This window comes from Streptomyces aculeolatus, assembly GCF_020400605.1.
Classification (GTDB): domain Bacteria; phylum Actinomycetota; class Actinomycetes; order Streptomycetales; family Streptomycetaceae; genus Streptomyces; species Streptomyces aculeolatus.
Window position 1 is genome coordinate 1 of sequence record NZ_JAINRD010000029.1, and the last position, 104911, is coordinate 104911.

At 74.1% G+C, this 104911-nt stretch carries 94 protein-coding genes and 2 riboswitches; of the genes, 33 read left to right on the forward strand and 61 right to left on the reverse strand.

Annotated features, from left to right (window positions below; all coding sequences use genetic code 11):
• The first annotated feature begins 193 nt into the window (after positions 1-193).
• Entirely contained in the window at positions 194-835 is a 642-nt protein-coding gene (locus LG396_RS33800; RefSeq protein WP_018844124.1) for a hypothetical protein, read from the forward strand.
• Positions 836-897: 62 nt separating this feature from the next.
• Entirely contained in the window at positions 898-1689 is a 792-nt protein-coding gene (locus tag LG396_RS33805; RefSeq protein WP_018837724.1) for a thioredoxin domain-containing protein, read from the forward strand.
• An 18-nt stretch (positions 1690-1707) separates the two neighbouring features.
• On the opposite strand, the gene LG396_RS33810 is transcribed toward LG396_RS33805, so the two are convergent.
• Positions 1708-2301 (reverse strand): dienelactone hydrolase family protein, encoded by a 594-nt coding sequence (locus LG396_RS33810; protein WP_225797676.1) that lies wholly within the window; start codon positions 2299-2301, stop codon positions 1708-1710.
• A gap of 52 nt (positions 2302-2353) precedes the next feature.
• On the opposite strand from LG396_RS33810, the gene LG396_RS33815 reads away from it, so the two are divergent.
• A complete protein-coding gene (locus tag LG396_RS33815; RefSeq protein WP_225797677.1) occupies positions 2354-3433 on the forward strand; it encodes a mechanosensitive ion channel family protein in 1080 nt (359 codons plus the stop codon).
• Here the strand turns inward: LG396_RS33815 and LG396_RS33820 are convergent.
• The 4 genes from LG396_RS33820 to LG396_RS33835 all read right to left on the reverse strand — a co-directional run bounded on the left by LG396_RS33820 (position 3392) and on the right by LG396_RS33835 (position 7724).
• Positions 3392-4990: a Na+/H+ antiporter gene (locus LG396_RS33820; protein ID WP_037750000.1), complete on the reverse strand. Its 1599-nt coding sequence runs from the start codon at positions 4988-4990 to the stop codon at positions 3392-3394. The genes LG396_RS33815 and LG396_RS33820 overlap by 42 nt on opposite strands.
• Positions 4991-5012: 22 nt before the next feature.
• Positions 5013-5954, reverse strand: coding sequence for an RluA family pseudouridine synthase (locus LG396_RS33825; RefSeq protein WP_037750003.1), 942 nt, complete (start codon positions 5952-5954; stop codon positions 5013-5015).
• A 35-nt stretch (positions 5955-5989) separates the two neighbouring features.
• Positions 5990-6697 carry a signal peptidase II gene (gene lspA / locus LG396_RS33830; RefSeq protein WP_130455810.1) on the reverse strand — a complete coding sequence of 236 codons (708 nt, stop codon included), beginning with the start codon at positions 6695-6697 and terminating at the stop codon, positions 5990-5992.
• Between the two features lie 112 nt (positions 6698-6809).
• A complete protein-coding gene (locus tag LG396_RS33835) occupies positions 6810-7724 on the reverse strand; it encodes a TraR/DksA family transcriptional regulator (protein ID WP_225797678.1) in 915 nt (304 codons plus the stop codon).
• Between the two features lie 522 nt (positions 7725-8246).
• Here LG396_RS33835 and ileS point away from each other — a divergent pair.
• Entirely contained in the window at positions 8247-11417 is a 3171-nt protein-coding gene (gene ileS, locus LG396_RS33840) for an isoleucine--tRNA ligase (protein ID WP_225797679.1), read from the forward strand.
• 253 nt (positions 11418-11670) lie between these two features.
• Here the strand turns inward: ileS and LG396_RS33845 are convergent, their stop codons facing one another.
• From LG396_RS33845 to rsmH, 16 genes are all read right to left on the reverse strand, one after another.
• A complete protein-coding gene (locus tag LG396_RS33845; RefSeq protein ID WP_225797680.1) occupies positions 11671-12900 on the reverse strand; it encodes a DivIVA domain-containing protein in 1230 nt (409 codons plus the stop codon).
• Between the two features lie 64 nt (positions 12901-12964).
• A complete protein-coding gene (locus LG396_RS33850; protein ID WP_018837714.1) occupies positions 12965-13252 on the reverse strand; it encodes a YggT family protein in 288 nt (95 codons plus the stop codon).
• Positions 13253-13315: 63 nt separating this feature from the next.
• Positions 13316-13951: a cell division protein SepF gene (locus LG396_RS33855; RefSeq protein ID WP_018837713.1), complete on the reverse strand. Its 636-nt coding sequence runs from the start codon at positions 13949-13951 to the stop codon at positions 13316-13318.
• Between the two features lie 121 nt (positions 13952-14072).
• Positions 14073-14870 (reverse strand): YggS family pyridoxal phosphate-dependent enzyme, encoded by a 798-nt coding sequence (locus LG396_RS33860; RefSeq protein WP_051642684.1) that lies wholly within the window; start codon positions 14868-14870, stop codon positions 14073-14075.
• The gene (gene pgeF, locus LG396_RS33865; RefSeq protein ID WP_037750020.1) at positions 14870-15607 is read right to left on the reverse strand and encodes a peptidoglycan editing factor PgeF; all 738 of its coding nucleotides are present in this window, start codon (positions 15605-15607) and stop codon (positions 14870-14872) included. The genes LG396_RS33860 and pgeF overlap by 1 nt, the downstream gene beginning before the upstream one ends.
• A 30-nt stretch (positions 15608-15637) precedes the next feature.
• Positions 15638-16852, reverse strand: a complete 1215-nt coding sequence (gene ftsZ / locus LG396_RS33870) for a cell division protein FtsZ (RefSeq protein ID WP_018837710.1) — start codon at positions 16850-16852, stop codon at positions 15638-15640.
• A 240-nt stretch (positions 16853-17092) separates the two neighbouring features.
• Positions 17093-17911 (reverse strand): cell division protein FtsQ/DivIB, encoded by an 819-nt coding sequence (locus LG396_RS33875; RefSeq protein ID WP_225797681.1) that lies wholly within the window; start codon positions 17909-17911, stop codon positions 17093-17095.
• 38 nt (positions 17912-17949) lie between these two features.
• A complete protein-coding gene (gene murG / locus LG396_RS33880; protein WP_225797682.1) occupies positions 17950-19044 on the reverse strand; it encodes an undecaprenyldiphospho-muramoylpentapeptide beta-N-acetylglucosaminyltransferase in 1095 nt (364 codons plus the stop codon).
• A 43-nt stretch (positions 19045-19087) separates the two neighbouring features.
• Positions 19088-20503 carry a putative lipid II flippase FtsW gene (gene ftsW / locus LG396_RS33885; RefSeq protein WP_225797683.1) on the reverse strand — a complete coding sequence of 472 codons (1416 nt, stop codon included), beginning with the start codon at positions 20501-20503 and terminating at the stop codon, positions 19088-19090.
• A gap of 190 nt (positions 20504-20693) precedes the next feature.
• The gene (gene murD / locus LG396_RS33890; RefSeq protein WP_225797684.1) at positions 20694-22130 is read right to left on the reverse strand and encodes a UDP-N-acetylmuramoyl-L-alanine--D-glutamate ligase; all 1437 of its coding nucleotides are present in this window, start codon (positions 22128-22130) and stop codon (positions 20694-20696) included.
• Between the two features lie 28 nt (positions 22131-22158).
• A complete protein-coding gene (gene mraY, locus LG396_RS33895; RefSeq protein WP_018837705.1) occupies positions 22159-23229 on the reverse strand; it encodes a phospho-N-acetylmuramoyl-pentapeptide-transferase in 1071 nt (356 codons plus the stop codon).
• The gene (locus tag LG396_RS33900) at positions 23226-24653 is read right to left on the reverse strand and encodes a UDP-N-acetylmuramoyl-tripeptide--D-alanyl-D-alanine ligase (protein ID WP_018837704.1); all 1428 of its coding nucleotides are present in this window, start codon (positions 24651-24653) and stop codon (positions 23226-23228) included. The genes mraY and LG396_RS33900 overlap by 4 nt, the downstream gene beginning before the upstream one ends.
• Positions 24650-26425 carry a UDP-N-acetylmuramoyl-L-alanyl-D-glutamate--2,6-diaminopimelate ligase gene (locus LG396_RS33905; protein WP_372483623.1) on the reverse strand — a complete coding sequence of 592 codons (1776 nt, stop codon included), beginning with the start codon at positions 26423-26425 and terminating at the stop codon, positions 24650-24652. The genes LG396_RS33900 and LG396_RS33905 overlap by 4 nt, the downstream gene beginning before the upstream one ends.
• Before the next feature lie 24 nt (positions 26426-26449).
• The gene (locus tag LG396_RS33910; RefSeq protein ID WP_225797686.1) at positions 26450-28525 is read right to left on the reverse strand and encodes a peptidoglycan D,D-transpeptidase FtsI family protein; all 2076 of its coding nucleotides are present in this window, start codon (positions 28523-28525) and stop codon (positions 26450-26452) included.
• Positions 28522-29121, reverse strand: a complete 600-nt coding sequence (ftsL, locus tag LG396_RS33915; protein WP_225797687.1) for a cell division protein FtsL — start codon at positions 29119-29121, stop codon at positions 28522-28524. The genes LG396_RS33910 and ftsL overlap by 4 nt, the downstream gene beginning before the upstream one ends.
• Positions 29122-29143: 22 nt before the next feature.
• The gene (gene rsmH, locus LG396_RS33920; RefSeq protein WP_372483624.1) at positions 29144-30106 is read right to left on the reverse strand and encodes a 16S rRNA (cytosine(1402)-N(4))-methyltransferase RsmH; all 963 of its coding nucleotides are present in this window, start codon (positions 30104-30106) and stop codon (positions 29144-29146) included.
• 295 nt (positions 30107-30401) lie between these two features.
• Between rsmH and LG396_RS33925 the strand changes: the two genes are divergently transcribed.
• From LG396_RS33925 to LG396_RS33940, 4 genes are all read left to right on the forward strand, one after another.
• Entirely contained in the window at positions 30402-30962 is a 561-nt protein-coding gene (locus LG396_RS33925; protein ID WP_018844115.1) for a beta-class carbonic anhydrase, read from the forward strand.
• Positions 30963-31108: 146 nt separating this feature from the next.
• A complete protein-coding gene (locus LG396_RS33930; RefSeq protein WP_026276394.1) occupies positions 31109-32146 on the forward strand; it encodes an AAA family ATPase in 1038 nt (345 codons plus the stop codon).
• Positions 32146-33537 (forward strand): DUF58 domain-containing protein, encoded by a 1392-nt coding sequence (locus tag LG396_RS33935; protein ID WP_145901575.1) that lies wholly within the window; start codon positions 32146-32148, stop codon positions 33535-33537. The genes LG396_RS33930 and LG396_RS33935 overlap by 1 nt, the downstream gene beginning before the upstream one ends.
• A 1-nt stretch (position 33538) precedes the next feature.
• Positions 33539-35929: a transglutaminase TgpA family protein gene (locus tag LG396_RS33940; protein ID WP_037750041.1), complete on the forward strand. Its 2391-nt coding sequence runs from the start codon at positions 33539-33541 to the stop codon at positions 35927-35929.
• Between the two features lie 365 nt (positions 35930-36294).
• Here the strand turns inward: LG396_RS33940 and LG396_RS33945 are convergent, their stop codons facing one another.
• From LG396_RS33945 to LG396_RS33955, 3 genes are all read right to left on the reverse strand, one after another.
• On the reverse strand, positions 36295-36711 hold the full coding sequence (locus LG396_RS33945) for an SCO2097 family morphological protein (RefSeq protein ID WP_018837695.1): 417 nt from the start codon (positions 36709-36711) through the stop codon (positions 36295-36297).
• Positions 36712-36939: 228 nt separating this feature from the next.
• The gene (locus tag LG396_RS33950; RefSeq protein ID WP_018837694.1) at positions 36940-37770 is read right to left on the reverse strand and encodes a methyltransferase; all 831 of its coding nucleotides are present in this window, start codon (positions 37768-37770) and stop codon (positions 36940-36942) included.
• An 82-nt stretch (positions 37771-37852) separates the two neighbouring features.
• Positions 37853-38329: an SAV_6107 family HEPN domain-containing protein gene (locus LG396_RS33955; RefSeq protein ID WP_037738256.1), complete on the reverse strand. Its 477-nt coding sequence runs from the start codon at positions 38327-38329 to the stop codon at positions 37853-37855.
• 508 nt (positions 38330-38837) lie between these two features.
• On the opposite strand from LG396_RS33955, the gene LG396_RS33960 reads away from it, so the two are divergent.
• Entirely contained in the window at positions 38838-40376 is a 1539-nt protein-coding gene (locus LG396_RS33960) for a phytoene desaturase family protein (RefSeq protein ID WP_225797688.1), read from the forward strand.
• 34 nt (positions 40377-40410) lie between these two features.
• Here the strand turns inward: LG396_RS33960 and LG396_RS33965 are convergent, their stop codons facing one another.
• The 5 genes from LG396_RS33965 to LG396_RS33985 form a co-directional block, all read right to left on the reverse strand.
• Entirely contained in the window at positions 40411-41523 is a 1113-nt protein-coding gene (locus LG396_RS33965) for a hypothetical protein (protein ID WP_225797689.1), read from the reverse strand.
• 40 nt (positions 41524-41563) lie between these two features.
• The gene (gene metF, locus LG396_RS33970; RefSeq protein ID WP_225797690.1) at positions 41564-42481 is read right to left on the reverse strand and encodes a methylenetetrahydrofolate reductase [NAD(P)H]; all 918 of its coding nucleotides are present in this window, start codon (positions 42479-42481) and stop codon (positions 41564-41566) included.
• Positions 42482-42572: 91 nt separating this feature from the next.
• Positions 42573-43271: a thiamine phosphate synthase gene (thiE, locus tag LG396_RS33975; RefSeq protein WP_037750047.1), complete on the reverse strand. Its 699-nt coding sequence runs from the start codon at positions 43269-43271 to the stop codon at positions 42573-42575.
• A gap of 62 nt (positions 43272-43333) precedes the next feature.
• Complete coding sequence (locus LG396_RS33980) at positions 43334-43699, reverse strand: Rv2175c family DNA-binding protein (protein WP_018837688.1); 366 nt, start codon at positions 43697-43699, stop codon at positions 43334-43336.
• A gap of 121 nt (positions 43700-43820) precedes the next feature.
• Complete coding sequence (locus LG396_RS33985; RefSeq protein ID WP_225797691.1) at positions 43821-45107, reverse strand: NAD(P)/FAD-dependent oxidoreductase; 1287 nt, start codon at positions 45105-45107, stop codon at positions 43821-43823.
• Positions 45108-45194: 87 nt separating this feature from the next.
• A riboswitch (TPP riboswitch) is annotated at positions 45195-45306 on the forward strand.
• Here LG396_RS33985 and thiO point away from each other — a divergent pair.
• The 6 genes from thiO to LG396_RS34015 all read left to right on the forward strand — a co-directional run bounded on the left by thiO (position 45305) and on the right by LG396_RS34015 (position 51396).
• The gene (gene thiO, locus LG396_RS33990; protein ID WP_225797692.1) at positions 45305-46663 is read left to right on the forward strand and encodes a glycine oxidase ThiO; all 1359 of its coding nucleotides are present in this window, start codon (positions 45305-45307) and stop codon (positions 46661-46663) included. It overlaps the preceding riboswitch by 2 nt.
• 92 nt (positions 46664-46755) lie before the next feature.
• The gene (gene thiS / locus LG396_RS33995) at positions 46756-46950 is read left to right on the forward strand and encodes a sulfur carrier protein ThiS (RefSeq protein WP_026276393.1); all 195 of its coding nucleotides are present in this window, start codon (positions 46756-46758) and stop codon (positions 46948-46950) included.
• A 6-nt stretch (positions 46951-46956) separates the two neighbouring features.
• Positions 46957-47838 (forward strand): thiazole synthase, encoded by an 882-nt coding sequence (locus LG396_RS34000; protein WP_225797693.1) that lies wholly within the window; start codon positions 46957-46959, stop codon positions 47836-47838.
• A 168-nt stretch (positions 47839-48006) separates the two neighbouring features.
• A complete protein-coding gene (pknB, locus tag LG396_RS34005) occupies positions 48007-49929 on the forward strand; it encodes a Stk1 family PASTA domain-containing Ser/Thr kinase (protein ID WP_225797721.1) in 1923 nt (640 codons plus the stop codon).
• A gap of 1 nt (position 49930) precedes the next feature.
• Positions 49931-50857: a deoxyribonuclease IV gene (locus tag LG396_RS34010; RefSeq protein WP_225797694.1), complete on the forward strand. Its 927-nt coding sequence runs from the start codon at positions 49931-49933 to the stop codon at positions 50855-50857.
• A gap of 32 nt (positions 50858-50889) precedes the next feature.
• A complete protein-coding gene (locus tag LG396_RS34015) occupies positions 50890-51396 on the forward strand; it encodes a DUF3515 domain-containing protein (protein ID WP_225797722.1) in 507 nt (168 codons plus the stop codon).
• Positions 51397-51400: 4 nt separating this feature from the next.
• Here the strand turns inward: LG396_RS34015 and LG396_RS34020 are convergent, their stop codons facing one another.
• Entirely contained in the window at positions 51401-52015 is a 615-nt protein-coding gene (locus LG396_RS34020) for a sulfite oxidase-like oxidoreductase (protein WP_037750060.1), read from the reverse strand.
• Between the two features lie 158 nt (positions 52016-52173).
• Here LG396_RS34020 and bfr point away from each other — a divergent pair, with 158 nt between their 5' ends.
• Complete coding sequence (gene bfr, locus LG396_RS34025; protein ID WP_018837679.1) at positions 52174-52656, forward strand: bacterioferritin; 483 nt, start codon at positions 52174-52176, stop codon at positions 52654-52656.
• Position 52657: 1 nt separating this feature from the next.
• On the opposite strand, the gene LG396_RS34030 is transcribed toward bfr, so the two are convergent.
• Complete coding sequence (locus tag LG396_RS34030) at positions 52658-52966, reverse strand: (2Fe-2S)-binding protein (RefSeq protein ID WP_037750063.1); 309 nt, start codon at positions 52964-52966, stop codon at positions 52658-52660.
• Positions 52967-53073: 107 nt separating this feature from the next.
• Positions 53074-54435: a class II 3-deoxy-7-phosphoheptulonate synthase gene (locus tag LG396_RS34035; RefSeq protein ID WP_018837677.1), complete on the reverse strand. Its 1362-nt coding sequence runs from the start codon at positions 54433-54435 to the stop codon at positions 53074-53076.
• 410 nt (positions 54436-54845) lie between these two features.
• Here LG396_RS34035 and LG396_RS34040 point away from each other — a divergent pair, with 410 nt between their 5' ends.
• Positions 54846-56756: an anthranilate synthase family protein gene (locus LG396_RS34040; RefSeq protein ID WP_225797723.1), complete on the forward strand. Its 1911-nt coding sequence runs from the start codon at positions 54846-54848 to the stop codon at positions 56754-56756.
• A gap of 76 nt (positions 56757-56832) precedes the next feature.
• Here LG396_RS34040 and LG396_RS34045 read toward each other — a convergent pair whose 3' ends face one another.
• The 4 genes from LG396_RS34045 to LG396_RS34060 form a co-directional block, all read right to left on the reverse strand.
• Complete coding sequence (locus tag LG396_RS34045) at positions 56833-57861, reverse strand: 6-phosphofructokinase (RefSeq protein ID WP_037750066.1); 1029 nt, start codon at positions 57859-57861, stop codon at positions 56833-56835.
• A 156-nt stretch (positions 57862-58017) separates the two neighbouring features.
• Entirely contained in the window at positions 58018-58662 is a 645-nt protein-coding gene (locus LG396_RS34050; protein ID WP_100303149.1) for a response regulator, read from the reverse strand.
• Between the two features lie 662 nt (positions 58663-59324).
• Positions 59325-60551 (reverse strand): MacS family sensor histidine kinase, encoded by a 1227-nt coding sequence (gene macS / locus LG396_RS34055; RefSeq protein WP_225797695.1) that lies wholly within the window; start codon positions 60549-60551, stop codon positions 59325-59327.
• A 47-nt stretch (positions 60552-60598) separates the two neighbouring features.
• Positions 60599-61384 (reverse strand): lysophospholipid acyltransferase family protein, encoded by a 786-nt coding sequence (locus LG396_RS34060; protein WP_225797696.1) that lies wholly within the window; start codon positions 61382-61384, stop codon positions 60599-60601.
• Positions 61385-61594: 210 nt separating this feature from the next.
• Between LG396_RS34060 and LG396_RS34065 the strand changes: the two genes are divergently transcribed.
• The 4 genes from LG396_RS34065 (at position 61595) to LG396_RS34080 (ending at position 64859) form a co-directional block, all read left to right on the forward strand.
• Positions 61595-62407, forward strand: a complete 813-nt coding sequence (locus LG396_RS34065) for an alpha/beta hydrolase (RefSeq protein ID WP_225797697.1) — start codon at positions 61595-61597, stop codon at positions 62405-62407.
• Positions 62394-63089, forward strand: coding sequence for a hypothetical protein (locus LG396_RS34070; RefSeq protein ID WP_225797698.1), 696 nt, complete (start codon positions 62394-62396; stop codon positions 63087-63089). The genes LG396_RS34065 and LG396_RS34070 overlap by 14 nt, the downstream gene beginning before the upstream one ends.
• 113 nt (positions 63090-63202) lie before the next feature.
• On the forward strand, positions 63203-63844 hold the full coding sequence (locus tag LG396_RS34075; RefSeq protein ID WP_225797699.1) for an RNA polymerase sigma factor: 642 nt from the start codon (positions 63203-63205) through the stop codon (positions 63842-63844).
• Positions 63837-64859 carry a CU044_5270 family protein gene (locus tag LG396_RS34080; protein WP_225797700.1) on the forward strand — a complete coding sequence of 341 codons (1023 nt, stop codon included), beginning with the start codon at positions 63837-63839 and terminating at the stop codon, positions 64857-64859. Before LG396_RS34075 ends, LG396_RS34080 begins: the two co-directional genes overlap by 8 nt.
• On the opposite strand, the gene LG396_RS34085 is transcribed toward LG396_RS34080, so the two are convergent.
• The 6 genes from LG396_RS34085 to LG396_RS34110 form a co-directional block, all read right to left on the reverse strand.
• A complete protein-coding gene (locus LG396_RS34085; protein WP_225797701.1) occupies positions 64843-65616 on the reverse strand; it encodes an endonuclease/exonuclease/phosphatase family protein in 774 nt (257 codons plus the stop codon). The two genes, LG396_RS34080 and LG396_RS34085, sit on opposite strands and share 17 nt — an antisense overlap.
• A 238-nt stretch (positions 65617-65854) precedes the next feature.
• On the reverse strand, positions 65855-66796 hold the full coding sequence (locus LG396_RS34090; RefSeq protein ID WP_225797702.1) for an ROK family glucokinase: 942 nt from the start codon (positions 66794-66796) through the stop codon (positions 65855-65857).
• A gap of 73 nt (positions 66797-66869) precedes the next feature.
• Entirely contained in the window at positions 66870-67322 is a 453-nt protein-coding gene (locus LG396_RS34095) for a DUF5304 family protein (RefSeq protein ID WP_037750082.1), read from the reverse strand.
• 292 nt (positions 67323-67614) lie between these two features.
• Positions 67615-68895 carry an ArsA family ATPase gene (locus LG396_RS34100; RefSeq protein WP_225797703.1) on the reverse strand — a complete coding sequence of 427 codons (1281 nt, stop codon included), beginning with the start codon at positions 68893-68895 and terminating at the stop codon, positions 67615-67617.
• 8 nt (positions 68896-68903) lie between these two features.
• Complete coding sequence (locus tag LG396_RS34105; protein ID WP_100302493.1) at positions 68904-69392, reverse strand: SRPBCC family protein; 489 nt, start codon at positions 69390-69392, stop codon at positions 68904-68906.
• Positions 69393-69441: 49 nt separating this feature from the next.
• Positions 69442-70203: a metallophosphoesterase family protein gene (locus tag LG396_RS34110; protein WP_037750090.1), complete on the reverse strand. Its 762-nt coding sequence runs from the start codon at positions 70201-70203 to the stop codon at positions 69442-69444.
• A 132-nt stretch (positions 70204-70335) separates the two neighbouring features.
• On the opposite strand from LG396_RS34110, the gene LG396_RS34115 reads away from it, so the two are divergent.
• Positions 70336-72144, forward strand: a complete 1809-nt coding sequence (locus tag LG396_RS34115; protein ID WP_225797704.1) for an AMP-dependent synthetase/ligase — start codon at positions 70336-70338, stop codon at positions 72142-72144.
• A gap of 85 nt (positions 72145-72229) precedes the next feature.
• Here LG396_RS34115 and LG396_RS34120 read toward each other — a convergent pair whose 3' ends face one another.
• Positions 72230-73423, reverse strand: coding sequence for a glycosyltransferase family 4 protein (locus LG396_RS34120; protein ID WP_225797705.1), 1194 nt, complete (start codon positions 73421-73423; stop codon positions 72230-72232).
• A gap of 113 nt (positions 73424-73536) precedes the next feature.
• Between LG396_RS34120 and LG396_RS34125 the strand changes: the two genes are divergently transcribed.
• Entirely contained in the window at positions 73537-74805 is a 1269-nt protein-coding gene (locus tag LG396_RS34125; RefSeq protein WP_225797706.1) for a glycosyltransferase family 87 protein, read from the forward strand.
• A gap of 47 nt (positions 74806-74852) precedes the next feature.
• Here the strand turns inward: LG396_RS34125 and LG396_RS34130 are convergent, their stop codons facing one another.
• The 7 genes from LG396_RS34130 to LG396_RS34160 all read right to left on the reverse strand — a co-directional run bounded on the left by LG396_RS34130 (position 74853) and on the right by LG396_RS34160 (position 81450).
• Positions 74853-74978 (reverse strand): DUF6126 family protein, encoded by a 126-nt coding sequence (locus tag LG396_RS34130; RefSeq protein WP_018837657.1) that lies wholly within the window; start codon positions 74976-74978, stop codon positions 74853-74855.
• Between the two features lie 16 nt (positions 74979-74994).
• Entirely contained in the window at positions 74995-75588 is a 594-nt protein-coding gene (locus LG396_RS34135) for a helix-turn-helix domain-containing protein (protein ID WP_225797707.1), read from the reverse strand.
• 53 nt (positions 75589-75641) lie between these two features.
• On the reverse strand, positions 75642-76928 hold the full coding sequence (locus tag LG396_RS34140) for a hypothetical protein (RefSeq protein ID WP_225797708.1): 1287 nt from the start codon (positions 76926-76928) through the stop codon (positions 75642-75644).
• 138 nt (positions 76929-77066) lie between these two features.
• A complete protein-coding gene (locus tag LG396_RS34145) occupies positions 77067-78107 on the reverse strand; it encodes a C40 family peptidase (protein ID WP_225797709.1) in 1041 nt (346 codons plus the stop codon).
• Between the two features lie 198 nt (positions 78108-78305).
• Positions 78306-78641: an ABC transporter ATPase gene (locus LG396_RS34150; protein ID WP_225797710.1), complete on the reverse strand. Its 336-nt coding sequence runs from the start codon at positions 78639-78641 to the stop codon at positions 78306-78308.
• 121 nt (positions 78642-78762) lie between these two features.
• On the reverse strand, positions 78763-79785 hold the full coding sequence (locus LG396_RS34155) for a C40 family peptidase (RefSeq protein WP_037750111.1): 1023 nt from the start codon (positions 79783-79785) through the stop codon (positions 78763-78765).
• A gap of 306 nt (positions 79786-80091) precedes the next feature.
• Complete coding sequence (locus LG396_RS34160; RefSeq protein ID WP_225797711.1) at positions 80092-81450, reverse strand: NYN domain-containing protein; 1359 nt, start codon at positions 81448-81450, stop codon at positions 80092-80094.
• A gap of 178 nt (positions 81451-81628) precedes the next feature.
• Here LG396_RS34160 and LG396_RS34165 point away from each other — a divergent pair, with 178 nt between their 5' ends.
• The 6 genes from LG396_RS34165 to LG396_RS34190 all read left to right on the forward strand — a co-directional run bounded on the left by LG396_RS34165 (position 81629) and on the right by LG396_RS34190 (position 87271).
• Positions 81629-81910 carry an Lrp/AsnC family transcriptional regulator gene (locus tag LG396_RS34165; RefSeq protein WP_018837650.1) on the forward strand — a complete coding sequence of 94 codons (282 nt, stop codon included), beginning with the start codon at positions 81629-81631 and terminating at the stop codon, positions 81908-81910.
• An 88-nt stretch (positions 81911-81998) separates the two neighbouring features.
• Positions 81999-82325: a hypothetical protein gene (locus LG396_RS34170; protein WP_026277070.1), complete on the forward strand. Its 327-nt coding sequence runs from the start codon at positions 81999-82001 to the stop codon at positions 82323-82325.
• A gap of 3 nt (positions 82326-82328) precedes the next feature.
• Entirely contained in the window at positions 82329-83744 is a 1416-nt protein-coding gene (locus LG396_RS34175; protein ID WP_018844084.1) for a sensor histidine kinase, read from the forward strand.
• Positions 83744-84436: a response regulator transcription factor gene (locus LG396_RS34180; protein ID WP_018837647.1), complete on the forward strand. Its 693-nt coding sequence runs from the start codon at positions 83744-83746 to the stop codon at positions 84434-84436. The genes LG396_RS34175 and LG396_RS34180 overlap by 1 nt, the downstream gene beginning before the upstream one ends.
• Positions 84437-84526: 90 nt before the next feature.
• Positions 84527-85951 carry an SLC13 family permease gene (locus tag LG396_RS34185; RefSeq protein WP_100302502.1) on the forward strand — a complete coding sequence of 475 codons (1425 nt, stop codon included), beginning with the start codon at positions 84527-84529 and terminating at the stop codon, positions 85949-85951.
• A 69-nt stretch (positions 85952-86020) separates the two neighbouring features.
• Complete coding sequence (locus LG396_RS34190) at positions 86021-87271, forward strand: glycerate kinase family protein (RefSeq protein ID WP_225797712.1); 1251 nt, start codon at positions 86021-86023, stop codon at positions 87269-87271.
• A 124-nt stretch (positions 87272-87395) separates the two neighbouring features.
• Here the strand turns inward: LG396_RS34190 and LG396_RS34195 are convergent, their stop codons facing one another.
• The 6 genes from LG396_RS34195 to ctaE form a co-directional block, all read right to left on the reverse strand.
• Positions 87396-88778 (reverse strand): aminotransferase class V-fold PLP-dependent enzyme, encoded by a 1383-nt coding sequence (locus LG396_RS34195; RefSeq protein WP_225797713.1) that lies wholly within the window; start codon positions 88776-88778, stop codon positions 87396-87398.
• Between the two features lie 248 nt (positions 88779-89026).
• A riboswitch (SAM riboswitch) is annotated at positions 89027-89144 on the reverse strand.
• A gap of 113 nt (positions 89145-89257) precedes the next feature.
• Positions 89258-90325, reverse strand: coding sequence for an anthranilate phosphoribosyltransferase (trpD, locus tag LG396_RS34200; protein ID WP_225797714.1), 1068 nt, complete (start codon positions 90323-90325; stop codon positions 89258-89260).
• Positions 90326-90453: 128 nt separating this feature from the next.
• Positions 90454-92088: a cytochrome bc1 complex cytochrome b subunit gene (gene qcrB / locus LG396_RS34205; protein ID WP_037750122.1), complete on the reverse strand. Its 1635-nt coding sequence runs from the start codon at positions 92086-92088 to the stop codon at positions 90454-90456.
• Positions 92085-93158, reverse strand: a complete 1074-nt coding sequence (qcrA, locus tag LG396_RS34210; RefSeq protein ID WP_018837641.1) for a cytochrome bc1 complex Rieske iron-sulfur subunit — start codon at positions 93156-93158, stop codon at positions 92085-92087. Before qcrA ends, qcrB begins: the two co-directional genes overlap by 4 nt.
• Positions 93155-93964: a cytochrome bc1 complex diheme cytochrome c subunit gene (qcrC, locus tag LG396_RS34215; protein ID WP_026276390.1), complete on the reverse strand. Its 810-nt coding sequence runs from the start codon at positions 93962-93964 to the stop codon at positions 93155-93157. The genes qcrA and qcrC overlap by 4 nt, the downstream gene beginning before the upstream one ends.
• Before the next feature lie 63 nt (positions 93965-94027).
• The gene (gene ctaE, locus LG396_RS34220; protein WP_037750126.1) at positions 94028-94648 is read right to left on the reverse strand and encodes an aa3-type cytochrome oxidase subunit III; all 621 of its coding nucleotides are present in this window, start codon (positions 94646-94648) and stop codon (positions 94028-94030) included.
• A 145-nt stretch (positions 94649-94793) separates the two neighbouring features.
• On the opposite strand from ctaE, the gene LG396_RS34225 reads away from it, so the two are divergent.
• Complete coding sequence (locus tag LG396_RS34225; RefSeq protein ID WP_018837638.1) at positions 94794-95207, forward strand: chemotaxis protein CheY; 414 nt, start codon at positions 94794-94796, stop codon at positions 95205-95207.
• A 42-nt stretch (positions 95208-95249) separates the two neighbouring features.
• On the opposite strand, the gene LG396_RS34230 is transcribed toward LG396_RS34225, so the two are convergent.
• The 4 genes from LG396_RS34230 to ctaC all read right to left on the reverse strand — a co-directional run bounded on the left by LG396_RS34230 (position 95250) and on the right by ctaC (position 99762).
• Positions 95250-96503 (reverse strand): L,D-transpeptidase, encoded by a 1254-nt coding sequence (locus LG396_RS34230; RefSeq protein WP_225797715.1) that lies wholly within the window; start codon positions 96501-96503, stop codon positions 95250-95252.
• 117 nt (positions 96504-96620) lie between these two features.
• Entirely contained in the window at positions 96621-97019 is a 399-nt protein-coding gene (locus LG396_RS34235) for a cytochrome c oxidase subunit 4 (RefSeq protein ID WP_018837636.1), read from the reverse strand.
• Positions 97016-98767 (reverse strand): aa3-type cytochrome oxidase subunit I, encoded by a 1752-nt coding sequence (gene ctaD / locus LG396_RS34240; RefSeq protein ID WP_225797716.1) that lies wholly within the window; start codon positions 98765-98767, stop codon positions 97016-97018. Before ctaD ends, LG396_RS34235 begins: the two co-directional genes overlap by 4 nt.
• Positions 98764-99762 (reverse strand): aa3-type cytochrome oxidase subunit II, encoded by a 999-nt coding sequence (gene ctaC, locus LG396_RS34245; RefSeq protein ID WP_225797717.1) that lies wholly within the window; start codon positions 99760-99762, stop codon positions 98764-98766. The genes ctaD and ctaC overlap by 4 nt, the downstream gene beginning before the upstream one ends.
• Positions 99763-100000: 238 nt before the next feature.
• Between ctaC and LG396_RS34250 the strand changes: the two genes are divergently transcribed.
• Complete coding sequence (locus LG396_RS34250) at positions 100001-101437, forward strand: cysteine desulfurase/sulfurtransferase TusA family protein (protein ID WP_225797718.1); 1437 nt, start codon at positions 100001-100003, stop codon at positions 101435-101437.
• 97 nt (positions 101438-101534) lie between these two features.
• On the opposite strand, the gene LG396_RS34255 is transcribed toward LG396_RS34250, so the two are convergent.
• On the reverse strand, positions 101535-102524 hold the full coding sequence (locus LG396_RS34255; protein WP_026276387.1) for a carbohydrate kinase family protein: 990 nt from the start codon (positions 102522-102524) through the stop codon (positions 101535-101537).
• Between the two features lie 146 nt (positions 102525-102670).
• Between LG396_RS34255 and LG396_RS34260 the strand changes: the two genes are divergently transcribed.
• Positions 102671-102922: a hypothetical protein gene (locus LG396_RS34260; RefSeq protein ID WP_018837631.1), complete on the forward strand. Its 252-nt coding sequence runs from the start codon at positions 102671-102673 to the stop codon at positions 102920-102922.
• An 87-nt stretch (positions 102923-103009) separates the two neighbouring features.
• On the forward strand, positions 103010-104773 hold the full coding sequence (locus LG396_RS34265; RefSeq protein ID WP_225797719.1) for a hypothetical protein: 1764 nt from the start codon (positions 103010-103012) through the stop codon (positions 104771-104773).
• Positions 104774-104911 lie beyond the last annotated feature (138 nt).

Below are 104911 nucleotides of genomic sequence, written 5' to 3' on the forward strand. Positions count from 1 at the left end.
TTGGCCACGACGGAGGACCTCCAGCAGACGGCGGGCGCGAGGGCTCGGGCAGGAACGCTGGGAAGTCTAGGACGGACCACTGACACCGCCGGCCCCGGCCGTACCGAAGGCGGCCCTCCCCTTTAGCACCGGTTTACCGTCCCACGTGGCAGAATCACGCCCGATGGAACATGCGGCCGTAACGATCAGGGTGATGCGCGCGGCGGTCTTCACCGCGCTGTGCATCAGCCTGTCCGCGGGCGCCCACGTGCTCCTCTCCGCCAACCCCCTGCCGCTCGGCATGCTCGCCGCGCTCTCCGCCGGCGTCTTCGTCGTGGCCTACCTCCTCGCCGGCCGCCGCGAGCGCGGCTACTGGAGCATCGCGGCCCTCCTCGTGCCCCTGGAGCTGGCGGCCGACACCGTCTTCACCACCGGCCAGCACACCTGCTACGGCCAGTCCGGCGGCCCCGTCGCCGGCTCCATGCGCTCCCTGGGGCTCGACCTCCTCTGCTCCGGCGAGTTCGGCACCCCCCTCGCCCGGATGACCACCCGCGGCGAGGCGCTGGCGGGCACCGCGGCCAGCCCGTGGCTGCTGCTCGCCGCCCACGTCGGCCTGGGCCTGGTCGCCGCCGCCTGGCTGCGCCGCGGCGAGGCGGCGCTGGCCGGGCTGCTGCGCGCCGCCGCGGCCGTCGCCTTCCGGCCGCTGCTGCTGGCCGTCGCGATCATCACCGTCGCCCCGGTACGGAGCACGGGCCGCCCCGGCCGCCGGTGGGACCGCACCCGCGCCCTCCGCCCGCAGCCGCACCTGCTGCACTCGGTCCTGCGGCGTGGCCCGCCGTGCCCGGCCGCTGCCTGATCCGGCAGCCCGGCCGAAGAAGCACGCAGACAGCCACACCGACCACACGAGGACCTCCCACCATGAGCAAGCGAAACAGCCAGGAAGCCAAGCGGGCCGCGCGCGAGCGGCTGCGCATCGAGCGCGAGAAGCAGGCCAAGAAGGAGAAGGTGCGCCGGCAGCTCTTCGTCGGCGGCGCCGTCGTCGGCCTGCTGGCCGTCGTCGGCGGCATCGCCTTCGCCGTCAGCGCCCTCGGGGGCGACGACGGCAGCGACAAGGACTGGAGCGCGGCCAAGAGCGCCAAGCTCGTCCAGCCGGCGAACGCCGAGGGCGAGAAGGGCACCACCGTCGTGCTCGGCGGCAAGGACGCCGAGAAGACCGTCGACGTCTACGAGGACCTGCGCTGCCCCGCCTGCGCGCAGTTCGAGCAGCAGCTGGGCGAGCGGGTCAAGAAGGGCGCCGAGGCCGACAAGTACCAGCTCCGCGTCCACCTCGGTGCGATCATCGACGGCAACTTCGGCGGCAACGGCTCCAAGAACGCCGCCAGCGCCCTGGGGGCAGCCCTGGACGTGAGCACCGAGGCGTTCAAGGAGTACCACGGGCTGCTCTACTCGGCCGAGCACCACCCGGCCGAGAGCGAGGACAAGTTCGCCGACAACGAGTACCTGCTGGACGTCGCCAAGAACGTCGACGAGCTGAAGGGCAACAAGCAGTTCCAGAAGGACGTCAACAAGGGCACCTTCGACAAGTGGGCCCTTGAGATGATCGCCAGCTTCGACGACGCCGGCATCGAGGGCACCCCGACGGTCAAGATCGACGGCAAGAAGATCGAGACCAACCTGCTCCCGACCGAGCTGGAGAAGCTGGGCGCGTAGGAACGCCCGCTCCCCGCGTCACGTGCCGGGGGCTGCGTCCAGCTCCGCCACGAACGCATCCGCCACCCGCCAGGCGGACTGCGCCGCCTCCGCGTCGTAGTCCGCCAGGCCGGGATCGGTGAACAGGTGCCCGGCGCCCGGGTACCGGAAGACCTCCACGTCGGCGCCGGCCCGGCCCATCCGCAGGTACCAGGCCGTCTGCCAGTCGTGCGTCTCGTACGGGTCGGGGTCGGCCACGTGCAGCTGCACCGGAAGCTCGCCGGAGGCGGCCGCGGCCCCGTCGGCGACGTCGGACGTGCCGTGCATCAGCAGCAGCCCCCGCGCGTGCTCGTCGGCGAGCGCCAGGTTCTGCGCCAGCGCGCCGCCGAGCGACAGGCCCGCGTACAGCACCCCGCCGGCCGAGTGCGGCGCCGCGGCCTTCACGGCCCGCGCCAGCAGCTCGTCCGTGCCGATCTCGTCCCTGACCTCTCTGCCTTCCTCCTCCGTCGCGGGCGTGCGGCCGTCGTAGAGGTCGGGTACGACCACCTCGTGCCCGGCGGCGCGCCAGCGCTCCGCCGTGGCGTGCACGGCCGGACGCACTCCGTACATGGAGTGGAAAAGCAGAATCGTCATGCGCCCATCGTGGCAGATACGGTCGGGAGATCCGCGTTCGAAGGAGGCTCACGTGTCCACCGAGGATGTGCTCCGGCCCGTCCTGGTCATCGGCGGCGCCGTCGCCGTCACCGCGCTCGCCGGAGTCGTGGTCGACCTGCTGCTCCGCCGTGCCGATGCCCGGCACCCCGAGACCCCGATATGGGGGCTGCTGCGCAGTTGCCGGGTGCCCCTCCAGCTCGCCATCCTGACGTCGATCCTGCTGGGCACGTACGAGCGGGCCGACCTGGCCCACGGCGACGACACCCGGACGGCCGTCACGCGCGTCCTGACGCTGCTGCTGATCGCGTCCGTGGCCTGGCTGCTGACCAAGGTGGTCGCGGCGGCCGTGGAGCTGACGTACCACCGCTACCGGACCAAGGCGCGGGACTCGGCCCGCCGCAGACGGGTGCGTACGCAGCTCACGCTGATCCAGCGCGTGGTGGTGTTCGTCATCTGCACGGTCGCGGTGGCCGCCATGCTGCTGACGTTCCCGCAGATGCGGGCGGTGGGCACCTCGATGCTCGCGTCCGCCGGCGTCATCGGCATCATCGCGGGCATCGCCGCCCAGTCCACGCTGGGCAACCTCTTCGCGGGGCTGCAGATCGCCTTCGGCGACCTGGTGCGCATCGGCGACACGGTCGTCGTCGAGGGCGAGTGGGGGACGGTCGAGGAGATCACGCTGACGTTCCTGACGGTGAAGACCTGGGACGAGCGCCGCATCACCATCCCCGTGTCGTACTTCACCAGCCAGCCCTTCGAGAACTGGTCGCGCGGCGGCGCCGAGCTGACCGGCACGGTCTACTTCCACCTGGACCACACCGCGCCCGTGCGGGCGCTGCGCGAGCGGCTGCACGAGGTGCTGCTCGGCTGCGCGCACTGGGACGGGCGCGGCTGGAGCCTGGTGGTCACGGACACCACGCCGACGACGATGCAGGTGCGGGCGCTGGCCACCGCGCGGGACGCGGACGCGCTGTGGGACCTGCGCTGCCTGGTGCGCGAGGAGCTGATCACCTGGCTGCGGGAGAAGCACCCCCACGCGCTGCCGAAGGTGATGACGGCGCAGGCGCCCCTAGACCGCGCCGCGGAGCGTCCGGACGTCGAGGTGCCGTAGGACGCGGTCGACGATCTCCGGGTCGTAGCCCTCGCTGCGGGCGGCGAGCAGCTCGTGCCGGGCGGCGGACAGCAGCTCCCCGGTGATCTTCCGGCCGGTGCGCATCCGCTCCAGCCGCTGGGCGTGCGCCTCGCGGCGGTCCTCGTCCACGAGGTCGGGGTAGAGCCGGGTGGCAATGCCGTACGCGGCCCGCTGCAGCTGCTCCGCCATCTCCTCCGGCAGCTCCTGCACCTGCTCGATCTCCGCCAGCCGGGCCCGTGCCGCCTTCGCGGCGCGCAGCGCGAGCTGCCGTTCGAGCTGCCGCTCCGCCTCGGTGTCGGCGCCCACGTCGAGCCGGCGGACCAGCCAGGGCAGCGTCAGGCCCTGGCAGAGGAGGGTGGCCAGGACCACGGCGAAGGCGATGAACAGCAGATCGCTGCGGTGCGGGAACGGGCCGCCGCCGTCCACGGAGACCGGGATGGCGAGCACCAGCGCCACCGAGGCCACGCCGCGCATCCCCGACCACCACATGACGACGGTCTCCCGCCACGTCGTGGGGATCTCCTCCTCCTCGTCCGGGTGCCCGCCGCGCTGGTGCAGCCGCTGCGCCAGCGCGGCGGCCGGCAGCAGCCACAGCAGCCGTACGCCGACGACCACGCCCACGACGGCGGCCGCCGCGCCCACCAGCGCCCCGTCGAAGTCCCCGGAGGCCACGACGGTGTGCAGCTCCAGGCCGATCAGGCCGAAGGCGATGCCGGTGACGAGGGTGTCCACGACGTCCCAGAAGCTGCGCTCGGCGAGCCGGCCGAGGACGTCGTCGGGGTCCGTGGCGTACTCCGACAGGTACAGCGCGGTCACCAGGACCGCCAGCACCCCGGAGCCCTTGAACTCGTCGGCCAGCACGTACGCGGCGAACGGCACCAGCAGCGTGAGGCCGATCTTGAGCGTGGGGTCGTCGAGCAGCCGCATCAGCCGCTCCGCGGCCCAGCCGAGGGCGAAGCCGACGGCGAGCGCGACGACGGTGGACATCGCCAGCAGCCCCGCGGCGCCGGCGACCGAGAAGGTGCCGGAGACGGTCGCTGCGATGGCCACGTGGTACAGCACGATCGCCGTGACGTCGTTGAACAGCCCCTCGCCCTCCAGGATCGACACCAGCCGCCGCGGCAGCCCCAGCGACCCGGCGATCGACGTGGCGGCGATCGGGTCGGGCGGCGCCACCAGCGCGCCCAGCGCCACGGCGGCGGCCAGCGGCAGCCCGGGGACGACGGCGTGCACGGTCGCGGCGACGGCGGCGGTGGTGACGAAGACGAGCGCGACGGCGAGCAGCAGGATGGGCCGTACGTTGGCGGCGAACTGCCGCCAGGAGGTGCGCTGCACGGCCGCGTAGAGCAGCGGTGGCAGCACCAGGGGCAGGATGAAGTCGGGCGGGATCTCGACGTTCGGCACGAAGGGCAGCAGCGCCAGCACGCCGCCGAGCACCGTCATCAGCACCGGCGCCGGCAGCCCGAACCGCTGCCCGACGGGGATGGTGACCAGGGCGCCGAGCACCAGGGTCAGCAGCAGCGTGAGCTGGTCCATGGGCGTCGCGCCGCCGCGGCCGTCAGGCGCTGTCCGCGCGTACGGTGTCGAGCGCCCGCCGCAGATCCTCCGGATAGTCCGACTCGAACTCCACCCACCGGCCGTCCTCGGGGTGCTCGAAGCCCAGCCGTACGGCGTGCAGCCACTGCCGCTCCAGGCCGAGACGCCTGGCGAGCACGGGGTCGGCGCCGTACGTGAGGTCGCCGACGCACGGGTGCCGGTGGGCGGACATGTGCACGCGGATCTGGTGGGTGCGGCCGGTCTCCAGCTTGATGTCGAGCAGGCTGGCGGCGCGGAACGCCTCCACCAGGTCGTAGTGCGTGACGCTGGGCTTGCCGTCGGCGACGACGGCCCACTTGTAGTCGTGCACGGGGTGGCGGCCCACGGGTGCGTCGATGGTGCCGCTGAGCGGGTCGGGGTGGCCCTGGACCAGCGCGTGGTAGCGCTTGTCGACCGTACGCTCGCGGAACTGCTGCTTCAGCAGCGTGTACGCGCGCTCCGACTTGGCCACCGCCATCAGCCCCGAGGTGCCGACGTCCAGTCGGTGCACCACGCCCTGCCGCTCGGCGGCGCCGGAGGTGGAGATGGCGAAGCCCGCGGCGGCCAGGCCGCCGACGACCGTGGGGCCGCTCCAGCCCGGGCTGGGGTGGGCGGCGACGCCGACGGGCTTGTCGACGACGACCACGTGGTCGTCGTCGTGGACGACGGTCATCCCGGGCACCGGCTCCGCGACGATCCGCACGGGCGCCGGCGGCGCCGGCATCTCGACCTCCAGCCACGCGCCCGCGGTCACCCGGTCCGACTTGCCGGCCTCCTGCCCGTCGACGAGGACCTTGCCGGCGCCGGCAAGTTCGGCGGCCTTGGTCCTGGAGAACCCGAACATCCGGGCGAGCGCGGCGTCGAGCCGCTCGCCTTCGAGGCCGTCGGGTACGGGCAGGGTGCGGATCTCGGGCACGGTACTCACCCGGGAAGTATCGCAGGCGCGTACGGGCGCCCCGGTCAGCCTCGGTGGACGGTGCCGTCCGGGTCGAGGCCGCGGAAGGAGAGGATCACGATCAGGATGCCGCCGCAGACGATCGCGGAGTCCGCGAGGTTGAACACCGCGAAGTGCTCGGGGGCGATGAAGTCCACGACGTGGCCCTCGAAGAAGCCCGGGGAGCGGAAGAGGCGGTCGGTGAGGTTGCCGAGGGGGCCGCCGAGCAGCAGGCCGAGCGCGATGGCCCAGGGCAGGCTGTAGAGCTTGCGCGCGAGCCGGGCGATGACGCCGATGACGATGACCGCGATCAGCGTGAAGATGACCGTCATCGACTCGCCGATGCCGAACGCCGCGCCTGCGTTGCGGACGACCTGGAAGCGCAGCAGGTCGCCGACGACCTCGACGGAGCGGTTGTCCGGCTCCAGCCGCGAGACCACGATCAGCTTCGTGACGAGGTCGAGGGCGTAGACGAGGGCGGCGACGCCGAGGAGCACGCCGATGCGCCTGGGGCCGCTGGGGGCCGCCTCCTGCGCGCCGTCCCCGGCTTCTTCCGCCGCCGCGGACGCGTCGGCCTCGTCGGTCGCGGCGGCCTCGGGTGCGGCCTTGCCCGCGGTCCCGGCCGGGTCGGCGGTGCCGGCGTCGGCCACGGCCTTCTCGTCCGCCGCGGAGGCGCCCTCGTCCTCTCGGCGGGGCCCCGTGGCGTCCCCGCTGATCCGCTCCGCCTCTGTCACGTGTGCCCTCCGGTGCGCTGACTGGGGTCGAGAGTACGGCACACCCGTACGAGCCGCCGCACCACAGCCCGCAAGGCCGCCCACCGGCCCCGTCAGCGCCTCCGGCGGCCCCTCAGCGGCGCTCCTGCCGCTGCTTGCACTCCACGCACAGGGTGGCCCGCGGGAAGGCCTGCATCCGCGCCTTGCCGATCGGCTTGCCGCAGGACTCGCAGCGCCCGTACGTGCCGTCGTCCAGCCGCAGGAGCGCGCGCTCGGTCTGCACCAGCCGCTCCCTGGCGCCCGCGGCGAGCGCCATCTCGTGCTCGCGCGAGATGTTCTTCGTCCCCGTGTCGGCCTGGTCGTCCCCGGCGCCGCCGCCGGAGTCGCGCATCAGCCCGCTGACTGCCTCCTCGGAGGCGCGGATCTCCGAGCGCAGGCTCGCGACCTCGTCCAGCAGGCCCTGGCGGGCCTCCGCGATCTCCTCGGGAGTCCAGGGGTCCTCCCCCGGACGCACGGCCAGCTCCCCCGGTTCCGCCGGGGCTGCCGTCCCGCCCGCCTCGGCGACCGGGGCCTCCACCACCTGCGTCTTCTTTGCGACCACCGTCTTGGCTCCCGTCTTCTTCCCCGGAGACGTCCTGGCGGACGTCTTCTTGGCCGCCGCCTTCTTCACCGGCTTTCCCGCCGGGGCGGCGGCCCGTGCCGCGGTCCTGCTCGCGGGCTCGGTCCTTGCGGCCGGCGCCCTGCGGGCCGCGGCCTTCTTCGCGGGCGGCGACTTCTTCGCGGGGGCGGCGCCGCCGGCCGCCCCCGCGGTCGCCGCCGTCTTCTTCCCCGCAGCCTGCTTCGCAGCCTGCTTCGTGACCTTCTTCGCAGCCTTCTTCGTGGCCTGCTTCTTCGCCGCCCGCTCCCCCGTGGCCTTCGCGGTGGCCCGGCCGGCGGCGGCCTTCTTCGCCGGCGGCTTCTTTGCCGCCGTCTTCTTCGCCGCCTTCTTCGCCGTGGTCTTCTTCGCTGTGGACTTCTTCGCCGCCGGCGCGGTCTTCTTCGCAACCATGGCCGGGACCCCTTCACATATTGTGATCTTGTTCGCGAACGGTGCCGGAACGATAAATCGACACTGGGTCCGCGGCAACAGGGCACGCCATGGCTGACCGGTCACAAAACGTTGTGCCCAGCCGTGCGCCGGGTAATCCCGGGCTTCCGCTCGCCTGTCCGGTTTGCCGGCACTGGGCCGAACGGCCCAGCGGCCCGCGCCGCGGAAACCCGGTCGGCGGCGCGTACCCCGGGGCCGTACACTGTCGGCAGCGACAGGTGTGGATGGGGACGAGTACCTCCGTACGCAGCCGAGGAGCGACCCGGGGACGGTGCGAGCCCGGGCGGCGTGCACGGAGCGAAGATCACCCCGGAGCCGCCGGAGGAAAGCCCCCGGGCGAGTAGAACCGGCAGCGCTGCCCCAATGAGGGGGCGGTGGGCGTGCGGCGCGCGCTCCGCCGCCAAGGAGGGTGGTACCGCGGGAGCCCCGGCTCTCGTCCCTCCGGTTCGGCCGTCAGCACGCCAGCCGGAGGAAGAGTCCCCGATGACCACGCCCCTGTACCGCCCGGTACCCGCCCAGGTAGACCTGCCCGCCCTCGAACACGCCGTGCTCGGCTTCTGGCGCGAGCAAAAAGTCTTCGCCCGCTCACTGGAGCAGTCCGAGGGCCGGCCCGAGTGGGTCTTCTACGAGGGCCCGCCCACCGCCAACGGCATGCCGGGCGCGCACCACATCGAGGCCCGCGTCTTCAAGGACGTCTTCCCCCGCTTCCGCACCATGCGCGGCTACCACGTGGCGCGCAAGGCCGGCTGGGACTGCCACGGGCTGCCGGTGGAGCTGGCCGTGGAGAAGGAGCTGGGCTTCAACGGCAAGCAGGACATCGAGGCGTTCGGCATCGCCGAGTTCAACGACAAGTGCCGCGCCTCCGTCCAGCGGCACACGGACGCCTTCGCCGAGCTGACCGAGCGGATGGGCTACTGGGTCGACCTGGACGACGCGTACTGGACGATGAACTCCGAGTACGTCGAGTCCGTCTGGTGGTCCCTGAAGCAGATCTTCGACAAGGGCCTGCTCGTCCAGGACTACCGGGTCTCCCCCTGGTGCCCGCGCTGCGGCACCGGCCTGTCCGACCACGAGCTGGCGCAGGGGTACGAGACCGTCGTCGACCCCTCGGTCTACGTCCGCTTCCCCCTCACCTCCGGCCCGCTGGCCGGCGAGGCCTCCCTGGTCATCTGGACCACCACGCCCTTCTCGCTCACCGCCAACTTCGCGGTCGCCGCCCACCCGGACGTCACCTACGTCGTCGCCACCGACGGCACCGAGAAGGTCGTCGTCGCCGAGCAGCTGGTCGGCAAGGCGCTCGGCGAGGGCTGGGAGGCCACCGGGCAGTCGTTCACCGGCGCCGAGATGGAGCGCTGGACGTACCGGCCGCCCTTCGACCTGGTGGACCTCGCCGACGCGCACTACGTCGTCAACGCCGACTACGTCACCACCGAGGACGGCACCGGCCTGGTCCACCAGGCCCCGTTCGGCGAGGACGACTTCAAGGTCTCCCGGCAGTACGGCATCGAGGTCGAGGTCCCGGTACGCGCGGACGGCACCTTCGGCGAGGAACTGCCGCTCGTCGGCGGACAGTTCTTCAAGAAGGCCGACGAGACCCTGGTCGCCGACCTCGACGCGCGCGGCCTGCTCTTCCGCCACGAGCCGTACGAGCACAGCTACCCGCACTGCTGGCGCTGCCACACGCCGCTGATCTACTACCCGCAGCCGTCCTGGTACATCCGCACCACCCGCGTCAAGGACGCCCTGCTGCGCGAGAACGAGCGGACGAACTGGCACCCGGACTCGGTCAAGCACGGCCGCTACGGTGACTGGCTCGACAACAACGTCGACTGGGCCCTGTCCCGCAACCGCTACTGGGGCACCCCGCTGCCCATCTGGCGCTGCGCCGACGACCACCTCACCTGCGTCGGCTCGCTGGCCGAGCTGAGCGAGCTGACCGGCACCGACCAGTCCGGGCTGGACCCCCACCGCCCGTACATCGACGAGGTCGCCTTCCCCTGCCCGGCGGAGGGCTGCGCGCTGCGCGCGGAGCGGGTGCCGGAGGTCATCGACGCCTGGTACGACTCGGGCTCGATGCCCTTCGCGCAGTGGGGCTACCCGTACAAGAACAAGGACGTCTTCGAGACCCGCTACCCCGCGCAGTTCATCTGCGAGGCCATCGACCAGACCCGCGGCTGGTTCTACACGCTGATGGCCATCGGCACGCTCGTCTTCGACAAGTCCTCCTACGAGAACGTGGTCTGCCTCGGGCACATCCTCGCCGAGGACGGCCGCAAGATGTCCAAGCACCTGGGCAACATCCTGGAGCCCATCCCGCTCATGGACCGGCACGGCGCCGACGCGGTGCGCTGGTTCATGGCCGCCGGCGGCTCGCCGTGGGCGGCCCGCCGGGTCGGCCACGGCACGATCCAGGAGGTCGTGCGCAAGACCCTGCTGACGTACTGGAACACGGTGTCCTTCCAGGCGCTGTACGCCCGTACCGCCGGCTGGGCGCCCTCGGCCGCCGACCCGGCGCCCGCGGACCGGCCGCTGCTCGACCGGTGGCTGCTCGGCGAGCTGTCCGCGCTGACGGACCGGGTGACCGACGCGCTCGACGACTACGACACCCAGCGCGCCGGCAAGCTGCTGTCCGCCTTCGTGGACGACCTGTCCAACTGGTACGTGCGCCGCTCCCGCCGGCGCTTCTGGCAGGGCGACGCGGCGGCCCTGCGCACGCTGCACGACGTGCTGGAGACCGTGACGCGGCTGCTGGCCCCGGTGGTGCCGTTCATCACCGAGCGGGTCTGGCAGGATCTCGTGGTGCCCGTCGTGCCGGACGCCCCGGCCTCGGTGCACCTGGCGGCGTGGCCGGAGCCGGCCGCCTCCGGGGCCGCGGCGTTCGACCCCGAGCTGTCGCGGCAGATGCAGCTCGTGCGGCGCCTGGTGGAGCTGGGCCGGGCCTCGCGGGCGGAGTCCGGGGTGAAGACCCGCCAGCCGCTGTCGCGGGCCCTGGTGGCCGCGTCGGGCTTCCCGTCGCTGCCCGCGGAGCTGCGCGCGCAGATCACCGAGGAGCTGAACGTCACCGCCCTGGCCACGCTCGCCGAGGCTACCGGCGGCGCGGCCGGCGGCTCGCTGGTGGACACCACCGCGAAGGCCAACTTCCGCGCGCTGGGCAAGCGGTTCGGCAAGCGGGTGCAGGACGTGGCGAAGGCCGTCGCCGCGGCGGACGCCGCGGAGCTGTCGGCCGCGCTGCGCGACGGCGGCAGCGCGACGGTGGAGGTCGGCGGCGAGACGGTGGCGCTGGCCCCGGACGAGGTCATCATCACGGAGACCCCGCGGGAGGGCTGGTCGGTGGCCTCCGACTCGGGTGCCACGGTGGCGCTCGACCTGGAGATCACGCCGGAGCTGCGCCGCGCGGGCCTGGCCCGGGACGTGATCCGGCTGGTCCAGGAGGCGCGCAAGAACTCCGGTCTGGACGTCGCGGACCGGATCCGGCTGCGCTGGTCGACGACCGACGACGAGGTCCGCCGGGCGCTCACGGACCACGCCGGGCTGATCGCCGAGGAGGTCCTCGCGACGGACTTCGCCGGGGGCGAGCCGGCGGATGCCGCGGGCTACGGCGAGGCGTTCACGGACGAGCCGCTGTCCCTGACGTTCCGGCTCGTACGGGCCTGACCCCGGCCCCGCACCGTACGGACCCCGCGGCGCCCCGCCCCCGTGACCTCACGGGGGCGGGGCGCCGTTCGCGTCCCGCGGCCGGGACCGGCGCCGCGGCCCCGTACCGGCCCGCTTCCCCGCTCCCCCGCCGCCGGCGCCCCGGCCTCCGGCGCCCCGGCCCTGAAAGCGGGCACGCAAAGGGCCGGGCCCCGCGGCGAGCGTTCCGCGGGACCCGGCCCTTAGCGATATGCCGACGGCCGTCAGGCCGTGCTCAGTTGTCGTCCTCGTCGATGAGGAAGCCGCGCATCGGCGACGGCGGCTGCTGCATCGGACCGCCCTGCGGGCGCACCGGCGCCATGGGCTGCGTCATGGCCGGGGACATCTGCTGCTGGCTGCCGTACGACGGGCCGCCGGCCGGGGGCTGCCGGGTCGGCATGCCCTGCTGGCCGCCCATCGTGCCGCCGCCCATGCTCGGCGGACCGCTCATGGCACCGGCACCGGCCGGGGCCATCGAGGGCGCCGGCGCGGGAGCCGCCGCCGCGGGCAGCGAAGGCGCCGCGGGCGTACGGGGCGGGGCGAGCGAGTCGTCCGCCTGGTTCTCCAGCTGACGCAGCTGGGACTCCAGGTAGGACTTCAGCCGCGTGCGGTACTCGCGCTCGAAGCCGCGCAGGTCCTCGACCTTGCGCTCCAGCGTGGCGCGCGCGGACTCCAGGGAGCCCATCGCCACGCGGTGCTTCTCCTGCGCGTCCCGCTCCAGGGCGTCGGCCTTGGCACGCGCGTCGCGCTCCAGACCCTCGGCGCGGCTGCGGGCCTCACCGACGATCTTGTTGGCCTCGGCGCGGGCCTCGGCGATCGCCTGGTCGGCGGTCTGCTGGGCCAGCGACAGCACCCGGGCGGCGCTGTCGCCGCCGACGGGGCCACCCTGCTGCGGGCCGGGGCCGGGGCCGCCGTGCTGCGGCGGGGGGCCGCCGACGTGCTGCTGCGGCGGGCCGCCGTGCGGGGCGTGCACCGGACCGCCGGGGCCGCCGGGACCGCCCGGGCCGGGGCCCATCGGGCCGGGGCCGTGCGGGCCGTGACCGGGAGGACCACCGGGACCGCCGTGGCCGCCCGGGCCACCGGGACCGCCCGGGCCCATGCCGCCGGGACCTGCAGGCAGCTGGGGTGCGCCGGAAGGCAGCTGGGGCGGGCCGCCCTGCGGCGGGCCCATCTGCTGCGGCGGCACCGGCTGCGGGCCCGATATGGCGGCGGGCACCGGCCCGCCGTGTCCGGGCGGACCGGGACGGTCCTGCGGCTCGGGGCCCTTGCGCATCCCCTGGTTCTGCGCCGCGGCCCGGGTCGCTGCGGCCAGCTTGGCCCGCAGGTCCTCGTTCTCGCGGAGCAGCCGGGTCAGTTCGGCCTCGACCTCGTCGAGGAACGCGTCGACTTCGTCCTCGTCGTAGCCCTCTCGGAGTCGGACGGTCGTGAACTGCTTGTTCCGCACGTCCTCGGGGGTCAGCGGCATTTCTTCACCTCAACGTAGTCATCGGCGACATCGGCATATCGACACTCTTCGTCCCGCTTCACCATCACCTCGCGCCGCCCACCACGGTGAGCAGGATGTAGACGATGATCATCAGGACGAAGAAGGACAGGTCCAGCGCCACGCCCCCTAGACGCAGTGGCGGAATGAACCGCCGCAGGAGCTTGAGTGGTGGATCCGTGACCGTGTAGGCGCCCTCAAGCAGCACCACCATGGCTTTGCCCGGCTCCCAGGAGCGGGCGAACATGAACACGTAGTCCATGATCAACCGGAAGATCAGCACGATGAGGAAAACGAACAGCGCGATGTAGATCACTTGAAGCGCGACGTCCATCTCGCTGTGGTCCTCTCCCCTTCGCGTTCCGGCCCCACGGCCGCTCGCACAGTGTTGCTTGGCTCAGCTTTGGTTGAAGAACCCACCCTCTGCGATGCGGGCCTTGTCCTCCGCTGTTACGTCGACGTTAGCAGGCGACAACAGGAACACTTTCTGGGTCACGCGCTCGATGCTGCCGTGCAGACCGAAGACGAGTCCAGCCGCAAAGTCGACAAGTCGCTTCGCGTCCGTGTCGTCCATCTCGGTCAAGTTCATGATCACAGGCGTGCCCTCGCGGAAGTGTTCCCCGATGGTACGCGCCTCGTTGTACGTACGCGGGTGGAGCGTCGTGATCCGGTAAGGCTCCCTCTCGGACACGACCTTGGGCATGATCACCGGCGCACTCTTCTCCAGGCTGGGACGGTCAGGTGTGATGGAAGACACGGGAGCGATTCGCCCCGAACGCCCCGATTCGGGCAGCAGTCCGGGTGAACGCCCCGCCGGCTCGCGGTCCATGGGCCGCTCCCGCTGCGCCGGCGGTGAAGCGATCGCCCGGGGCGGCTCCTCCTGCTGCGGCGGCTGCGGGGCCTGGTGGCGGTGGCGCCGCTCGGGCTCGGGCTCCGGCTCGAACTCGTCGTCGGGGTCGTACCCCGGGCCGTCGTACCCATCGTCCTCCACGAGGCCGAGGTAGACCGCCATCTTGCGCATTGCGCCGGCCATGCTCTACGCCCTCCGCTCTGCGGTGGATCGACCTTCGCCAGTGACGTGATCCACGCTGCCCTGCCTGAATTGACCGGGAATGAAGCTTATTTTCTACTGTCGTCCGACTCGTTTGGCGACGTTACCGGAGCTGAGGCCGGACTCCGAGTACCGCGGTGCCGACGCGTACGTGTGTCGCTCCTGCGGCAATTGCCTCCTCCAGGTCCCCGCTCATCCCCGCCGAGACCATGGTTGCAGCCGGATGCGCGACGCGCAGGCCGGATGCGATTTCCATCAGCCGCTCGAACGCCGCCCGTTGCCGCCCCGCGTACGCCCCGGCCAGCGGCGCAACCGTCATCAGCCCGCACAGCCGCAGCCCTTGGGCCGCCGCCACCGCGTCCGCGAGCGCCGGTACGTCACCGGGCGCGACACCCCCGCGGTCCGCCGTCGCACCGCTGCCGGAATCCTCGCCGGACTCCGTGTCCTTGTCGAGCGCCACCTGCAGCAGGCAGCCCAGCTCCCGGCCCTCGCGCACCGCCGCGGCGGCGAGCGCCGTGACCAGCCGCGGGCGGTCGACGGAGTGCACGTAGTCCGCGTAGCGGGCCACGGAACGCGCCTTGTTGGTCTGCAACTGGCCGACGAAGTGCCATGTGAGCAGCGCGTCCGCGCCCCGCTCCGCACACCACGCGGCCTTGCCCGCGGCCTCCTGGTCGCGGTTCTCGGCCACGTGCCGGACGCCGAGCTCCGCCAACAGCAGCACGTCGCTGGCCGGATAGGTCTTGGTCACGACGACGAGGGTGACCTCCTCGCGCTTGCGGCCCGCCGCGGCGCACGCGCCGGCGATACGTTCCTCCACGTGCGCCAGGTTCGCCGCCAACTCGCCCCGGCGCTCCGGGTCCGCCGCCTCCGGCATCCCGCCGTCCCCCGTGATCCCGTCCATCATTCCCCGTCCAGCCACACGTACCCGGCGTGCCGGCCCGTGGCACCCTCCCGCCGGTACGAGAAGTGGTCCGCGGACTCCAGCGTGCACACGTCCGACACTGTGATCATTCCCACACCCAGCGCATCCAACTGCCCGACCACACCCGCACGGATGTCCAGTGCCGGCGTCCCCCAACTCGTCGTCGCCCGCGCCGCGGGCACCTCGGCCGCGGCCTCCTCGCGCAGCGCCTCCGGGACCTCGTAGCAGCGGCCGCAGACCGCCGGCCCGAGGTGGGCCACGATCCGCGCCGGATCGGCGCCCAGCCCCGCCATCGCCTCGACCGCCGCCTCCGCCACCCCGGCGACCATGCCGGGCCGGCCGGCGTGCGCGGCTCCCGCCACGCCCGCGGCGGGGTCGGCGAGGAGCAGCGGTACGCAGTCGGCGCCGCGGGCGGCGAGCGGCACGCCCCGGGCGCGGGTGACGACGGCGTCCACGGCGGGGGGCGGCGCGTCGCCCCACGGCCCGTCGACGACGGCGACGTCGCGCCCGTGCACCTGGTGCATCCACACGACCCGCGCGGGCTCGACCCCGAGCGAGCGGGCGGCGCGCTCGCGGTTGGCCGCGACCGCCGCCGGATCGTCGGCGCCGACGGCGCCGCCGAGGTTCAGCTCCGCGTACGGAGCGGCGCTCACGCCGCCCCACCGGTCGGTGAAGGCGAAGTGAGCGCCGTCTGTCGTGTATGTCTGCCCTATCACGGGTCGTACGTTACGTGATCAACCCGCGGGCTACTTCAGGAAGTCCGGCACGTCCAGTTCCTCGGCCTCGCTGTCCTGGTACGGCCGGGCGGCCGGCACCTGCGGCGTGGCGGGCGGCGGCAGCGGCGCCGGGACGCTGTCCTCGGTGCTGTCGCCGGACAGGGAGCCGAGGCCGCTGAACGCGGGGCGCTCCGGCTCCGCGGACCGGGCGGGCCCGGTGTCCGCGACGGACTCGCCCGGGGAGTCCTCGCGCCCGCCGTACGAGCCGAGGACCTTGTCCCGGTTCTTCGACGGCAGTTGGCCGCCGTCGAACCCGGCGGCGATGACCGTGACGCGCACCTCGTCGCCGAGGGCGTCGTCGATCACCGCGCCGAAGATGATGTTGGCCTCCGGGTGGGCCGCCTCGCTGACCAGCTGGGCCGCCTCGTTGATCTCGAAGAGACCGAGGTCCGAGCCGCCGGAGATGGACAGCAGCACGCCGCGGGCGCCGTCGATGGACGCCTCCAGCAGCGGCGAGGAGATCGCCATCTCGGCCGCGGCCACCGCGCGGTCGTCGCCGCGCGCCGAGCCGATGCCCATCAGCGCGGAACCCGCCTCCGACATCACGGACTTGACGTCCGCGAAGTCCAGGTTGATCAGGCCCGGGGTGGTGATGAGGTCGGTGATGCCCTGGACACCGGAGAGCAGTACCTGGTCCGCGGAGCGGAAGGCGTCGAGCACGCTCACCTGGCGGTCGGAGATCGACAGCAGCCGGTCGTTGGGAATCACGATGAGGGTGTCGACCTCGTCGCGCAGCGCGGCGATGCCGTCCTCGGCCTGGTTCGCGCGGCGCCGGCCCTCGAAGGTGAACGGGCGCGTCACGACGCCGATGGTGAGCGCGCCCAGCGAGCGGGCGATGTTCGCCACGACGGGCGCGCCGCCGGTGCCGGTGCCGCCGCCCTCGCCGGCCGTGACGAAGACCATGTCGGCGCCCTTGAGCACCTCCTCGATCTCCTCCCGGTGGTCCTCGGCGGCCTTGCGGCCGACATCCGGGTTGGCGCCCGCGCCGAGTCCGCGGGTCAGCTCGCGACCGACGTCGAGCTTGACGTCCGCGTCGCTCATCAGCAGTGCCTGCGCGTCGGTGTTGATCGCGATGAACTCGACGCCCTTGAGACCGACCTCGATCATCCTGTTGATGGCGTTGACGCCACCGCCGCCGATACCGACGACCTTGATGACCGCGAGGTAGTTCTGTGGTGCTGCCACGTCGAAGGCCTCTCGCCTCGAGTTACGTCTGCCGTTTGTGGGGGTCCCCGAACGCCGGTCGAACCCTAAGCGTGAAGTTTAGGGTTACCGCAGCATCCCGTACCTGGACTCTTGGAACGAGACACTAAGTCGACAAGGCTTCCGCGTTCAATGAACACGCCGAACCTCCCGTTTTTCTTTTCACCCTATGTGATCAGGCGTTGCGACCCCTCACGGGGGTCTGAACTGCGCATATGTGCGTCAACTCGACGATGCCGCGGGGGCGCTGGGAACGCTGACGTCGAAGTACCGGGCATCGCGCTCCGCTTTCATCACCGCCGCAAGCGCCTTCGTCTTCGCCACGCCGCGCTCCGCGCTGCCCCACAGCACGGTCCGCCCTCCGGTCAGCTCCAACGTGACGGAGTCATATGAACGCACAAGGATAGTACGGGTGTCACGGCGCACGCTCTCGGAGAGCGCACCCGCGACCCGTACCGCGCTCTCGCGCAGCCGCTGCCGGCCGAAGCGGTCCAGGCTCGGTGAGTCCGCCACCTGCATCTCCACTATCGGCACCTTCGCGGGCGGGGTACGCACCGTGGCGAACCGCACGCCCTCGTCGTCGACTTCCACGAAGGACTCCCCCTTGCGCAAGAGAACCGCAGGCCGCCGCTCGGTGACCGTCACCTCGACCCGGTGCGGCCAGACGCGGTCGACGTCCACGGAGTCGATACGCGGCAACTCCGCCGCCAGCCGCGCCTCGACCGCGTCCGTGTCCACGGTGGCCATCGGCACGTCCTCGGAGACCCGGGCGGCGTCCAGCACCTCGTCGGCGTCGAGCACGTCCGTGCCGGAGACCGCCACCCGCTCCACCCGCAGCCAGTTCGAGCCGTACAGGGCCCAGGCAGCGAACCCGCCGAGCACGGCCGCCGCGAGCAGCACGGCGATCAGCACCCGGCGGCCCGGCAGCCGCAGCCGCCGGCCCCGGCGCGCGGCCGGCCGCCGCGCGGCGGACGGGCCGCCGGACCCGGCGCCGCGCTCCTCGCGGCCGGCCGCCGCCTTCTCGCGGACCGCTCCGGCCATCCCCGTACCCCCTGACTGGTGTGGTGAGATCGGCGGACCTATGATCCCCGTCTGCCACCCACAGCCTGGTACACCATGCCGACGAGGAGTTCGTCGGCATCCCTCCGGCCGAACTCCGCGGCCGCCCAGGACATCTCGTGCAGCCGCTGGCGGTTGGTGAGGACGGGCAGCACCTCCTGGCGCACCCAATCCGCCGTCAGCTCCGCGTCGTCGACGAGCAGCCCGCCGCCGGCCTTGACCACCGGCTGGGCGTTGAGCCGCTGCTCGCCGTTGCCGATGGGCAGCGGGACGTACGCGGCCGGGAGGCCGACCGCGGACAGCTCGGCGACCGTCATCGCGCCGGCCCGGCAGAGCATCATGTCGGCGGCGGCGTAGGCGAGATCCATCCGGTCCACGTACGGCACCGGGACGTAGGGCGGCATGCCGGGCATATTGTCGACCTGCGGCAGCTCGTTCTTCGGCCCGACGACGTGCAGGATCTGCACGCCGGAGCGCTGCAGGTACGGCGCCACCGACTCGACGACCTCGTTCAGCCGCCGCGCGCCCTGCGAGCCGCCGGAGACCAGCAGCGTCGGCAGGTTGGGGTTGAGCCCGAACGCGGCGCACGCCTCGGGGCGCATCGCGCCGCGGTCCAGGGTGGCGATGGTGCGGCGCAGCGGGATGCCGATGTAGTTCGCGTGCCGCAGCTTGCTGTCGGGCGTGGAGACGGCGACGAACTTCGTGTACCGCGAGCCGATCTTGTTGGCCAGCCCCGGGCGGGCGTTGGCCTCGTGCACCACGATCGGCACGCCGCGGCGCTTCGCCGCCAGATAGCCCGGCAGGGCGACGTAGCCGCCGAAGCCGACGACGCAGTCGGCCTTCGTGCGCTCCAGCACCTCCTCGGCGGCCCTGATGGTCCCGCGCAGCCGTCCGGGGACCGTGATCAGCTCCGGCGTGGGCTTGCGCGGCAGGGGGACCGCGGGGATCAGCGCCAGTTCGTAGCCGCGCTCCGGGACCAGCCTGGTCTCGAGCCCGCGCTCGGTACCGAGCGCCGTGATGCCCACCGTGGGGTCCCGCCTGCGCAGGGCGTCGGCGAGGGCGAGCGCGGGCTCGATGTGGCCGGCGGTCCCCCCACCGGCGAGTACGACATGCACCGAATTTCACCGCTCTCCGCGACGGCCGCCCGCCGGCGGTCCGTCACCTTGTTTTCCTGGCTCTTCTGGCCGTTCCAGCCGTGCTCTCCGGTCTTTTTCCGGCGAGCACCCTTCTAGCAGACTGCAGCACCCCCGCGGGCCGCATGGCCAGCGCCGCCCGCGCCGCCGGTTCCTCACGCGCGAACGCGATCAGCAACCCCACGGCGAACATCGCCGGCAGCAGGGCGGAGCCTCCGTAGGAGAACAGCGGGAGCGGGACGCCGGCGATGGGCAGCAGTCCCAGGACCGCACCGATGTTGATCACGACCTGCGCCATGATCCAGGCGGTCACGCCTCCCGCGGCGTACCTTACGAAGGCGTCCTCCGTACGTCCGGCCACGCGGATACCCGCATAGCCTAGAGCCGCGAAGAGTGCCAGCACCGACAGCGTCCCCGCCAGGCCGAGTTCCTCCCCGGTCACGGCGAAGATGAAGTCGGTGTGCGGTTCCGGGAGTTCGCCCCATTTTTCCATACTCGCGCCGAGCCCCGAGCCGAACCAGCCGCCGGAGGCCAGCGCGTAGATGCCGTGCAGGCCCTGCCAGCAGACGTCGCCGGGCCCGGGCTCGGTGGCGCCGATGCAGCGCAGCCGGTCCATGCGGTGCGGGCTGGAGGTGAACAGCACGACGGTCAGCGTCGCGCCGACCGCGATGACGGTGGCGAACAGCCGGGTCGGGGCGCCGGCCACCCACAGCAGGCCCAGCAGGATCGCGCCGAGGATCATCGCGGTGCCCATGTCGCCGCCGAGCATGATGAGGCCGAGCAGCAGCATCGCGACCGGCACCAGCGGCACCAGCATGTGCTTCCACTGGGTGAGCAGCTTCTTGTCCTGTTTACGCGCCAGCAGGTCGGCGCCCCACATCACCAGCGCCAGCTTGCCGAACTCGCTGGGCTGGAGCTGGAACGGGCCGCCGAAGTTCAGCCAGTTGGTGTTGCCGTTGACCGACTGCCCTATCCCCGGCACCTGCACCAGGGCCATCAGGAACAGCGACATCGCCAGCATCGGGTACGCCAGCGCGCGGTGCAGCCGGATCGGCATCCGGGCGGCGACGAGCAGCAGGATGGTGCCCAGGGCGGCGGCGACGAGTTGCTTGCGGAAGTAGTACGTGGACGCCAGGCCGCTGTTGAGGGCCTCGATCTGGGAGGCGGAGAAGACCATCACCAGGCCCAGCACGGTGATCAGCAGACTGCCGCCGAGCAGCAGGTAGTACGCGGTCAGCGGCCGGTCCCAGGCCCGGCGCACGCGGCGCGTGAGCCGGCGCAATCCGGCGGGCCCCGCGCCCCCTCGACCGGCCGGGCGCGCGGCGGGGACGGAGCGGGCCGTGGCGCGGCCCGCACGGGCCGGCCGCTGCGGGGTCTTCGACGCCGCACCGCGCGCGGCTGCCGGCCGCCGCGCGCGCCGCTCCTGGTCCGCTCTGCTCATCCGCCGTCTCCTCGCTGGCACCGCACTCCGCCCATGGGCAACGAGGTTGCCACGCCGACGCCCCGCCCGGGGGCGCGACGCGACGGCAGGCCGGTCACATCGGGGCGCCGGCCGGTGCGCGGCCGGCGGCGGGCTCCACGGCCTGCCGTCCGGATCACGCCGGCCCGCCAGAGACCCTGGGGTACAGACCCTAGTCCCGGCCGGCGGCCAGTTCGTGTACCGCGGCGGCGAAGACCTCGCCGCGCACGTTGTAGTTCGTGAACATGTCCATCGACGCGCACGCCGGCGCCAGCAGCACGGTGTCGCCCTCCCGGGCCAGCCGCGCCGCCTCGGCGACCGCCGCCGCCATCGCGCCGGAGTCCGTCCGGCCGACGTCCACCACCGGCACGTCCGGCGCGTGCCGCGCGAGCGCGTCGGCGATCAGGGCCCGGTCCCGGCCGAGCAGCACGGCGCCGCGCAGCCGCTGCGCCGCGCCCGCGACGAGGTCGTCGAAGGTCGCTCCCTTGGCCAGCCCGCCGGCGATCCACACGATGCCGTCGTACGCGGCCAGCGAGGCTTCCGTGGCGTGGGTGTTGGTGGCCTTGGAGTCGTCCACGTACGTCACTCCGCCGACCTCGGCGACGCGTTCGATGCGGTGCGGCTCGGGGCGGAAGGCGCGCAGCCCCGCGCGTACGGCCGCGGGCGGGGCGCCGTACGCGCGCGCCAGGGCCGCGGCGGCAAGGGCGTTGGCGACGTTGTGCGGGGCGGGCGGCTGGACGTCGGCGACGTCGGCCAGTTCCTGCGCCGTGCGCTGCGGGTCCGGCACGAACGCCCGGTCCACCAGCAGCCCGTCGACGACGCCGAGCTGCCCCGGGGCGGGCGCGCCGAGGGTGAACCCGACCGCGCGGCAGCCCTCCTCGACGTCGGCCTTGCGCACCAGTTCCTCGGTGACCGGGTCGGCGGCGTTGTAGACGCACGCCACGCGGTTGCCCTCGTAGATGCGGCCCTTGTCGGCGGCGTACGCGTCCATGGAGCCGTGCCAGTCGAGGTGGTCCGGCGCGAGGTTGAGGACGGCGGCGGAGTGGGCGCGTACGGACGACGCCCAGTGCAGCTGGTAGCTGGACAGCTCGACGGCGAGCACGTCGAGGTCCGCGTACGGGCCGTGGCCGGTGACGACGTCGACGAGCGGGACGCCGATGTTGCCGACGGCGGCGGTGCGCAGCCCGGCCGCTTCCAGCATGGCGGCGAGCATCTTCACGGCGGTGGTCTTGCCGTTGGTGCCGGTGACCGCCAGCCAGTCGGCCGGCGGCCGGCCCGACGGCGACGGGCCGCGCAGCCGCCAGGCCAGCTCCACGTCGCCCCAGACGGGCACCCCGGCCGCCTCGGCGGCGGCGAAGAGCGGGGCGGCGGGCTTCCACCCGGGCGTGGTGACGACCAGCTCCGTGCCCTCGGGCAGGGTGTCGCTGTCGCCGAGGCGTACGGTCACGCCCAGCGGCGCCAGCTCCGCGGCCTGCGCCCGGGCCCGGTCGTGGTCCGCGCCGTCGACGACGGTGACCTCGGCGCCGAGCCGGTGCAGCGCGCGGGCCGCGGGGCCGCCGCTGACGCCGAGCCCCGCCACCGTCACACGCCGCCCGGCGAACTCGCTCATGCCGGCTCCCCGGCCGCGCCCCGGCGGCTCACCTTCGGGCCGCCCAGCCGGCGTAGAAGATGCCGAGGCCGACGATCACGCACATGCCCTGGATGATCCAGAATCTGACCACCACGAGCACTTCGCTCCAGCCCTTCAGTTCGAAGTGATGCTGTAGTGGCGCCATTCTGAAGACGCGTTTCCCGGTCATCCGGAACGACCCGACCTGGATCACCACGGACAGCGTGATCAGGACGAACAGGCCGCCGAGGATGGCCAGGAGCAGCTCGGTGCGGGAGGCGATGGCCAGGCCCGCGAGCGCGCCGCCCAGGGCCAGGGAGCCGGTGTCGCCCATGAAGATCTTCGCGGGCGAGGTGTTCCACCACAGGAAGCCGAAGCAGGCGCCCATCAGCGCGGAGGCGACGACGGCGAGGTCGAGCGGGTCGCGTACGTCGTAGCAGGCGGCCGGGTTGGTCAGGGTGTCGGCGTTGATGCAGGACTCCTGGTACTGCCAGACGCCGATGAAGACGTACGCGCCGAAGACCATCACCGAGGCGCCGGTGGCCAGGCCGTCCAGGCCGTCGGTGAGGTTCACGCCGTTGGACATCGCCAGGATCATGAACAGCGCCCAGATGACGAACAGCACCGGGCCGATCGACCAGCCGAAGTCCTGGGTGAAGGAGAGCTTGGTGGACGCGGGCGTCAGTTCGCGGGCGTCCTCGAAGTTCAGCGAGAGCACCGCGAAGGCGATGCCGACCGTGAACTGGCCGAGCATCTTCGCCTTGGCCCGCAGGCCCAGGCTGCGCTGCTTGACGATCTTGATGTAGTCGTCGAGGAAGCCGACCAGGCCCAGGCCGGCCATCAGGAAGAGCACCAGCAGCCCGGAGTACGTGGGCGAACTGCTGGTGGCCACCTTGGTGATCGCGTACGCGATGATCGTGGCCAGGATGAACGCGACGCCGCCCATGGTCGGCGTGCCCCGCTTGCTGTGGTGCGCCTGCGGGCCGTCGTCGCGGATGAACTGCCCGTAGCCCCGGCGGGCCAGGAGCTTGATCAGCAGTGGGGTGCCGATGAGGGAGAAGAAGAGCCCGAGGGCCCCGGAGAAGAGGATCTGCCTCATCGGGCGGCGCCCTCCTCGAGCAGCGCGTCCGCCACGCGCCACAGTGCCTCGGATCTGGACGCCTTGACGAGCACGACATCTCCCGGTCGCAGCTCGCCGCGCATCAGGTCGACCGCCGCGTCGACGTCGGACACGTGCACCGACTCCTCACCCCACGAACCCTCGTTCTTCGCGCCCATGTCCAGCCAGGCGGCCTCCTGCCGGCCCACTGCCACGAGCTTGCTGATGCCCAGGCGGACGGCCAGCCGGCCCACGCCGTCGTGCTCGGCCATGGCGTGGTCGCCCAGTTCGGCCATCGCGCCCAGCACGGCGAACGTCCGGCCCCCCGGCGCCGTGCTGCCCCGTCCCATGGCGGCGAGCGCGCGCAGCGCGGCCCGCGTGGACTCGGGGTTGGCGTTGTACGCGTCGTTGACGACCGTCACGCCGTCCGCCCGCCGCCTGACCTCCATGCGCCGGCCCGACAGGGCCTCGGCGGCGGAGAGCGCCTCGGCGATCCGCGCCGGGGGCATGCCCAGCTCGTACGCGACGGCGGCGGCGGCAAGCGCGTTCGACACGTGGTGCTCACCGTACAGCCGCATGATCACACCGGCGCTGCCGGCGGGCGTGTGCAGGGTGAATTCCGGCCGTCCGTCATCGGTGAGGCGGACGTCCGAGGCGCGTACGTCGGCCTCGGGCGCCTCGCCGTAGTAGACGGTCCTGGCCCGGGTACGGGACGCCATCGCGCGGACGTAGGGGTCGTCGGCGTTGAGCACCGCGACCCCGCCGTCCGCCCCCGGCGGCAGCGCCTCGACCAGCTCGCCCTTGGCCTCGGCGATCTGCTCCCGGCCGCCGAACTCGCCGATGTGCGCGCTGCCGACGTTGAGCACGAGCCCGATGCGCGGCGGCGTCACGTCGGCCAGCTCGCGGATGTGGCCGAGGCCGCGCGCGCCCATCTCCAGCAGCAGGTACCGGGTCTCGGGGGCGGCCTGGAGGGCCGTGACGGGATGGCCGATCTCGTTGTTGAACGACCCGTGGGTGTAGACCGTCGGGCCGAGGCGCTGGAGCAGCTGGGCGAGCAGGTCCTTGGTGGACGTCTTGCCCGAGGAGCCGGTGAGCGCGACGAGCGCGGTGAGCGAGTCGGCGAGGCGGGCGACGACGTGCTTGGCCAGCGCGCTGAGCGCCGGGGGCACGGAGCGGACCACGACGGTCGGCACGCCCTCGACGGGGCGGGTGCCCAGGACGCCGGTGGCACCGGCGGCGACGGCGAGGGGGGCGTAGTCGTGCCCGTCGACGTGCTCGCCGGTGAACGCGGCGAAGAGGCTGCCCGGTTCCGCCTGCCGCGAGTCGATGACCACGGGGCGGGTGACCAGCGCCTGCGGGTCGGCCACGCCGTGCAGCTCGCCTCCGGTCAGCTCGGCGACCTCGGCGAGGCTGAGCGGAATCACCGTGCGCCTCCGGCGGGTTCGGCAGGATCAGCGGGCTCTGCGGGATCCGCGTGCTGCGGGTCCGCGGGGGCGGCGCCCGGCCGCTCCCGGATCGCCCTGCGCAGCTCGTCGCGGTCGTCGAAGGGCCGTACGACACCGGCGGTGTCCTGGCCCTGCTCGTGGCCCTTGCCGGCGATCAGCACCGTGTCGCCGGCGCCCGCGCGGGCCACCGCGATGTCGATGGCGCCCGCCCGGTCGGCCTCGACCAGCACGTCGCCGCGCTCGTAGACCGGCACCTCGGCGGCGCCGGCGAGCATCGCGGCGAGGATCGCGAGGGGGTCCTCGGAGCGGGGGTTGTCGGAGGTGAGCACCGCGGTGTCGGCGAGCCGGGCGGCGGCGGCACCCATGGGGCCGCGCTTGTGCGGGTCGCGGTCGCCGCCGCAGCCGACGACGACGTGCAGCCGGTTCTCGGTGACCTTGCGCAGGGCGCGCAGCACGGACTCCAGCGCGTCGGGCTTGTGCGCGTAGTCGACGACGGCGAGGTAGCGCTGGCCCGCGTCGACCCGCTCCAGCCGGCCCGGCACGCCCGGCACGGCGGCCACGCCGCCCGCGGCGGTGGCCGGGTCGACGCCGGCGGTGACGAGCGCGGCGATGGCGGCGAGGGTGTTGGAGACGTTGAACGTGCCGGGCAGCGGGGCCTCGGCGGGGATCGCGACGCCGTCGGGGCCGACGGCGGTGAACGTGGAGCCGAGCACGCCGATCTCCACGTCCTCGGCGCGCCAGTCGGCGTCCGGGTGGCCCTCGGCGGAGTACGTGGTCACGGGGTAGCTGCCGCCGCCGTCGGGGGTCGCGGCCTCCTCGGCCAGCCGGGCCCCGTACTCGTCGTCGATGTTGACGACGCCGGCGCGCGACCTGGCCGGCGTGAAGAGCTGCGCCTTCGCCCGGAAGTAGTCCTCCATGTCGGTGTGGAAGTCCAGGTGCTCCGGGCTGAGGTTGGTGAAGACGGCGACGTCGAAGAGGACGCCGTCGACCCGGCCGAGCACCAGCGCGTGGCTGGAGACCTCCATCGCCACCGACGCGACGCCGCGCTGCCGCATGACGGCGAAGAGCGCCTGGAGGTCCGTCGCCTCCGGCGTGGTCCGCTCCGACTTCAGCCGCTCGTCGCCGATGCGCGTCTCGACGGTGCCGATGAGGCCGGTGAGCCCGGCGCCGTCCTTCTCGGCCGCGGCCCGCAGCCCGCCCTCGACGAGGTACGCGGTCGTGGTCTTGCCCGACGTGCCGGTGACCCCGATCTGCAGCAGGTCCCGCCCCGGCTCGCCGTAGACCGCGGCGGCCAGCTCCCCCATCCGCCCGCGCGGGTCGCCGGAGACCAGCACCGGCAGCCCGGTGCCGGCGGCGCGCTCCATGCCGGCCGGGTCGGTGAGCACCGCGGCGGCGCCCAGGTCGGCGGCCTGCGCGGCGAAGTCCGCGCCGTGCAGCCGGGCGCCGGGCAGCGCGGCGTAGACGTCGCCGGGGCGTACGGCGCGGGAGTCGTGGGTGATGCCGGTGACGGTGACGCCCCCGGCCGCGCCGGTGACACCGGTGCCCAGCCGGTCGGCCAGATCCGTGAGCGGTACGGGGCCGACCTCGGCGGGGCGGGGCGCCCCCGGATGGTTCGCCGGGGCGCCCGACGCTTCCTGGTGGGACTGATCGGGGTGGGGCACGGCGGGCAGCGTACCGGGCCCGCCTGCCGCACCGCCAAGCCAGGGGGGCCGCGGTTCGCGGTTCCCCGGATCGTCCGTGATTGTGCTCACTGCGCAGGTCCGATCTTTCAGTGCTTATCCGCCGTCGGCCACGCCGCCGGCGTCCGTACCCTCGCCGCCGTCCCCGCCCGTGCCGTCGGTGCCGGCGCCGAAAGTGACCGGCATCGGCGGCGGCTTGACCCCGGTGGGCGGCACCTGGAGGGTCTTGAGCGCGAACTCCATGACCTTCTTGTACACGGGGCCGCAGATCTGGCCGCCGAAGTAGCTGCCCTCGGTGGGGTTCTGGATCGCGCAGTACACGGTCACGCGCGGCGCGTCCGCGGGGGCGAAGCCCGCGAACGAGGCGGTGTAGCCGCTGTAGCGGCCCGTCTGCGGGTCCACCCTGTTGGAGGTGCCGGTCTTGCCGGCGGCGCGGTAGCCCGGGATGCGGGCCTTCACGCCGGTGCCCTGGTCGTCGTCGACGACGGACTCCAGCATCCGGGAGAGGGTCCTGGCCGTCTTCCCGCTGACGACGCGGTCCTCCTCCGGCTCGGGCGCCGGGTCGAAGCGGCCGTCGGGGCCGCGGCTGCCGCGGACGAGGGTGGGCTCGATGCGTACGCCGCCGTTGGCGACGGTCGAGTACACGGAGGCGGCCTGCATGGCGTTCACGGACAGGCCCTGCCCGAACGGGATCGTGTACTGCTGCGCCGCGTCCCACTCGGCCGGGGGCTTCAGCAGGCCGGGGGTCTCGCCCGCGACGCCGAGGCCGCTGCGCCGGCCGAGGCCGAAGTCGCTGAGGTAGGAGTGGAGGACCTTGTTGGCCTGCTTCTGGTTCTCCCCCAGCTGCTCGACGGCGAGGATCGTGCCGATGTTGCTGGACTTGGCGAGCACGCCGTTGAGCGTCAGGTACCAGGTCGGGTGCTCGACGTCGTCGTGGAAGGCGTGGCCGCCGCGGGGCAGCACGTTCGGCACGGTCACCCGGGTCTCCGGGGTGGCGGCCTCCTCCTCCAGCACGGCGGCCATGGAGATGACCTTGTTGACGCTGCCGGGCTCGTACGCGTCCTCCAGGGCCGGGTTGCCGAGGGTGCCCCGGGTGGCGCCGGACAGGTCGTTGGGGTCGAAGCCGGGGGCGTTGGCCATGGCCAGGATCTCGCCGGTGCGGGTGTCCTGCACGATGACGTAGCCGCGGTCCGCCTCGGAGGCGTCGACCTGCTTCTCCAGGGCGGTCTGCGCCGCCCACTGGATGTCGCGGTCGATGGTCAGCTCGACGTCGGAGCCGGGCTCGGCGGGGTTCTCCTCGGCGTCCGCGGTGGGGATGCGGCGGCCGGCGGACTGGGCGTAGACGAGCTTGCCGTCCTTGCCGGCGAGCAGCTTGTCGTGCTGCCGCTCGACGCCCCCGCCGCCGTCGCCCTCGGCGTTGACGAAGCCCAGTATCCCGGCGGCCAGGTCGCCGTTAGGGTAGACGCGCTTGTTCCGCTCCTCCGCGAACACCCCGCCGAGCACGTTCCGCTTGCCGCCCGCCGCCTCGCGGTCGGCGGACTCGGACTTGAGCTTCTTGATCTCGTCCCAGACCTGCGGCGTCTGCATCGACGCGAGCTTGACGTAGCGCGAGTCGGGGGTGGCGAGCTTGGCCTCGAGGTCCGCTGCGTCCGCCTTCAGCACGGGGGCCAGCGCCTCGGCGGCCCGCCGGGGCGCGTCTTTGACGTCGGCCTGCTCTGGCGTGAAGAGGTACGGGTCGGCGGTGATGTCGTACGCGTCGACCGTGGTGGCCAGCTCGACGCCGTTGCGGTCGGTGATGACGCCGCGCTCGGCGCTGAGCGTCATCGGCACGTACCGGTTGACCTGGGCCTTCTCCGCGTACTCGGCGGCGTCCACGGCCTGCACCTGGAGCAGCCGGGCGGTGAAGGCGAGCAGGAGGAGGGTCAGGCCGACGCTGACGAGGCGCAGCCGGGGGCGGGGCGAGGCGAGCCGGATCCGCGGGCCGCCCGCGGCGGGCCGGCGGGGGCCGGAGGAGGACGCCCGGGTACGGGGCCGGGGCCGGTCGGCACCGCCGCCGCCCCCGCCGCTCGCGGGGCGCGGCACGCGGCGGCTCGGGGCGCGGTCGCGGCCGTCGCGGCCGTCGCGGCCGTCGCGGCCGTCGCCGGAGGAACTGCCGGAGCCGCGGGTCGTCACGGTGCCTCCTCGGTGGCGGGCGGCGGGGCGGCGGCCGAGGGAGAGGCGGAGGTCCCGGGTGCGGGGGACGCCGGCGGCTCCGCCGCGGGCTCCTCCGCCCGCCCGCCTCCGCCGGCCCCCGCCGCCTCGGCCTTCTCGGCTTCCTCCGCTTTCTCGGCTGCCCGTGCCTTCGCGTCCGCGTCCCGATCGTCCCGCGACGGCTCCGCCGCGTCCGCCGGGCTCGGCGCCGGCGGCGGAGGGCCTGTCGCCGTCCAGGGCTCGCCGCGTACGCCGCCCTCCGGCGAGAGGAAGACCGGCGGCCCGCCCGGGACCATGCCCAGCTCCCTGGCCCGCTCCTCCAGCGCGTCCGGCGCCGACTGCTCCTCCACGTCCTGGCGCAGCCGCTGCTCCTCGTCCGTCAGCCGCGTCGTCTCCTTCTTCAGGTTGCCGACGCGGAACGAGCCCTGGTTGACGGCCGCGTTGAGCAGCAGCAGCGCGAGCAGGCCCGCGCCCAGCAGCACCACCACGAGCAGGACGAACGGCGTGCGCGCCGCCGAGCTGCCGCCCAGCAGCCGGGCGCCGCCCTCGCGCGGGAACGCGATCCTCGGCCGCCTCACGGCGCACCCGCTCCGCTCCGGCTCACACGTCCTCCCGGATCCGCTCCGCCGCCCGCAGCCGCGCGGGGGCGGCCCTGCGGTTCTCCGCGATCTCCTCCTCCGCCGGCAGCTCCGCGCCGCGGGTGAGGAGCCGCAGCCGCGGCTGGTGGTGCTCCGGGACCACGGGCAGCCCGGGCGGCGCGGTGCTCGCGGCGCCCGCGGCGAGCACCCGCTTGACGAGCCGGTCCTCCAGCGACTGGTACGCGAGCACGGCGATCCGCCCGCCGACGGCCAGCGCCGCGACGGCCGCGGGCACGGCCCGTTCCAGGACCGCCAGCTCGCCGTTGACCTCGATGCGCAGCGCCTGGAACGTGCGCTTCGCGGGGTTGCCCCCGGTGCGCTTCGCGGCCTGCGGCAGCGCCTCGCGGATCACGTCGACCAGCCGCGCGCTGCGCGCGAACGGCTCCTTCTGCCGCTCGCGGACCACGGCCTCGACGATGCGCCGCGCCTGCTTCTCCTCACCGTACGCGCGCAGGATGCGCACCAACTCGCCCGGCGGGTACGTGTTCAGCACCTCGGCCGCGCCCACGCCCCGGGTCTGGTCCATCCGCATGTCCAGCGGCGCGTCCTGCGCGTACGCGAAGCCGCGCTCGGCCTCGTCGAGCTGCATGGACGACACGCCCAGGTCGAAGAGGACGCCCTGCACCGGGCCGACGCCGAGTCTCCCGAGCACGTCGGGAAGCTCGTCGTAGACCGCGTGCGCCAGCGTCACCCGCCCGGTGTACGGGGCCAGCCGCCGCCCCGCCAGCTCCAGGGCGGCGGGGTCGCGGTCCAGCGCGACGAGCCGCAGCCCGGGGTGGGCGGCGAGCAGGGCCTCGCTGTGGCCGCCGAGGCCCAGCGTGCAGTCGACGGCCACGGCGCCCGGCTGGGAGAGCGCGGGCGCCAGCAGTTCGGTGGTGCGGCGGAGCATGACGGGAACGTGGACAGCGGCGCGTGCGTCGTTCACGGTGCCGCCTCCTGTCCCACCCGTTGGCCGAAGGGGAGCGGCCGCTGCCGCCCTGCGCGGCGGCGCCGGCCGGGCCCGGAGCGGGCCGCCGGCCGCGCGTGCGACGGGCGAACCGCATGAAAGGGGGCGCCACGGCTCCCACTTCGCGTCACTTTAGCCCACTGCACCCCCCGGTCGGTCAAGGACCGAAGGCGCGCCCCGCCCCGCCGGCGGGCCGGTGCCGCGCGTATTGCTCCCTGTGGGCTACCTCACGCGGACCCGGCAGCGGGGCCCCGGCCCGGATACCGTCGTAGGCATGACGCCTGCTGAGAGCTCGACGTCCCGCAAGAGCCCCGTCGCCACCCCCACCGTCACCGACAAGCTCGTGTCCGCCAACCGCGGATACGCCGGCGGCTTCGCCGACCCCGGCATGGACGCCAAACCCGTGCTGCGGGTGGCGGTGGTCGCGTGCATGGACGCCCGCCTGGACCTGCACGCCGCGCTCGGCCTGGAGCTGGGCGACTGCCACACGATCCGCAACGCCGGCGGCGTGGTCACCGACGACACCATCCGCTCGCTGACCATCAGCCAGCGTGCCCTGGGCACCCGCAGCGTGGTGCTGATCCACCACACGGACTGCGGCCTGCTGCGGATCACCGAGGAGTTCCGCTTCGAGCTGGAGGCCGAGGTCGGGCAGCGGCCGGCCTGGTCGGTCGAGTCGTTCCGCGACCTGGACCAGGACGTGCGCCAGTCCATCCGCCGGGTGGAGACCTCCCCGTTCCTCCTGCACACCGACGACGTGCGAGGCTTCGTGTTCGACGTCCGCACGGGACTGCTCCGCGAGGTGTCCGCGGAGCAAATCACGGCGGGCGACTGACGAAACCGGCATTCGGCAGCAAGAATGCGGGTGTGGTGGCTCCGTTCCGCGCCGGCCGCGCCGGCGCGCGCGGGGCACCACGGTATCGGGGAGGGCCGGACCGCGACCGCGGGCGCACGGCCCGTGCGACGGGCCGAGGAGGGCCGGTGACGACGTATGACGAGCGAGCGAGCCTCAGCGATCTGACACGAACCGCGGACGATGTCCGGCGGTCGGTGGAGAGCGTGATCGAGGGCAAGCCCGAGGCGGTCAGGCTGTCGCTGACCGTCCTGCTCGCCGAGGGCCACCTCTTGATCGAGGACGTGCCGGGCGTCGGGAAGACCATGCTCGCCAAGGCGCTGGCGAAGTCGATCGACTGCTCGGTGCGCCGCATCCAGTTCACACCCGACCTGCTGCCCTCCGACATCACCGGCGTGAGCGTCTACGACCAGCAGAGCCGGGACTTCGAGTTCAAGCCCGGCGCGATCTTCGCCCAGATCGTCATCGGCGACGAGATCAACCGGGCCTCCCCCAAGACCCAGTCGGCGCTGCTGGAGTCGATGGAGGAGCGGCAGGTCACCATCGACACGCAGACGTACGAGCTGCCCAGCCCGTTCATGGTGGTCGCCACCCAGAACCCCATCGAGATGGAGGGCACGTACCCGCTGCCCGAGGCCCAGCGCGACCGCTTCATGGCCCGGCTGTCCATCGGCTACCCCAGCCCGGAGGCGGAGCTGGAGATGCTGGACGTGCACGGCGGGGTCTCCCCGCTGGGCGACCTGCAGCCGGTCGCGCACGCCCACGACATCGTCAAGCTGATCGACGCGGTGCGCACGGTGCACGTCGCGGACTCCGTCCGGCGCTACGCGGTCGACCTGGTCACCGCCACCCGGCAGCACCAGGAGCTGCGGCTCGGCGCCTCGCCGCGGGCCACGCTGCACCTGCTGCGGGCGGCGAAGGCCGCCGCGGCGCTGGCCGGGCGGGAGTTCACGCTGCCCGACGACGTGCAGGCGCTGGCCGTGCACGTGCTCGCGCACCGGCTGCTGCCCACGGCCCAGGCCCAGCTCAACCGGCGGACGGCCGAGCAGATCGTCGCCGAGATCCTCCAGCAGGTGCCGGTGCCCGCCGCCGACATGCAGCGGCCGCCGCAGATGCCGCCCGCGTACGGCGGCGGCGCGCACAGCCCGGACGGCCGGCGGTTCTGATGTCCGGCCAGCCCCCGCCCGCCCCCGCCGCGCCGCCCGCGGGCCAGGACGCCCAGGCGGGCGGGATGCGTACGGCCCTGGCCGGCACCACCACGCGCGGCCGCTCGTTCCTGGCCGCCGGGCTCGCGGCCGGTGCGTGCAGCTACATACTGGGCCAGCCCGACCTGCTGCGGGTGGGGCTGCTGCTGGCCGCGCTGCCGCTGGTGTGCGCGGCCGTGCTGCACCGCACGCGCTACCGCGTCGGCGGCAGCCGCAAGCTGTCGCCCGCCCGGGTGCCCGCGGGCTCGGAGGCCCGGGTGCACCTGCGGCTGGAGAACGTCTCCCGGCTGCCGACCGGACTGCTGATGCTCCAGGACCGGCTGCCGTACGTGCTGGGCCCCCGGCCCCGCTTCGTGCTGGACCGGGTGGAGCCGGGCGGCAAGCGCGAGGTGACCTACCGGGTCCGCTCCGACCTGCGCGGGCGCTACCCGCTGGGCCCGTTGCAGCTGCGGCTCTCGGACCCGTTCGGCATGTGCGAGATGACCCGCTCCTTCAGCGCGTACGACACGCTGACCGTCGTGCCGCGCACCGAGGCTCTGGCCCCGGTGCGGTTGGCCGGCGAGGCCACCGGCTACGGCGACGGGCGGCACCGCACCCTCGCGCTGGCCGGCGAGGACGACGTCATCCCGCGCGGCTACCGGCACGGCGACGACCTGCGGCGGGTGCACTGGCGCTCCACCGCGAAGTACGGCGAGCTGATGGTCCGCCGCGAGGAGCAGCCGCAGCGCGCGGGCTGCACGGTGCTGCTGGACACCCGGCGCGACGCGTACACCGGCTCCGGCCCCGACTCGCCCTTCGAGTGGGCCGTCTCCGGCGCCGCCTCCGTCGCGCTGCACATGCTGGAGCGCGGCTACACGGTGCGGCTGCTGACCGACGGCGGCGAGCTGGGGGCCGGCGTCGACGGGGCGCTGAACTCCCGCGGCGGCGAGTCGGCCGACGCGGCGGGGGTGCTCCTGGACACCCTCGCGGTCATCGACCACTCCGAGCGGGACACGGTCTCGGCCGCGTACGACGTGCTGCGCGGCGGGCACGAGGGGCTGCTCGTGGCGTTCTTCGGCGACCTGGACGAGGAGCAGGCCGCGCTCGCCGCGCGGATGCGGCAGCGGACGGCGGCGGGAGTGGCGTTCGTGGCGGACAGCGCGGCCTGGGAGGCGCGGCCCGGCGCGGCCGGCGGCGCGTACGGCGCGGGCCCGGGCGGCGGCGCGGAGGGCGCCGAGCGGGTGCGGCAGCTCCGCGAGGCGGGCTGGACGGTGCTGTCCGTACGGCCCGGGATGACGATGGGCGACCTGTGGCGGGAGGCCGGCAACCAGGCCGGGCAGCTCGCCGCGGCGGCACGCGGAGGCGAGGGCTGAGATGAGCGGACGGGCCCGGCTCGCGGTCTGCGCGGCGGCGGCATCCCTGCTGGCCGCCACGGCGCTGCTGCCGCTGACCGACAGGATGACCTGGTTCTTCAAGGCGGTCTTCGTCGTCGCCGTGATCGGCGGCGTCGGCATGGCCGCCCGCCGCATCCCGCTGGCGCGCCCGCTGACCGTGCTCGCGCAGACCGCGGTCACGGTGGTGCTGCTGACGATGATGTTCGCCGGTGACCAGGCGGCGGGCGGGATCATCCCCAACCCCGCGGCGATAGAGGAGTTCCGGCAGCTCTTCCAGGAGGGCAGCGACGACGTCTCGCGCTACTCCATCCCCGCGCCGGTCACCGACGGCATAGAGCTGATGCTGCTCTCCGGCATCGCCGGGGTGGCGCTGCTGGTGGACGCGGTGGCGGTGACGTTCCGCAGCGCCGCCCCCGCCGGGCTGCCGCTGCTCGCGCTGTACTCCGTCGCCGCCGGGCTCAACCAGGGCGGGAGCTGGCTGACGTTCCTGCTCGCGGGCGCCGGATACCTGCTGCTGCTGCTCGCCGAGGGGCGGGACCGGCTGGCGCAGTGGGGCCGGATGTTCGGCGGCGGCCGGTCGGTGGGCGCTCCCGGCGCGGCCGAAGCGGACGGCGGGCGGCCGATGGCCCCGGTGCGTACGGGCCGGCGGATCGGCGCCGTGGCGCTGGGCTTCGCGCTCGTCGTACCCGCGGCGCTGCCGTCGCTGGACGGCGGGCTGCTGGACGGCAAGACCACCGGGCCCGGCCAGGGCCCCGGCGGCGGTACGGTCACGGCGATCAACCCCGTGGTGCGGCTCCAGCAGAGCCTGAACCAGCCGGAGAACCGCGAGGTCTTCCGCTACCGGGCCGAGGACGGCGCGCAGAACCAGGCGCTGTACATGCGCTTCGTCGCCCTCGACCGGTTCGACGGCACCTCCTGGCAGCCGTCGCGCCGCAGCATCGAGGACATCCCGGACCCGCTGCCCACCCCGCAGGGCTACTCCAACAGCCAGATCAGGTCCGCGCCCATCACGCTGGACATCCGGGCCGACGAGGACTTCCGGCAGCAGTGGCTGCCGATGCCCTACCCCGCGTACCAGGTGCGCATCGGCGACGACTGGCGCTTCGAGCCGGAGGGCCGGTCCGTCGTCGGCGACGGCGGCACCACCACGGGCGGCGTCGACTACCAGGTCACGAGCCTGATCATGGCGCCCACCGCGCGCCAGCTGGCGACCGCGCCCCCGCCCGACCCGGCGCTGAGCGAGGAGTACACGCAGGTGCCCGACTCGCTGCCGGACGAAGTCCGGGAGCAGGCGCAGGAGATCACCCGGGGCTCGGCCAACAACTACGAGCGGGCACTCGCGCTGCAGGACTACTTCACCACCAACTTCGTCTACGACACGGAGACCGACCTCGACGCCTCCGACCCGGAGGCGATCCTCAAGTTCCTCGAGGACAAGCAGGGCTTCTGCGTCCACTTCTCCTTCACGATGGCGGCGATGGCGCGGACGCTCGGCATCCCCGCGCGGGTCGCGGTCGGCTTCGTGCCGGGCACGGCGCAGAGCGACGGGTCGATGTCGGTGGGGCTGCAGGACGCGCACGCCTGGCCCGAGCTGTACTTCGAGGGCGCCGGCTGGACGCGCTTCGAGCCGACCCCGACGCGCGGCACGCTGCCCGACTACACGATGGAGGACACCCCGGGCGGCGGCGGCGACCCCGCGAACGAGCTGCCGGACCGCGGCCAGTCCGCGGCGCCGTCCCCGTCGCCTTCTGCGTCGGAGGACGAGTGCCCGGCGGCGCTGCGGCGGGAGGGCGGCTGCGCGGACGACGACGCGGCCGGCGGCGGCGCCGCGGGCCCGACCGGCGGCGGACCCCCGGCCGCGGGGATCGCGGCGGGGGCGGTCGGTGTGCTGCTGCTTCTGCTGCTGCCGTCGCTGCCCGCGCTGTGGCGCGTACGGGAACGGGGCAGGCGGCTCCGCCCCGGCGCGGGGCCGCTGGCGGCGTGGCGCGAACTGATCGATTCCGCCTGGGACTTCGGGCTGCCACCCGACGAGTCGCAGACGCCGCGGGCGACGGTGGCGGGGCTCATCCGGTTCGGCTCCCTGGACGGCGCGGCGGCGCAGTCGGCGCAGCGGGTGGCCGGGGCGGTGGAGCAGACGCTCTACGCGCCGCGCCCGCGGCAGGTCGACGGGCTGGCGGGAGACGTGCGGCGGGTGCGGACGGCCCTGGGCCGCGGCGCGGGCGCGGGTGCGCGACTGCGTGCGGCGGTGGCACCGCGCTCGTCGGTACGGCTGCTGTGGGCGGTGTCGGCACGCTGGGCGGCGGTGACGGGGCGCTGGCGTGGCGCGGTACGGCGCGCGGGCGCGGCGCTGCGGCCGTCCCGGCAGCCGTAACGCCTCCCGCTGTGGGGCGACGGGCGAGGGGGGCAGGTGCACCCCGTCCCGCCCGTTGCCCGGTGGGGCGGGCAGGCGGCGCGCTGCTGCTGTGGTGGCCGAAGGCCCGGCGGACGGGGGCCCGGTGGTCGAGAGTTGTGAGCCGGGACAGTCTCGTAGCGCGCTGAGCGCGCACGAGGCCGCATCCCCGCGCGTACCCCGCCTCCTGTGGCACGTCTTGAGCAGCCGCCCCTACCGGGAAACCGGCGGGAAGGGGCGGCCGGGCCGCATCCGCCCGGAACCGGGCGGGAGGCCAGGGCTACCGCATGCTGAGAGCTCCCGCGGGCCGGGCCCGGGGAGCTCTGCGCGGTGAGGGGCCTGGTGGCCTAGCGCCCCTCGTCACGGCGGCGCTGCCACCGCTCTTCGATCCTGTTCATCATGGAACGGCGCTGCCGGGTCCTGCGACGCTGCTGACCGCCCTGAGGGGCCGCGGCATCGCCCGGCTGCTGTTGCTGCTGCTGTTCGCCCGGGTTCGCAGTCCTGCGCCAACCGGTGACGGCGAGCACCGCACATCCCAGCATGACGAGGAAGCCCACCACACTGACCCAGATCTGCTGCGCGACCATACCGGCCATCAGGAGCGCGATACCCACCAGGAAACCGGCTACCGCTTGGTACACCCGACGGCGGGTATACGTGCGCAGCCTGCTTCCCTCAAGCGCTGTCGCAAACTTGGGATCTTCTGCGTACAGCGCTCGCTCCATCTGCTCGAGCATGCGCTGCTCGTGCTCCGAGAGCGGCACGGAGTCCTCCTACTCGTCGGTCGCTTGGGGGCGACCGGGACGCGGCACCTCCAGGATAGGCAGGTATCCGCCCCCGTGAAACCCGCCCCTCTGCGCCAAAACCGCCGATCCGCGGCGCGGATCTGGGCCTGCCCGCCGTAGCAGGCCCTGACTCAGATCATACGGCGCGCCGGGGCCGAACGGGTGGCCTGTGGCCTACTGCACCTTTGCCCGCACGCGGACCGGTTATCACTTCCGGCCGCCCAGAACATGAAGCTGCGCCGCCACGTGCTGGAACGCCGGCGACTCCGCCGCAGCCCGCTCCAGCTCGAGCAGCGCGTCGAGCGCGCCCGGCTCGGACTCGGCGAGACCGTCCGGCACCAGGTCGGAGAAGGTGCGTACGCCCTGTACGGCCCGCACGTCCACGCCGGCGGCGGCGACCAGCCGGGTCAGCTCCTCCGGCGTGAACCGGCGCGGCACCGGGTCCGCCTCGCCCCAGCGGCCGTCCCCGCCCGTCAGCGCCCGGTGGGCGGACGAGAAGTGCCCGGCGAGCGCGCGGGCCAGCACGGCGCCGCCCAGGCCCGCCGCCAGCACGCTGAGGAGCCCGCCGGGCCGCAGCGCGGCGACGGCGTTGGCGAGGCCCGCGGCGGGGTCGTCCACGTACTCCAGGACGCCGTGGCAGAGCACGGCGTCGTACGCGCCGGGCTCCGCGACGTCGAAGAGGGCGTGGATGTCGCCCTGCACTCCGTGCACCCGGTCGGCGACGCCGGCCTCCGCGGCACGGCGCTGCAGCCCGAAGAGCGCGTTCGGGCTGGGGTCGACGACCGTCACCCGGTGCCCGAGCAGGGCCGCGGGCACGGCGAAGCCGCCGGTGCCGCCGCCGGTGTCGAGCACGTCGAGCGCCCGGCCGGCGGCCCCGGCGTCCGCCTCGCCCCGGCCGTCCGCCCCCGCGGCGCCGCCGTCCCCGGCGTCACCGCGGGCGGCCCCGTGCCGGGACAGGGCCTCCTCCAGCGCCTCCCAGACGACGGCGGCGCGCAGCGACGCGCGCGGCAGGTGGTCGGGCGGTGTCGAACGGGGCATGGAGCGCTCCTCGAAGATCGGGCGTGGCCCAGCTTAGAGGCTGTGCGTCCGCTCCCCGCGCCCTGACCGGCGGGCCGCCGGCTCAGCGCACCTCCGGGCCCGGTTGGGGACGTATCAGCGGCTGGACGACGAGCATCCGCTCGACTATGCGCGTGAACATCCCCGCCGCGCGCAGGAGATCGGCCGCCTCCTGTGCGTCGACCGCATCCCGGATGCCCGCCTCCGCGCGGGCGCGCAGCCGGGCGCCGGCCGCGAACATCGCGCTCCACTCGGCGAGTTCCGGTGCGACCTCCGGCAGCACCTCCCACGCGCTGCGGATCCGCTGCCGGCGCCGCGGCGACGGCTCGGGGCGCCCGCGCACCGCGAGGACCGCCGCGGCGGTGCGCAGCGCGGCGAGATGGGCAAGTGAGTAGCGCTCGTTCGCCGTCTCCATCTCCGCCGCCTCCGCCAGACCGGCGTGGGCTTGCGCGAGGAGCTCCAGCGCCGCCTTGGGCGCACTGCCCGGGCGCAGGACGGGGTGGACATCACTCGGTGGGGCGTAAGCCGGCTCGGCTGCCATGGCTTGCCTCCTGTCAGCGTCAGTCCTTCAGTCGTTCGTTCGTGTGTGCCCATCGTGGCGCACCCCACTGACAATCGACCAGAACTGCCCCGCTACCTGCGATGATGCCCCCGACCGCACCCTGCGCGGCAATTGCGCCGACAGGTGCCGCCCCGGGGTGGAACGCCGCCCCGGCCGGCGCGCGCCACCCGCGGAAACGGGCGCTGCCCCGGCGGCGCGAAGCGATCCCCCGTCGCTCCACCACCGGGGCAGCTTCCCCCCATTTCCCCCGTTCCCCCCTCGTGGGCCGGACCCGGGTCCCCGTTCCGCCACCCCGTGTCGGCGGTCCGCGGTCCCCTCCACTGCGTCCGTCCCACGTCCATCACTCTGCCGTTTGTGCAGGTCGGGGCCTATCCGTGCGGATACTCAAGCACGTGTCTGAGTACGTGTACTCAGAGCTGAGTACGCACCCCCAGCCCCTCCGCTCCCGCCCGCGGACCCGCCAGTGGCGCGGGATAAAGTCCGGGCCATGGCAGAGATCGCGGTAATCGGGGCGGGCATGGGCGCGATGGCCGCCTCCGCGCGGCTGGCCCTCGCGGGCCACCGGGTGACGGTCCACGAGCGCTCCGGCACCCACGGCGGCGGCGTACGGCGGCTGGAGCGCGACGGCTTCGGCTTCGACACCGGCCCCGGCGTGCTCCATCTCCCCGCCGTCTACCGCGACCTGTTCCTCAAGACCGGCCGGCGGAAGCTGGAGAAGTGCGTGGAGCTGGTGCCGGTGGACCCGGCCGAGCGGCACGTCTTCCCCGACGGCACCGCCGCCACCCTGCCGAACGCCTCCCGCGCGGGCGTCGTACGGGCCCTGGACTCCGCCGCGGGACCGGGGGCGGGCGAGGCGTGGACCGCCCTGCTCGACCGGGGCCGCCGGGTCTGGGAGGCCGCGCGCCGCCCGCTCGTCGAGGAGCCGCTGCCCGCCGACCCGGGCGTGCTGGCCGCCGACTTCTACCCCGCCGCCCCGCCGCCCCCGGCGCGCGGACTGCTGCGCCGCCTGCGCGGCCCGCGGCCGGCCGCCCCGCCCGCCACGGTGGCCGACGTCGGTGCGGGCGAGCTGGGCGCGTACCCCGTGCTGGGGGCGCTGCTCGCGCAGCACGCGCTGGCGTACGGGTTCGACCCGCGGCACGCGCCCGCGGGCACGGCGATGCTGCCGTACGTGCAGGAGACCTTCGGCGGGTGGTACGTGCGCGGGGGCATCCGGGCGCTGGCGGACGCGCTGTACGAGCGCTGCCTGGAGCGCCGGATCGAGTTCGCCTTCGGCACGGAGGTGGTCGCCGTCCGGGTGGGCGCGGACGGCCGGGCGGCGGGCGTCGAACTGGCCGGCGGCGGGGGGGCGGACGCCGACGCGGTGATCGCCGGGGTGCCGCGGGCCCGGCTGGCGGAGCTGGCCCCCGGCGCGTACGCGGACGTTGCGCCGCGGGCGGTGCGGGCGGTGCCCGCGCGGATGACCGTGTGCCTGGCGCTGCGCGGCGCCCGGGACGGCGACGCCGTGCACCGTACGGTCGTGCACTCCCCGGACGCCGCAGGCGAACTGGCCTGGATCTTCGACGGGCGGCCCGAAACCGACGTGTCCCCCACCGTCACCGTGCTGCGCCCCGACGACCCCGCCCTCCGCCCGGACGACGGGCACGAGGCCGTGACGCTCACCGCCGTCGTCCCGGCCGGGGCGTGGGCGGACGGCGGCGAGAAGGCCGCGGAGGCGTTCGCGGACCTGATGGTGGCGGCGGCCGGGCGCGCGGTGCCGGGGCTCGCGGAGCGGGTGCTGTGGCGCGAGGTGCGTACGCCCGCGGACATCGCCGCGGAGACGGGCGCCCCGGGCGGCGCGGTGCCGGGGCCCGCGCTGGCCGGCGCCGGCGGCGCGTACCTGGCGCAGCCGAACGCCACTGCCGTGCCGGGTCTCTACGCGGTCGGCGGCTGGTCGCATCCGGGCGGCGGGCTGGCGCACGCGGGGATGTCGGGGGCCCTGGTCGCCGGGCTGATCATGGAGGGCGCGGACTTCCGCGGCTCCCGCTGACGGCTCGCGGGCGCGGCCGCCGGGGGCGCGGGGGTCAGTAGCGGTACTGCTGCTCGTAGCCCGGGTAGTTCTGCTGCTGGGCGTACGGGTCCTCGGTGCCCAGCGGGTCGGCGTCGCGCTGCTGCGGCATCCAGACGCCCTCCCCCTGCGTCCCGTAGCCCTCCTGGCCGTACGCCGGCTGCTGGCCGGTGTCGTAGCCCTCGGAGTACTGCGCGTACTGCTGCTGGTCGTAGCCCGGGTAGCCGGCGCCGCCGGTGTCGTACGAGGGCCGGCCGCCCTGCGTCGAGTCGTAGTACGGCGGCGGAGGGGGCGGCGAGGCGTACTCCGTGCCGGCGTAGGGGTCCGCGTACGCGGCGGGTGCGGGGGCGGCCGTGTCGTACCCGGCGTACTGGTGCTCCGGGCCGTAGCCGCCGGCGTCCGGGTATATCTGCTGGTCCTGCCCGTAGCCGTTCGTCCCGGCGCCGTTCGTGGCGTAGCCCCCGGCCTCGTAGCCGGAGGTGGTCGCATGGCTGCCGGTGTCGTACGCGGAGGTCGTGGCGTGGCTGCCGGTGTCGTACGCGGACGTGGTGGCGTAGCTGCCGGAGTCGTAGGCGGAGGTGGTCGCATAGCTGCCGGAGTCGTAGCCCGCGCCGTTGCCGTACGAGTCGTAGCCCTCGGCGTACGCCTGCTGCCCGGGAGCGGCGCCCGCGAACGCCTGCTCGGCGCCGAAGGGCGAGAACTGCGCGGTCTGCTCCTGCGCCGCGGGCATGGGCGGCGCGTTCTCCGGCTCGTACGCCGGATAGGCGGCCCCCCGCTCGGGGGGCGGCGGCGCCTGGTGCCCGTCGTACGCCGCCTCGTCGTACCGCTCCGCGTCGTACCCGTCGCCGTAGTTCTCGTCCTCCCCGCGCCTGTTCACCACCCAGCCGCCGGAGTACCCGCTGCGGTAGGAGAGCGTGACCTTGATCTGGCCGAGCGCGAACACCACCACGCCGAGACCGATCACGACCACCGCGGGCATGAGCACGCCGAGCACCACGCAGAGGAAGCCGACGAAGGCCAGCGCGCGCCAGCGCAGCGGGGCCTTGTACTGCATCAGCACTTCCCAGAGCAGCCACAGCGCGACGAGCCCGAACATGGCATAGAGGGCCAACCAGGCCAAGTCGCCCATCACGTGCCTCTCTTCCGCCCCCGCTTGGTGGTGCCTTCCCTCAGGACCGCCGGTGCAGTCCGAGGTTCTGGTAGATCTCCAGCGTTGCCGTGGAGTGGTTCAGCGTAATGAAGTGCAGTCCGGGGATTCCCTCGGACAGCAACCGCTCGCACATGTCCGTGGCGTACTCGATGCCAATGGAGCGTACCGCGGCCCGGTCGTCCTCGACCGCGAGAACCCGATCCGCCAGCTCCGGCGGGAACGTGGCCCCGCTCAACTCGGCGAACCGCTGGATCTGCCGGGCGTTGGTGACCGGCATGATCTCCGGGATGATCGGCGTCGCGCAGCCGGCCGCGGCCACCCGGTCGCGCAGCCGCAGGTAGTCGTCGACGTGGAAGAACATCTGGGTGATCGCGTAGTCCGCGCCCGCGCGGCACTTGTCGACGAAGTGCCGGATGTCGGCGTCCCAGTCGGTGGACCGCGGGTGCCGCTCGGGGAAGGCCGCGACGCCGACACAGAAGTCGCCCGACTCCTTGATCAGCCGGACCAGTTCGGCGGCGTACGTCACCCCCTGCGGGTGCGCGACCCACTCCCCCATCGGGTCGCCCGGGGGGTCGCCGCGGACGGCGAGCATGTTGCGGATGCCCGCGTCCGCGTACTGGCCGATGACATTGCGCAGTTCGGCGACGGAGTGGTCGACCGCGGTGAGGTGCGCCACGGGCGTGAGCGTGGTGTCGGTGGCGATGCGTTCGGTGGCGCGGACCGTCCCCTCGCGGGACGAGCCGCCGGCGCCGTAGGTCACGGAGACGAATGTCGGCTGTACGGCCTCGATGCGCCGTACGGCGTTCCAGAGGGTCCGCTCCCCCTTGTCGGTCTTCGGGGCGGCGAACTCGAACGAAAACGACTGCTTGCCGGACGCGAGCAGTTCACGAACGGTGACTGCTCGATCATTCCTGGTCGAAGCGATGCCAGTGGCCATACGGGGCAGGTTAACCGCCGGTCACCTCCGGACCCAAGACGGCCAGCTCAATCCCCGAGACGGGAGCGGGCGCCCGGCACCGGCCGGGCGACTACCGGACGTCGCCGTTCCGGGCGGCGCGCAGCCGCCGTACGAACTCACCCGCCGCAGCTCCGGGGTCCTCGGCCGCGGTGAGGGCGCGGACGACGACGACGCGGCGGGCGCCGGCGGCCAGGACCTCGTCGAGGTTTCCGAGGTCGATTCCGCCGATGGCGAACCAGGGGCGGTCGGTGCCGAGCCCCGCGGCGCAGCGGACGAGGCCGAGGCCGGCCGCGGGCCGTCCTGCCTTGGTGGGGGTGGGCCAGCAGGGGCCGGTGCAGAAGTAGTCGACGCCGGGCTCCGCGGCCGCCGCGCGGGTCTCCGCCTCGGCGTGGGTGGAACGCCCGATCAGCACGTCCTCGGGCGCGCCGCCGAGGATGGCGCGGGCGGCGGGCACGGGCAGGTCGCCCTGGCCCAGGTGCAGCACGTCGGCGCCGGCGGCGTGGGCCACGTCGGCGCGGTCGTTGACCGCGAGCAGCCTGCCGTGGCGGCGGCAGGCGTCGGCGAACACCTCCAGGTGCGCCAGCTCCTCGCGCGCCTCCAGGCCCTTCTCGCGCAGTTGGACGATGTCCACGCCGGCGGCCAGCACGGCGTCGAGGAACTCGGGCAGGTCGCCCTGGCGCGTCCGGGCGTCGGTGCACAGATAGAGCTGCGCGGCGCCGAGCCGCGCGCGGGCGTCCGCGGTGGCGCGGGCGGCGGTTCCGGCGGTCATGCGGCGCTCCCCCTCGTACGGTCGCGGGGCCGGACCCGCGGTGCGCGCCCGGCCCCGCGAGGTTACACAGCCAGCGCCTGCGCCCTGCGCTTGACCTCCGTCCCGCGGTTCTCGCGCAGTGCCTGCGCGGGAGTCCCCGGGAGCGAGGGGTCGGGGGTGAACAGCCACTCCAGCGCCTCCGCGTCGCTGAAGCCGTCGTCCTTGAGCAGCGTCAGGGTCCCGGTGAGACCCTTGATCACCTTCCCCTCGCCGATGAACTCGGCGGGCACCTGCAGTGTGTTGTTCTCACCCCGCCGCACCGCGATCAGCTGGCCCTCCTTGACCAGCTGCCGCACGCGGGTCACCTCGACGTCGAGCTTCTCCGCGACGTCGGGAAGGGTGAGCCAGGAGGGGACGAGAGCATCGATCTTCGCATCAATCTCGGTCACACCCCCCAGCCTGCCATCTCGGACGGCCGGTCGGTACAGGGCAGCGCCAAAAGGCGGCATATCGCCGCGAACTATCCCCGGATTCGCCGGTCGCGGCGTGGCGCGCGACGCGCCGGGACCGTCACAGCGCGGCCGATTTCAGCGGTACGGCCGCGTCGGCGGCCCGCTCGCGGTCCAGCGCGGCGCCCGCGTGGATCAGCTTCCGCCCCTGGGTGAGGTCCCGCGGCCGGCCGACGGCCAGCAGCGACATCAGCCGGCCGCCACGCAGCCAGCACACCGACCACGACGCCCCCTGCGGATCGCCACGCCAGAGGAGCTCGTCGCCGGCCGTGTGGTGGCCGACGTACTGCACGAAGCGGCCGAACTGCTCGGACCAGAAGTACGGCACCGGATCGTACGCCGTGCCCGGCGCCCCGGCGATGTCCGCCGCGACCGCCGTCGGGCCCTGGAGGGCGTTGTCCCAGTGGTGGATGAGCAGCCGCTCGCCGTAGCGCGCGGACGGGAACGAGGCGCAGTCGCCGACGGCCCAGACGCCGGGCACGTTCGTACGCAGCCGCTCGTCGGCCCGCACCGCGCCGTCGCCGCCCAGCTCGACGCCGGAGCCGGCGAGCCACGCCGTGGCGGGGCGGGCGCCGATGCCGACGACGACGGCGTCCGCGCTCAGTTCCGTACCGTCGTCGAGGACCACCGCGACCGGGCCGTCCTCGCCGAGGCTCTCGACGCGCTCCACCCGGCGCCCCGTCAGCAGCCGGGCACCGCTCTCCTCGTACCACCCGGCCATCGGCGCCGCGACCGCCGCGGGCAGCGCCGCCGCCAGCGGGTGCCCGGCGGCCTCCACGACCGTCACCTCGCAGCCCTGCTCGCGTGCCGCGGTGGTCAGCTCCGCGCCGATCCAGCCCGCGCCGACCACCAGGATCCGGCTGCGCCGCACGAGCACCGCGCGCAGCCGCGCGGCGTCGTCAAGGGTGCGCAGCAGGTGCACGCCCGGCGTGGTGCCGGCCGGGGCGCCGGGCAGCGGGATCGGCGCCGCGCCGGTGGCCAGCACCAGCTTCTCGTACGGAACGGGCCCGGCGTCCGTCTCCAGGACCCGCCCGGCGGTGTCCAGCCGGTCGGCGTGCAGCCCCAGCCGCAGCCCGATGCCGTACTCCGCGAAGTCCACCTCGAAGGCCGAGCCCTCCGCCTTGCCGAGCAGTACCGCCTTCGACAGCGGCGGCCGGTCGTACGGGTCGTGCGGCTCCGCCCCGACGAGGGTGACGGCGCCCGTGCAGCCCTGCTCGCGCAGCGCGACGGCGGTCTGCACGCCGGCCATGCCGGCGCCGACGACGACCGTGCCGCCGGAGCCGGCGGCGGCGTCCTGGGGGCGGCTGGCGGGGCCCGGGTCCGGTTCTGCGTCGGTCACGCCGATCACTTTATGCCGCGGCCGCCCGCCGCCGCTCGTGCCGGGCCCGCCCGCAAGGCCCCTTACAGCGGCCGGGCGTACGGAGTTAGGGTGGCCGGGAAGACTCGCGGGAGCCCGGCTGCACCGGGCTGAGAGGGGGGCTGGCGGCCCCCGACCGTACGAACCTGATCCGGGTCATGCCGGCGAAGGGAGGGGCGAGCGCGCCCATGCAGCCACGCGACACACCTCCGACCCAGCCCCCGACACCAGCAGCGCCACCACCCGCGCCACCAGCCGCGCCGCAGCCCGCCGCGGCGCCCGCGGCGGGCCCGGCCGGCGCACCGCGCAAGGCGGATGCCGCGTACGACGTCCTCGTCGTCGGCGGCGGCGTCATCGGCCTGGTCACCGCCTGGCAGGCGGCCCGCCGCGGGCTGGCCACCGCGGTGGCCGACCCCGCGCCCGGCGGCGGCGCCGCGCAGGTCGCGGCCGGGATGCTCGCCGCCGTCACCGAACTGCACTACGGCGAGGAGGCGCTGCTGGCGCTCAACCTGGCCGCCGCGGAGCGCTATCCGGCGTTCGCGGCCGAGCTGGCGGAGGCGTCGGGCCAGGACATCGGCTACCGCCGCTGCGGCGCGCTGTCCGTCGCGCTCGACGCGGACGACCGCGCCCAGCTCCGCGAGCTGCACGCCTTCCAGCAGCGGCTGGGGCTCTCCGCGGAGTGGCTCGGCGGCAGCGAGTGCCGCCGGCTGGAGCCGATGCTCGCGCCCGGGGTACGCGGCGGGCTGCGCATCGACGGCGACCACCAGACAGACCCGCGGCTGCTGACCGCGGCGCTCGTCACCGCCTGCGAGCGGGCGGGGGTCGCCTTCCACCGCAGCCTCGCGGTCCGGCTCCGCGTCGCGGGCGGCCCGGGGGCTGCGGGGTCATCAGGCCCAGCGGGTCCAGCGGGTCCAGCGGGTCCAGCGGGGACGGACGAGCGGGCGGCGGGCGCGGAGCTGGCCGACGGCACGCGGATCGCCGCCGGGCAGACGGTGCTGGCCGCCGGCAGCCTCAGCGGCCGGCTGGCGGGGGTGCCGGATGCGGTACGGCCGCCGGTGCGGCCGGTGAAGGGGCAGGTCCTGCGGCTGCGGATGCCCGACGCCGGGACGCCGTTCCTGTCCCGCACGGTACGGGCCGTGGTCCGCGGCAGCAGCGTGTACCTGGTGCCGCGGGAGAGCGGCGAGCTGGTCGTCGGCGCCACCAGCGAGGAGCTGGGCTGGGACACCACCGTCACGGCCGGCGGCGTGTACGAGCTGCTGCGCGACGCGCACGAGCTGCTGCCCGGGCTGACGGAGCTGCCGCTCGTCGAGACCGGCGCCGGGCTGCGCCCCGGCACCCCCGACAACGCGCCGCTGCTGGGCCCCACCGCCCTGCCGGGCCTGCACCTGGCCACCGGCCACTACCGCAACGGGGTGCTCCTCACCCCGGTCACCGGCGACGCCCTCGCCGCCGTCCTCACCGGCGGCGAACTCCCCGACGTGGCCCGCCCGTTCGCGGCCACCCGGTTCGGCCGTACGCACCAGCACCGCGAAGGGCGGCACGCATGACCGAGGACGCCACGCAGACCCGCACGACCACCCCGCCCACCGCCACCGCCGCTGCCACCCGACCCGACACCGACACCGCCCCCGCTGCCACCGTGACCGTCAACGGCGCCCCCCGCCGCATCGACGCGGGCCTCACCCTCGACGCCCTCGTCGCGACCGTCACCGCCGCCCCCCGCGGCGTCGCCGCCGCCGTCAACGAGGACGTCGTACCGCGCGGCAGCTGGCCCACCACCACCCTCGGCGACGGCGACCGCGTCGAGATCCTGACCGCGGTCCAGGGAGGCTGACCCACCGTGACCCGCACCGCCCCCGCCACCACACCCGCCCCCGCCCCCGCGGCGAACCCGGACGCCGCCGCCACGGACCCGGCCGCGGACCCCCTCACCATCGCCGGCGTCCGCTTCTCCTCCCGCCTCATCATGGGCACCGGCGGCGCGAGCAGCCTGGAGGCCATGGAGCGCGCCCTCCTCGCCTCCGGCACCGAGCTGACCACCGTCGCGATGCGCCGCATCGACCCCGGCGTGCACGGCTCCGTGCTCGACGTGCTGCACCGCCACGGCATCCGCGTGCTGCCGAACACCGCCGGCTGCTACACCGCCGGCGAGGCCGTCCTCACCGCCCGGCTGGCCCGCGAGGCGCTCGGCACCGACTGGGTGAAGCTGGAGGTCATCGCCGACGAGCGCACCCTGCTGCCCGACCCCGTCGAGCTGCTGGCCGCCGCCGAGACGCTCGTCGACGACGGCTTCACCGTGCTCCCGTACACCAACGACGACCCCGTCCTCGCCCGCAAGCTTCAGGACGCGGGCTGCGCCGCCGTGATGCCCCTGGGCTCCCCCATCGGCTCCGGGCTCGGCATCCGCAACCCGCACAACTTCGCGCTGATCACCGAGGCCGCCGGGGTGCCCGTCATCCTCGACGCCGGCGCCGGCACCGCCTCCGACGCCGCCCAGGCGATGGAGCTGGGCTGCGACGCGGTCATGCTGGCGTCCGCGGTGACGCGGGCGCAGGAGCCGGTGCTGATGGCGGCGGCGATGCGGCACGCGATCACCGCGGGCCGGCTCGCCGCGCGCGCGGGGCGCATCCCGCGCCGGCACTTCGCGCGGGCGTCGTCGCCGTCCGCCGGGGTCGCGGACCTGGGCCGGGCGCCGGACCCGGAGCGCCCCGCGTTCTCCTGAACTCCCCGGCCCCGCACCGGCGCCCGCGCCGCCGCGGGCATCGGCACGCCATCGGAAACGTACTGCAGCACAACGGTGACGGGAACGCGTCCCCCACCTCGTAGACTGCGGTTCGTGGACACGACTCTGGACCCGTCCCCCCATCCGCAGGGAGGGTGGGGAGACCCCATGGTCGGGCAGATGCTCGACGGGCGCTACCGCGTCGACGCACGCATCGCCACCGGCGGCATGGCCACGGTCTACCGGGCGCTCGACACCCGGCTCGACCGGGTGCTGGCCGTCAAGGTCATGCACCCCTCGCTGGCCGCCGACCGCTCCTTCGTGCAGCGGTTCATCCTGGAGGCCAAGTCGGTCGCCGGGCTCGCCCACCCGAACGTCGTGGGCGTCTACGACCAGGGCACCGACGGCCCGCACGTCTTCCTCGCCATGGAGTACGTCCCGGGCTGCACCCTGCGCGACGTGCTGAACGACCGCGGCGCCCTGCAGCCCCGGGCCGCGCTGGACATCCTGGAGCCCGTGCTCGCCGCGCTCGGCGCCGCGCACCGGGCCGGATTCGTCCACCGCGACATGAAGCCGGAGAACGTCCTCATCGGCGACGACGGCCGCGTCAAGGTCGCCGACTTCGGGCTCGTCCGCGCCGTGAACACCCACACCACCGCCTCCACCGGCACGGTGCTCGGCAGCGTGTCGTACCTGGCGCCCGAGCAGATCGAGCGCGGCGCCGTCGACCCGCGGGTCGACGTGTACGCCTGCGGCGTGATGCTCTACGAGATGCTCACCGGCGCCAAGCCGCACGCCGGCGAGCATGCCGCGCACGTGCTCTACCAGCACCTGCACGAGGACGTCGAGCCGCCGTCCGCCGTCGTCCCGGGGCTGCCCGAGCAGCTGGACGACCTGGTCGCCACCGCCGCCGCGCGCAACCGGGACGCGCGCCCCGCGGACGCCGTCGAGCTGCTGTCCGCCGTACGCGCCGCCCGCGGGGAGCTGACCGACGCGGACCTGGACGCGGTGCCGCCGCAGGCCGTCGCCGAGGAGCGGATCGGCTCCGAGGACCGCACGGCCGTGGTGATGCCCGCCCCGGCGGGCACGCCGGGGCAGGAGCGGCTGAACGTCACCAGCGTGCTCCAGACGCCCGCCGCGGGGCCCGCGGACACCACCGCCGCGCCGCCGTCCGGCCCGCCCGCCGCGCCCGGCGCCCCCGGACAGCCGGGCCGCGCCAAGCCGCGGATCGGGCTGCTGGCGCTGCTGGCGGCGGTACTCGTGCTGGGCGTCGGCACGGGCGTCTGGTACATAAACTCCGGGCAGTTCACCAAGGTCCCCTTCGTGCTCGGCAAGACGGAGGCCGAGGCGCGGAGCATGCTCTCCGGCGAGGACCTGGACACGGACGTCAAGGAGGACTTCAGCGACACCGTGAAGGCCGGCCTCGTCCTGCGCACCGACCCCGAGGGCGGCAGCCGCATCCGGCAGGGCGACTCCGTGACGCTCGTGCTCTCCAAGGGCCCGGAGATGGTGGAGATCCCCGAGCTGTACGCGGTCCCCCTCGACGAGGCGAAGGACAAGCTCCGCGACGCGGGGCTGAAGCCGGGCGTGACACAGGAGGCGTTCAGCGAGGAGCTGCCCGTCGGGCGCGTGATCAGCACGAAGCCGGCGGACGGCGAGAAGATCAAGGCCGGCCGGGCGGTGGAGATGGTCGTCAGCCGCGGCGCGCCCATCGAGGTGCCGGACGTCGTCGGCGACGACCAGAGCGACGCCGCCGAGGAGCTGCGCGAGGAGGGGCTGACGGTCGAGGTCGCCCCGGAGACGGTGTACTCGGAGGAGGACGCCGGCACGGTCGCGGAGACCTCGCCGGAGCCGGGTGCCGAGCTGGGCGAGGGCGACAAGGTCACGCTGACGATCTCCAAGGGCCCCGAGCTGCTGGAGGTCCCGGACGTGGTCGACATGAACGTGGACGACGCCGAGCAGGCGCTCGAGGACGCCGGCTTCAGCGTGGACGTGAACCAGATCTTCTTCGGCGACACCGTCTGGCGCCAGTCCCCCGACGGCGGCGACGACGCTCCGCGCGGCAGCGAGATCACCCTCTGGGTGAGGTGACGTGTCCTCCCGTACGGCCCCCGCACCCCCCTCCGACCAGCCGGCCGCCCGTACCCGCAACCCCGTCGGCAGCCATGTGCCCGTCGCCGGCGGCCTGGCCGCGAAGGGCCTCGCGCACGCGCGCCGGATCGGCGCGGAGGCCGTCCAGGTCTTCGTCGCCAACGCCCGCGGCTGGGCGACGCCGCCGGGCGACCCGGCGCAGGACGAGGAGTTCCGGCGGCGCTGCACCGAGGACGGCATCCCGGTGTACGTGCACGCCCCGTACCTGATCAACCTCGGCTCGCACACCCCGGCCACCGCGGCGAACTCCGTCACCTCGCTCCGGCACTCGCTGCGCCGCGGCCGGGCGATCGGCGCCCGCGGCGTCGTGGTCCACACCGGCTCGGCGACCGGCGGGCGGGACCGCGACACCGCGCTCGCGCAGGTACGGGAGCTGACGCTGCCGCTCCTCGACGAGCTGGCCGACGACCCCGGGGCGCCCGAGCTGCTGCTGGAGCCGACCGCGGGGCAGGGCTTCTCGCTCTGCTCCCGGCTGCCGGAGCTGGGCGCCTATCTGGACCTGCTGGACCGGCACCCGCGGCTCGGGGTCTGCCTCGACACCTGCCACGTCTTCGCCGCGGGGCACGACCTGGCGGCGGGCGGCGGGGCGAAGCAGGTGCTCGACGAGCTGGTGGAGGTGGCGGGTCCCGGGCGGCTGCGGCTCCTGCACGCGAACGACTCCAAGGCCGCGGCCGGCTCGCGCCTGGACCGGCACGAGAACATCGGCGCGGGGCGGATCGGGGCCGACCCGTTCCGCGAGCTGCTCCGGCACCCGGCGATGGCGGGCGTACCGCTGATCATCGAAACCCCCGGCGGCGGTCCCGAGGGCCGGAAGGCGGCGGCGGACATCGCCCTGCTGAAGGAGCTGCGGGAGCCCGCCGGGGCGTAGGACGGGCGAGGAGCTGTCATCGGATGTCACGGATGTACGTGAACTGTTCGCGCCGCCGGCTCGCCGGCTGGGCCGTCGTCGCCGCGCTGCTCACCGCGGTCGGCTGCTCCGGGCGGGCGGACGGGGCGACCGTGACGGTCCCCGGCCCGTCGCCGGCGGTCACGAAGGTGTGCCGGAAGCTGGACCGGGCGCTGCCCGCCACGGTGGACGGGCTGGACCGCCGGGATCCCGCGCCCGCCTCCGCGCTGACCGCGGGCTGGGGCAGCCCGGTGGTCATCCTGCGCTGCGGTGTCCAGCGGCCGCCGAAGATGCTCGACCCCGCGGTCTCCCGGGGCAAGGACCCCGATGCGGTGGCCGGCGAGGTGGACGGCGTCGGCTGGCTGATGGAGCAGCAGGACGACGGCGTGCACCGCTTCACCACCGCCAACCGGATCGGGTACGTCGAGGTCAGGGTGCCCGGGGACCGGGACAGCTCCGCGGTCCTGGTCGAGTTGGCCGACGCCATCAAGCGGACGGTCCCGGAAGGCATCGCCGACTGAGTACTCAGAGATCCGGCCCGTCGCCGGGCTCCTCCTGGTACGAGTAGCGCTGCTCGCGCCACGGGTCGCCGACGTTGTGGTAGCCGCGCTCCTCCCAGAAGCCGCGGCGGTCGGCCGTCATGTACTCCACGCCCCGCACCCACTTCGGGCCCTTCCAGGCGTACAGGTGCGGCACCACGAGCCGGACCGGGAAGCCGTGCTCGGCGGTCAGCGGCTCGCCGTCCTTGTGGGTGGCGAAGATCGTCCGTTCGTCGGCGAAGTCCGCCAGCCGCAGGTTGGAGCTGAAGCCGTACTCCGCCCACACCATCACGTGCGTGACCCCGGGCGCGGGCGGCGCCAGCTCCAGCAGCGTACGGGCCCTGACCCCGCCCCACTCGGCGCCGAGCATGCTGAACTTCGTCACGCAGTGCAGGTCGCCGACCACGGTCGTATACGGCAGGGCGGTGAACTCGTCGTGGGTGAGGGACCGTTTCGCCCCGTCCGCCGTGGCCCCGAAGACCTGGAGTTCCCAGCGGTCGGGCTTGAACCGCGGCACCGGGCCGTAGTGCGTCACGGGCCAGCCGCGCTGCAGCCGCTGGCCAGGAGGCAGGTCCCCCTCGTGCCGCTCCGACTGACCCATGACCCCATGGTGGCAGACGCTTGCGCATGGTCATGACCGGGGGCGCCCCGGGCCTGATGAGGGCAACCCGGATAAGCCTGCACTTACTGGATCGTCCGGGGCCTGTGGTGCGAGGATGCGCCTGACCTGCCCGACCCACGTGGAGAGGAGTCCCGGCTATGCAGGGCGACCCCGAGGTGCTGGAATTCCTGAACGAGCAGCTCACTGCCGAGCTGACGGCGATCAACCAGTACTTCCTGCACGCGAAGATGCAGGAGAACTTCGGCTGGACGAAGCTGGCGAAGTACACCAGGTCCGAGTCGTTCGACGAGATGAAGCACGCGGAGATCCTGACGGACCGCATCCTGCTGCTGGACGGGCTGCCGAACTACCAGCGCCTCTTCCACGTCCGGGTCGGGCAGACGGTCACCGAGATGTTCCAGGCAGACCGGCAGATCGAGGTGGAGGCGATCGACCGGCTCCGCCGCGGGGCCGAGCTGATGCGCGCCAAGAGCGACATCACGTCGGCGAACATCTTCGAGTCGATCCTGGAGGACGAGGAGCACCACATCGACTACCTCGACACCCAGCTCGACCTGATCGAGAAGCTCGGCGAGCCGCTGTACATCGCGCAGCAGATCGAACAGCCGGACGAGCCGTGAGTCAGGCGGCGTCCGCGGCGGCCACGGGCGTCGGAGCCGCTACGGGATCCACAGGCACCGGGCCCGAGGCGGCCACGGGCACCGGCAGCGCCTCGTCATCGCTCCCGGCCGCCGGCCGACGGCCCTCCAGCAGTTCGCGGCGGGCGCAGTCGGCGCCGCGGCCGAGCAGCGCCTGGATCCGGCGTACGCACCCGCCGCAGTCCGTGCCCGCCTTGCACTCCGAGGCGATCTGACGGGGGGTGCAGCGCCCGGCCGAGGCGTGCAGGCGCACCTGCTCCTCGGTGATGCCGAAGCACGAGCACACGAACACGCGAACCCCCGGGTCGGGACGATTAGGTAACCCTAACCTTACCCGGCCCGGGGGTGCCGTGAAAGAGGCGTCCTGCCGTGACCTGCGTTACGCCGCGGACGGCCGGCTCACTGGTCCCGGTACATCTCCGCGACCAGGAACGCCAGGTCGAGCGACTGGCTGCGGTTGAGCCGCGGGTCGCACGCCGTCTCGTAGCGCTGGTGCAGGTCGTCGACGAAGATCTCGTCCCCGCCGCCCACGCACTCGGTCACGTCGTCGCCGGTCAGCTCCACGTGGATGCCGCCGGGGTGGGTGCCGAGCGCCTTGTGCACCTCGAAGAAGCCCTTGACCTCGTCGAGCACGTCGTCGAAGCGGCGCGTCTTGTGGCCGGAGGCCGCCTCGAAGGTGTTGCCGTGCATCGGGTCGGAGACCCACGCCACCTGGGCGCCGGCGGCCGTGACCTTCTCCACCAGCACGGGCAGCCGGTCGCGCACCTTGTCGGCGCCCATCCGGCTGACGAACGTCAGCCGCCCCGGGATCCGCTCCGGGTCGAGGCGGTCGATCAGCGCGAGCGCCTCCTCCGGCGTGGTCGTCGGGCCCAGCTTCACGCCGATGGGGTTGCTGATCCGGGAGGCGAACTCGATGTGCGCGTGGTCGAGCTGCCGGGTGCGCTCGCCGATCCAGACCATGTGGCCCGAGACGTCGTAGAGCTTGCCGGTGCGCGAGTCGGTGCGGGTCAGCGCCGACTCGTAGTCGAGGATCAGCGCCTCGTGCGAGGAGAAGAACTCGACGGTCTTGAACTCCTCCGGGTCCACGCCGCAGGCGTGCATGAAGCTCATCGCCCGGTCGATCTCGCGGGCCAGCGCCTCGTACCGCTGGCCGGAGGGCGAGGAGCGGACGAAGTCCTGGTTCCAGGCGTGCACCTGGCGCAGGTGGGCGTACCCGCCGGTGGTGAAGGCGCGCACCAGGTTCAGCGTGGCCGCCGAGGCGTGGTACATCCGCTTCAGCCGCTCGGGGTCCGGCCTGCGGGACTCGGGGGTGAACTCGAAGCCGTTGACGGAGTCGCCCCGGTAGACGGGCAGGGTGACGCCGTCGCGGGTCTCGGTGGGCTTGGAGCGGGGCTTGGAGTACTGCCCGGCGATCCGGCCGACCTTGACGACGGGGACGGAAGCGGCGTACGTGAGCACGGCGCTCATCTGCAGCAGCGTCTTCAGCTTGTTCCTGATGTGCTCGGCCGAGACCGCGTCGAACGCCTCCGCGCAGTCACCGCCCTGCAGCAGGAACGCCTCGCCCCGGGCGACCGCGCCCAGTTGGTCGCGCAGTTGGTCGCACTCGCCGGCGAAGACCAGCGGCGGATACGACTGCAGCTCCGCGGTCACGTCGCGCAGAGCCGCGGGGTCCGGCCAGTCGGGCTGCTGCGCCGCGGGCAGGTCGCGCCAGGTCTGGGGGATTCCGGCGGCGCTCGTGGCGGGTTCGGCGTTGACAGTCACGGATCCAAGATTACGGGTTCGCCCGCACTGCCCCGGCCGGTGACCGACAGATGAGACGGAGCAGACAGTGAGCGGTGGGACGCGCCGCGGTCGGCTAGGGTGTGCGCCATGTACGCGCTCGATGCCCGCACCTGGTGGTGGCCCGTCCAACCGGCGGCCACCTGATCTCGCGTACCCACGAATTCTCCGCGAAGGCCGCCCGAGGGGCGGCCTTCGGTGTTTCCGCGGGTCGGTCCCTCCGTCGCAGGAAGGACCCATCCGTGCAGCATTCCCCCAGGTCACGACCACAGAACCGGCCCGAGGACGAGCCGGGGCAGCCGGCCGCACCCGACGCCGCAGAACCGGCCCGGGAGGCCGCGGACCACCCGGCACCGGGCGCCGGCGACCCGGCCAGGGCGGCAACCGCCGCCCTGGTCGGCCGACTGCTCGCCGACGGCGCCCCGCCGTTCGCCGTGCTGCGCCGCCGCACCCCGGGCCGCCCCGACGCGCCCGTCGAGGTCCTCCTCGGCGCCGTCCACGAGGTGGACCGGCTCGCGGACATCCCCGAGGGCCGGGCGCCCGGCGCCGCGGGCGCGCTCGCGCTCGTGCCGTACCGGCAGATCCGCGAGCGCGGCTTCGACGTCCGCGACGACGGCACCCCGCTGGCCGTCCTCGTCCCCGACGAGGTCCACGAGCTGCCCGCCGCCGCGCTGCTCGACGCCCTGCCGGCGCACGCCGTGCGCGTCACCGGCGGCGCCTTCGACGTGCCGGACGAGGAGTACGCCGGAATCGTCGGCCGCGTCCTCGCCGACGAGATCGGCACCGGCGAGGGCGCCAACTTCGTCGTCCGGCGCACCTACGAGGGCCGGATCGACGGCTTTGGCGCCGCCGACGCGCTCGCCCTCTTCCGCCGGCTGCTGGCCGGCGAGCAGGGCGCGTACTGGACCTTCGTCGTGCACCGCCCCGGCGAGCGCACCCTCGTCGGCGCCAGTCCCGAGGTGCACGTGCGGATGTCCGGCGGCACCGTCGTGATGAACCCCATCAGCGGCACGTACCGCTACCCGCCCGGCGGCCCCGACCGCGCCGGACTCCTCGCCTTCCTGCACGACGCCAAGGAGATCGAGGAGCTCTCCATGGTCGTCGACGAGGAGCTGAAGATGATGTGCACCGTCGCGCAGGAGGGCGGGGTCGTCGTCGGGCCGCGGCTGAAGGAGATGGCGCACCTGGCGCACACCGAGTACGAACTGCGCGGCCGCACCGCGCTCGACGCGCGCGAGGTGCTGCGCGAGACGATGTTCGCGGCGACCGTGACCGGCTCCCCCGTACAGAACGCCTGCCGCGTCATCGAGCGCCACGAGCCCCCCGGCCGGGACGGCCGGGGCCGCGGCTACTACTCGGGCGCACTCGCCCTCCTCGGCCGCGACGACGGCGGCGCCCAGACCCTGGACTCCCCCATTCTCATCCGCACCGCCGACATCGCCGCGGACGGCCTGCTGCGGGTGCCCGTCGGCGCCACGCTGGTCCGCGGCTCAAGGCCGGCCGACGAGGTCGCCGAGACCCACGCCAAGGCCGCCGGGGTGCTCGCCGCGCTCGGCGTACGCCCCCCGCGCCCGCAGCCGGCCGGCGGGCCGGGACCGGGCTTCGCCGCGGACCCGGAGGTGCAGGCGGCGCTGGCGGCCCGCAGGACGCGCCTGTCGCCGTTCTGGCTGCGCATGCAGGGCACGGCGGACACCGGCCGGGCGGCGGCCGGGCGGGTGCTGGTGGTGGACGGCGAGGACACGTTCACCGCGATGCTCGCCCACGTCCTGCGCGCCTCGGGCGCGGAGGTGGACGTACGCCGCTTCGACGCGCCCGGCCTACGGGACGCGGCGCTGGCGCACGAGGGCCCGGTCGTGCTCGGCCCGGGGCCCGGCGACCCGGCGGACGCCGCCGACCCCAGGATGCGCTTCCTGCGCGGCCTGGCCGCCGAGCTGCTGGCCGGGCACCGGCACGGCCTGCTCGGCGTCTGCCTGGGCCACGAACTCCTCGCCGCCGAGCTGGGGTTGCCGCTGGTCCGCAAGGACGTGCCGTACCAGGGGGCGCAGGAGGAGATCGACTTCTTCGGGCGGCCCGAGACGGTCGGCTTCTACAGCACGTACACCGCCCGCTGCGACGACGGCGCCGCCGCGGCGCTGGCGGCGGCGCGCGGCGTCGAGCTGAGCCGCGACCCGCGCAGCGGCGACGTGTACGCGCTGCGCGGGCCCGGCTTCGCCGGGGTGCAGTTCCATCCGGAGTCGGTGCTGACCCTGGACGGCGACCGGCTGGTGCGGGAGCTGCTGGCGGCGGTGCTGGTACGGGGCTGAAGGGCCGGGGCCGGCGGCCTGCGCGGAGCAGACCGCCGGCCCGTACCGGCGCCCGACAGCTCAGCCGCTCAGCAGCTCAGCCGAAGAAGACGCCGACCTCCTCGTACAGCTTGGGGTCCACGGTCTTGATCCGCGCCGTGGCGGCGGCGAGCGGCACGCGCACCACGTCGGTGCCCTGGAGGGCGACCATCTTGCCCCAGTCCTCGTCGTGCACCGCCTCGATGGCGTGCAGCCCGAAGCGGCTGGCGAGCCAGCGGTCGTACGCGCTGGGCGTACCGCCCCGCTGCACGTGCCCCAGCACGGTCGTGCGGGCCTCCTTGCCCGTACGCCGCTCGATCTCCTTCGCCAGCCACTCGCCGACGCCCGACAGCCGGACGTGGCCGAAGGCGTCCAGGGACTCGTCCTTGAGCACCATGTCGCCGTCCTTCGGCATCGCGCCCTCCGCCACGCACACGATGGGCGCGTAGCTGGCCTTGAAGCGGGAGGTCACCCAGCCGCAGACCTTGTCGACGTCGAAGCGCTGCTCGGGGATGAGGATCACGTTGGCGCCGCCGGCGAGCCCGGAGTGCAGGGCGATCCAGCCGGCGTGCCGTCCCATCACCTCGACGACGAGGACGCGCATGTGGGACTCGGCCGTGGTGTGCAGCCGGTCGATCGCCTCGGTCGCGATGTTGACCGCGGTGTCGAAGCCGAAGGTGTAGTCGGTGGCGGAGAGGTCGTTGTCGATGGTCTTCGGTACGCCGACGACCTGGATGCCGTACTCGTCGGCAAGCCGCTGGGCGACGCCGAGGGTGTCCTCGCCGCCGATGGCGATGAGCGAGTCCACCTCCAGCTTCGCCATGTTCTCCTTGATGCGCTTGATGCCCCCCTCGACCTTGAGGGGGTTGGTACGCGACGACCCGAGGATGGTTCCGCCACGCGGCAGGATGCCGCGGACGGCGGGGATGTCCAGGGTGACGGTGTCGGCCTCCAGCGGCCCGCGCCAGCCGTCCCGGAAGCCGGTGAACTCGTACCCGTACTCCTGGACGCCCTTGCGGACGACGGCCCGGATGACCGCGTTGAGCCCGGGGCAGTCACCGCCACCGGTCAGTACTCCTACCCGCATCACAGGTTTCCCTTCTGACGGTCGTGACCCCGCTGCAGCAACGCTAACGGTGATCCACCTCACACGACACGGAGCGAGCGGGATTCGCACACCAACCTGTCAATTAGGCGGCGGACTTCACTCGGAGGAGGGACCGGGAGGGTAAGAGAGGCCGGCTCAGTCGTCGTCGAGACCGCGCTCGATGGCGTAGCGGACGAGCTCGACGCGGTTGTGGAGCTGGAGCTTGCCGAGGGTGTTCTGCACGTGGTTCTGGACGGTGCGGTGGGAGATGACGAGGCGTTCTGCGATCTGCTTGTACGAGAGCCCCTTGGCGACGAGGCGCAGCACCTCGGTCTCGCGGTCGGTGAGCTTGGGCACCTCGGGCTCGTCGCCGCTCCCGGCGACGGGCTCCCCGGCCAGCCGCCGGTACTCGCCGAGCACGAGGCCGGCGAGACCGGGCGTGAACACCGGGTCGCCCTGGGCGGTGCGGTGGACGGCGTCGATCAGCTCCTCGGTGCTGGCGGACTTCACGAGGTAGCCGGTGGCGCCGGACTTGACGGCTTCGAGGACGTCGGCGTGCTCCCCGCTGGCGGACAGCACGAGCACCCGCACGCCGGGCTGGGCGCCGACGACCTCCTTGCAGACCTGCACGCCGGGCAGGCCGGGGAGGTTGAGGTCCAGCACCAGCACGTCGGGGCCCGCGGCCCGCGCCCGCCGCACGGCCTGCGGCCCGTCCCCGGCGGTGGCCACGACGGCGAAGCCGGCGGCGGCCAGATCCCGGGCGACGGCGTCGCGCCACATGGGGTGGTCGTCGACGACCATCACCTTGACCCCGTCCCTGCCTTCTCCGCCCACCCCGACTCCTTTCCCTGCGGCGACCGTCCGGGAACCATGGTGGCGCATGTATCTCGTCCCGGCACGTACCGCCTCCCGCGGGGCCGCACGGACGCCCGGGGCAGGGCCGGAGGGTGCGGGCGGGGGGCGTCCACGCGGAAGCGCTGCGCGCGCCGCGGTCAGGGAACCGACAAAGCCGAGCGGCGGCACGCGGCCGTGGTACCGAGGGCACCGGCGGGCGCCCCGCCCGCTGACCGCGCCGGCGCCGCAGCAAAGCCCCGGCACGCGGGGGCCGCACGAACGCCCTGAGCGGGGGCGGAGGGTGCGGAGCAGCGGGCGTCCACGCGAAAGCGCTGCGCGCGCCGCGGTCAGGGAACCGGCAGAGCCGGGCGGCGGCACGCGGCCGCTGGGCCGAGGGCACCGGCGGGCGCCCCGCCCGCTGACCGCGCCGGCCGCAGCAGAGGCCCGGCACGCGGGCCGCCGTCCGGGCCGGGCAGCCGAGGCCGTGCCTGACCCGCGGCCGCGAAGGCGCGTACCGCTGCGGCCTGCTCGGCAGGGCGTGCACCGGGGGCACACGGTGGCATGACGGTCCCCACGCCTCGGGCGGAGGCACGCGGCCGTGGGGGCCGTGTCTCAGGTGGCGAGGGGGGTCATTTCCGGGGGGTGCGGACGTTCGGGGGGAGGCGGAGTTCCACTTCTGTGCCCTGGGTGGGGGTCGAGACCCACTCCGCCGTGCCGCCCAGGTCGCGCAGCCGGCCGCGGATGGACTGCGCGACGCCCAGGCGGCCCTCGGCCTCCGCCGCCGCCAGGCGGCCCCGCGGGATCCCGGGGCCGTCGTCCCGTACGGTCACCACCACCGTGCCGTCCGGCTCCTCCTCCAGCAGCACCCACGCCCGCGCCTCCGGGCCCACGTGCGTGCGTACGTTGTCGAGCGCCGCGGCCACCGCCGCCGTCAGCTCCCGGGCCGCGTGCGTCTCCCGCGCCACCGGCGAGCCCGGCTCCGCGACCGAGACGTACGGGCCGCTCAGCGCCAGCAGGAGCAGCCGCAGGGACGTCTCGCCCGCCGCCGAGCCGTCGTCCGGCTCCCCGCCGCCGGCCCTGCCCCCGGCCGCGTCCGAACGCTCCGCCGCCGGCGCCGTCCGCTGCGCCGGCAGGCGCGCGCCCATCACCAGCGTCCGCAGCGCCGCCTCCTGCTCACCGGCAAGCCGGCCCAGTTCCTTGGCCTCGCCGCCGATCGCCGCCCCGCGGCGCTGGACCAGCGCCAGCACCTGCAGCACGCTGTCGTGGATGTCGCGCGCCAGCCGCTCCCGCTCCCGCGTCGCCGCCTCGATCTGCAGTGCCCGCGCGAGCGTCCGCTCACTGGTCCGCGCCACCTCCACGATGTAGCCGATCGCCGTCGACGCGACCATCAGCAGCACGATGTTGTGGAAGTTGTCCTGCACCACCTCGCCGCGCTGCACGATGTTCGACAGCCCCACCGCCGCCGACGACGCCGCGCCCCAGCGCCAGCCGCCCTTGATCGCGAAGCCCAGCACCGAGCCCGCCGCCCAGATCGACGGCAGCGTGGTCGCGCCGTCGTCGATGCGCTCCGGCGTCTCCACGGGGATCGTCAGCAGGATGCCGGTCAGCGTGAGCGTGATGTCCGCCGCGAGGAACCGGTACGTGCAGCGCTCCGCCGACGAGACCCGGCGGAAGGTGGCCAGCGTCCACAGCGTGAGGACCGCGAGGTAGGCCCAGCCCAGCGCCGGGCGCGCGACGGCGTCGTGCCGGTGTGCGAACTGCGCCACCGCGTACGCGAGCGTCAGCACCCGGAAGTACGTCAGCGCCTGCCACAGCGGCTGCTCCACCGACATCCGCCGCTTGCTCTGCCCGGCCATCGCCCCGGCTCCCCTTCCCGCCCCTCCCGCACGTGCGGAACGCCGCACTACGCCGCGGCGTCCCGCCGGCCGCCGGCACCGGAGCCGCCGTCGGCCCGGTCGGACCTCTCGGCCTTCTCGGCCTTCTCCTCCGCCTTGCGGCGCTTGGCCTCGTCCGCCATCCGCCGCTTCGCCGCCGTCGCGTACTCGTCGACGTACTCCTGGCCGGAGAGCTTCATGATCTCGTACATGACCTCGTCGGTCACCGAACGCAGGATGAACCTGTCGTGCTCCATGCCCTGGTACCGCGTGAAGTCCAGCGGCTTGCCGATCCGGATGCCGGGCCGCATGACCTTCGGCACCACCTGTCCGGGCGGCTGGATCTTCTCCGTGTCGATCATCGCCACCGGCAGCACCGGCGCCCCGCTGAGCAGCGCCAGCCGGCCGAGGCCGCCGGGCTTGCCGCGGTAGAGGCGGCCGTCGGGCGACCGCGTGCCCTCGGGGTAGATGCCGAACAGCTCGCCGCGCTCCAGCACGTCGAGACCGCTCTTGATCGCCGCCTCGCCGGCGCCGCGGCTGCCGGAGCGGTCGACCGGCAGTTGCCCGACGCCTTTGAAGAAGGCCGCGGTCAGCCGGCCCTTGACGCCCGGGGTGGTGAAGTACTCCGCCTTCGCGATGAAGGTGACCTTCCGGTGCAGCATGGAGGGCAGGAAGAACGAGTCGGAGAAGGAGAGATGGTTGCTCGCGAGGATCGCGGCACCGGTGTCCGGCACGTTCTCCATGCCTTCCACCCAGGGACGGAAGACGAGCCTCAGACTGTTGCCGAGGGACATCTTCATCGCGCTGTAGAACAACCGGGGCCTCCTGCGATCTGCTCGTGTGACCATAGCGCTCCTGGTCGGAGAGCGGTATCCGGGGCGGGCGGCCCGCCCGGGGCGCTCCCGGCCGCGGCGCGGACGCCCCGCGGGGCGTCCGCGGGGGCCCGTCCGTCCGTACGGGGCAGTACGCTCAAGGCAGCGCCAGGCACGTATCCGCCGCCCGCCTGACACGATCGGAGTCCCGCCATGCCGGTCCTTCCCGGAGCCGAGCCGTTCCGCCAGCCGGGTGGCGAGACGGGGGTGCTGGTCTGCCACGGTTTCACCGGCTCGCCCCAGTCCGTACGGCCGTGGGCCGAGCATCTCGCGGCCCGCGGCCTGACGGTCTCCATGCCGCTGCTGCCCGGGCACGGCACGCGCTGGCAGGACCTCCAGGTGACCCGCTGGCAGGACTGGTACGCGACGGTGGAGCGGGAGTTGCGCGAGCTGTCCGACCAGTGCGAGCGGGTCTTCCTGTGCGGGCTGTCCATGGGCGGCGCGCTGGTGCTGCGGCTGGCCGCGCTGCACGGGGACGCGGTCGCCGGCGTGGTCGCCGTCAACCCGCTGAACAAGCTGCACGGGCTGCTCCCGAAGGCCCTGCCCGCGGCCCGCTTCCTGGTGCGCAGCTCCCCCGGCGTCATCGACGACATCGCCAAGAAGGGCGCGTCCGAGACCGGCTACGACCGCGTGCCCCTGCACGCCGCGCACTCGCTGCGGCAGTTCCTCGCCCGCGTCGACGCCGAACTGCCCCAGGTGACGCAGCCGCTGCTGGTCCTGCACAGCCGGGTCGACCATGTCGTCTCGCCGCTGGATTCGGCCCGTATCCTCGGCCGGGTCTCGTCGCAGGACGTCACGGAGACCGTGCTGGAGGACAGCTACCACGTCGCCACCCTCGACCACGACGCGGAACGGATCTTCACGGCCACCGACGACTTCATCGACCGGCTCACCGTGCCGGCCGACGGCAGTGAGCAGCGGACGAGCGAGCAGCGGAAGGGGGCCCGGGCTCGTGGCAGAGCGTAACCCGGACCGGGAGGACCCGCAGCAGGGCGACGGGTCCGCGGAGACGGAGCCGGCGGGCGCGGAGCCGACGAGGCCGGAGCCGACGGGGTCGGGCGGCGCGCCGCTGGACGAGGAGGCCGCGTGGGCCGAGATCGTCGCCGCGTTCGACGAGGACTCCATCGAGCCGCCGCACGAGCGGGCGGCGCGTGCCGCGGCCGCGGGCGAGGGCCCGCCGGACGGCGCTGAGGGCGGCCCGGCGGACCCGGGCGGCGCGGGCTCCGGCGGCGTCACCACCGCCGAGGGCCCGGCGGGCCCCGACGAGGACGGCGGCCCCGCGGGCGGCGGCGCCGGGCGGGGCGACGGCGCGACCTTCATCGTGTTCTCCGCGGGCACGGGACCGCGCGACTGGGAGGCGGCCGAGGCCTCCGACGACGACCTCGACGAGACCGACGAGGGCCACTTCGTCCCGCCCGAGCCGCCGCCGCTGCCGAAGGCGGACACGACGACCAAGTTCGCCTGGATCGCGGTCCTCGGCGGCCCGTTGCTCCTGCTGGTGATGCTCATCCTCCAGCAGCCCATGACCTGGTGGTCCTCGGTCCTGGGCATCGGCGGCTTCCTCGGCGGCTTCGCCACGCTCGTCGCCCGCATGCGCCCGGGCGGCGGGGACGACGACGAACCCCCGGGCGGCGGCGCGGTCGTCTAGCGTCTGTCGTCCAGCAGCCCGCCGCCCGTTGACGGAACCCGTCCGGACGCCTCGGCGAAGTAGTGGTACAAGGCCCGGTGACGGGCGAGTCCACCACGTTCTGGAGGCGCTCGATGGGGGGCATGACGGGCGTGCACACGGAGCCGGAGAGCGACGCGTCGATCGTCGCCCGGTCTCATACGGAGCCGGAGGCGTTCGCCGCCGTCTTCGACAGGTACGCGACCGACGTCCACCGCTACGCGGCACGGCGGCTCGGCGACGAGGCGGCCGACGACATCATGGCGGAGACGTTCACGACCGCCTTCCGGCTGCGCGACCGCTTCGACCCGGGCCGCGGCGACGTGCGCCCGTGGCTCTTCGGCATCGCGACCCACCTGGTGAGCCGGCACCGCCGCGCGGAGGGCCGCCGCTTCCGCGCCCTGTCCCGGCTGCCGGCCCCGGCCGAGACCGACGAGCCGCTCGCCGACCGCGTCGCGGCCCGCGCCACGGCCGACGGCATGCGGCGCGAACTGGCCACCGCGCTGGCCCGGCTGTCGCCGGCGCTGCGCGACGTACTGCTGCTGGTGGCCTGGGCGGACCTGGCGTACGAGGAGGTGGCCCAGGCACTCGACGTGCCGGTGGGCACGGTGCGCTCCCGGCTGCACCGGGCCCGCGCCCGGCTGCGCAAGGAACTGGGGGCCGGCGGGGGCGCGGTCGCCGCCGGCATGGACAACGCCCCTGTGGCCACCGGGCGGAAGGAGCACGGACATGGATGAGCTGAAGCTGCTGCGGGACTGGGACGCGGGTACGGAGCCGCCTCGCGAAGCGGTCCGCCGCGCGGCCCGTGACCGGCTGCTGGAGACGGCCCGCGCCGCGAAACCCGGGGCGGCGCCGGTGCGCGCGCCCGCCCACACGCCCCTCCGGCCCGGTGCTCAGCCGCCGCTGGTGGTGGTGCGCGGCCCCGGCGCGGGCGGGCCGTCCCGCCGTACCGTCGTGCGGACGCTCGTCGCCGCAGGTGCCACGGCGGCGGCCGTCGCGGCACCCGTCGCGCTGCTGGAGCGCGGCGGCACCGCGGGCCCGGCCGCCCCGGGAGACGCCACACCCGCCGGAATGCTGCGCCGGGCAGCGCGGCTGGAGCGGGAACAGGAGCGCTTGCGTCCGCCCATCGAGCCGCGCCGCGGCCAGTACGTGTACGCCCGGGAGTTCATCCGGGACGCCCCGGACGACGGCGGCAAGGCCGCGACGTATGCGCCGGAGACCTGGCTGGCGGCCGACTCCTCGCACCGGAGCTGGTCGAACAGGCGCGACGGGGGGGACGGTTGGCTCCGGTCGGAGCCGGGGCTGTGGCCGCCTGCGGACTGGCGCGGCCTCACCCGGATCCCGGCGGAGCCGGCGGCGCTGCTGACGCACATCAGCTCCTTCGGCGCGGGGAAGAGGCCCGACGAGTTCGACCGGGCGGACTGGCGGAAGGTGTACACGTACGCCGGCCGCCTGCTCGAACGGATCCCCGTGCTGCCCGACGGGCTGCTCCCGGCGCTGCTGGAGGCGCTGGCCGAGTGCCCCCGTCCGGAGTTGCTGCCCGGCGCGACGGACGCCAAGGGCAGGGAGGCACTGGGGATCGTATTCCCCGACCATACCGGTTGGTCCAGATATCTCCTGTTTGCCACGGACACGCACGAGTACCTGGGGATGCAGCGCCCGCACGGCCGCGACCTGAAGATCAGGGCGTTCACGCGGACGTCGCACCTCGACGCCTACGGCGTCGTGGACGGGGTCAGGAAGCGGCCGTAGCCGGGCCGGCGGCCGGGATGCGGAGCGCGGCCAGGACCGGGAGGTGGTCGGTGGCGTCGCGGAGGTCGGCCGGGGAGACACCCGGCAGGCCCGCAGGGACGCCGCAGCCCAGCACCTCGACCGTCCCGGTCGCGAGCACCGCGTCGATCCGCTTGCGCGGGTCGAGCGCCGTGGAGGTGTGCCGGCCGCCCCACGGGCGCACCGCCCAGCCGTCCTGCAAATCGTCGGCCAGCCTGCGGAACGCGGGGCCCTTGGGGCGCTCGTTGAGGTCCCCGGCGACCACGACGTGCGGCTCGCCGAGCGCGTGCACGTGCGCGAGCAGCAACCCGGCCTGCTCGTAGCGCTCGGCCCTGGCCAGGCTCAGGTGGGTGCTGACGACGGCCAGCCGGGCCCCGCCGAAGCGCAGCACCGCCGTCGCCAGCCCCCGCTGGTGCAGGCCGGGGGTGCGGGGCAGCAGCTTCTCGTCGGTGCGCTCCACGTGCGCGCGCAGGTTGGCGAGGAGCATGGGCCCGGCGGCGGTGGCGCCGCCCGCGACGTACAGCAGACCGGTGGCGCGGGCGAGCCGGGCGGCCTTCTTGCGCCAGCGGAAGAAGCGGGGCGCTTCCTGGATGCAGACGACGTCGGGGGTGCAGGCCCGGATCACGCGGGCCAGGGCGGCGGTGTCGTCGCGCATGGAGCGGATGTTGTAGCTGAGCAGCCGGATGACGGCGGAGCCGTCCGGCTCGGTGCGCGAGGCGGGGAGATCGGGCAGCAGCACGGGGTGAGACTACCGGGGCGGGGACGCGGGCGCGGTGAGGCGGCGGCAGGCGGCCCCCGGCGGCGGCCGGCTGAAGCGGCCGCCGTCGCCGGTGGCGGCCGTCGCCGGGCGCGGGCCCTCGTGCCTTCGGGTGCTTGCACCTTCCGGCACGCGGGCCGTCACGTCACGCCGGTCCCCGGACGGACCGGTCTGCGTACGGACCGGCCCCGTACTGCCCCGCCCTCGTACGGGCCGGGCCTCAGCCCTGGCGGGCCAGGTCGGCGGCGCCGACGAGCCCGGCGCGGCCGCCGAGTCGGGCGGCGAGCACCTGCGCGTGCGGACGCCACTGGCTGCCCACCAGCCAGCGCCGGAACGACTTGCGGATCGGGTCGAGGACGAGGTCGCCCTCGTCCGAGACGCCGCCGCCGACGATGAACGCCGACGGGTCGAAGAGCGACGCCAGGTCCGCGAGCCCCGCCCCCGCCCAACGGGCCAGCTCCCGGAACGAGTCGACCGCCACCGGGTCGCCCTGCCGGGCCGCCTCGCTGACGTGCCGCCCCTGGACCCCGTCGGGCGTACCGTCGCCGAGGGCGAGCAGTATCTCGGCGGACTCGGGGGTGGCGGCGGCACGCTGGTGCGCGTACCGCACGAGGGCGCGGCCGGAGGCGTACTGCTCCCAGCAGCCCTGGCTGCCGCAGCCGCACAGCAACCCGTCGGGGACCACGCGGATATGACCGAACTCCGCGGCCACGCCGAACCGGCCGCGGTGCAGCCGGCCGCCGATGATCACGCCGCCGCCGAGGCCGGTGCCCAGGGTGATGCAGACGACGTCGTCGTGGCCCTGGCCGGCGCCGAAGCGGTACTCCCCCCAGGCGGCGGCGTTGGCGTCGTTCTCGACGACGACGGGCAGGCCGATGCGCTGTTCCACCTTGTCCTTGAGCGCCTCGTGGCGCCAGTTGACGTTCGGGGCGAAGAGCACGGTGGCACGCTTGTCGTCCACGTAACCGGCGGCGCCGATGCCCACTGCCTCGGCCGGCGTCGCGGCGGTGACCTCCTGGACGGCCGCGCAGATGGCGTCCACGACGCCTTCGGGTGTTTCGGGGGTCGCTACCGTGCTCGTCCGGATGATCGAGCCCTCTTCGTCGACCACACCGGCCGCAATCTTGGTGCCGCCGATGTCGACGCCGATGGTGAGTCCCATGTCTCCCTCGGTTATTCGGTTCGAGCCCCGCTGCGCCTCCTCACATTACCGGAGGCGGCGCGGGGCCCGGCCGTCAGTCGAGGTCGATCTGCTTGGGACTGCTGGGGGGTTCGTCCTCCCGCGACCAGTCGGCCTCCTGCCGCTGAACTGCGGCGCGGTAGGCGGCGGCGATCTCCGTGCCGGCGGTGGCGAGGTGGTCGAAGATCTGCGGATTGCGCTCCACGACGGGCTCGACGACGGTCTTCACGGAGGCGAGGAACTGCTTCGCGAACTGCTGCGCCGCGGTCTGCGCGACGGCGGCGGTGCCGCCGGTCGCCCCGGGGGCGCGAAGCTCGGAGACCTTGTCGGAGAGGGAGTCGAAGAAGCGGCGCAGCTCCTCGGCGGCGCTGACGGGCTCGGGCCCGTAGACCGCGCGCCGCCGGGCCTGCTCGGCAGCGAAGTCCTCGGCACACGCCTGGGCCCACGCGTCCGGGTCCGGGACGGTGGAGGCCGCACCGGGTTCAGGGCGCTCGATGGCATCACTCATACATCGACGGTACCCGACCGCGGACTTCACGTTCACTGCCGTGCGGAGGGTTGTGGCGGGGGCTGCGGCGCGGCCTGCCGCCCGGGGGACGGAGGCCCGGCCGGGCGCGGGAGCCGGCGGCGGGTCCGGGACGGCCCGGAGGGGGTTCCAGGGTGCAGGCCCCTGGGGTGTGCGGGGCACGGCTCGGGACCGCGTGCGGAGCCGAAGGCGGGGGCGGAGTCCGGCGCGGGCACGCGGCGCGGCCCCGGCCGGGGTACGGGGCACAGCCCCGGGGTGCTGGCCGGGGGCCGGGTCAGGTGGGGTGGGGCCAGACCTTCGGGTCCGGGGTGAAGCGGATGTGGAGTTCCGCCTCGTGGAGGCCGGCGCGGGTGATCGTGCAGCGGCGGAGCGCCGCCGGCAGCGGCAGGGCGCGGCGGTGGCCGGCCGCGGTGACCAGGAGTTCGTCGCCGCGGCGTACGAGGGTCAGGTCCCCCCGTTCGACGCCGGGCAGCGGCAGGCGGTACAGCAGCACCCCCTCGTCGGCCAGCAGGTCGTCGACCTCCGCCGGGTCCCCCGGGTCGGCGGCCGGCGGCCGGCCCCCCGGCGGCGGCACCGACTCGGCCAGCGCCGCCAGGGCCACCGGGCCCTGCGGCTCCGGGCCCAGGTGCGGCAGCACGCAGAACGCGGCGCCCGCCGCGCGCAGTTCCGCGCCCGCCTCCTTGACCACGCGGTGCTGCTCGTCGGCCAGCGTCGCGTACCAGGCGTCCTCCGAGCCCCCCGGCAGCACCCGGTTCGCGACCACGGCCTCGACCGCGCAGCCCTGCAGCGCGAGCGCCGCGCGCGTGCGGCGCAGTTCGCGGACGCCGCGCGGGGTGGGCTCCAGGACGAGCCGCACCCGCGCCCCGGCGGCCTCGGCCGCCTCCCGTACGGTCTCCAGCTGCTCCTCCCAGCGGGCCGCCGCCTCGTACACCCGCCCCGCCGGCACCGGCGCCCCGAGCAGCCGGCCCAGCAGCGGCCGCAGTCCCCGCGCCGCCTGCCGCTCCGCCGGCAGCAGCCGCCGCAGGTACCGCACCAGCTGCTCCGGCAGCGCCAGCGCCTTCAGCGTCTCCCACGCGGCGGGCATGTCGACCACGGCCACGTCCCAGGCCGGCTCCGGCTCCGGCGACGGCTCGTGCAGCGCCGCCAGCGCCCGCAGCAGCGCGAACTCGCGCGACCCCGGCAGCGGCGTCAGCTCCTCCGCCGCCAGCGGCGTCGCGCCGAGCAGCTCCAGCGTGTCCTCGTACCGCTCCTGCCAGACCGCCAGCGCCTCCGCCGCCGACTCCGACCCGCGCAGCCGCGCCGCCCACAGCCCCGTCTCGACCCGGACCGGGTCCGTCCACGGCGGCGTGCCCTCGGACCGCTCGACCGCGTCCCCGGCCCCGGACCGCTGTCCGGGGATCTGTGCCTCCGGCGGTCCGGTCAGCAGTCCGCCCGCCTCGCGGTCCGGCGTGAGCAGCAGCACGCGGGCCCCGTCGCGCGCCGCCCGCAGCGCGGTCGCCGCGGCGACCGTCGTACGGCCCGCGCCCGCCGGACCGGTGACGAGGAGAGTACGCACGCGACGCGTCAGTCCGTACCGGAACCGGAGCCCGGGCCCGGGTCGGCCGACGCGCCCGGCACGCTCTCGACGCGCTGCTTCAGCCCGTCCAGCGCCCGCTCGATGATGATCTTCTCCATCTTGCGCTTCATCATCCCGAGCATCGGGATCTTGACGTCGACGGTCAGCTCGTACGTCACCTCGGTGCGCTCCCCGCCCGCGAGCGGCCGCAGCAGGTACGCGCCGTCCAGCGCGCGCAGCATCTGCGACTTCTCCAGCGTCCAGCGCACCTCGTGCGGCCCCGCCCAGGTGTACGCGAGCGTCTGCTCGTCCCGGATCGTCTTGGCGTCCAGCACCAGCAGCACGCGCTCCGCGCGCCCCTGGTCGTCCGCCTCGAGCACCTCGGTCCGCCGCACCTCGCCGGTCCACTCCGGGTAGCGGTCGAAGTCCGCGATCACCGTCATCACCGCGTCCGGCGCGGCGTCGATGGTGATACTCGACCTGGTGTGCTCTGCCATACCTGGGCTCCTCCGTCAACCGTCCGCGCTGAAGGTTACCGCGCCCGGTTCACCACTCCAGAACCCACGGCTTCCCGCGGGACGCGAAGTGCCCGACGTTCACGCACTCCGTCGCCCCGATCCGCATCCTCCGCGCCAGCGGCTGGTGGACGTGGCCGAAGAGCGCGTACCGCGGCCGCACCCGGTGCACCGCCTCCAGCAGCGCTTCGCTGCCGCGCTCGAAGCGGCGCGCCACCGTGTCGTAGCAGAGGTCGGGGACGAGCGGCGGGATGTGCGAGCAGAGCACGTCGACGTCGCCGAGTGCGGCGACCTTCGCGGCGTACGTCTCGTCGTCGATCTCGTACGGCGTGCGCATCGGCGTCTGCAGTCCGCCGCCGACGAACCCGAAGACCAGCCCGCCGATCTCCACCCGCTGGCCGTCGAGCACGGTGGTGCCCTCGCGGGCGTACTCGGGCCACAGCCGCGGGATGTCCACGTTGCCGTAGGTGGCGTACGTCGGCGTGGGGAAGGCCGCGAACAGGTCCGCGTACTGCCTGCGCACCGCCTTCTCGATCTCCCCGCTCTTGTCCATCCCCGCCCACAGCGAGCGCACGAACTCGCGGTGCTCGTCGAATCTGCGGGCGGTGCGCAGCTCCACGCTGCGCGTGGTGTTCGCGACGCCGAAGAGGTCGGGGAAGATGCCGCGGGAGTGGTCGGCGTAGTCGATGAAGAGGATGAGGTCGCCGAGGCAGACCAGCGCGTCCGCGCCGTCGCCCGCGCGGGCCAGGTCCGCGCTGTTGCCGTGCACGTCGCTGACCACGTGGACCTTCATGCGATCACCCTACTTCCGGCGCGCACGGCACCCGTGCGGCCCCCGCACGGCGGTGAGCGGCGCCACTGCCGCGCGGCGCCCTCGTGGGGATAGGGTCGCAGGTGGCCCACCGGAACGTCGAGGAGCAGTCTCTTGCGAGAGTTCGCCCTTCCCGCCCTGTACGAGGTCCCGGCGGACGCCAACCTGACGGACCTCATCCGCACCAACGCCGCCCGGACTCCCGAGCTGGCCGTCGTCGCCCGCAAGAACGCGGCCGACGGCTGGGAGGACGTGTCCGCGGCGGACTTCCTCGCGGAGGTGGAGGCCGCGGCCAAGGGCCTGGTCGCGGCCGGGCTGCGGCCCGGGGACCGGGTCGGGCTGATGTCCCGTACGCGGTACGAGTGGACGCTGCTGGACTTCGCGATCTGGACCGCGGGCGGCGTGACGGTCCCGGTGTACGAGACCAGCTCGCCGGAGCAGATCCAGTGGATCCTGAGCGACTCGGGCACGGTGGCCTGCGTGGTGGAGACCGCGGAGCACGCCGCGGCGGTCGAGTCGGTACGCGGCCGGGTGCCGCAGCTGCGCGACGTGTGGCGGATCGACGCCGGGGGCGACGGGGACGGCGCCGTCGCGGCGCTGACGGCCGCCGGGGCCGAGGTGTCCGACGAGACGCTGGAGAAGCACCGCTCCGCGGCCGGCGCCGACTCCCCCGCGACCCTCGTCTACACCTCGGGCACCACCGGCCGCCCCAAGGGCTGCGTCATCACCCACGGCGGCTTCCTCGCCGAGTGCGGCAACGCCGTGGAGCAGCTGCGCCCGCTCTTCCGCCCCGGCGACAGCTCGATCCTCCTCTTCCTGCCGCTCGCGCACGTCTTCGGCAGGCTGGTGGAGATCGCCGCCATGGTCGCGCCGATGAAGCTCGGCCACGCGCCGGACGTGAAGAACCTCACCGCCGACCTGGCCGGCTTCAAGCCGACGCTGCTGCTCGGCGTCCCCCGCGTCTTCGAGAAGGTCTACAACTCCGCCCGCGCCAAGGCGCAGGCCGACGGCAAGGGGAAGATCTTCGACAAGGCGGCCCACACCGCCATCGCGTACAGCCGCGCCCTGGACACCGGCGGGCCCGCCGTCGGGCTGCGGCTGCGGCACGCGCTCTTCGACAAGCTCGTCTACGCCAAGCTGCGCGCCGTCCTCGGCGGCCGGGCCACCCACGCGATCTCCGGCGGCGCCCCGCTGGGCGAGCGGCTCGGCCACTTCTACCGCGGCATCGGCTTCACGGTCCTGGAGGGCTACGGCCTGACGGAGACCGCCGCCGCGATCACCGTCAACCCGGTGCAGCGCCCGAAGATCGGCACCGTCGGGCAGCCGCTGCCCGGCTGCACCATCCGCATCGCCGACGACGGCGAGGTGCTGGTGCGCGGCGGCAACGTCTTCGCGGAGTACTGGGCCAACGAGGACGCGACGGCCGCCGCGCTGGACGGCGAGTGGCTGCGCACCGGCGACCTCGGGAGCCTGGACGAGGACGGGTACCTGTCCATCACCGGGCGGAAGAAGGAGATCATCGTCACGGCGGCCGGCAAGAACGTCGCCCCGGCGGTGATAGAGGACCGCATCCGGGCTCACGCGCTGGTGGCGGAGTGCATGGTCGTCGGCGACGCGCGGCCGTTCGTCGCGGCGCTGGTCACGCTGGACGAGGAGTTCCTCGCCAGGTGGGCGGAGGACAACGGCAGACCGGGCCGCACGGCGGCGGAGCTGGCGGACGACGCGGAGCTGCGGGCGGCGGTGCAGCTCGCGGTCGACGACGGGAACGCGCAGGTGTCGCGGGCGGAGTCGGTGCGCAAGTTCCGGATCCTGCCGGGGCAGTTCACGGAGGAGTCGGGGCACCTGACGCCGTCGCTGAAGCTGAAGCGGGGTGCGGTGGCGAAGGACTTCGCGGTGGAGATCGAGGCGCTGTACGAGCGGTAGGCGCGGGGTCCGTACGGGCCGCTGCCTCGCCCGTACGGTACGAGCCGCTCCCCGGCGCGTACCGTACGCGCCGCGTCCCCTCCCCTCACAGCAGCGACGTCAGCCGCTCCGCCAGCAGGTCCCAGCGCCACCGCTCCGCCACCCACGCGCGGCCCCGCGCCCCCATCCGCGCGCGCAGCTCCGCGTCGCCCAGCAGCGTCACGATGTGCTCCGCCGCCTGCCCCGCCTGCCGCTCGGCGCCGCCGCGCACCACCCACCCGGTCTCGCCGTCGAGCACCGCGTCCGGGGCCCCGCCGGAGTCGCCCGCGACCACCGGCAGGCCGGTCGCCGACGCCTCCAGGTAGACGATGCCCAGCCCTTCCACGTCGAGCCCGCCGCGCCGCGTGCGGCACGGCATGGCGAACACGTCGCCCGCACCGAAGTGCGCGGGCAGCTCCTCCCACGGCACCGCGCCCGTGAAGTGCACCGAGCCCGCGACGCCCGTGGCCGCCGCCAGCTTCTCCAGGTCCCCGCGGTACGGGCCGCCGCCGACGACGAGCAGCGCCGTGTCCGGCTCCGCCGTGAGGATCCGGGGCATCGCGCGGATCAGGGTGTCCTGGCCCTTGCGCGGCACGAGCCGGGAGACGCAGACGACGACCGGCCGGTCCGCGAGCCCGAGGCGGGCGCGTACCGCGGCGCCGCCCGAGTCCGGGTGGAACGCCGTCTCGTCGACGCCCGGCGGCACCTGCACCATGCGCGCGGCGGCCTCGGCGCCGATCGCGCGGGCGATCCGGACGCGGGTGTACTCGCCGAGGTACGTGAGGGTGTCCGCCGACTCGCCGATACGCCGCAGCAGTTGCCGGGCCGCGGGCAGCTGCGCCCAGGCCGCCTCGTGGCCGTGCGTGGTGGCGACGATCCGCTCGGCGCCGGCGCGGCGCAGCGCGGGCGCCATCAGCCCCAGCGGCGCGGCGGCGCCGAACCACACCGCCCCGCACCCGTGCGCGCGCAGCAGCCCGGCCGCGCGGCGGGTGACGCGCGGGGTGGGCAGCAGCATCGTGGCGCGGTCGCGGACCACCTCGTAGGGCTGGCGGGCGTCGAAGTCCCGGGTGGCGGCGCGGCCTTCGGCGTCGCGCTTCCAGGTGGAGGCGTAGACGACGACCTGCTCCGGGTCCAGCCGCAGGCACATGCTGTGCAGGAAGTTCTGGATGCCGCCGGGGCGGGGCGGGAAGTCGTTGGTGACGACGAGGGTCTTGTGCGGCGGCTTGTGGGTCGTCGGCCGGGGAGTCGGTGCCTTGTCCATCGGGGCCGACAGTACCGGGGCCGGCCGGCTCCGGGTGCCTGCGGCCGGGCGGAGCCGTGTCGTAGTGTCGTCGGACGCACGGGTCCGACGCATACGGGGGCGGAGGTCGAGCCATGGCACGGGTCGCGGCGCCGGTGGCGGCGTGGGCGCTGACCCGCGCGGGCCTGCTGCTGCTCGTGCTCCAGGTGGTCACGCTGCCAGGACCGGACGTCACCAGCGACGTCGAGGTGATCTACCGCGGCTGGTACGAGGTGCTGCGCGGCGGCACGTTCCCCGTCGACGACGTGAGCTGGCAGTACCCGCCGGGCGCGGCGCTGCCGGTGCTCTCCCCCGGGCTGCTGCCGTTCCTCGGCTACGCGCACGCCTTCTTCGCACTGGCCTGCGCGGCGGACGCGGTGGTGCTGGCGCTGCTGCTGCGGGCCGGCGGCGGCGCCGGGCGGTCGCGGGCGGGGGCGTGGTTCTGGGTGGCGGGCGTGCCGCTGCTGGGGCCGACCGCGTACGCGCGGTACGACGTGATGGTCACCGCCGTCGCCGTCGCGGCGCTGCTGGCCGCGGTCCGGCGGCCGGCGGTGGCGGGGGCGCTGGCGGGGTTCGGCGCGATGCTGAAGGTGTGGCCGGTGCTGCTGCTGCTCGGCGCCGCGCGCGGGCGGGCCACGCGGCTGTCGTGGGGCGCCGCGGCGGGCACGGCCGCGGGGATGGCGCTGCTGGCGGCCGTCGCGCTGCCGGGGGCGTTCGACTTCGTCACCGCGCAGCGCGACCGCGGTACGGAGGTGGAGTCGCTGGGCGCGCTGGTCTTCCACGTCGCCCGGCACCACGGCTGGGACGGCACCGTGGAACTGCACTACGGCTCGATGGAGTTCCTCGGGCCCGGCGTCGGCCTGGTCAGCGATCTGGCGCTGGGGCTCTCGGCGCTGGCGATGGGGTGGCTGGTGCTGTGGCGGCTGCGGGCGCGGGAGTTCACGGCGACGACGGGGTGCGAGGCGGCGTTCGCGGGGACGCTGCTGTTCACCACGACGAGCCGGGTGATCAGCCCGCAGTACCTGATCTGGCTGGTCGGCCTGGCCGCCGTGTGCCTGACGCTGCGGGCGGCGCGGATGGCGCTGCCCGCGGGGCTGGTGCTGGTGGCGACCGGGGTGACGCTGGCCGAGTTCCCGGTGTGGTTCGGGGAGGTCGTGGGGAGCACCGGGTCCGGCGTGGCGCTGCTGGCGCTGCGCAACGGGCTGCTGGTCGCGGCGACGGTGGTGGCGTGCCGGCGGTTGTGGCGCTCGACGGTGACGGCGCCGGGCCGCGCCGGGGACGTGGACGGCGGCTCGGGGATGCCGCGGCAGCGGGGTCGTGGCCCGCGTACCGCACCGGCGGACAGCGACATGCTGACCTGGTGACGTGGTGGCGCGGTGACCCGGTGGCGCGGTGAGCTGACGGCGTGCGGCTACGCGCCGCCGCCCGCCTTGAAGAGGAGCAGCAGGAACGCGGCGAAGAGGTGGCCGACGAAGATGTAGACGAGGAGGCGGATCACCAGGCCGCGGGGGAACCTCTCCTCTGTCCGCTTGGACACGGTGGTCTCCTTGGGGTCAGTGCCGGGTGCCGTCGCCGAGGCACAGCCCGGCGACGGCGCTCTGCAGCAGCGTGTGGACGAAGAGCAGCACGAGCCCGCCGGGGTCGGCGGCGGCGATGCGGTGCGGGGTGAGGGAGTCGAACTGGGCGCTGTCGCCCGGGTCGAGCAGGTGCTCGCGGTCGCCGAGCGCGAGCCGCATCCGGCCGTCGAGCACGTACAGCCACTCCTCGCCGGGGTGGACCCGGACGAGATCGCGGTGGGCGGCGTCGTACGGCACCTGTACCCGCAGCGCCTGCATCCCCCGGTCCGTGCCGCCGGCCTGCCGGTACGACCAGCCGCCGGCCTCGCGTACGGGGGCGTCGGCACCCCGGACGACCGACGTCTGCGCCGAGGGGGCCTCGCCGAGCAGCTCGGACACCGTCGTACCGTAGATACGGGCCAGCTTCAGCAGCACCGGCAGCGAGGGCTGGCGCTGTCCGGTCTCCAGCCTGGAGAGGTGGGCCGGCGACAGCTCCGCCCTGCCGGCGGCGGCCTCCAGCGTCAGGCCGGCGCGGCGGCGCAGCTCGCGCAGGTGGGGTGCCTGGGGGTGGTCGGAGGTCATGACGGTCATTGAGCCAGGGGCCGTACCCCAGAGTCAAATTCCTTGCCTCTCAGGCAAAAGCCCTAGCCGAGGTGCCGGCCCAGGTAGACCCGCCACCGCGCCGTGAACTCCCCGAGCCCCACGCCGAGTTCTGCCCGCAGTGCGTCCTCGGCCTGTGCGCGCGACGGGGCGGCGCCCACGGCGCGGTAGAGCGCGACGAGCCGGTCCGCGCCCCACTCGTCCGCGGCCATCCGGGCCGCGAGCCACGCGCCGCCGTACGCCTCGGCGACCCGGTCGCCGGCGTCGTCGGCCGTGGAGTCGGCGGGAGCGTCGGCCGTGGAGTCGGCGGGAGCGTCGGTCGTGGAGTCGCCCGTCGTGGAGTCGTCGGTCGCCGGGCGGCCGAAGTCGGCGTCGGCGGGCAGCTCCCGCGGCACCCTGCCGGCCGCCACGGCGCGGGCCAGCTCCGGCGCGCCCTGGCGCGGGCCGCGGGCCACGTCACGGAAGGCCACCCAGTCCGCGAAGCCCTCGGAGAGCCAGACCGGAGTGGCCGGGGAGGTGTCGGCGCGGGTGGCGACGTGGACGGTCTCGTGGGTGAGGACGATGCGCCGGCCGAGGCCGCCGAGGGTGTCGTACGCCTCCGGGTTGACCACGACGCGGTCCGCGGGCGTGCGGTCCCGGTGCCGGCCGGTGGTGACGGCGGCGACGCCCGCGTAGTCCGTGGGCCCCGCACCGAGCAGCTCCCCCATCGCGGCCTGAGACGCGGGCACCAGCACCACGACGCGGCGCGCCCAGGCGCCGCCCCAGGCGGCGGAGACCTCGGGCACGGCGCGGTCGGCGACGGCGGCGATGTCGCGCAGGCCGGCCTCGGGGCGGCCGGTGCCGAGCACGAGGCTGCGCGTACCGCGGACGACGGTCATGGGGCCCTGGTCCCACGGCTGCGGCCGGCTGCCGGGCGCGGGGCCCGCGACGTACCAGCGGCTGTCGCGGCGTACGAACTCCAGCCCCTGGTCCGCGGTCGCGTCGCCGGTGTCGTAGCCGCGGAGGCGGTAGGTCAGGCGGACGCCGGCGACGGCGCGTTCCGCGGTGGCGGGCACGGTGCCGTCGAGGCGGAGGTTCCAGGCGGCGAGCGGGAGGGCGTCGAGGTTGCGGAAGGCGGTGCGTTGCTGCTGCCGGTACGGGCCAGCCTGGGGGTCGACGGTGCGCAGGTACGCGGCCTCGTCGCCGTCCCGGACGGCGGCGGAGCGCTGCCGGAGCAGGTCGGCGAGCTCGCGGGTGGCGTCGCGCTGCCCGCCGTCCGCGCCGCACCCGGCGAGCAGGGCGGCGGCCAGCCCGGTGCAGAGCACCAGCACCACGGTCCGCACGCCTGCCACGCCCCGAGCGTACGTCGCCCCGGCCCCCGCGGTGCGGTGCGGGGACCGGGGCGCTGCTGTCAGAGGGGCGGCCTACCCTTGGGCGGGAGTGCGGGTGAGATGGGGCGGGAGTCCCGGGTTCGGTGCCCCGCCTGCCCTCTACGGCCGGGTGACCGACGCGACCGGCATCATCCCCACCGGGTCGTACCGCACCGACGCGCCCGGGTACGGCGCGTGGACGACCTGGCCGCCGCCCACGTACATCGCGACGTGGCTCGCGTCCGCCCGGTACGTCACCAGGTCCCCCGGCTGCGCCGCGCCCAGCGGCACCTGGCGGCCCGCGTAGCGCTGCGCCTGCGACGTGCGCGGGATCGCCACCCCGGCCCGGGCGTAGGCCCACTGCGTCAGCCCCGAGCAGTCGAACCCGCCCGGCGCCGCGCCGCCCCACACGTACGGCGTGCCGACCGCCCCGCGTGCCGCGGCCACCGCGAGCGCGCCGCGGCCGGACGCGGGCGCCGAGCCGAAGTCGGGCGTCGGCGCGGAGCGGGAGGCGCGGCTGCTGCGGGTGTCGGGGCGCTCCTCCTTCGGCAGCGAGTTGAGGAGTTCCCGCGCCTTCGCGAGCCGGTCGGTGACCTCCCGCTTGTGCCCGGCCAGCGCGTCGCGCTCGCCCTCCAGTTCGGCGAGGGTGTCGCGGGCCCGGACGCGCTGCTGCTCCAGCCGGCGCTGCAGGCCGACGAGTTGGCGCAGCCGGCCGCTCTGCAGGCTGCCGATGCGCTCCAGGGTGGCGGCCTTCTCCAGATAGCCCTCCGGGCTTTCGGAGAGGATCAGGGTCATTTTCGGGTCGATGCCGCCGGAACGGTACTGCGCACCGGCGAGCGAGCCGAGTTCGGTGCGCATGCGGTTGATCCGGGCGAGGTCGCGGGCGGCGCGGTCCTGCATGCGCTCCGCCTTGCGGCGCAGCTCCTCGGTGCGCTCCCTGGCCGCGTTGAACTTCTCGGTGGCCCGCTCGGCCTGGGTGTAGAGGTCCTGTACGCGCTCCCTGGCCTCGGCGTGGTCGTCGGGGGCGGCGAGAGCCGCGTCGGAGAGGCCGGAGAAGACGGCGGGCGAGCCGGACAGCGCCGCCGCCGCGGCGGCGGTGAGGACGCCGGTACGCAGGCGGCCGGCACCGCCGGGCCGGGTGGATCGTCGATGTGCTGACACGCGGCAGACAGTAACCACGCGACTACGCAACGGCCAAGAACCGCCTTTCTGCGCGATGTCGGCGCCGCGGTGCCGACGCAGGTCACCCGCGGGGCGTTCGAAACGCGCGGTGTCGGCAATTCGCCCGAACGGGCGGCACGATGGCCGCGCCGGCGGCCGCGGGCACCGTGGCCGGCGGCGGCCCGCCGCAGGGGGCGGCTACTCGGCGCCGGTGGCGGCGCAGGCGAGGGCGACTTCGGCCCACGTCCAGGCCTGGTCCTGCAGATCCGCGACGGACGAGGCCCGTTCCTGCCGCCGGGCCGCGTCGAGCGCCCGGCCCGCCGCAGAGACGGCAAGGGGGGACGGCGACGGGGCCGCGGCAACTGCCGCGCACGCCTGCGCCACCAGTGCCCACAGGCGCGCCCGCGCCCGGGCCACATCGCGGCCCGTGCCCGTCGTCTGCCCGTCCACGTACACCGCCCACCCGTGGGCGCGGCGTGCTGCCTCCGCCGCTTCCGAGGAGAAGTCCATGCCGGCCTTTCTGGCGTCGGGCACGGCAGAGGGCTGCCCGGACCCGCGGCGAACGGCCACGGGCCGGGGCGTCGGCGGCCCGCGTTCGGCCCTGGGGAATCGAGGCGATCCGACCGGCGGGAGACCTACCGGCCGGGGGACGTTCTCAGACCCGCGCGCCCCACATGAACGGCATGTTGCCGACGGCCTCGTACCGCACCACGGCGCCCGGCTTCGGGGCGTGGATGATCTGGCCGTTGCCCGCGTAGATGCCGACGTGGTGCAGGTCGCTGTAGAAGAACACGAGGTCACCGGGCTGCAGGGCACTGACGGAGGATATCCGGGTGCCGACGTTGGCCTGGTCCTGCGAGATGCGCGGCAGCGAGACGCCGGCCTGCGAGAAGGCCCAGCCGGTGAGGCCGGAGCAGTCGAAGGAGCTGGGTCCGGTGGCACCGTAGACGTACGGGGCGCCCAACTTGCTCTGCGCCGCGGACAGTGCGGCGGCGCCGTGGGACGAGCCCGGGGCGACGTCGCCGAGGTCGACGCGGTCCTCCGCCTCGCGGCTGGCGCGCTGCTCCTCCTCGGCGAGCTGGGCCTGCTCCTCCGCAGTCAGCTCGTTGAGCAGGGCGCGGGCCTCGCCCAGCTTGTCCTGGACCTTCTTCTTCTGGGAGCCCAGTTCCTTGCGGGTCTCCTCCAGGTCCTTGAGCTTCTCGCCCGCCTCCTGGCGCTGCTGCGCGAGGCTGCGCTGCTTGTCGGCGATGCGCTCCAGCGACTCGGCCTGCTTGCCGCTGACCCGGTCCATCGTGGACGCCTTGTCCAGGTAGGTGTCCGGGTCGGAGGAGAGGAAGAGCTGCACGGAGGGGTCGATGCTGCCGCTGCGGTACTGGGCGGTGGCCAGCGAACCGAGGCCGTCGCGGAGGTCGTTGAGCTCCTGCTGGCCGCGGGCGGCCTTGTCCTGCAGCTCCTTGACGTCCTCTTCGAGCTTGTCCTGCCGCTCCTTGGCGCCGTTGTACTTCTCCGTGGCGCGCTCGGCGTCCTCGTACAGGTTGTCGACCTGCCGCTTGACGTCGTCCTTGTCGGGGGCGGCCTGCGCGCTCTGCGTGGAGAGGGCGACGGCCGCAGCGGCGGTCGCGGTGAAGACGGTGACCCTGGCCCGGTTCGGCTGCTTCGGTCGACGGTGGGACGCCACGAAGGCGAGCTCCTCTTCCTCCAGCCGCCCGACCGTGGCTTTGGGGACGCCCCGGTACCGGCGGGACCTTCGCCATCGCCCCGGATGAGCGATCGACAGCACGAAGGTTCGGGCCAGACACTAACGATGCTCAGGTGATCCGTTCAAATCCCTCAGGCAAAAAAGTCCCCCCGGAGCGCGTTTCTTTACTCACATCACACGGCCAGTAGTCACTGTTCGACAACGAGTTGGACTCGGAGCGGCGAACTGTCCACACCCGGGAGAGACGGCCGTGTTGTCCGAACTCGCCCGCGTTTCCCCGGGTTGTCAGCTCCGCGCGAGCCGCTTGAGGAGCAGCGCGGACGACACCGGCCGGGCGCCCGCGGCGGCGACGCCGTCGGCGACCTCGCGGTCGGCGGAGACCACGACGACGGGCCGGCCGGTGGGTTCGGCCCGTACGAGCCGGCGGATCAGCTCGTCCGCGGTCTCGCCCGGCTTGCTGAACAGCACCCGCACCCCGCGCGGCGGCGCGAGCAGCACCGGCGCGGCCAGTTCCGCGCCGTCGAAAACGCACGTCACCTCCGCGCCGGTCTGCGCGGCGAGGCCGGCGAGGCCGCCGAGGAGGCGCAGGCGCTGCTTCTCCAACGGGAGTGTGGGATAGCCGGTCTTGGTGACGTTGTAGCCGTCGACGACCATGTGCGCCTGCGGCAGGGCGAGCAGTTGGTCGAGCAGCGCCGGGTCGGTGGCGGACAGGGCGCGGGCCGCCACGTCCTTCGGCGACATGGTGCCGGGCTCGACCGCGCGGACGGTGTCCGCGGGGGTCATACGGGCCGGCGGCAGGGCGAGTTCGCGGCGGAGGCCCTGGGCGGCGTCGAGGACGGTGTCGAGGAGGAGGCGTACGCGCATGTCCTCCACGCTGCGCCCCTCGCGAGCGGCCCGGCGGCTGGCCTCCAGGCCCGACTCGGCCTCGGAGAGGCGCGCGCGCAGCCGGCGGGCCTCGCTCTCGGCGGCGGCCAGCTGCGCGGCGGCGTCCTCGCGCGCCGCGGCGCCCTCCTGCTGGAGCTTGCGCACGGCGGCCTCGCCGCGCTTGACGTCGCTGAGCGCGCTGCGCAGCCGGCGGTGCAGGCCCTCGTTCTCGCGCCGCAGCGCCTCCAGTTCGTGCCGCGTGCGCTCCGACTCGCCGCGGGCGGCGGCGCGGGCCTCGGCCAGCTCCGTACGCAGCCGGGCCAGCTCGCGGGCGGCCTCCTCGCCGGCCCGCTCGGCGCCGGCGCGCTGCTCCTCCTCGCCGGCGGCGGCGATGAGCTTGACCCAGCCCGGCGGCCGCAGCAAGTACGCGAGCGCCGCGACGTCGACGGGCTCGGCGGCGGCCGGCGGGCTGCCGCCGCGCAGCGCGGCGGTCAGCTCGGGCTGGAGTTCCGCGGCGCGACCGGCGATGCGCTCGCGGAAGCCGGCGTCGCTCTCCAGGGCGGCGGCGATCGCGTTGCCGGCGAGCTTGACGCGGCGGGACGGGGTGAACCGGGCGTACTGCCGCAGCTGCGGGGGCAGCTCGGCGACGGTCAGTCCGCCGAAGGACTCGTCGGCCAGCATGACGATCCGGCGGCGCACCCCCTCGGGCAGCGGGCCGTCGAGCACCTCGGCCGCGTCCTCCTCGGAGGAGACGCCCGGGCTTTCTCTCGGCTCCACCACCGGTCACCCTTCCGCCACAGCGATCCCCGCGGCTTCGGCCGGGCCGTCCGGCGCCGGCGCCGGCCCGGCGCACCGACCGTCGTCGCAGGCCGTGCCCCCACCCTACGACCTGGAGCGAGGTCTTAGGCAGACAGATAGAGTGAGCGCCGCACGCGGGTCCGAGAGGGAGAGCGAACACATGATCACTGCGATCGTTCTGATCAACACCGACGTGGACCGCATTCCCGAGATCGCGGAGTCGATCGCCGCGATCGACGGGGTCAGCGAGGTGTACTCGGTCACGGGGGCGCACGACCTGATCGCCATCGTCCGCGTCGCGCGCCACGACGATCTGGCCGACGTGATCCCGGGCCGGATCAGCAAGGTCCCGGGCGTGGCGGCCACGGAGACGCACATCTCCTTCCGCACGTACTCGCAGCACGACCTGGAGGCCGCGTTCGCGATCGGCCTGGAGGAGTAGGCCGCGGTGGCACGCCCCGGGCCCAGATGAAGAATCTCTCATCCGCCCTTCACGCTGCGCAGCGCCCGCCGGCCGCAGCCTCGAAGGCATGGCTTTCTCGAAGCGCATGGCCGCACTGACCGCCGTGGTGGCGATCCCGCTGGGCGTCGCCGCGACCAGCTACGCCCTGACCGACGACCCGGAGGACCCCACTCCGCCCGCCCGGGTGGAGATGGAGGGCGGCACGTCCCCGCCCGCGGACTCCACCGCGCCCGCGCCCGGGAGTTCGCCGGGCAAGGACCGGGAAGAGGTCTCGCCGCCGCCGGTACGCGACGGGCCCACCACCGATCCGTCGGGCAGCGCCGACGACGACGGGGACGACACCGGGGACGACTCCGGCGGCGGCAACGACGATGACGACGAGCTCGACGACTGACCGATGATCTCCGCGCGTGCCCGCATCCTTCTCCTGCTGCTGGTGGTGATGACGGCTGCCCTCGCCGCCGTCGCCGGCACCACGCGCTCCATCCTGCTGCGCGACCTGGAGCAGCGGGTCGACCGGCTGCTGGCGCAGGAGACGCGGGAGTTCGCCAGCCTCTACGAGCGGGGCGTCGACCCCGAGACCGGCCGGCCCTTCGCCGACCCGGCGCGGCTGCTGACCGTCTTCCTGGAGCGGCAGTACGCCGACCCGGACGAGGAGCTGCTCGGCCTGGTGCGCCAGCCCGGCCAGGGGCCGCGGCAGCTCGTCCAGCCCCGGGACCTGACGATGTCCCGGCCGCTGGAGGACGACGGCGCGGGCCGCCGGGCGATCTTCGCGTCCGACGACCGCACGGGCTCCCTCGACCGGGCCTCGGGCGAGGTCCGGTGGGCCAAGGTCGGCATCGGCGCGAAGGCCGAGCCGGACGCGGCGGCGTTCGTGGTCGCCATCCACACCGAGCGCGAACGCGAGCAGGTGAGCGACGTGTTCGTCATCATGCTGATCATCTCGGCGATGGCGCTGGTGGTCGTCAGCGCCATCGGCTGGGCGGTGGCGGGCCGCATCCTGGCGCCCGTACGGCTCGTGGGCCGGACCGCCGCGCAGCTGACGGAGCAGGACCTGACCCGGCGGATCCCGGTGCGCGGGCGCGCCGACCGGGACGAGACGGCGGCGCTGGCGGCGACGTTCAACGCCATGCTGGACCGGCTGGAGCGGGCGTTCGCCGCCCAGCGGGAGTTCGTCGACGACGCCGGGCACGAGCTGCGGACGCCGATCACCATCGTGCGCGGGCATCTGGAGCTGATGGGCGAGGACCCGGCGGAGCGCGAGGAGACGCTGCGGCTGGTCACCGACGAGCTGGACCGGATGACCCGGATCGTGGAGGACCTGCTGCTGCTCGCCAAGGCCGAGCGGCCGGACTTCGTCGACCCGGAGCCGGTGCAGCTGGCGGAGCTGACCGCCGACGTGTTCGTCAAGGCCAGGACGCTGGGCGAGCGGGACTGGGAGCTGAGCGAGGTCGCCGAGGGCGAGATGCGCCTCGACCCGCAGCGTGTCACGCAGGCCATGGTGCAGCTCGCCCAGAACGCGGTGCAGCACACCGCGCCCGGCGGGCGCATCCGCATCGGCTCGCGGGCCGCGGAGGGGCGGGTCGAGCTGTACGTCGCCGACAGCGGCCCCGGCATCCCGCCGCAGGACGCCGACCTCATCTTCGAACGCTTCCGCCGCGGCACCGCGCGCCGCGGCTCCCGCGGCGGCGGCGCGGGCCTGGGCCTGGCCATCGTCAAGGCCATCGCCGAGGGCCACCGCGGCCGCGTCGGACTCGGCCCCACCGAGGGCGGCGGGGCCACCTTCACTCTCATCCTTCAGGAAGGTCTGTGATGAACCGGATTCTCATCGCCGAGGACGAGGAACGCATCGCCTCCTTCGTGGAGAAGGGGCTGCGCGCCAACGGCTTCACCACCACCGTCGCCGCGGACGGCGACACCGCGTACGAGTTCGCCCTCACCGGCGGCTTCGACCTGGTCGTCCTCGACATCGGGCTGCCGGGCCGGGACGGCTTCACGGTGCTGCGCCAGCTGCGCGAGGCGCGCTCGACGGTGCCGGTGATCGTGCTCACCGCGCGGGCGTCGGTCACCGACACCGTCGCCGGGCTCGAAGGCGGCGCCGACGATTACATGACCAAGCCGTTCCGCTTCGAGGAGCTGCTCGCCCGGGTCCGGCTGCGGCTGCGTACCGCCGCGCGGGCACCGGAGGTCACGGTGCTGCGCAGCGGCGACCTCTCGCTCGACCTGCGGACGCGCCGGGCGCAGGCGGGCGGGCGCATGGTGGACCTGACGGCCCGCGAGTTCGTGCTCCTGGAGCTCTTCCTGCGCCACCCCGGGCAGGTGCTCTCGCGCGAGCAGATCCTCTCCCACGTGTGGGGCTACGACTTCGACCCGGGCTCCAACATCGTGGACGTCTACGTCCGGGCGCTGCGCAAGAAGATGGGCGCCGAGCGGGTGGAGACCGTACGCGGCATGGGCTACCGGCTGCCCGCCCGCCGCCCGGATGAACCGGAGCCGTCATACTGACACCCTTTCGGGTGACACCCGGGTAAAAGGTGAAATCTCCTTAATCTTCGGCTCATCAAGGGCTCACCGCCGCCGTCGAGGCTCTTTCCTGTGAGCCTCTCCCTGCGCCAGACCGCGACCTTGTGCGTGGCCCTCAGCATCTGCGCCCTGCTGGCCGTCCCGGGCAACGCCCCCGGGCTGACCACCGACGGGCGCCTGACCCTGGCCGTGTTCGCCCTGGCGACCTGCGCCTGGATCGGCACGCCGATCGACGACACGTTCATCGCGCTGGGCGCGGGGCTCGCGCTCGTCGTCACCGGGGTGCTGGACAGCGAGACGCTGTTCGGCACCCTGGGCGACGAGACCGTGTGGCTGCTGATCTGCGCGTTCGTGCTCGCGGCCGCCGTCGCCGGTACGGGCCTGGCGGGCCGGGCGGCGGCGTTCCTGGTCACCGGGGCGCGCTCCGTACGGCAGTTGGTGCACCTGACGACGGCGGCGCTGGTCGTCACCGCCTTCGCCGTGCCGGCCACCTCCGGCCGCGCCGCGCTCGCGCTACCGGTGTTCCTCGCCCTGGCCAAGGCGCTCGGCGAGCGGAAGCGGCTGGTGGTGATGCTGGCACTGCTCTTCCCCACCGTCATCCTGCTCTCCGCGGTGGCGACCCTCATCGGCGCCGGGGCGCACCTGATCACGGTGTCGGTGCTGTGGGAGGCGACCGGGGAGCAGATCGGCTTCACCGAGTGGCTGCTGCTCGGGCTGCCGCTGGCGATCGCCACCGCCCATCTCGCCGCCGAGGTGGTGCTGCTGACGACGACGAAGCGCGCGGACCGCAGGGGCCCGGTCCACCTGACCGCCGAGCAGATCCAGGAGCACACCGAACAGCCGGTCACCGGGCCGCTGTCGCAGGCCGAGGCGCGCTGCGCGCTGCTGCTCGGCACCGTGGTGGTGCTGTGGTGCAGCGAGCCGCTGCACCGGGTGCCGCCGGCGGTCGTGGCGCTGATCGGCGCGGTGGTCGCGGCGTCGCCGGCGATCGGGACCGTACGGCTGAAGGACGCGCTGAAGACGGTGCCGTGGTCGCTGCTGCTGTTCATGGCGGCGACGATGGCGATGGGCATCGCGCTGTCGGAGTCGAGGGCCGCCGCGTGGCTGGTCTCCGGGCTCCCGGGCGGCTCGTCGGTGCCGGCGTGGGCGTTCCTCGCCGGGGTGGTCGCCGTGAGCACCGCCGCGCATCTCGTGCTGCAGTCCCGCTCCGCGCGCTCCAGCGTGCTCGTGCCGCTGGTCATCGCCGCGGCGCTGGCCGCCGGCGTCAACCCGGTGGCCGCCGCGCTGGCGTCGACGGCGGCGGCCGGCTTCTGCCAGACGCTGCCGGCGTCCGCCAAGCCCGTCGCGCTCTTCTCGGACATACCCGGCGTGGCCACGTACACGCCGCGGGACCTGCTGCGTACGGCCGCGGTGCTGGCCCCGCTGACGGCGGCGCTGGTGCTGCTGTTCGCCCTCGCGGTCTGGCCGCTGCTCGGCGTGCCCGTCCTGGACCGCTGAACCGCCGGCCGCCCGCCGACCCGCCCGCCGCCGACCCCTCGTACACCCCTCCGACCCTCAGGAGACCTCATGCTCGACCGCGTCGTCGTCGCCCCCAGCGGCTTCAAGGAGTCCCTGTCCGCCGAGGCCGCCGCCGAGGCCATCGCCGAAGGCGTCGGCCGGGTGCTGCCCGACGCCGCGGTCGACCTGATCCCGCTCGTCGACGGCGGCGAGGGCACGGCGCAGGCCCTGACCGCCGCCACCGGCGGGCGGCTCGTCCCGCTCGCCGCCACCGGGCCGGTCGGCGACCGGCTGGAGACGCACTTCGGGCTCCTCGGCGACGGCACGACGGCGGTGGTGGAGATGGCGGCCGTCGCGGGCCTCGCCCTCGTCCCCCGCCCCCGGCGCGACCCGGGCGGCACGACGACGTACGGGGTCGGCGAGCTGATCCGCGCCGCGCTCGACCACGGTGTGCGGCGCATCATCGTCGGCTGCGGCGACTCCGGCACCTCCGACGGCGGCGCCGGCGCCCTGACCGCCCTGGGCGCCCGGCTGTTCGACGCCGACGGGCGCGATCTCGCCCCCGGCGGCACCGCCCTGGCCCGCCTCGCGCGCATCGACGCCTCGGGGCTCGACCCGCGGCTCGCCGGGACGGAGCTGCTGGTGGCCTGCAACCCGTACAACGTGCTGTGCGGCCCGCGCGGCGTCGCCCGCGTCTTCGGCCCGCAGAAAGGCGCCTCCCCGCGGCAGGTAGAGGAGCTGGCCGCCGCCCTCGACCGCTGGGCCGGCGTCCTCGCCCGGGACCTCCCGGCCCCCGGCACGGACCTGCGCCTGGGCGCCGGTACCGGCGCCTCCGGCGGCCTCGGCGCGGGCCTCGCGGCGGTCGGCGCCCGCCTCCTGCCGCGCTTCGACGTGCTCCTCGGCCACCTCGACCTCGACGCCCGGCTGGCCGCCGCCGACCTGGTCATCACCGCGGAGGGCGCCCTCGACCACCAGACGCCCCGCGGCAAGGTGCCCGCGGAGGTGGCGCGCCGCGCGAAGCTCCACGGCCGCCCCGTCCTGGCGCTCGCCGGCACCCTCGGCGAGGGCGCGCACGAGGTCCACGGCACCGGCGTCGACGCCTACGGGACCATCATCCCCGGCCCGATGGCGCTGCCCGAAGCGCTGCTGCACGCCCGGGAGTTCCTGGCGGACGCGGCCGAGCGGACGCTGCGGATGGTGCTGATCGGCGCGATGGCCGTGCGGCCGGCGCCCGAGCCGGTGAGGACGGCGGAGGGGCGCTCGACCGGCGGTCGCGGGCGGGACGGAGGGGGCGGGGGCGCGCCCGCAGCGCGGGGATGAGCAGCGATGGCGGCCGGAAGTGTCGGTGCCGCGCGAGGACGTGCCCCCGGTCCCGTCCCCGGCCAGCAGCCGGAAGCAAGCGCACCGGCCGGCAGCCGGACCCGGCCGGCAGCCGCCCGCGGGGTCAGGCCGCGGTCGCGGTCCGGTCCTCGCCGGAGGCGGGTACGCAGCGGCCGTCCACCGTGCGGTACGACCACCGCGCCCCGTCGCGCACCAGCGACCCGAGCGCCGCCAGGAACCGGTCCACGTGCTCGTCCGGCGTCCCCGCCCCGAAGCTCACCCGCACCGCGTTCAGCGGCCGCTCCGCGTCCCCCGCGCCGCCCCCGCACTCCGCCGACTCGCCGGCCTCGCCGAGCAGTGCCCGTACCAGCGGGTGCGCGCAGAACAGCCCGTCCCGCACCCCGATCCCGTGCTCCGCCGACAGCGCCGCCGCCAGGTGCGAGCTGCTCCAGCCGTCGACCACGAACGAGATCACCCCCACCCGCGCCGCGTCCGCGCCGAACAGCGACAGCACCCGCACCCCCGGCAGCGCCGCGAGCCCGTCGAGGACCCGCGCCACCAGCGCCCGCTCCCGCGCCACCAGCGCGTCGAATCCGGCCTCCGCCAGCGCCTTGCACGCCGACGCGATGGCGTACGCGCCGATGACGTTCGGCGACCCCGCCTCGTGCCGCGCCGCCGTCGTCTGCCACTCGACGTCCACTCCCCCGCCCTCGGCCCGCAGCACCCGCCGGCTGGCGCCGCCGCCCGCGAGGTACGGCGGCGCGGCCCGGAGCCAGTCCGCCCGGCCGGCGAGCACCCCGGCGCCGAAGGGCGCGTACAGCTTGTGCCCGGAGAACGCGACCCAGTCCACGCCCAGTTCGGCCACGTCCACCGGGTGGTGCGGCGCCAGCTGCGCCGCGTCGAGGACCAGCCGCGCCCCGTGCCGGTGCGCGGCCGCCGTCAGCTCCCGTACGGGCCACAGCTCGCCGGTCACGTTCGAGGCGCCGGTGACGCACACCAGCGCGGGGCCGTCGCCGACCCGCGCGGCGAGCGCGGAGTCCAGCGCCGCGACGGCCTGCCCGGGGCTGCTCGGCGCGGCGAGCACGGTGACGCGGCCGGCCGCGGACCCGGTGTGCTGCCAGGGCAGCAGGGCGGCGTGGTGCTCGGTCTCGAAGACGTAGACCTCGGTCCCCGGCGGCAGCGCGGTCGCCAGCAGGTTGAGCGAGTCGGTGGTGGAGCGGGTGAAGACGACCTGGTCGTCGGGGCGGCAGCCGAGGAACCCGGCGACCGTCGCGCGGCTGGACTCGAACAGCTCGGTGGACAGCTGCGACAGGTAGCCGGCGCCGCGGTGCACGCTGCCGTAGTACGGCGCGTAGGCGGCGACGTCGTCCCAGACGCGCTGGAGCGCCGGGGCGCTGGCGGCGTAGTCCAGGGCGGCGTATTCGGCGTCGCCGCCGGTGACGAGCGGGGCGCGGACCTCGCGGCCGAGGACGGGCAGACAGGCGGAGGCGAGCGTGGACGCGGACATGCGTAACTCCCGTGAGCAGGCGTGGAGATGCGGGGTGGAGACGGGCCCGTACGGCCCGGAAGAGACGCGCGCGCCGCCTGCCGGAGCCCGGCCGGGGGAAAGCCCGGCGGGAATTCGGTGGGACCCGGTGCGGAACAGCGGGACAGCGGGACGGTGCGCGCAGCGGCGGCGGGGCGGATGGCCCCTAGCGCATTCGCTTGCTCACGGCGGTACTCCCTCGGCCGACCAGGACCCCTGGATTCGCGAGGGGTCCGCGCTTGCCGCAGACCTTGCTGCCTGCGGCCCGGTCATCACCCGGGGCACCCCGCCACGGACGGAGGGTTGCCGGACAGCGGGCCGGGGCCTTGATCGCTGTCGCTCGTGACCTGGTCAGGAGTATGCGCACCGGAGAGCCGCGGCGCAACCCGGTTGCCCGGACTGTCCGCAACTCTCCGGAAATCGGCCGGGGGCGGCCCGCCGCGGAGAGCCCCCGGCCCGCGTCAGCGGTTGCTGGCCGCGACCCAGCGCTCCAGCACCCGCAGCGCCGAGCCGGAGTCGATGGACTCCGCGGCCCGCACGATGCCCGCCGCGATCCGGTCCGGCAGCGCGCCGGCCCCGTCCGGGTCCAGCGCCGTGAGCGCCGCCGCCGCGTTGAGCAGCACGGCGTCGCGCACGGGGCCGGTCTCGCCGGCGAGCAGCCGGCGGGCGACGTCGGCGTTGTACGAGGCGTCGGCGCCGCGCAGCGCCTCCACGGGCACCAGCTCGATGCCCACGTCCCGCGGGTCGAAGCCCTCCTGCCGCACCGCGCCGCCGCGCACCGTCCACACCTGGGACGTGGCCGTCGTCGTCAGCTCGTCCAGTCCGTCGTCGCCGCGGAAGACGAGCGCCGAGGTGCCGCGCTCGGCCAGCACACCGGCCATGATCGGCGCCATCCGGGCGTCCGCGACGCCGGTGGCCTGCGCCCCGACCCGGGCCGGGTTGGTGAGCGGGCCGAGGAAGTTGAAGGGGGTGCTGACACCCAGCTCCTTGCGGGTCTGCGCGACGTGCCGCATCGCGGGGTGGAACTTGACCGCGAAGCAGAACGTGATGCCGGCCTCCTCCGCGACCTCGGCGACCCGCGCGGGGGTGAGGTCGAGGTTGACCCCCAGCTTCTCCAGCACGTCGGAGGCGCCGGAGGCGGAGGACGCGGCCCGGTTGCCGTGCTTGACGACCTTCGCGCCGGTCCCGGCGACGACGATCGCGGACATGGTGGAGATGTTGACCGTACGGGCCCGGTCGCCGCCGGTGCCCACGACGTCGACCGTCGGGCCGGGGACGGCGATGGTGTTGGCGTGCTCGTACATCGTGCGCACCAGGCCGGAGATCTCCGCGACCGTCTCGCCCTTGGCGCGCAGGGCGACCGCGAAGCCGGCGATCTGCGCGTTGCTCGCGGTGCCCGACATGATCTGGTCCATGGCCCAGGCGGTGTCCTCGGCGCCCAGGTCCTGGCCGGCGATCAGCGCGCTGATGACGTCCGGCCAGGAACGCGCCGCCGAGCTGTCGCCTCCTGCTGCCGTCTCCACGCTCATGGCACACCGTCCCCGCGGGTCGTCTCAGTTGTCGGGCGTCAGCCTATCGAGCGCAGAATACGCCGAAGGGCCCCCGTCCAACTGCTGGACGGGGACCCCTGCGGCGATCGTTCGACGGTGGACGGGCCCTAGTGGTGCCCGTGCCCGCTGGTGATCTCCTCGTACTCGCGCCGGGTCGGCTTCGGGATCTGGCCGGCCTCGCCGTAGTAGCTCTGCGACAGCTTGACCCGCAGCTTCTCCACCGGGCTCTGCTTGCGCACCACGCCGTTGTCGTCGACCGTCGGGCCGAGCTCCAGCGGGGTGTGCTGGTCGTGCGAGGTGAGGACGTGCATCTGCTCCTGCGACAGCGGCTCGTGCACCTCGATGAACTCGCCGTGCGGCAGCCGCTTGATGATGCCCGTCTCCCGGCCGTGCAGGACCTTCTCGCGGTCCCGCCGCTGCAGCCCGAGGCAGATGCGCCGGGTGATCCAGAAGGCCAGCACCGGGGCGACGAAGAAGGCGATCCGCACGAACCAGGTGATCGCTTCGATCGAGAGGTGGAAGTGCGTGGCCCACAGGTCGTTGCCGCCGGCCATGAGCAGCACGAACACCCAGGTCAGCCAGGCCACACCGAAGCCGGTGCGGGTGGGCACGTTGCGCGGGCGGTCCAGGATGTGGTGCTCGCGGCGGTCGCCGGTGACCCAGGACTCGAAGAACGGGTAGACGACGATCGCTGTCGGGATGACGCCCACGATCATCAGCGGGATGAAGACCCCGAAGTTGATCGTGTATCCGCCCGGGATGACCCATTCCCACCCTGGCATGAACCGGATCAGACCCTCGGTCCAGCCCATATACCAGTCCGGTTGGGCTCCGGTGGAGACCAGATCTGGTCGGTAGGGTCCGAGATCCCAGACCGGGTTGATGGTGAACATTCCCGCGAGCAGCGTGACCACGCCGAAGACGAGGAAGAAGAACCCGCCCGCCTTCGCCACGTACACCGGCATGAAGGGCGCGCCCACGACGTTGTCGTTGGTCTTCCCGGCGCCCGCGAACTGGGTGTGCTTGTGGTAGAAGATCAGGATCAGGTGGATGAGGAAGAGCCCCAGCATGATCCCGGGCACCAGCAGCACGTGCACCGCGAAGAATCTCGGAATGATGTCCGTCCCGGGGAACTCACCGCCCCAGAGGAAGAACGCCAGGTACGTGCCGATCACCGGGGTGGCCAGCGTGGCGCCCTCCATGAAGCGGACGCCGGTGCCGGAGAGCAGGTCGTCGGGCAGCGAGTAGCCGGTGAAGCCGGCGACGCAGCCGAGGACCAGCAGCGTGAAGCCGAAGAGCCAGTTGACCTCGCGCGGCTTGCGGAACGCGCCGGTGAAGAAGACGCGCATCATGTGCGTCGCCATGGCCGCGATGAAGATCAGCGCGGACCAGTGGTGGATCTGCCGGACGAGCAGGCCGCCGCGGACGTCGAAGCTGATGTCCAGCGTGGAGGCGTACGCCTCGGTCATGTGCACGCCGTTCATCGGCGCGTACGACCCGTGGTACGTCATCTCCGCCATGCTCGGCTTGAAGAACAGCGTCAGGTACACGCCGGTCAGCAGCACGATCAGGAAGGTGTACATGGCGATCTCGCCGAGCAGGAACGACCAGTGATCGGGGAAGATCTTCCGGATGTTCTTGCGGCCGGCGCCGTGCAGACCGAGCCGGGCGTCCGTCCAGTCGGCGATCCGCTCGCCTCTGCTCGGCGGGTTGCGGCGTGTGTTTGTCGTGGTGGTGCTCATCCGCGCTCCCAGAAGCTCGGGCCGACCGGCTCGTCGAAGTCGCCGAGCGCGTACAGATAGCCCTCGTCATTGACCGTGATCCGCAGCTGCGGCAGGGGGTGCCCCGCCGGGCCGAAGAGCACGCGCGCGCCGTCGGACAGGTCGAACGTCGACTGGTGGCACGGGCACAGCACGTGGTGCGTCTGCTGCTCGTACAGGCTGACGGGGCAGCCGACGTGCGTGCAGATCTTGGAGTAGGCCAGGATGCCCTCGTGTCCCCAGTCCGCCGACTTCCGGTCCTTGATGTCGCCCGGGTGGATCCGGACGAGCATCAGGGCCGCCTTGGCGATTTCGTTGTTGAAGTTGTGGTCGCCTTCCTTCAGCCCCTCGGGCTTGGCGAAGGAGAGCGAGCCCACGGTGATGTCCGCGGGGCGCAGCGGCTCGTCGGTGTTCATGTTGATGAGCAGCTTGCCCTTGGCCCACATGGTCTCGCGCAGCTTGGTGCCGGGCAGCGGGCCCAGGTCGCGCAGCAGGACGACGCCGGCGAGCGGCACGAGCGTGAGCGCGCCGAGCATGGTCCGCCGGATGATCTTGCGGCTGCCGATCGCCGATTCCTCGGTGCCCTGCCGCCAGTCGGCCTTGCTGATGGCCTCGGTCTCTTCCGTGGCCGCGATCGGGTGGCGCTCCTGGATGACCTCCACGTCCGACATCAGCGTGCGGGACCAGTGGATGGCGCCGGCGCCGATGGTGAAGAGCGCGATGCCCAGGGTGACGCCGAGGGCGAAGTTCAGCGCGCTGACGCGGCCGAGCGGGAAGATGTAGACGATCTTGTCGACGTCGATGGCGACGAACGCCGCGATGAAGGCGACGGTCGCGAGCATCGACACCGTGAAGAGCAGCGCCACGGTGCGCTCGGAGCGCTTGGCGGCCCGCTCGTCGATGTCCTGCTTGCGCGGCTCGTGCGGCGGCAGGCCGGGGTTGGCGAACGGGTCGCGCTCCTCGACCGCGACACCCTTGCCCTCTTCGCCCTCCCGGACGGTCGGCAGGTGCTCGCCGTTGTTCTCGTTGTCAGGTCCAGCCTGGCTACTCATGACTTCCTGGCCTTTGCACTCCGGGCGGTGATCCAGATCGTCAGGACGACGAGGGCCCCGAGCCCGAAGACCCAGGCGAACAGACCCTCGCTCACCGGGCCGAGGCCACCGAGGCTGAAGCCGCCCGGCGACTCGGCCTCGTCGCCCCCGACCTCGTCGAGGTAGGCGATGATGTCCTGCTTGTCCGTGGTCGTCAGCAGTTTGTCGGGGAAGGACGGCATGTTCTGCGGGCCGGTCTGCATCGCCTCGTACATGTGCTTCGGGTCGACGCCGTCGATGTTCGGCGCGTACTTGCCGTCCGTCAGCGCACCGCCCTTGCCCGTGAAGTTGTGGCACTGCGCGCAGTTGGTGCGGAACAGGTCACCGCCGCGGGCGACGTCGCCGCCCGCCGGGTCGTACTGGCTCTCCTCGGGGACCGCGGGGCCGGGGCCCAGGGAGGCGACGTACGCGGCGAGCTGGTCGATCTCCTTCTGGGTGTAGATGTTCGGCTTCTTCGGCGCCTGGGCGCCCTGCTGCTGCAGGGGCATCCGGCCCGTGGCGACCTGGAAGTCCACCGCCGCCGCGCCTACGCCCACCAGGCTGGGGCCGTCGCTGGAGCCCTGGCCGCCGGTGCCGTGGCAGGACGCGCAGCCGACCCGGAAGAGCTTCTGCCCCTCCTCCACGGCGAGGGACTGACTGGTCTCTTCGGCCTGTGCCTTGCCCGTGGGCGCGAAAGTGGCGTACAGCCCCCCGGTGGCCGCCAGCGCAATGAGTAGGACGACAAGCGCCGCCAGCGGATGGCGCCGTCGTGCGGAGAGCTTTTTCACGGATTACCCCGGTATCAGGATCTTCAGCGTCGGTGTGCTTCTCGGTGCCGGCTCCCCGGCCGGTTACTTGATCAAGTAGATCGTGGCGAACAGTCCGATCCAGACCACGTCGACGAAGTGCCAGTAGTAGGACACGACGATCGCGGAGGTCGCCTGCTGGTGGGTGAACCGTCTGGCCGCGTAGGTGCGCCCCAGGACCAGCAGGAAGGCGATCAGTCCGCCCGTCACGTGCAGTCCGTGGAAGCCGGTGGTCAGATAGAACGCCGAGCCGTACGGGCCGGAGGAGAGCGAGATGCCCTCGTGCACCAGCTCCACGTACTCGGTGACCTGTCCGCCGATGAAGACGGCACCCATGATGAAGGTCACCGTGAACCACATGCGCAGCTTCTTCACGTCACCGCGCTCGGCCGCGAACACGCCGAGCTGGCAGGTGAGCGAGGAGAGCACCAGGATCGTGGTGTTGCCGAGCGCGAACGGAACGTTCAGGGTCTCGGCCTGTTCCCTCCAGTAGTCCGCTCCCATCACCGAACGCAGGGTGAAGTACATCGCGAAGAGGGCCGCGAAGAACATCAGCTCGGAACTCAACCAGATGATGGTTCCGACGCTGGTGAGGTTCGGTCGGTTGACCGACGGGTGCGCGTGCCCGGTCTCTACTGCTGCTGTTGCTGTCGCCACGTCCGACATTATGTCGGTCCCTTATCCCCGCCTCACTCCGGGGGGTGCCGTTCGGAGTGTCAGGGCCCGGCAGAGGCCCCTGGACTGCACCGCCGCCCCCCGGTCGGAGTAGGCTCCGCCGTGAGAGCGGTGCCCGAGAACCACCGGAGGAACCATGGAGTCGACGGCCGCAGCACCGGTCAACGTGCTGGTCTACAGCGACGACGCGAACACCCGCGAGCAGGTCCGGCTCGCCGCAGGCCGCCGGCCCGCGGCGGATCTGCCCCCGGTGGCGTACGTCGAGTGCGCCACGCTCCCCGCGGTGTTGGCGGAGCTGGAGCGGGGCGGCATCGACGCCTGCGTGCTCGACGGCGAGGCGGTGCCCGCCGGCGGCATGGGCGTGTGCCGGCAGATCAAGGACGAGATCTTCCAGTGCCCGCCCGTCCTGCTGCTCATCGGCCGGCCGCAGGACGCCTGGCTGGCCACCTGGAGCCGCGCGGAGGCCACCGTGGCGCACCCGGTCGACCCGGCGGCGCTCGCCGACGCCCTGGCGGGCGTGTTGCGCACCCGGCTGGCGATCGGCGCCTGAGGGCCGGCGGCCGGGCGCGGCGTCCCGGCCGGGCGCGGCGTCTCAGACCCCGGGCCGGAGGCGGTTGGCGTCGGCCGGGCCGCCTCCGTCGCGTACGCCGGGCGTCAGGGCGCTGCCCTCCTGCCACTTGGTCCAGGAGAGGTTCCAGTCCCCGAAGCCGTTGCCGAACGGGGCCATGTCCTCGCCGAAGCTGTTGACGACCTCCACGATGTCGCCGGGCCGTACGGTCTTGAAGAACCAGGCGGCGTCCTCGGTGCTCATCCCGGTGCAGCCGTGGCTGACGTTGGCGGCGCCCTGTGAGCCGACGGACCAGGGGGCGGCGTGCACGTACTCGCCGCTCCACGTGACCCGGGTCGCGTAGGACACCTGGAGGTCGTAGTCCTCGCCGGTGCCGCCGACGCCGATGCTGGCGCCGGTCATCCGGACACTCGACTGCTTCTCCAGCACCACCTTCTTGCCGTTGCGGGTCTCGAAGCCCGCCTTGCCGGTGGTGACCGGGATGGTGTTGATCTCCTCGCCGTTGCGGAAGACGGTCATCTCGTGCGAGCCGGCGTCGGTGACGGCCTCGATGCGGTCGCCGATCCGCAGGTCGAGGGGCTTCGCGGCGCTCGCGTAGACGCCCTCGCGCACCTTCACGCCCTCCAGCCTGCTCTCCAGCCGGACCCGGGCGCCGGCGGGCCAGTACTCCCGGGGGCGGTAGTGCAGCTCCTTGTCACCGACCCAGTACCAGGCGCCCTCGACCACCGGGGCCGAGGTGACCTTCAGCCCGCGCTCGACGACGGCCCGTTCCACCTGGGTCTTCACCGCCCGGCCGAGCTTCACCGTCAGCGGCTGGCCGACGCCGTACGTGCCCTTGTCGGGGCCCAGCTCGACCTTCATCGGCTTCTTGGTCTTCGCCTCCGACGTGCGGTACGTCAGCCGCTTGCGGCCGGGGGCGCCGTCGTCGTTCTCGGTGCTCACCTCGACGCTGTAGCGGGACCGGGCGGCCAGCGGCACGGTGCTGCGCCAGGTGTGGCCGTCGTCGGACAGCCGGCCGCGTACGTACCGGCCGCTCTCGTCCACGGCCGTGACGTCCGTGATGCGCGCCTGTCCCCGGGCGGTGACCTCCAGGTCCTCCGCCGGGTCGGCGAGGTCGCTGTCCTCGGCCAGGCCGGCCAGCGTGATGCGTCCGGCGGGCTCCCCCGGCTCGCGGGCCAGCGGGTGCCCGCCGGCACCGCAGGCGGCGAGGCCGGGGGCGAGGGCGACCAACAGCAGGGAGCAACTGACTGCCGTACGGCGATGGGGCGTTTGGCTCATGATCACACGCTAGGCAGATGCTCCGTGCGGGCGCACGGCGTGTGGGCCGAACGAGGGGGCCGCGGCACCCGTTCGGCGTGCCGCGGCCCCCTCGGCGGAGCTGTGCTGTAGTGCGCGCTACTGGTTCTGGTCCGCCCCGCGGTAGTACTCGAAGACCCAGCCGAAGAGGCCGACCAGGATCACGGGGATGGAGAAGTACAGCAGCCACCAGTTGAGGACGACGCCCAGGAAGGCGAGCGCGCCGCCGATCGCCAGGGAGAGCGGCTGCCAGCTGTGCGGGCTGAAGAAGCCCAGCTCGCCGGCGTCGTCGGCGACCTCCGCCTCCTTGTTGTCCTGCGCCCCGGTGTCGACCCGGCGGGCCGTGAAGACCAGGTAGTACCCGATCATCGCGGTCAGGCCGAAGGCCAGGAACAGCGCCGTGGTGCCGACCGGCTCCTTCGACCAGTAGCCGTAGACGATCGCCGCGATCAGGACGAAGGCGGCGAGCCAGCCGAACATGTGGCCCTGGATCTTCACTTCGCTTCCCCTTCGCTGCCGCCGCCGACGAGCGTCTTGTCACCGGCGCCGTGGCCGTGGCCGACCGCGGCCGCCGCGATCTCGAGATGGTGCAGGTCGAAGGCCGGCGATTCGGACCGGATGCGCGGCAGCGAGGTGAAGTTGTGCCGCGGCGGCGGGCAGGACGTGGCCCACTCCAGCGAGCGGCCGTACCCCCACGGGTCGTCGACCTCGATCTTCTTGCCGTACTTGGCGGTCTTCCACACGTTGTAGAAGAACGGCAGCATCGACATGCCGAGCAGGAACGAGCTGATCGTCGAGAAGGTGTTCAGGGCGGTGAAGCCGTCGGCCGCGAGATAGTCCGCGTACCGCCGGGGCATGCCCTCGGCGCCCAGCCAGTGCTGCACCAGGAACGTGCCGTGGAAGCCGATGAACAGCGTCCAGAAGGTGATCTTTCCGAGCGTCTCGTCGAGCATCTTGCCGGTGAACTTGGGCCACCAGAAGTGGAAGCCCGCGAACATCGCGAAGACGACGGTGCCGAAGACCACGTAGTGGAAGTGGGCCACCACGAAGTACGAGTCGGAGACGTGGAAGTCCAGCGGCGGCGAGGCCAGGATGACACCGGTCAGACCGCCGAAGGCGAAGGTGACCAGGAAGCCGATGGACCAGAGCATCGGTGTCTCGAAACTCAGTGATCCCTTCCACATCGTGCCGATCCAGTTGAAGAACTTCACTCCTGTTGGCACCGCGATCAGCATGGTCATGAATGCGAAGAACGGTAGGAGTACGCCTCCTGTCACGTACATGTGGTGCGCCCACACGGTCACGGACAGGCCGGCGATGGAGATCGTGGCGGCCACCAGGCCGATGTAGCCGAACATCGGCTTGCGGCTGAAGACCGGGATGATCTCGGAGATGATGCCGAAGAACGGCAGCGCGATGATGTACACCTCTGGATGGCCGAAGAACCAGAAGAGGTGCTGCCAGAGCAGCGCTCCGCCGTTCGCCGGGTCGAAGATGTGCGCCCCGAACTTGCGGTCCGCCTCCAGCGCGAGCAGCGCGGCGGCCAGCACCGGGAAGGCGAGCAGCACCAGCACACCGGTGAGCAGCACGTTCCAGGTGAAGATCGGCATCCGGAACATCGTCAGGCCCGGCGCCCGCATGCAGATGATGGTCGTGATGAAGTTGACCGAGCCGAGGATGGTGCCGAAGCCGGAGAGCGCCAGGCCCATGATCCACATGTCGGCGCCGACACCCGGCGAGCGCACCGCGTCGGAGAGCGGTGTGTACGCGAACCAGCCGAAGTCGGCCGCGCCCTGCGGGGTGATGAAGCCGGCGACGGCGATCAGCGACCCGAAGAGGTACAGCCAGTACGCGAACATGTTCAGCCGCGGGAACGCGACGTCCGGCGCACCGATCTGCAGCGGCATGATCCAGTTCGCGAAGCCCGCGAACAGCGGCGTCGCGAACATCAGCAGCATGATCGTGCCGTGCATCGTGAACGCCTGGTTGAACTGCTCGTTGCTCATCACCTGCGTGCCCGGCCGGGCCAGCTCGGCACGCATGAACAGCGCCAGGACACCGCCGACGATGAAGAAGAAGAACGACGTCGCCAGGTACAGCGTGCCGATCGTCTTGTGGTCGGTGGTCGTCATCCACTTGACCACGACGTTGCCGGGCTCGCGGCGGCGCGCGGGCACCTCGTCCTCGTAGGTGTCTTCGTCCGTGCCCGCGGTCGCCGCACCCTGGGGTTCGTTGAGGATGCTCATTGCTGATTGGTCTCCGCATTCCTAGCGGCGTCGGTCTGAGGGATGCCCGCCGGGATCGACCCGGTCTGGCCCTTGGCGGCCAGCTCCTTGAGATGCTGCTGGTACTCCTCGGGGGAGACCACCTTCACGTTGAAGAGCATCCGGGAGTGGTCCGCGCCGCACAGCTCGGCGCACTTGCCCATGAAGGTGCCCTCCTTGTTGGGGGTCACCTCGAAGACGTTGGTGTGGCCGGGGATGACGTCCTGCTTCATCAGGAACGGCACCACCCAGAAGGAGTGGATGACGTCCCGGGAGGTCAGCACGAACTGGACCGTCTCACCCTTGGGGAGGACCAGCGTGGGGCCCGGGTTGCCGGTGTCCTCGTCCTCGCTCGCGGGCACGCCGTAGTCGTAGACGCCCTCGGCGCCCTTCGGCACTGCCTCGTAGTCCCGGTCCGGGATGGCGTCGAGTTCCTTGGGCCGCTTCGCCGGCGTGGCGGCGTCGCCGTCCACGTTCTCCAGGTAGTTGAAGCCCCAGCTCCACTGGTAGCCGACGATGTTGACGACGTGGTCCGGCTTCTCCGACGTCTCCAGCAGCTTGCTCTCGTCACGCGCGGTGAAGTAGAAGAACACCGCCACGACGATCAGCGGGACGACCGTGTACAGCGCCTCGATGGGCAGGTTGTACCGGACCTGGGCCGGGACCTCGATCTTGGTCCTGGAGCGGCGGTGGAAGATGACGCTCCACAGGATCAGACCCCAGACGATGACCCCGACGGCCAGCGCGGCCGCCCAGGAGCCCTGCCACAGGGAGAGGATCCGCGGCGCCTCCTCGGTGGCCGGCGAGGGCATGCCCAGACGGGGGAAGTCCTTGTAGGTGCAACCGGAGAGGGTGACCAGGACCAGGCCCGCGGCCAGCGCCTGCGGCAGCCTTCGCCGCATCGTGCGCCGCGGCGAGCGGGTACCTCCCGCGGTCGCCTTGCGGCCGCGGGGGAGGTCGGAGCCGTTGTGACTCACGTAGCGCCTTCCCGAGAGTCTCGCCCACGGTCCCTTCGGGCGCGCGGGCAGCAGGTTTGGATGTTTACGCGGAGCAAACCCTACTGGACGCCATTTGGGGTCGCTCGGGGAGGGTGCCCTGGCGCGCCGGGGGCACTCCGAAGGGGTGGCGAGGGCCGCCAACTCCGTCCCGCCGGTCCCCCGTCGGCGCCCCGCCGCCGTGCGCCCCGCCGCCCGGACCAGGGGTTAGCGTGGTCGTGTGCCGTACTTCGACGCCGCGTCGTCCGCCCCCCTTCACCCGATCGCCCGGCAGGCCCTGCTCGCCGCGCTCGACGAGGGCTGGGCCGACCCGGCCCGGCTGTACCGGGAGGGCCGCCGGGCGCGGCGCCTCCTGGACGCCGCGCGCGAGACCACCGCGGAACTGGTCGGCTGCCGGCCGGACGAGCTGGTGTTCACCTCCTCGGGTACGCGCGCGGTGCACGACGGGATCGCCGGGGCGCTGGCGGGCCGCCGCCGTACCGGCCGGCACCTGGTGGTGTCGGCGGTCGAACACTCGGCCGTCCTCCATTCGGCCGAGGCCCACGGTGACCGGGCGGCGGCCGGGAACGGCGGCGCCGCGGGCGGGGGCAGCGGCGCGGCGGGCGGGGACGTGACGTACGTGCCCGTCGACCGCGGCGGCCGGGTGGCGCCCGGTTCGTACGCCGAGGCGCTGCGTGCCGACACCGCGCTGGCCTGTCTGCAGTCCGCCAACCACGAGGTGGGCACCGAGCAGCCGGTCGCCGAGGCGGCCGCGGAGTGCCGCGCCGCCGGGGTGCCGCTGCTGGTGGACGCGGCCCAGTCGCTGGGCTGGGGGCGCGTCGAGGGGCCGTGGTCGCTGCTGGCCGGGAGCGCGCACAAGTGGGGCGGCCCGCCCGGCGTGGGGCTGCTCGTGGTGCGCAAGGGGACGCGCTTCGCGCCACCGGGCCCGGCGGACGAGCGGGAGTCGGGCCGCGCGCCCGGGTTCGAGAACATCCCGGCGATCGTCGCGACGGCCGCTTCGCTGCGCGCCGTACGCGCGGAGGCGGCGGCCGAGGACGCCCGGCTGCGGGCGCTGGTGGACCGGATCCGCGCGCGGGTGCCGGAGACGGTCGCGGACGTGGAGGTGGTCGGCGACCCGGAGCGCCGGCTGCCGCACCTGGTGACGTTCTCCTGTCTGTACGTCGACGGCGAGGCGCTGCTGCACGCCCTGGACCGGGCGGGGTACTCGGTCTCCTCCGGGTCGTCGTGCACGTCGAGCACGCTGACCCCGAGCCATGTGCTCAAGGCCATGGGCGTGTTGTCCGAGGGCAACGTGCGCGTGTCGCTGCCGCCCGGGACGACGGCGGAGCAGGTCGAGGGCTTCCTGCGGGCGCTCCAGGAGGCCGTCGCCGGGGTGCGCGCGGAGCTGGGCGTGCCCGCGCACGGCGCGGCGGAGGCGGCGCCGGCGGCCGGCGAGCTGGTGGTCGACGCCCGCGGGCGGCGCTGCCCGATCCCCGTCATCGAGCTGGCGAAGGCCTTCGACCGGGTGCCGGTGGGCGGCACGGCGCTGGTGCTGTCGGACGACGAGGCGGCGCGGCTGGACATCCCGGCCTGGTGCGGGATGCGCGGGCAGGAGTACGTGGGCGAGGAGCCGGCGGACGGCGGGGGCACGGGCTACCGGGTGCGGCGCACGAGCTGAGCGGCGCCGGTCCGTACGGGGGAGGCGCGCGGCGGCCGTACGCCGCGGGCGCCCGGCTCGTACGGCCGGGCGCCCGGTTGTGCGCTGGGGACAGTCCCTAGTCGCGTGCCGTCTCGGGCAGGTGCTCGTGGACCTCGGCGGCGGCGTCCTGCCCGTACGCCTTGGTGAAGCGCTCGACGAAGTTGCTGCGCCGCAGCTCGTACTCCTGCGGGCCCACGGTCTCGATGACCAGCGTCGCCAGCATGCAGCCGAGCTGCGCCGCCCGCTCCATGCTCACGCCCCAGCTCAGCCCGGACAGGAAGCCGGCGCGGAAGGCGTCGCCGACGCCCGTCGGGTCCGCCTTGCGCTCCTCCTCCGGGCAGCCGACGAGGATCGGCTCCTCGCCGGCGCGGTCGATGCGCACGCCGCGGGCGCCGAGCGTGGTCACGCGGGTGCCGACGTGGGTCAGCAGCTCCTCGTCGCCCCAGCCGGTCTTGGACTCGATCAGCCCCTTCTCGTACTCGTTGGAGAAGAGGAAGGCGGCGCCCTCGGTGAGGGTGCGGATGCCGTCGCCGTCCATGCGGGCGATCTGCTGGGAGAAGTCGGCGGCGAAGGGGATGCCGCGGGTGCGGCACTCCTCCGTGTGGCGCAGCATCGCCTCGGGGTCGTCGGCGCCGATGGAGACGAGGTCGAGGCCGCCGACGCGGTCGGCGACGGTCTTCAGCTCGATCAGCCGCGCCTCGCTCATCGCGCCGGTGTAGAAGGAGCCGATCTGGTTGTGGTCGGCGTCGGTGGTGACGACGAAGCGCGCGGTGTGCAGCACCTCGGAGATGCGTACGGAGCCGGTGTCGACCCCGTGCCGCTCCAGCCAGTCGCGGTACTCGCCGAAGTCTGCGCCGGCCGCGCCGACGAGGATCGGACGGGCACCGAGCTGACCCATGCCGAAGCAGATGTTGGGCCCGACTCCACCGCGGCGCACGTCCAGTTCGTCGACGAGGAAGGACAGCGAGACGGTGTGCAGCTGGTCGGCGACCAGCTGATCGGAGAACCGACCGGGGAAGGTCATGAGATGGTCGGTCGCAATGGAGCCGGAAACGGCAATTCGCACGGCGTACCCTCCTGTAGGCGGGGCAGGTAACGCGGGTAGTGCTCACGCTACCGGCTGAATACCCGCCTCCGGACGGGTTCGACCCGGCCAAAACTACCTGATAGTAGGTCTTACCACTCCTCGCCGCCGGTGCGTACGGTCGAGGTATGCAGAAGGACATGCGGGCCTCCGCCACCCCCCACCCGCCGGCGGCCTTCCGGAACACCGCGCCCCTGGAGCTGGACGGCGGCCTGGCCGAGCTGCGCACCGACTGCGCCAGGATGGCGCCGCACTGGTCGGGTCACGCGCGCATCCCCGCAGGACACGTGCCGGACGCCCGGATCAGCGGGCTGGCCCGGATCATGGTGCCGACGGCGTCCGCGGACCTGCTCCGCGGCATGTCCGAGTACGGCGACTGACCTCTCCGCCCGGCCGGTTCCCCTTCGGTGGGAACCGGATCCGCGTGACCGGCGTCCCATCGGCATCCCCGACGAAGGAGCCGAACGGTGAGCACCGAGCACCCCCCAGGGTCCGCACCCGAGCCCGAGCCGGCGCACGCCCGCGCGGCCGGGCCGGACGGCCGCAACGCCGACGACCCCGGCGACCGCGGCGACCTGGGCGGCCCGGGCTCGGGCAGGCGCCGCCCCGGCGCGCTGGCGGCCGCGGCCGTCGCGGTCGCGGTGATGCTCACCGGCGGCGGCGTCGCGTACGTCGTGGACCGGACGGACGACGGCGACGGCGGGGCCGGCAAAGGCGAGCCGCCGACGCTGCGCCTCGACGGGCTCTCCGTGGAGACCGCGGCGGCCGGCGGGGGCGGGCCGCTGCAGGTCGTCGGCGAACTGCCCGAAGGGCCGGCCGAGGCGCCGGTGTTCAAGCCCGAGGGCCGGGTCGCCGCCGCCGACGTGGCGCGCCTCGCGAAGGCGCTGGGGGTGGACGGCAAACCCCGGCAGGAGGGCGGCGGCTGGCGCGTCGGCGTCTCCGGCGACGGGCAGGGCCCGCTGCTCCAGGTCCAGACCGAGGCGCCGGGCGCCTGGACGTACCGGCAGTTCGGGGGAAACGCCTGCGACCTCCCGCTGTCCGCGGAGCAGGACGGCGGCGGCGACCCGGACGCGGCGACGTCCTCCGCCTGCGCGATACCCGCTCCCCCCGTCGGTGATCCGGCGGCCGGCCCGGTGCCGGAGGCCGCGGCGGAGAAGGCCGCGGAGCCGGTGCTCGCGGCGGTGGGCCAGCAGGACGCCGAGGTGGCGTCCGCCGAGCCGTTCGGTGCGGTCCGTACGGTGACCGCGGAGCCGGTCGTCGGCGGGCTGCCGACGGCGGGGTGGCAGACGTCGCTGCAGATCGGCGCGGAGGGGCAGGTGACCGGCGGCAACGGCTACCTGGTCGAGCCGGCCGAGGCGGACACGTACCCGGTGATCACGGCGCGGGCGGCGCTGGACGCGCTGAACAAGCCCGCCGGCGGCACGGACAGCACCCCCGAGGAGCCGGCGGTCGCCCCGGCGTGCGCCTCCGCGGTGCCGTACGAGGACGGCACCGGACCGCGCAAGCCGCCGGCCGGCAAGGTCGACCCGTGCCTGGGCAAGCTGACGCCGACCAAGGTGCGCGGTGCCGAGTTCGGGCTCTCCGCGCAGTCGGTGCAGGGGCGGCCGGCGCTGGTGCCGTCCTGGCTGTTCGAGGTGACGGGCGACTCCCCGACCCCGTTCCACGGCGGCAAGCCGGGCGCCATCGTGTGGCCGCAGCTCGCCGTCGCGCCGGAGTACGTGGCCTCCGCCGAGCCCAGCTCGCCGCCGGTCCCCGAGCCCGCCCCGCCGACGTCCGCGCCGGGCGCCGAGCCGGGCACGGGCGGCGGCTCCGACGGCACTTCCGGCAGCGCCCCCGGTTCGGGCGGCGACAGCGGCACGGACAGCGGCTCCGCGCCGGATTCGCCCGGTCAGGTGGAGCCCGCGGAGCCGGCCGAGCCCCCGGCGTCGGCGCCGGCGGATCAGCCGGAGAGCGGCGGTACGGGGCCGGACACCGTGGGCATCGAGTCGTACTCGGCGGACGGGCGCACCCTGAAGCTGCACTTCTGGGGCGGCGTGTGCACGGACTACGCGGCGAGTGCCGAGGAGTCGGGCGGCGCGGTGACGGTGCGGCTCACCGGCGAGGAGAAGGAGCCGGGCCAGGTCTGCATCAAGATCGCCAAGCGCTTCACGGAGACGGTCGAGCTGTCCGCGCCGCTGGACGGCCGCAAGGTCGTGGACGCGGGGACCGGGGAGAAGGTGGCGGCGAAGTAGGCGCGGAAGCGTAGGCACCGCCACGCCGGGCGACATCGCCCGCACAAGCGGAAGGCGGCGGAACCGTGGGGGTTTCCGCCGCCTTCCTCCATGCCGGTGCGGGCCGGCAGCCCGTGGTGCGTCCGGGCGCGCTCCCTA

What these genes read in the sequence shown, in the direction of transcription:
- LG396_RS33925 (WP_018844115.1), top strand. Translation starts at nt 30,402, where the DNA reads ATGACGCCTGCTGAGAGCTCGACGTCCCGCAAGAGCCCCGTCGCCACC.
- mraY (WP_018837705.1), bottom strand. Translation starts at nt 23,229, where the DNA reads ATGAGGCAGATCCTCTTCTCCGGGGCCCTCGGGCTCTTCTTCTCCCTC.
- LG396_RS34225 (WP_018837638.1), top strand. Translation starts at nt 94,794, where the DNA reads ATGGAGTCGACGGCCGCAGCACCGGTCAACGTGCTGGTCTACAGCGAC.
- LG396_RS33835 (WP_225797678.1), bottom strand. Translation starts at nt 7,724, where the DNA reads ATGGTTGCGAAGAAGACCGCGCCGGCGGCGAAGAAGTCCACAGCGAAG.
- thiO (WP_225797692.1), top strand. Translation starts at nt 45,305, where the DNA reads ATGCAGCCACGCGACACACCTCCGACCCAGCCCCCGACACCAGCAGCG.
- LG396_RS33855 (WP_018837713.1), bottom strand. Translation starts at nt 13,951, where the DNA reads ATGGCCGGCGCAATGCGCAAGATGGCGGTCTACCTCGGCCTCGTGGAG.
- LG396_RS33950 (WP_018837694.1), bottom strand. Translation starts at nt 37,770, where the DNA reads ATGCCCCGTTCGACACCGCCCGACCACCTGCCGCGCGCGTCGCTGCGC.
- LG396_RS34105 (WP_100302493.1), bottom strand. Translation starts at nt 69,392, where the DNA reads ATGGCAGAGCACACCAGGTCGAGTATCACCATCGACGCCGCGCCGGAC.
- LG396_RS33860 (WP_051642684.1), bottom strand. Translation starts at nt 14,870, where the DNA reads ATGGACGGGATCACGGGGGACGGCGGGATGCCGGAGGCGGCGGACCCG.
- LG396_RS34120 (WP_225797705.1), bottom strand. Translation starts at nt 73,423, where the DNA reads ATGGACAAGGCACCGACTCCCCGGCCGACGACCCACAAGCCGCCGCAC.
- ileS (WP_225797679.1), top strand. Translation starts at nt 8,247, where the DNA reads ATGACCACGCCCCTGTACCGCCCGGTACCCGCCCAGGTAGACCTGCCC.
- ctaD (WP_225797716.1), bottom strand. Translation starts at nt 98,767, where the DNA reads ATGAGCATCCTCAACGAACCCCAGGGTGCGGCGACCGCGGGCACGGAC.
- ftsW (WP_225797683.1), bottom strand. Translation starts at nt 20,503, where the DNA reads ATGAGCAGAGCGGACCAGGAGCGGCGCGCGCGGCGGCCGGCAGCCGCG.
- murD (WP_225797684.1), bottom strand. Translation starts at nt 22,130, where the DNA reads ATGAGCGAGTTCGCCGGGCGGCGTGTGACGGTGGCGGGGCTCGGCGTC.
- qcrB (WP_037750122.1), bottom strand. Translation starts at nt 92,088, where the DNA reads ATGAGCACCACCACGACAAACACACGCCGCAACCCGCCGAGCAGAGGC.
- LG396_RS34015 (WP_225797722.1), top strand. Translation starts at nt 50,890, where the DNA reads ATGTACGTGAACTGTTCGCGCCGCCGGCTCGCCGGCTGGGCCGTCGTC.
- LG396_RS34175 (WP_018844084.1), top strand. Translation starts at nt 82,329, where the DNA reads ATGATCTCCGCGCGTGCCCGCATCCTTCTCCTGCTGCTGGTGGTGATG.
- LG396_RS34065 (WP_225797697.1), top strand. Translation starts at nt 61,595, where the DNA reads ATGCCGGTCCTTCCCGGAGCCGAGCCGTTCCGCCAGCCGGGTGGCGAG.
- LG396_RS34195 (WP_225797713.1), bottom strand. Translation starts at nt 88,778, where the DNA reads ATGTCCGCGTCCACGCTCGCCTCCGCCTGTCTGCCCGTCCTCGGCCGC.
- LG396_RS34095 (WP_037750082.1), bottom strand. Translation starts at nt 67,322, where the DNA reads ATGAGTGATGCCATCGAGCGCCCTGAACCCGGTGCGGCCTCCACCGTC.
- ctaE (WP_037750126.1), bottom strand. Translation starts at nt 94,648, where the DNA reads ATGTCGGACGTGGCGACAGCAACAGCAGCAGTAGAGACCGGGCACGCG.
- LG396_RS34080 (WP_225797700.1), top strand. Translation starts at nt 63,837, where the DNA reads ATGGATGAGCTGAAGCTGCTGCGGGACTGGGACGCGGGTACGGAGCCG.
- LG396_RS34230 (WP_225797715.1), bottom strand. Translation starts at nt 96,503, where the DNA reads ATGAGCCAAACGCCCCATCGCCGTACGGCAGTCAGTTGCTCCCTGCTG.
- LG396_RS34090 (WP_225797702.1), bottom strand. Translation starts at nt 66,796, where the DNA reads ATGGGACTCACCATCGGCGTCGACATCGGCGGCACCAAGATTGCGGCC.
- LG396_RS34110 (WP_037750090.1), bottom strand. Translation starts at nt 70,203, where the DNA reads ATGAAGGTCCACGTGGTCAGCGACGTGCACGGCAACAGCGCGGACCTG.
- trpD (WP_225797714.1), bottom strand. Translation starts at nt 90,325, where the DNA reads ATGAGCGTGGAGACGGCAGCAGGAGGCGACAGCTCGGCGGCGCGTTCC.
- LG396_RS34135 (WP_225797707.1), bottom strand. Translation starts at nt 75,588, where the DNA reads ATGACCGTCATGACCTCCGACCACCCCCAGGCACCCCACCTGCGCGAG.
- LG396_RS33845 (WP_225797680.1), bottom strand. Translation starts at nt 12,900, where the DNA reads ATGCCGCTGACCCCCGAGGACGTGCGGAACAAGCAGTTCACGACCGTC.
- LG396_RS33800 (WP_018844124.1), top strand. Translation starts at nt 194, where the DNA reads ATGCGCGCGGCGGTCTTCACCGCGCTGTGCATCAGCCTGTCCGCGGGC.
- LG396_RS34125 (WP_225797706.1), top strand. Translation starts at nt 73,537, where the DNA reads ATGGCACGGGTCGCGGCGCCGGTGGCGGCGTGGGCGCTGACCCGCGCG.
- bfr (WP_018837679.1), top strand. Translation starts at nt 52,174, where the DNA reads ATGCAGGGCGACCCCGAGGTGCTGGAATTCCTGAACGAGCAGCTCACT.
- LG396_RS33810 (WP_225797676.1), bottom strand. Translation starts at nt 2,301, where the DNA reads ATGACGATTCTGCTTTTCCACTCCATGTACGGAGTGCGTCCGGCCGTG.
- LG396_RS34165 (WP_018837650.1), top strand. Translation starts at nt 81,629, where the DNA reads ATGATCACTGCGATCGTTCTGATCAACACCGACGTGGACCGCATTCCC.
- LG396_RS34190 (WP_225797712.1), top strand. Translation starts at nt 86,021, where the DNA reads ATGCTCGACCGCGTCGTCGTCGCCCCCAGCGGCTTCAAGGAGTCCCTG.
- LG396_RS33850 (WP_018837714.1), bottom strand. Translation starts at nt 13,252, where the DNA reads ATGGACGTCGCGCTTCAAGTGATCTACATCGCGCTGTTCGTTTTCCTC.
- LG396_RS33955 (WP_037738256.1), bottom strand. Translation starts at nt 38,329, where the DNA reads ATGGCAGCCGAGCCGGCTTACGCCCCACCGAGTGATGTCCACCCCGTC.
- LG396_RS33805 (WP_018837724.1), top strand. Translation starts at nt 898, where the DNA reads ATGAGCAAGCGAAACAGCCAGGAAGCCAAGCGGGCCGCGCGCGAGCGG.
- qcrA (WP_018837641.1), bottom strand. Translation starts at nt 93,158, where the DNA reads ATGAGTAGCCAGGCTGGACCTGACAACGAGAACAACGGCGAGCACCTG.
- LG396_RS34075 (WP_225797699.1), top strand. Translation starts at nt 63,203, where the DNA reads ATGGGGGGCATGACGGGCGTGCACACGGAGCCGGAGAGCGACGCGTCG.
- LG396_RS33820 (WP_037750000.1), bottom strand. Translation starts at nt 4,990, where the DNA reads ATGGACCAGCTCACGCTGCTGCTGACCCTGGTGCTCGGCGCCCTGGTC.
- LG396_RS34020 (WP_037750060.1), bottom strand. Translation starts at nt 52,015, where the DNA reads ATGGGTCAGTCGGAGCGGCACGAGGGGGACCTGCCTCCTGGCCAGCGG.
- LG396_RS34180 (WP_018837647.1), top strand. Translation starts at nt 83,744, where the DNA reads ATGAACCGGATTCTCATCGCCGAGGACGAGGAACGCATCGCCTCCTTC.
- LG396_RS34260 (WP_018837631.1), top strand. Translation starts at nt 102,671, where the DNA reads ATGCAGAAGGACATGCGGGCCTCCGCCACCCCCCACCCGCCGGCGGCC.
- LG396_RS33940 (WP_037750041.1), top strand. Translation starts at nt 33,539, where the DNA reads ATGAGCGGACGGGCCCGGCTCGCGGTCTGCGCGGCGGCGGCATCCCTG.
- LG396_RS34170 (WP_026277070.1), top strand. Translation starts at nt 81,999, where the DNA reads ATGGCTTTCTCGAAGCGCATGGCCGCACTGACCGCCGTGGTGGCGATC.
- LG396_RS33875 (WP_225797681.1), bottom strand. Translation starts at nt 17,911, where the DNA reads ATGGCCGGAGCGGTCCGCGAGAAGGCGGCGGCCGGCCGCGAGGAGCGC.
- LG396_RS33935 (WP_145901575.1), top strand. Translation starts at nt 32,146, where the DNA reads ATGTCCGGCCAGCCCCCGCCCGCCCCCGCCGCGCCGCCCGCGGGCCAG.
- LG396_RS33960 (WP_225797688.1), top strand. Translation starts at nt 38,838, where the DNA reads ATGGCAGAGATCGCGGTAATCGGGGCGGGCATGGGCGCGATGGCCGCC.
- LG396_RS34045 (WP_037750066.1), bottom strand. Translation starts at nt 57,861, where the DNA reads ATGCGGGTAGGAGTACTGACCGGTGGCGGTGACTGCCCCGGGCTCAAC.
- pknB (WP_225797721.1), top strand. Translation starts at nt 48,007, where the DNA reads ATGGTCGGGCAGATGCTCGACGGGCGCTACCGCGTCGACGCACGCATC.
- LG396_RS33965 (WP_225797689.1), bottom strand. Translation starts at nt 41,523, where the DNA reads ATGGGCGACTTGGCCTGGTTGGCCCTCTATGCCATGTTCGGGCTCGTC.
- thiE (WP_037750047.1), bottom strand. Translation starts at nt 43,271, where the DNA reads ATGACCGCCGGAACCGCCGCCCGCGCCACCGCGGACGCCCGCGCGCGG.
- LG396_RS34050 (WP_100303149.1), bottom strand. Translation starts at nt 58,662, where the DNA reads ATGGTCGTCGACGACCACCCCATGTGGCGCGACGCCGTCGCCCGGGAT.
- macS (WP_225797695.1), bottom strand. Translation starts at nt 60,551, where the DNA reads ATGGCCGGGCAGAGCAAGCGGCGGATGTCGGTGGAGCAGCCGCTGTGG.
- metF (WP_225797690.1), bottom strand. Translation starts at nt 42,481, where the DNA reads ATGGCCACTGGCATCGCTTCGACCAGGAATGATCGAGCAGTCACCGTT.